This is a genomic window from Flavobacterium sp. PL02 (genome assembly GCF_035013205.1).
Taxonomy (GTDB): domain Bacteria; phylum Bacteroidota; class Bacteroidia; order Flavobacteriales; family Flavobacteriaceae; genus Flavobacterium.
The window spans coordinates 230,687-346,029 of record NZ_JAYGJP010000002.1 but is presented as its reverse complement, the minus strand read 5'-3'; the positions used below and the strand labels follow the sequence as shown (position 1 = coordinate 346,029).

Genomic DNA, 115,343 nt, shown 5'->3' with positions numbered 1-115,343 from the left:
TTTTAAAAAATTAAATTTGCAAAATATCTAATTACAAATGAAATACACAACACGACAAAGCGCCATTCTTTTACTAAGTGACGGAACAATTTTTCACGGAAAATCAATCGGAATTAGTGGTACTACTTTTGGTGAAGTTTGCTTTAATACTGGAATGACAGGATATCAGGAGATTTTTACCGATCCTTCTTATTTTGGTCAGATTATGGTTGCAACCAATGCACATATTGGAAATTATGGTGTAAATGATTCTGAAATAGAATCAGACGGCATTAAAATTTCGGGATTGGTTTGTAAAAATTTTAGCTTCAATTATTCTCGCGAAGATGCTTCAGAGAGTTTGGAGTCTTATTTTATAAAAGAAAACCTTATTTGTATCTCTGATGTTGATACAAGAGCATTGGTGAGTTATATAAGAGATAACGGAGCAATGAATGCTGTTATATGTACAGACGGAACTTCTATAGAAGATTTAAAAATAGCTTTGGCAAATGTTCCTAATATGGAAGGTTTGGAATTAGCCTCTAAAGTTTCGACAAAAGAGCCTTATTTTTATGGAGATGAAAATGCTACTTATAAAATTTCTGCTTTAGATTTAGGAATTAAAAAGAATATCTTGCGTAATCTTGCTAAAAGAGATTGTTATATTAAGGTTTTTCCATACGACTCTACTTTTAAAGATTTAGCAGCATTTAACCCAGATGGATACTTCTTGTCAAATGGTCCTGGAGATCCGGATCCTTTATTTGGTGCAATAGAAGTTGCAAAAGATATATTAGCAAATGATAAGCCATTATTTGGTATTTGTTTAGGGCATCAAGTTATTGCTTTAGCAAACGGAGTTTCTACTTATAAGATGTTTAATGGACATCGTGGAATTAACCACCCGGTTAAAAATATCATTACAGGAAAAGGTGAGATTACGTCTCAAAATCATGGTTTTGCTGTTAATAAAGAACAACTTGATAATCATCCAGATTTAGAGATCACTCATTTGCATCTTAATGACGAGACTGTTGCTGGTATGCGTATGAAAAACAAAAACTGTTTCTCTGTGCAGTATCATCCGGAAGCTAGTCCTGGACCTCATGATTCATCTTATTTATTCGATCAATTTATTGAGAATATAAAAGGGAATTAAACTAAAACGATTGAGTTAATAACTAAAAGTATTTTATTACTAAGGAACTTAATTAGTGTCAAATATTTTTATAATTTCGAAAAATATTTATAATTTAATAATAAAAAATAGAAATAATGAGTATTATAATAAAAATTCACGCAAGACAAATTTTTGATTCTAGAGGTAATCCTACTATTGAAGTTGATGTAGTTACAGAAAACGGAGTTTTAGGAAGAGCGGCAGTTCCATCTGGAGCTTCTACTGGAGAGCATGAAGCGGTTGAGTTACGTGATGGTGGAAAAGCTTTTCTAGGTAAAGGAGTTTTGAATGCAGTGAAAAATGTAAATACTATTATTGCTGAAGAGTTAATTGGTATTTCTGTCTTTGAACAAAATGTAATTGATCAAACAATGATTGATTTAGATGGAACTCCAAATAAATCTAAATTAGGAGCAAATGCTATTTTAGGTGTTTCTCTTGCAGCAGCAAAAGCTGCCGCTAATGAATTAGGATTGCCTTTGTATAGATATGTAGGAGGAGTTTCTGCAAATACGTTACCAGTTCCAATGATGAATATCATCAACGGAGGTTCGCACTCTGATGCTCCGATTGCTTTTCAAGAATTTATGATTTTTCCTGTAAAAGCAACTTCATTTTCACACTCTATGCAAATGGGGACTGAAATTTTCCATAGCTTGAAAAAAGTATTACATGACAGAGGATTAAGTACTGCTGTTGGTGACGAAGGAGGTTTTGCTCCAAATTTACCAGGTGGAACAGAAGATGCTTTGGATACTATTAAAAAAGCGGTTGAAAATGCAGGATATACTTTCGGTGACGAAATTATGATTGCTCTAGACTGTGCTGCTGCGGAATTTTATGTAAACGGTAAATACGATTACTCTAAATTTGAAGGAGAAACAGGTAAAGTAAGAACTTCTGCTGAGCAAGTTGATTATTTAGCTGAATTAGTAGCTAAATACCCAATTATATCTATCGAAGATGGTATGGATGAAAATGACTGGGACGGATGGAAATTGCTTACTGAAAAAATTGGACATAAAGTACAATTAGTAGGTGATGATTTGTTTGTAACTAATGTTGAGCGTTTATCTACAGGAATCGAAAAAGGAATTGCAAATTCTATTCTTATTAAAGTAAACCAAATTGGTACTTTAACAGAAACTATTGCTGCTGTTAATATGGCTAAAAATGCAGGTTATACTTCAGTAATGTCTCACCGTTCTGGAGAAACTGAAGATAACACAATTGCAGATTTAGCAGTTGCATTAAACTGTGGTCAAATTAAAACAGGTTCTGCTTCTCGTTCTGATCGTATGGCTAAATACAATCAGTTGTTAAGAATTGAAGAAGAATTAGGTACTACTGCTTATTTCCCTGGATTAAAAGCTTTCAAAATAAAATAATTGTAAGATTATATATTACTTTGAGCCATTCGTGAAAACGAATGGCTTTTTTTTTGAGTTTTAACAAATTCATAGCAAGATTCCTTTTTTAGTTAGTCTTAAATTCCTTAGATTTGATAAATTATTATTTAAAAGATTTATTTCCGATTATATTATGTCAAAAATAGCTACCCTAGAAGTAGATGGTAAGAAGATAGAACTTCCTGTTATAACTGGAAGCGAAAATGAATCTGCTGTCGATATTAACAAATTACGTGATTTAACTGGTTTCATTACACTTGATCCAGGATATAAAAATTCAGGTTCTTGTACAAGTGAGATTACTTTCTTAGATGGAGAATTAGGAATTTTGCGTTACAGAGGATACTCAATTGAAGATTTAGCTGAGCAAGCAAGTTTTCCTGAAGTATCTTATCTTTTGATTTTTGGTGAGTTACCAACAACTCAACAATTAGCACAATTTGATGCTGATATTAAAAAACATACTTTGGTAAACGAAGAAATGAAAAACATTATTGACGGTTTTCCAAAAACTGCTCATCCTATGGGTGTTTTGTCTGCTTTGACAAGTGCTTTAACAGCTTTTAATCCAAAAGCTGTGAATGTAGAAAATGAAAAAGAAATGTATGAGGCTATTTGTAAAACGATAGCTAAGTTTCTTGTTATTGCTACATGGACTTATAGAAAAACAATGGGTTACCCATTAAACTACTATGATAATACAATAGGGTATGTAGAGAACTTTATGCAATTAATGTTTAAATTGCCTACTGGACCTTATGCAGCAAATCCAATTGTTGTTAACGCATTAGATAAATTATTCATCTTACATGGAGATCATGAGCAAAACTGTTCTACATCTACAGTAAGAATGGTAGGTTCTTCTCACGCTGGTTTATTTGCTTCAATCTCTGCAGGAGTTTCTGCACTTTGGGGACCACTTCACGGAGGTGCAAATCAAGCTGTTCTTGAGATGCTGGAAGAAATTAATAAAGATGGTGGAGATACAGATAAATTCATGGCGAAAGCTAAAGATAAAAATGACCCTTTCCGTTTAATGGGATTTGGTCATAGAGTTTATAAAAACTTTGATCCAAGAGCTAGAATTATTAAGAAAGCAGCAGATGAAGTTTTAAATACATTGGGTGTTGATGATCCAATTTTATCTATAGCTAAAAAACTTGAAGCAGCTGCTCTTGAAGATGAATACTTTAAATCAAGAAGCTTATATCCTAACGTAGATTTTTACTCAGGAATCATTTACAGAGCATTAGGAATTCCTACAGATATGTTTACTGTTATGTTTGCTATCGGAAGATTACCAGGTTGGATCGCGCAATGGAAAGAAATGCGTGAAAATAAAGAACCAATCGGTCGACCTAGACAAATATATACAGGTCATCCTTTAAGAGAATTCAAATCGAATAAATAAAATTCAATTTAAAGCTTCACTTAACTGTGAAGCTTTTTTTTATCTTTGTCGAAATCAAATAATAGAATATGTTACAATTAAATGTAAAGAACGAAACATCAAGATTACGGGCAGTAGTTTTGGGATCTGCAGTTCATAACGGACCTACGCCAACTATTGAGGAAGCGTATGACCCGAAATCATTGGAGCATATTAAGGCAGGAACATATCCAGTAGAGTCTGATATGGTTGCCGAAATGGATGCTTTTAATGCAGTACTTCAAAAATACAATGTGACAGTTTTTCGTCCAGAAATGATTGAAAATTACAACCAGATTTTCACTAGAGATATTGGTTTCGTAATAGATGATATTTTCGTAAAATCGAATATTTTACCTGATAGAGAACGTGAGTTAGATGCGATTCAGTATGTAATAGATCAGATGAACCCTAATAAAGTAGTTCGCCCACCGGAAGAAGTGCATATAGAAGGAGGAGATGTTATGCTCTGGAATGATCATATATTTATAGGGACTTATAAAGGAAGTGACTATAAAGATTATATTACTGCAAGAACAAATATGCAAGGAGTTGAATTCATCAGAAATTTGTTTCCTAATAAAATAGTTAAAGAGTTTGATTTGGTTAAATCTAAAATCGAAGCTCGTGATAATGCTTTGCACCTGGATTGCTGTTTTCAACCAGTAGGGAAAGATAAAGGGATTATTTATAGAAGAGGATTTCGTGAAGAGGCAGATTATAGATATTTAGTGAATCTTTTCGGGAAAGAAAATTTATTTCATATCGAGAGAGAAGAAATGTATTATATGAACTCGAATGTTTTTTCGATAGATACAAATGTTGTTGTGTCAGAGAAGAACTTTACTAGATTAAATAATTGGTTAAGAAGTAATGGGTTTGTTGTAGAAGAAATTCCATATGCCGAAATAGCCAAACAAGAAGGATTATTGAGATGTTCAACATTGCCTTTAATTCGAGATTAATTTAATATCAAAAAAATGAAACAAACTACAAACGCAATAGTAATGATTCGCCCAGTGGCATTCCGTATGAATGAACAAACGGCAGTAAATAATTATTATCAAAAAGTGTTAGACGGACTTTTGCCAGCTACAGTAAATGCCAAAGCGCAACAAGAGTTTGATGCTTTTGTTGAGAAGTTAAGAGCAGTTGGAGTAGATGTAACCGTTGTAGAAGATACTCTAAATCCAGATACGCCAGATAGCATATTCCCAAATAACTGGGTTTCTTTTCATGAAAATGGAGATGTAGCATTGTATCCTATGTTTGCAGAGAATCGTCGTCAGGAACGTCGCGAAGACATCTTAGATACTCTAGAAGAAAAAGGATTCGAAATAAATAATATAGTCGATTATACATCGGCAGAAGAAGATGGTTTCTTCCTAGAAGGAACAGGAAGTTTACTTTTAGATAGAGCAAATGGAAAAGCATATTGCGCCTTGTCACCAAGAGCAGATGAAGAACTGTTTATAGAGTTCTGCGAAGATTTCGATTATGCGCCAGTTATTTTTGAAGCATTTCAAACTGTTAATGGAGAGCGAAAGCTAATTTATCATACCAATGTTATGATGTGCTTAGGAGAAACATTTGCAGTGATCTGTGCTGATTGTATCGATGATAAAAAAGAACGAAAAATGGTTCTTGAAAATCTAAAAGCAGATAAAAAAGAAGTTATCTTAATTACAGAGGCTCAAGTGAATAATTTCGCTGGAAATATGCTTGAAGTTCGTGGAGCAAATGATAAGAAATATATTGTAATGAGTGCTTCAGCACATCAAAGCTTAACGCCAAAACAAATTTCGCAACTAGAAAATCATGCAGAAATTTTAAGTTCAAGTTTAGATACTATCGAAGCTTGTGGTGGAGGAAGTGCAAGATGTATGATGGCAGAAGTGTTTTTGCCAAGAGCATAAGCTAAAATATGATTATACAAAAAAGGGGATAAATTCAGTATTTATCCCCTTTTTTATTTTTAAGAAATTCAGATTTACATCAAATTCCCTTTTATTATATTGATAATAGCACTTACTATATATTGTATTCCGATAGCAATTACAATAAAACCAACAATTCTAGAAATAGCAACAATCCCAGAAGCTCCAAGAATTTTAGCCAGATAATGTGCGCTTCTAAGAATAATAAAAATTACAATAGCAATAGCTAAGATTGCGAGTGATCCTATTATAATTTCCATCGTTTGATGATGTTCCTGATAAAAAGCAATTAATAAAGAAATTGAGCCAGGGCCCGCAAGCATTGGGATTGCTAATGGGGTAAGAGCAATGTCATTTCTTTGTTGAGCATCGGTTTCTATTTTTTTATTTATACCTCTTTTCTTATTGAATTTACCTGAAAGTAGTGAGAAACCAGAACTTACAATTATAATTCCTCCGGCAATACGAAGAGCATCAATGCTAATTCCGAAGAATGTTAGCATATATTGACCTACAAAAAAAGAAACAATTAAAATTAAGAAAACGTTTATCGCAGTCCATAAAGAAATTCTGGAACGCTCTTTTTTGGAGTCATGTTGTGTTAATCCTACAAAGATTGGAACAGTTCCAATTGGGTTTAGTACCGAGAAAAGAGCGGCAAATAAGTAAATAAATAGATCCATAAAGTCTTGTTTAGTATTGTAAAAATAGTCTTTTTAAAAGATATGATTATAGATTAATCAGTAGATTCTTGTTTTTATTGAAAAATAACTAAACTTTTTAAATCATCCAAGAGCTTAACCTTTTTGATTACTTTTGTAGAATACAATAAAGACAATGAAAAATAAAAAAACAGTAGTGCTTGGAGCAACTACAAAACCTGATAGATACGCTTTTTTAGCCATAAATAAATTAGTAGAGAAAGGACACACAGTATTGGCGATAGGTCAAAATACTGGAGAAGTTGCAGGAGTGAAAATTTATACAAAAGCGATTCCGCTTAAAAATATAGATACAATTACTTTATATTTAAATCCTGCGCGCCAGCGTGATTATTACAATTACATTGTAGAAGCTAAGCCTAAACGAGTAATTTTTAATCCAGGAACCGAAAATCCAGAATTATATCAATTGTTGGAACTTAATAATATCAAAGCCGAAGTTGCGTGTACATTGGTTTTACTTACTACAAATCAATATTAGTTCTATAAAGTAAATAATTTATTGTTTTTAGGAGCTATTTCCAGCTATCCGCTATATCTTTTTCTGGCAGAAAAAGCCAGAAAAAGGATGTCGCTTTTATCTGGGCTAGACCCAAAATAAACAATAGTCACGATTAGTTTTAAAAAGGAATATTTAAAGCATTTAAAACTTCTGATTTTTATAAACACAAGTCGGGTAAACCCGCAAATTTACTATTTTTGCCCTCATGGAATTTTCTTCAAAATTAATAGAAAAAGCAGTCAACGAAATGTCGCAATTACCAGGTATTGGTAAGCGTACGGCTTTGCGATTGGTTTTACATTTATTAAAACAACCCAAAGAGCAAACCGGATTTTTGGCCGAAGCACTTACAACAATGCGTGCCGATATTAAATTTTGCGAAAGCTGTCATAATATTTCCGATGTTGCAGTTTGCGAAATTTGTGCCAATACATCCAGGAATCATCAAACTATTTGTATAGTTGAGGATATTCGCGATGTAATGGCAATAGAAAATACGGGGCAATATAAAGGAATTTACCATGTTTTAGGAGGGAAAATTTCACCTATAGAAGGAGTCGGACCAAGTCAGTTGAATATAACGAGTTTAGTCGAAAAAGTAAAACTTGGCGGAGTAGCCGAAATTATATTTGCTTTAAGCTCGACTATGGAAGGAGATACTACCAATTTTTATATCTACAAACAAATAGCCGATGTCGATATTATAATCTCTACAATTGCAAGAGGAATTGCAGTGGGAGATGAACTAGAATATGCAGACGAAGTTACCCTTGGGCGAAGTATATTACAAAGAGTTCCATTCGAAAAAACCTTCAAAAATCATTAATGATTCTTTAATCAAAATCGATATTTTCTAAATAGTAAATGAAAAGCTATATTTGCTGTTAAAATTCTACAAATGAACAAAAACTCTTTTTATCTGTTGCTGCTTATTGGAGCACTTTTTACATCTTGCATACCATTAAATGACTTAGTTTATTTACAAGATAAAGGAGCAACTGGAACAGAAAGTAATATTGCCGCTGTAGAATCAAAACCATATCGGTTACAAACAAATGATGTTTTAAGCATTGATATAAAAGCTATTGATCCCAAATTAGTAGCAATTTTTAATACTACAGAAAAAGCAAGCGGACAAACTTCTGTGCGCTCAGAGGCAGGTCTGTATTTTGATGGTTTTACGGTAGATGACCATGGGAATATTAGAATGCCAATTCTGGGAGAAATAAATGTTATGGGATATACACTTGAAGAAGTGCGTATTAAAATCGAGAAGCAATTATTAGACGAGCATTTTAAATCTGAGGCAAATATTTTTGTTACAGTAAAACTTGCTGGTTTTAGATATACAATAAATGGAGAAGTGGGATCCCCAGGTACCAAAACACTTTTTCAGCAACATGTAAATGTAATGGAAGCTATTGCTAACTCTGGTGATATTACAATTACAGGAAATAGAAAAGCAGTTACCATTATTCGTCAATCTCCTACAGGAGTAGAAATGCATGATATAGATCTTACGGATCTTAACGTAATGAAATCTCCTTATTACTATTTACAGCCAAATGACTATATATATGTAAAACCACTCAAGCAAAAAACTTGGGGAACAGGTAAAACAGGAATTGAGTCTATAGGAACAATAATTACGATAATATCTTTGGCAACAACTACATTTTTACTTTTAAAACTTTAAAAACCTACTATTAAAATGTTAGATATAAAAGATTTTTCGATTTTTGATAATCAATCAAGTTTTGATTTGAAAGGATTTTTATTAAAAATCGGAGGGTACTGGAAATGGTTTTTAGTGAGTTTGATTATTGCTTTTGCAATTGCTTATCAAGTAAATATTCGCAAAGAAAAAATTTATGGAATGGAAACTTTGATTTCCATAAAAGAAGAAAATAATCCTTTTTTTACCTCAAACACAAGTTTAGTTTTTAATTGGGGCGGAACTTCAGATCAAATGAGTAGCACGACTACAGTGTTGCAATCAAGATCCCATAACGAGCTAGTTGTAGATAAACTACAATATTATATAGACTATTTAGAACAAGGAGAATATAATTTGGTAGATGCTTACGGAGCAGTTCCTTTTTATATAGCTATCGATAAATCTAAAGGACAACTTGCTGGTTCATTAATTAGTGTTAAGTTTTTAAGTGACAATGAATACGAAATCAGAATTCCTTTTGAGGGTAATTCAGTTTCATTAATTACTTATACCAATAATTCACGTAGTAATACAGCAGTAGAAATTGGAGAATTTGTAAAGAAGTATAAAGTTGGTGAGCAAGTCTCGTTGCCTTTTTTGAATTGGAAATTGCAAATTAATGATAACCCAGGTTTTTATAAAGGGAAAGAATATTTTATAAGATTTAATGATTTTGATGGAACTGTAGCGAGATATAGAGGAGTTAATGTGCAATCAGACGAAAGAGGTGGTTCTATACTTACCTTAGGAATGCAAGGTACCAATAAAGCAAGAATGGTAGAGTATTTAAATTCTACTGTGAAAATGTTAATGAAAATTCAACTTGATAGTAAGAATCAGTTTGCTACAAATACGATTAGTTTTATTGACAGTACACTTGTGGCAATGGAAACTCAGTTAAAGGAAACAGGAGATGAATTAAAGTCATTTAGAAAGGGTAAAAATGTCTACAATATAGAAGAAGGAGGAGCTAAGTTTTCGGATAAAATTATGGATTTTGATATCGAAAGAGATGAAATTACCCGTAAAGTAGCTTATTATAATTCATTAAAAGCATATTTAAAAAACAGTGTTGATTATTCTAAATTACCGGCGCCATCAGTTGCAGGAATTGAAGATCCAAATATTGTTGTAAACGTTTCTAAATTAATTTCGCTTTCTACGCAAAGATCAGAAATGGCTTATGCGGTAAAAAGTGATAAGATTTTTAAAGATTTTGACAATCAAATGATGGCTGTTAAAAACGTTTTGTTAGAAAATATTGCTTCAGCAAAAGCTTCGTTACAGTATGATTTGGCAATGGTAAATAGTAAAATTGGTCAGACCGAAAGTACAATTAAAAAATTACCAGAAGAGCAGCAAGAGTTATTGAAGATTAAAAGAAAATATGATTTAAGCGATAATATTTATAGCACATTTCTTCAAAAAAGAAGCGAAGCGGATATTGTAAAAGCGGCTAATCTATCAGATATTCATTTTATAGATCCTGCCAAAGATGTTGGTGGAGGATTGATAGGGCCTAAAACATCTGTTAATTATGTTCTGGCATTATTCTTAGGATTGTTAATTCCACTAGTAGTGATTTTGGCACTTTTCTTTATTAATAATTCAATCCAGAATATAGAGGATGTTAGTAAACAAACACAGATTCCGTTAATAGGAGTAATCGGTGTAAGTGGCGAATCTTCAAGTTTAGCGGTATTCGACAGGCCTAAATCTGCATTGTCGGAATCGTTTAGGGCAATACGTTCTTCCTTACAATTTTTATATAAAAAACAACAAGTTGATGGAGCAAAAACATTAATGATTACTTCATCAGTAAGTGGTGAAGGAAAAACATTTTGTTCTATTAATATTGCTACAGTTTTTGCCTTGAGCGAAAAAAGAACAGTTATTGTTGGTTTAGATTTAAGAAAGCCAAGATTGGCAGAAGAATTTAATTTGACTAATGAAGTTGGAGTAGTGAATTATTTGATTAAGAAAAAAAGCTTAGCTGAAATCACGAATGCGACTAAAATTCCATATTTAGATGTTATCCTTTCAGGACCAATTCCTCCAAATCCTTCAGAATTGATTTTGGGAGAAACGATGAAAGAGTTTATTGATGAGTTGAAGAAAAAATATGATTATATAATCTTAGATACACCTCCAGTTGGTCTTGTTTCCGATTCTTTGGAATTGGCACAATATAGTGATGTAACCTTATATATTGTAAGGCAAAATTATACCAAAAAGGATATGATTACGTTGTTGAATAACAGAGTTAAAAGAGGTGAGCTAACAAATGCGAGTATAGTTTTGAATGGTTTTGAGAATAAAGCCAAATACGGAACAACTTATGGGTATGGTAATTATTCTAACGGATATCATGAAGAGTCTGAAAAGCCAAGTTTTTTGCGAGCTATTTTCAATAAATTGAATAAAAAATAATATCGAGTAACTTTAAAGTATTAATTATGGAATCACAAAACACGATATTAATTACAGGAGGAGCTGGGTTTATTGGTTCAAATCTTTGCGAGTATTTTTTAGGGCAAGGTCATAAAGTTGTTTGTTTAGATAATTTTTCGACAGGACATCGACATAATTTAAAAGATTTTATCTCGAATGCTAATTTTAAATTGATAGAAGGAGATATTCGTAATATTGCTGATTGTGTTAATTCAGTACAAGGTGTTGATTATGTTTTGCATGAAGCTGCTTTAGGTTCTGTTCCGAGGTCTATAAATGATCCGATAACAACTAATGATGTTAATGTTTCTGGATTTTTAAATATGTTAGTGGCTTCACGTGATGCTAAAGTGAAAAGGTTTGTATATGCTGCAAGTTCATCTACTTATGGAGATTCTGAAGGATTGCCAAAGGTAGAAGATGTTATAGGGAAACCATTATCGCCTTATGCAATTACAAAATATGTAAATGAGTTGTATGCTGAAATTTTCAGTAGAACGTATGGCTTAGAAACGATCGGATTGCGCTACTTTAATGTTTTTGGAAGAAAGCAAGATCCGAAAGGAGCATATGCTGCTGTGATTCCTAAATTTGTCATGCAATTGATGGCTTTAGAAAGTCCTTTGATTAATGGAGATGGAAATTTCTCAAGAGATTTCACTTATATTGATAATGTGATTCAGATGAATGCTTTGGCAATTGCAACAAAGAATCCAGAGGCTATAAATACAGTTTATAATACGGCATTTGGTGATAGAAATACATTAAATGACCTAGTAGGCTATTTGAAAAAATATTTGTCTGAATATGATCCTAAAATTGCTTCAGTAGAAATAACATATGGACCTAATAGAACAGGGGACATTCCGCATTCTTTGGCAAGTATTGATAAGGCAAAAAGACTACTGGATTACAATCCTGAATACTCATTGCAAGAAGGCTTGAAAGAAGCTGTAAGTTGGTATTGGAATAATTTGAAATAATAACATTCTTTAATATAGAATGAAAAATATAAAATAAAACATTTATAAATTTAATTAGATGAAAATCACAAAGATTTGTTGTATTGGTGCGGGTTATGTTGGAGGGCCAACAATGGCAGTTATAGCGCAAAAATGTCCGCATATACAAGTTACAGTAGTTGATTTAAATGAAGAAAGAATCAATGCATGGAATGATGAGGATACTAATAATATCCCAATTTATGAACCAGGTCTTGATAAAATTGTAGCGGAAGCTAGAGGACGAAACTTATTCTTTTCTACCAATGTTGAAAAGGCTATTGATGAAGCTCAAATTATTTTCATATCTGTAAATACACCGACCAAAACCTATGGAAAAGGAAAAGGGATGGCAGCAGATTTAAAGTATATTGAATTATGTGCAAGACAAATTGCGAAAATTGCAAAAGATAATAAGATTGTAGTCGAAAAATCGACATTACCTGTGCGAACTGCAGAGGCAATCAAGAGTATTTTGGATAATACAGGAAATGGAGTTCAGTTTCAAATACTATCAAATCCAGAATTTTTAGCCGAAGGAACAGCAGTAACAGATTTATTAAATCCAGATAGAATTTTAATTGGTGGTGATACTACAACAGAGGGTAAAATAGCAATAGATGCTTTGGTAGAAGTATATTCTAATTGGGTAGCATCGGATAAAATACTTACTACAAATGTATGGTCATCAGAATTGTCAAAGTTGACGGCTAATGCATTTTTAGCTCAAAGAATATCTTCAATTAATGCAATGTCTGAATTGTGTGAGAAAACTGGAGCAGATGTAAATGAGGTAGCTAGAGCAATTGGTATGGATACCAGAATTGGTTCTAAATTTCTTAAAGCTTCAGTTGGGTTTGGAGGGTCATGTTTTCAAAAAGATATCCTAAATTTAGTTTATATTGCTAAGACATATGGATTACATGAAGTAGCTGATTATTGGGAACAGGTAATTATTATGAATGACCACCAGAAAAGAAGATTTTCTAATAAAATAGTTCAGACACTATATAATACTGTTTCAGGGAAAAAAATAGCATTTTTAGGTTGGGCCTTTAAGAAAGACACAAACGATACTCGTGAGTCAGCTGCAATTTATGTAGCAGATGATTTAATAAATGAACAAGCTAAGATTGCGGTTTATGATCCTAAGGTTTCTAGAGTAAAAATGCTGAATGATTTAAATTATTTAGAGACTAGAAGTTTAGATGAAAATGCTAAAATGGTTGCGACTTTTGATAATGCTTATGATGCTTGCTTAGGAGCTCATGCAATTGCCGTGCTAACAGAATGGGATGAGTTTGTAGGTTATGATTGGAAAAAAATATATGACTCTATGCAAAAACCAGCTTTTGTTTTTGATGGAAGAAATATATTAAATAGAGAAGAATTAGAAAAAATAGGATTCGTATATTTAGGAATTGGTTCTTGAAATCTTGATTGTGGTTAATTGAGAATTACTGCATTAATGTTTATAAGTGAATTTCATAATAAGTAGATAATAATGAATTGGTACGTAGTTTATACGAAGCCCAAATGGGAAAAAAAAGTAGCGGACCAATTAAATAAAATTGGGATAACGTGTTATTGTCCATTAATTACTCAAATTCGACAATGGTCAGATAGGAAAAAAAAGATAGAAGTACCTTTATTTAATTCTTATGTTTTTGTTCAATTAAAAGATTTGGATAGAAATTTAGTGTTTCAAACACCTGGGGTAATTCGTTATTTGTTTTGGTTAGGAAAGCCAGCAATTGTAAGAGATGAAGAAATAAATGTTATTAAAAATAGTTTGAGTTCTCCAATCATTAGTGAAGTTTCATTAGTTCCATTTAAAATAGGAGATAAAATAAAGTTAGATTCTGGAGTTTTTAGTAATCAGGATGCAATTGTTCAAGAAATATCGAATACCCATTATATTTTGGTTTTGGAATCATTAGGTTGTGTGTTAAAGATAAAATATAAATAAATTAACAAGATGAACGAAGGTTACTTGTAAGAGTTTATGATAAAAAAGAATCACTAATTTTAGTGATTTTTTTATGTTTAATACTTTTATTAGCTGTTTTTTTAGTGTTGATTTTTAGTTGGTTGTGTTTTTTTTATGTTGAATGATATATTTTTTGATTTTTCCATGGTTTTTGATATTGAATTAATAGCCTTATTATGGTATATTTGCCGAAATTGTATGTTCGCTTATCGAAGTCAAAATGTGACTTGGATAAGCGAAGCTGTGTAAATAAATGATTAAAATAACTAAAAAAGACTAGTAATAATGGAGAAAAACATAAAAATAGCAGTTATAGGCTTAGGTTATGTTGGTTTGCCATTGGCTAGGTTATTTGCTACAAAATATCCGGTTGTTGGTTTCGATATCAATCAGTCCAGAATTGCTTCTTTACAATCTGGTACTGACACAACATTAGAAGTTGATGATAAGACATTACAGAAAGTATTGCTTGGTAAAGTTGGGGATACTATTGGTTTGTATTGTACTTCTAATATTGAAGATATAAAGGACTGTAATTATTATATAGTAACAGTTCCTACTCCAGTTGATAAAAATAATAGACCAGATTTAACACCTTTATACAAATCAAGTGAAACGGTTGGTTCTGTCTTAAAAAAAGGAGATATTGTTATTTACGAATCGACTGTTTATCCAGGAGTAACAGAAGAGGAATGCGTTCCAGTTTTAGAAAGAATATCAGGATTAATCTATAATGTTGATTTTTATGCAGGATATTCGCCAGAACGAATTAATCCAGGGGATAAAGAACATACTGTCGAAAAAATATTAAAAGTAACATCGGGTTCGACTCCAGAAATAGGAAAAAAAGTTGATGACTTGTATAAAACTGTCATTACTGCTGGAACACATTTAGCACCAACAATAAAAGTTGCTGAAGCGGCAAAGGTTATTGAAAATTCACAAAGAGATATTAATATCGCATTTGTAAATGAATTAGCTAAAATATTCAATTTGATGCAAATTGATACTCAAGCTGTTTTAAAAGCCGCAGGAACAAAATGGAATTTTTTGCCATTTAAACCAGGACTAGTTGGAGGTCATTGTATAGGTGTAGATCCATATTATTTGGCACAAAGAGCTCAGGAATTTGGATATCATCCTGAAATTATTTTAGCTGGACGACGTTTAAATGATAGTATGGGAGAATACATTGCTTCGCAAGTAGTGAAGCTAATGCTTAAAAAAGGAATTTATGTAAATGGAGCTAATCTTTTAATGCTAGGAATTACATTTAAAGAGAATTGTCCTGATGTTCGCAATACTAAAATTGTTGATTTAATTCAGGCTTTGAAAGAATATGGTATTGCAATTACAATATTTGATCCATTAGCAAGTTTAGAAGAAGTACATAAAGAATATAAATTAGATATAACAAATACAATTCCCAAAGAAAAATTTGATGCTGTAATCTTAGGGGTAGCACATACAGAGTTTTTAAATTTAAACTTTACAGAATTACAAAAAGCTAATAGTTTATTGTATGATGTAAAAGGTGTACTAGGAAATGTAGCAGATAATAGACTATAAAATTAAGATACATCTACTTGTTTTATTAGTTAAAAATAGATTATGAATACAAAGAACTCAATTATACATGTTGTTTTAACTGGAGGAATTGGTAGCAGATTATGGCCACTCTCTCGTAAAAGTATGCCTAAACAATATTTAGAAATTTTCGAAGGAAAATCATTGTTTGAAATGACAGTAGAGCGAAATGCAAATTTAGCTGATAAAGTGATGGTAGTTGGAAATGTAGATAACTGTCATTTGAGTGAAAAAGTAATGATTAAATTAGGGAAACCTTACATAAATATAGTTGAATCAACTCCAAGAAATACAGCTGCTGCAATTGCTTTTGCAGCATTTGCTTCGCAATCAGATGATGTTCTAATTATAACGCCATCTGATCACATTATTGATGAAATGGAAGAATATGAACATGCAATAAAAAAAGCTATTAGTAAAGCAAAAGAAGGATACATCGTAACTTTTGGAATTGTTCCGACAAAACCAGAAACTGGTTATGGTTATATAGAATCAAAAGGTGATGATGTTATTTCATTTCGAGAGAAGCCTAATAGTGTGACTGCAAAAAGTTTTATTGCACAAGGAAATTTTTTATGGAATAGTGGGATGTTCTGTTTTAAAGCGGGTGTCCTATTAGAAGAATTAAAAACATATCAACCAGAAGTATATGAAAATTCTAAAAAAGCTTGGGAACTTAATAAAAATGGAAATTTAGATTTAGCTCTATCACTTGATATTCCTTCCATAAGTATTGATTATGCTGTTATGGAACGGAGTAAGAAAATAAAAGTTGTACCTGCTGCTTTTGGATGGTCTGATTTAGGCTCTTTTGAGTCTGTTTATGATTACTTAATTACTAAAGGGCATTTTGTAGATAAGGGTGGAAATATGGTTATAGGTTCAGATAAGCATACTACATTTTTGGGATTAAAAAATACTATTTTTGTATATACTGATACTGCTAATTTAATTTTGCAAAAAGAAAATTCACAAGATGTAAAAGATCTATACAGTGAATTAGAAAAACAAAAATCAGAGTTACTGAATTAATAAAATAAAATGAAAAAAATACTAATAACTGGAGGTGCAGGATTTATTGGGTCACATGTGGTAAGGCGTTTTGTGACTAAATATCCGGAGTATCATATTTTCAATTTAGATGCACTAACCTATGCAGGTAATTTAGAAAATATAAAAGATATTGAAGATCAATCAAATTATACTTTTATTAAAGGAGATATAGTTGATGAATCTTTTATAAACGAACTTTTTTCTGAAAATGATTTTGAAGGGGTTCTGCATTTAGCAGCAGAATCTCATGTTGATCGTTCAATAGAAGAACCATTAGCGTTTGTAAAAACAAATGTTATTGGTACAATGAATTTATTAAATGCAGCTAAAAACCAATGGAAGAATAATCAAGAAGGTAAGAGGTTTTATCATATTAGCACTGATGAGGTATATGGATCACTTGGAGCAGAAGGGTTATTTACAGAGAAAACTTCGTATGATCCTAATTCCCCTTACTCAGCTTCAAAAGCCAGTTCGGACCATTTTGTAAGAGCTTATGGAGAAACTTACGGTTTGCCTTATGTTTTAACAAATTGTTCTAATAATTATGGATCGTATCATTTTCCTGAAAAATTAATTCCTCTTTTTATTAATAATATTATCAATAATAAGCCATTGCCAGTTTATGGAGATGGTAACTATACACGTGATTGGTTATTTGTAGAGGATCATGCTATTGCGATTGATTTAGTATTTCATGAAGGAAAAAATCATGAAACCTACAATATTGGAGGTTTTAATGAATGGAAGAATATTGATTTGGTGAAATTATTGTGCCAAATTATGGACGAGAAATTAGGAAAGGATAAAGGGACTTCTGATAAATTAATCACTTACGTAAAAGATAGACCGGGACATGATTTACGTTATGCAATCGATGCTTCAAAAATTAATAAAGAGTTAGGTTGGAAGCCTTCTGTTACTTTTGAAGAAGGATTAGAAAGAACTATAAATTGGTATCTGAATAATGAAGAGTGGTTGCAAAATGTTACTTCTGGAACTTATAAAGATTATTACAAAAAACAATATTCTTAATGATGGCAAATTTCTAATTCAGAATATAGAATTAGGGACTTGTTAAATAAATTCTATATTAAAATTAACTATGAAAAAGATAACGGCAGTACTAGTATTATTATTTACTTTTTTTGTGTCATTAAATATGTCAGCTCAGGATATCCTACAATCAAAGGATTTAAGTACTGTTAAGGTCGATTATTTGTCTGATAGTGATATTAATAAAATTAAGAATCAATTAGATGCTAAAGATCTTACAATAGATGATGCAGAGGAAGCTATTTTATCCAAAGGGATGAGTAAATCTGAGTTTTCAAAGTTAAAAATAAGATTGGAAGAAGTTTCTAAGAAGAATCCTAAAAAAAAGAATTCAAACGATAAGGATTCGAAGGATAAAGATTCGAACGACGAATTAAATGGGAAGGATTCAAAAGACAAGAATAAAAAATCTGAGTTTGGAAGAAAACAACAAGAGATTAATAATAATAAGATAAAAGATTCTATTAATGCTTTAATTTTTGGTTCTGAGTTATTTGATAATCCAACTCTGAATTTTGAACCTGATTTGAAATTAGCAACACCAATGAATTATATTCTTGGCCCTGGTGATGAATTACAGATTAGTGTTTATGGAGTTCAGGAATTTGATGACAATATTCCAGTGAGTGTTGAAGGGAAAATTACTATACAATATGTTGGACAAATTGCTGTTTCAGGAATGACAATTGAAGCTGCTACTCAAAAAATAAAAGCTTCAATAGCAAAAGTTTATAGTACGGTTCGTTCTGGCCAATCACAAGTAAGTGTGAGTCTAGCACAGATACGTACTATTAAGGTAACAATTGTTGGAGGGAAACAACCAGGTAATTATTCTGTTTCTTCTTTGGCAACTGTTTATAATGCGCTACATCTTGCTGGAGGACCTGGTAAGAATGGAAGTTATAGAAACATTGAATTGATTCGTAATAGCAAAATTTATAAAAATATAGATATTTATAAATTTTTAGTAAAAGGAGATCAATCAGATAATGTTAGTTTGAAAGAAAATGATGTGATTCGAATTCCAGCTTATAGCCAGAGAGTTACAGTAGAAGGTGAAGTGAAGCGCCCAGGGATTTTTGAAATGAAAAAAGGCGAAACATTCACTAATTTATTATCATTCGCTTCAGGATTTAATGAATTTGCGTATACAGCATCAGTAAATATATTACAAAAGACAGGGAAAGAATTTAAGGTTCATGATGTAAATGAAAGTGAATTTAATATATATCAACCACAGTCAGGAGATGTGGTTAAAGTTGCAAAAATTCTAAATCGATTTGCAAATCGTATTCAAATAGAAGGTGCAGTTTTTAGACCAGATTTCTATTCTTTTACAGAAGGAATGCGTGTGTCTGAGTTAATAACAAGAGCAGAAGGTCTAAAGGAAGATGCATATACAAAGAGAGCAAGAATTATTCGTTTAAAATCTGATTTAACAACAGAAATTGTAAATGTCGATTTGACTAATGCCTTGTCAGGAGATTTAAATGCAGATCTACTTTTGAAAAGAGAAGATATTGTAACAGTATATTCCATTTTAGATTTTAGAGAAGAATATAAAATCACGATTGATGGAGAAGTTAAAAATCCAGGTGAATATGAATATTACGAAAACTTAACTCTAAATGATTTGGTTGTTCAGGTTGGTGGATTAACGGGTTCTGCATCTAAACGAGTTGAAATTGCGAGGATGATAAAATCGGATGCAATAAACGACACAGATCCTAAACGGGTTAATGTATTTGAACTTGAAATTACTGCGGATAATAATGAGCAAATTAAAAATTTTGCATTAATGCCTTTTGATGTTATTAATGTAAGGAGAATGGCTGTTTATGAAAAGCCAGAAATGGTTAAAATTAGTGGTGCAGTATCATATCCAGGTAAATATGTTCTGGCTAATAAAAAAGAAACAGTCTATAATGTGGTAATGCGTGCAGGAGGATTGACCTCAATTGCTAATCTTGATGGTATGAAAATCAAAAGACCTATTAAAGAGGAACAAATTGAAAAATTAAAAAGTATAGATTTGAATCTAACTAAAGAAGATACTTTAAGGGAAAAAAAATTAGCAAAGAAATTAAAAGAAGAATTAAAATATGCTACTATTCCTGTGGATTGGGAAAAAATCGTGAAGGATAAAAGTCATTACTCAAATGTTACTTTATTCCCTGGTGACGAAATTGAAGTAGCAACTTACAATGAAGGCGTAAAAGTGACTGGAAATGTATTATTAACTTCTGAAATTCCATATAGAAACGGAAAGAGTTTTAAATATTATTTAAATGCTGTAGGAGGCGTGGATAATATGGGGTGGAAGAAAAAGGCTTATATCATATACCCGAATGGAAAAGCGGCAGTAGCTAGTTCTTTTTTGTTTTTTAGGTCTTATCCAAAAGTCACTCCAGATTCTCAAATTGTTGTTCCTGAAAAACCTATAACTAAAAAAATGACCCCAGGGGAGTGGGTCGGAATTGGTAGTGTAGTTTCGAGTTTGGCATTATTGATATTAACGGCTTTTAAATAAAAATAAGTTTTAAAATGGATAATAAACCAATTGGGAGCGATGAAATTTCGTTGAAGGAGTTATTAGTAAAAGTAAAGGAATGGTATATTTATTTACTATCACAATGGAAAATTATCGTATTAGCTGGAATAATAGGAGCTGCTTTGGGATTGACGTATTCTTTTATGAAAAAACCAGTTTATACGGCAACTTTATCATTTGCTTTAGAAGATGAAAAATCTGGAGGTGGTCTAGGTGGTGCATTAGGATTAGCAGGTTCGTTTGGACTTGACCTTGGAGGAGGAGGAGGAAGTATTTTTACAGGTTCAAATTTAACAGAGTTGTTTAAATCTCGTAGAATGGTAGAACAGACCTTATTGACTCCTGTTAATTATAATGGAAAAATAATTTCTTTAGCTGAAATGTACATTGAGATTAACGAACTAAGAAAAAGTTGGAAAGATAAAACTAAATTAGCTAATATTCAGTTCCTAATAAATACAAACCGTAAGTACTTTACAAGGGTACATGATAGTATTTTAGGCTCTATTTATCAAGATTTGTCTAAAGGAGGATTGTCGGTTGGTCAAAAAGATAAAAAGGTAGCAATTATTAATATAGATATGTGTTCTACCAATGAATTATTTGCAAAATATTTTTGCGAAGCACTTGCCAAAAATGTATCTGATTTTTATGTTGATACCAAAAGTAAAAAAGCAAGAACGAATATGTTAGTTTTACAAAGGCAAACTGATTCCATTAGGACAGAACTTAACGGAGCAATAACAGGAGTAGCAGTTGCGAACGATAATACTTTTAATTTAAACCCAGCGCTTAATGTACGTCGCGCTCCTTCGGTTCGGAGACAGGTAGATGTACAGGCTAATACAGCCATATTAACTGAATTGGTTAAACAATCTGAGTTGGCTAAAGTTACTCTGAGAAAAGAAACACCATTGATTCAAGTGATTGATAGACCAATATTACCACTTTCTAAAGAACGTTTTGGCAAAGCTAAAGGTATATTAATTGGTGGGTTTTTAGTAGTTTTTTTAACTGTGGCGGTTTTAATTTTTAGAAGAATTTTTACCAATTTTACAAAATAGAAAAATAATATATCATATGACTTTAGAGAATAAAACAATTTTAATTACTGGAGGTACTGGTTCTTTAGGTAAAGCACTTACTTCACATATTTTTAAACAATACCCAAGTATAAAAAAACTGATAATTCTTTCTAGGGATGAGCAGAAACAATTTCAGATGGCTCAGGAATATCCTGAAAAAGATTATCCGAAAATTAGGTTTTTTTTAGGTGATGTTCGTGATCAAGAAAGACTAATGAGAGCATTTAAAGGAGTAGATATTGTTATTCATGCTGCTGCGATGAAACATGTACATTTGGCAGAATATAATCCAGATGAATGCATTAAAACTAATATTGGAGGTGCTCAAAATGTAATTCATGCTGCTCTGGAGACAGGTGTTCAAGATGTTATTGCATTGTCTACAGATAAAGCATGTGCACCAATTAATTTATATGGAGCAACAAAATTGACTTCTGATAAATTGTTTGTTGCCGCCAATAATATTAAAGGAAAAAACCCTATTAAATTTTCAGTAGTAAGGTATGGTAACGTTATGGGATCTAATGGCTCTGTAATTCCCTTCTTTATGAAGAAAAAATTAGAAGGAAAGCTGCCTATTACTGATGCCACCATGACTCGTTTTAATATATCCTTACAGGGTGGAGTTGATATGGTAATGCATGCTATTTTATATGCTTGGGGAGGAGAAATATTTATTCCTAAAATTCCTTCGTACAAAATAACGGACGTTGCTGAGGCAGTTGCCCCAGAGTGTACTTTAGAAATTATAGGTATTAGACCTGGTGAAAAAATTCACGAAGAAATGATAACATCTTCTGATTCATATAATACATACGATTTAGGGAAATATTTTACAATCTTGCCATCAATTCCTAATTTTAATTTGGTGGATTTTATAAATGCTTTTAATGCTGTAAAAGTTTCTGAAGGGTTTAATTATAATTCAGGAACAAATACGGAATGGGAAACTGTAGATGGGTTGAGAGAATTAATAAAAGAACATGTAGATTCAAATTTTTAATAAATGAGCAATAAAATTATACCGTACGGTCGTCAGAATATTACTCAAGAGGATATAAATGTTGTTATTGCAGCATTAGAATCTGATTATTTGACTCAAGGGCCTAAAATATTAGAATTCGAACGTGAGTTTGCGAAATATGTTGGTTCTGTTTATGCTGTGGCAGTTTCAAATGGAACTGCAGCTTTGCATTTATGTGCTTTGGCATTAGATGTAAAAGAGGGTGATAAAGTAATTACTACTCCAATTACTTTTGCAGCTTCAGCAAATTGTGTTAAGTATTGTGGCGGTGAGATAGTTTTCTCAGATATTGATTCTGAAACATATCTTTTAGATATTGAAAAAGTTAGAGAACTATTAGAATCTTCGCCAAAAGGGACATATAAAGGAATTATTCCTGTAGATTTTGCGGGAAGAGCTGTAGATTTAGAGGCATATAGAAAATTAGCAAATGAATATGATTTGTGGATTATTGAAGATGCCTGTCATGCTCCGGGTGGATTTTTTAATGACATAAAAGGAGATAGACAAAATTGTGGGAATAGTAATTTTGCTGATTTGGCGATTTTTTCTTTTCATCCTGTTAAGCATATTGCTTGCGGAGAAGGTGGAATGATTACAACAAACGACGAGATATTTTATAAAAAACTTTTAGCCTTACGTACTCATGGTATTACAAAAAACGAATTAGAGTATCAGAATTCAGTAAGTTTTGCAAATGGAACGGATAATGATATAATTAATACTTATCCAGGCTGGTACATGGAAATGCAAGCTTTAGGATTTAATTATAGGTTAACCGATTTTCAGGCTGCATTAGGAACTAGTCAATTAAAAAGGGCAGAGGAAGGGTTGGTAAAAAGAAGAGGGATTGCAACACTATATAATGAAGCGTTCAAAACAAAATCTTTCGTTAAAGGGCAATCCGGGGTCGTTGAAGGACATGCTTATCATCTCTATGTTATTGAAGTAGAAGATCGCCTTGGGTTATATAATTATTTAAGAGAGAATAAAATTTTTGCTCAAATACATTATATACCATGTCATTTAATGCCATATTATAAACAATTTGGCTGGAAAGAAAAAGATATGCCAAATGCCGAAGAATATTATAAGAACTGTATAAGTTTACCAATGTATCCCACGTTGACAAATGATGAACAAAAATTTGTCATCGAAAAAATTATTTCTTACTATTCTTAAAAACAGAATAAATTGAAAAATAAAATAATATTAGGTACTGTTCAAATGGGATTGGACTATGGAATTAACAATAATTCTGGAAAGATATCTTTGGAGAATTGTTGTAAAATTCTCCAAAAAGCGTATGAATTAGGAGTTGATACTTTAGATACAGCTGAAGCATATGGTAATGCACATCAGGTAATTGGTGATTTTCACAAGCTAAATCCAAAAATAAAGTTTAATGTCATTACTAAAATTCCACATCATGGCATACTAAAAAATATAGAACAAACTGTAGCTAAATATATTTATGATTTACATGTAGAATCGATCGAGACATTAATGTTTCATTCTTTTGAGTCGTATATAGATAATAAACAAATCTTGGTAGTTTTAAAAGATTTGAAAAGTAAAGGATTGATTAAACATATTGGTGTTTCTGTTTATACTAATAAGCAAATTGAGGCCTTATTGTTAGATGATATTATAACTGTTGTTCAAATGCCTTTTAATTTATTAGATAATGAATCAGTGCGAGGAGATCTAATGGAGAAGTTGAAAAATAAGTCCAAGGTTATTCATACAAGATCAGCTTTTTTGCAAGGTTTGTTTTTTAAAGAGAATCTCGAAGATAACTACGTTGCTCAAAAATTATCTAACGAATTAACAATGATAAAAAAAATTGCTATTGAAGGGAATGTAAGTATTTCGAATTTAGCATTAAGTTATTGTTTATCTCAAAAAAACATTAATCAAGTGTTGATTGGAGTAGATTCTGTGAATCAGTTGATTGATAATTTAAAATCAATTAATTATAAAATTAGTAAAGAGACGTTATTGGCAATAAATAGATTGAAGGTTGATGATTTTGATTTATTAAACCCATCATTATGGAAATAAAAACGGTGTTAATCACTCAGGCTAGAACAGGTAGTACTAGATTACCGGGCAAGGTATTAAAAGAGATTGGAGGAAAATCATTACTTCAAATTCATCTGGAGCGCTTAAAGGAATGTTCTAAAGTATCAGAAATAATTGTTGCAACCACTAGTAATAATGAAGATTCAATAATTTATGAGAAAGCAATTGCATGGGGTGTTAGTGCTTCAAAAGGTTCTGAGTCAGATGTACTGGATCGTTTTTATCAAGCAGTAAAAGATGAAAAAGCTGATTGGATTGTGAGAGTTACATCAGATTGCCCACTAATCGATCCTAATTTAGTTGATGAAGTTATATCATTTGTTCAGGAAAATGATAAGGATTATGGGTCAAATGTTCTTATTGAAAATTTTCCAGATGGACAGGATATTGAGGTTTTTAAATTTTCAGCACTTAAAAAGGCTTGGAAGGAAGCTAAATTGCTGTCAGATAGAGAACATGTTACAACTTATATAAGAAATAATTCTGATTATAAGGGGGGAAGTTTGTTTTCTGCAATTAATTATCAATGCTATACAGATTTTTCTAATATTAGAATGACCGTTGATGAAAAGAGTGATTTCGATTTAATTGAGATAATTGTAAGTAAATTAGGTACATCCAAATCTTGGATAGAATATGTGAATTTTATTATTGAAAATGATTTAATCAAAATGAATGATCAAATTATTAGAAATGAAGGATTATTAAAGTCATTAAAAAAAGATATATAATGGGAGCAGGACAAGAATTATATAAAAAAGCTAAAACATTAATACCTGGAGGTACAATGTTGTTATCTAAAAGACCGGAAATGTTTTTGCCAGATTTATGGCCTTCTTATTTTTCAAAAGCTAAAGGTTGTAAAATATGGGATCTAGATGGTAGAGAATTATTAGATATGTCTATAATGGGTATCGGAACAAATACACTTGGATATGGTAATGATGAAGTCGACAGTGCCGTTATGGAAACTGTGAAAAATGGAAATATGACTACTCTAAATTGTCCCGAAGAAGTTTATTTAGCAGAAAAGTTGATTGAATTAAATCCTTGGGCAGATATGGTGCGTCTTGCCAGGAGTGGGGGTGAAGCTAATTCAATTGCAATTCGTATTGCTCGTGCAGCATCTGGAAAAGATAAAGTTGCAATATGTGGTTATCACGGATGGCATGACTGGTATTTATCAGCAAATCATAATGGAAGTGATGATTTATCAGGACATTTAATTCCAGGGTTAAGTCCAAAAGGAGTGCCTAAAAATTTAAAAGATACTGTCTTTCCTTTTAATTATAATAATTATGAAGAGCTATTATCAATCGTTGAAAAGAATGATATTGGGGTAATCAAAATGGAAGTAGTGCGTAATTTTGGGCCTGAAGATAATTTTTTGCATAAAGTGAGAGCTTTAGCTACGGAAAAAAATATTGTACTTATTTTTGATGAATGTACCTCAGGTTTTAGAGAGACCTTTGGAGGTATTTATAAAAAATATGGAGTGGAACCAGATATGGCAATGTATGGAAAAACTATTGGTAATGGGTATGCTTTAACAGCAGTTGTGGGAAAAAGATCTGTTATGGAGGCCGCCCAAAATACCTTTATCAGTAGTACTTTTTGGACAGAAAGGATAGGCCCTACAGCAGCAGTTGCTACTCTAAAAGTCATGGAACGTGTTAAATCATGGGAAACTATTACTCAAATAGGAACTAAAATGCGTGACGGTTGGCAAAAACTTGCAGATACTCATGGTTTAAGTATCACAATTTCAGGTATACCAGCTTTAAGTACATATGGTTTTAATAGTTCAAATGCAATGGCTTATAAAACATTAATAGCACAAGAAATGCTTGATAAAGGTTTTCTTGCCAGTACTAATTTTTATGCATCAACTGCGCATAGTGACGAAAATCTAGAATTATATTTTACTGCTTTGGACGAAGTTTATCATCAAATAGCAAATTGTGAAAATGGTAATTTTCAAATTGAATCCCTTTTAAAAGGGCCAATTTGTCATGGTGGTTTTAAGAGATTGAATTAATAAAATGAGAAGCTATAAATGTTTATCAAATTTAATTTTTCAAGAAGATTTATTCTCGTTAGTTCCAATTAGAGATGAAGACAAATATGATATCTTAAAAAATAAGAAATGAGCAAATTTATCATTTAAGACAGTCAAATGTATTAACTAAAGTTCAACAGGATTATTATTTTAGTGAAATTGTTACTAAATTATTTGAAGAAGAAGAAGAAACCTAATCAAATTTTATTTTCTGTATTAAAAGATAATAAATTCATTGGATATGGAGGATTAGTTCATATAAATTGAGTTGATAAAAATGCTGAAATTTCATTCATTATGAAAACTGAATTAGAAGAAGAAAGTTTTTTTCCTATTTGGCTCAGTTATTTGAAACTAATCGAAAAAGTAGCATTTAATGATTTAAAAATACATAAAATTTTTACTTATGCTTTTTATTTTAGACCTCATTTATATACTGTATTTGAAAATGCTAATTTTGTTGAAGATGCTAGATTGAAAGAGCATTGTTTTTTTGATAATAAATATATTGATGTGGTAATTCATTCAAAAATAAATAGAATATGTTAAGTTTTAAAAAAGCAAGTTTGGCTGACATGAGACTTTATTTTGTATGGGCAGACGATTCGATTGTTAGAGAGCAATCCTATAATTCTGGAACAATTGATTTATAAAATCATGAAAGTTGGTTTAGGTCCAAATTAAATTATAATTTATGTTTGATGTTGATTTTTGAGAATGAAGAGAATTTAAAGGTGGGACAATTTAAGAATTCAAAAAGTAAGTGACTCTGATGCTTTAATTAGTATATCTATTGCCTTAGAGCATAGGGGGAAAAGCTATGGAAAAGAAATGCTCGAAATGGCAGCAGATTTTTTTTTACAATTAAACCCAAACTTTACGATAAATGCGTTTATAAAAGAAATAAATTTAAGCTCTAAATATGTTTTCGAAAAAGCAGGATTTAAATTTAATGAGTAAGTATGATAATTTTAATAGTTTTCATTACATAAAAAGAAAACAGAATGAAAATAGATAATTTCAAAATAGATGAAGAAAGCAGGGTTTTCATTATTGCAGAGCTTTCAGCTAACCATAATGGTAGTATAGAAACTGCTATTGAAACTATTCGTGCCGCAAAACGAGCAGGAGCAGATTGCATAAAATTTCAAACTTATACAGCTGATACTATAACAATTGATTCTAATAAAGAAGATTTTTTAATTAAAGGAACAATTTGGGAAGGTAAAAATCTTTATAAATTGTACCAAGAAGCTTATACTCCATGGGAGTGGCATGAGGAGTTGTTTAAAGTGGCAAAAGAAGAAGGTTTAGTTTGCTTTTCTTCCCCATTTGACAAAACAGCTGTTGATTTTTTAGAGACTTTGAATGTACCTGCTTATAAGATTGCTTCTTTTGAAATTACTGATATTCCTTTAATTGAATATGTGGCATCAAAAGGGAAACCAGTCATTATATCTACGGGAATTGCTGAATTAGAAGATATAGAATTGGCGTTAGATGCTTGTTATAGAATGGGAAATAAAGATGTTGCATTGCTGAAATGTACATCTAGTTACCCTGCTCCAATTGAAGAAGCTAATATGTGCATGGTAAAAGATTTATCTGAACGATACAATGTAATTAGTGGTCTTTCGGATCATACAATGGGAGCAACTGTTCCAATTGTTGCAACTGTATTTGGAGCTAAAATTATTGAGAAGCATTTTATATTAGATCGTTCTATAGGTGGTCCAGATGCTTCTTTTTCTATGAATGAAAAGGAATTTACTGGTATGGTAAAAGCAGTTCGGGAAGCAGAGAGTGCAATTGGGATAGTAGATTACATCTTGACTGAAAAACAAGCCAAAGGGAAGGATTTTTCAAGATCGTTGTATGTTGTTGAAGATATCAAAGCAGGAGAAGTTATAACTGAGAAAAATGTACGTTCCATCAGGCCTGGTTTTGGAATGCATCCGAAATATTACAAAGAAATTTTAGGGCAAAAAGCAACGATAGATTTAGAAACAGGAGATACATTAAAATGGGAAAACATCATTAAATAAAATTTATGAAAATAAAAATATCTAGTTTACTATATGTTTTGGTTTTTTTTCTTCTTGCTCCGTACCAAATAGCGATGATAATGACAAATTGAAAAGTCAAAGACTTTCCTAGTGATGTGGACTACTTGTCTCACAAAAATAAAAAAAAATCATCAATTTATTTGGCAAAAATTAAAGTAGAGGACTTAAAAATTGATTAATATATGCCTAATACAAAAAAAGTAAAAATGTTTTTAAAAGAGGAAGAAATTCCTAAACCAGAATTTCATGAATTTTTTTTCGAGTTTGAAAATAGGTATAATGTATTTGATTTAAAGACAGAAAGAGGATTTCCATTTTGGGATATCTTAAGATTTGATGTTTTTTTAGAACTATGTTATGGAAATGGAATTACTATTTGTGAAAAACACACACTATCTAATAAATTTAAAAAACGTTTAAAAATTTCAGGAAGATTATTATTATCTTTCTTTAAGCTTTTTTTCTTACAATATCAAGATTTTTTCTTGTCAGAATCGAGAACAAAAGATGTTAAAGGATTTCAATATGATAGTTATTTTGATCAGGTTTCTTCACTCATCGGTAAAAATATTTATTATGAATTAAATTCTCCGACTTTAAAATATTCAAATTATAAAAGAAGAGTTTTTGATATTAGAATTATATTTCGAAAATTACGAGTTTTTAAGCCATCAATTTCTGAGCAGGAAAAGATAAATTTAAATAAAATAATCGATGATATTGATTGCTTTTTCAATCAAAAAATGGATTATGATAAATATAAGTCTTTATATGAGGATTTTCTTTTTGATTATAATTTCTATCATTTCTTATTGAAATTTAAAAATATTAAAAGGGTTTTTATAGTTCAGAGAGGTGTACAAAAAGCTCTTTTTCTAGCAGCGAAAGATTTAAATATAGCAACTTTCGAATTTCAACATGGTGATATCGTTAAATCTACATTGTTATATAATTATTTCTCGTTAGAAAATATAGATTTAAATAGCATTTCATTTTCAAAATACTTATTAACTTTCTCACAATTTTGGACAGATGATAAAAATATACCCTCAGAATGTATAGAAATAGGAAGTGAAAAGTTATCGAAGACTGTCGAAAAAAGTACTTTTAATAAAAACATAGTCATAATTTCTTCTCCGTCTCATTTCGATGTTTTAAAATCTATTGCTATTGAAATATCAATAAAATACCCAGATTATATAATCTTATTTAAACTGCATCCAATAGAATATCCTCTTTATACCACATATCAAAATATATTTAAAAATTACACTAATATTAGTTTAATAGCAGATCGGTTAGATGTGCTAGAGTTGATGAAAATTTGTAATGATTTCGTTGTGGTTTATTCTACAGTTATTTACGAATTAATTCATAACAAAAAAAATATTTACATATACAAAAAAGTGGACTATAATAAATTTGAGAATTCATTTGATATTCCCAATATTTTTTTATTTGAAAATATAAAAGATTTTTCAGTAAGAAATGAAATAGAATCAGAAATTAAGTATAATAAAGAATTTAGTGTTTTTTTTAAAAAATTTAATAAAGATAATTTTTTAAATATAATCAATAATCAATAATCAATAATCTCAAAATTAGAGATGCAAGAAAGCAGAAAACTAATAAAAAACACTACTGTTTACGCGTTAGGTGATATTATTCCGAGGCTTTTGGGCTTTATTTCGTTTCCGATCTTAACACATTATTTGACACCTTCAGATTACGGTATTGTAAATTACATTAATGCTTTATCAACATTTTTATTAGTATGTTGTTTCCTCTGTACAAATACCTATTATCTAGTCTTTTTTTATAGATGTGAAGATGAATTAGCTCAGAAAAAATTATTAGGAAATCTTTCTACTTTTGTTATTGGATTTAATGTATTGATTTTACTGTTTTTTTTCTTATTTGGGAGTCAGTTTTTTAGTCTTTTAGGAAGTAATATCCCTTTTTTTCCTTATATTATTATAGGTGTATTAACTAATTTTTTTAATATCTTTTCTATTTTGCCTTCGGCATTATATAGGTTACTGGAAAAGCCATTATTTTTAACAATTTTAAATGTAACAAGAGGAATTATTACATTAGTGCTAACCTTAATTTTAGTTATTTATTTTGATTTTTCAGCTTTAGGAGTTTTGTATGCAGGGTTAATAGTAAATTTAATTTTTGCACTTATTTTTTTGTATTCAATACGTAATCATGTTGTATGGAATTTTAACTACAAACAAATAAAGGAGGTACTTGCATTTTCGCTGCCTCTTGTGCCAGGTTCGCTTGCCTATTATATTACGACAATATCAGATAGGATTTTAATTGACAAATATCTTAATCTGAGTGATTTAGGGATCTATGGGACCGCTGCGACCTTGGCGCTCATTCTTAATATATTTTCTTATGGTGCCTATAAAGCATTTGAACCCTTTATCTTTAAAAGCTGGGGACAAGAGGATTTTTTAAGCGTTTTTGAAAAAATTAGAAATTCGTTTGTTTATGTTTTGCTTATTGGTGTATTATGTTTGACATTGTTTTCAAAAGAATTTTTTCAAATAGTGTCAACTGCAAAATTTCATAATGCCTATTTTTATGTGCCCATGATTATAATAGGAGTGTATAGTTCTTCTATACGAATGCTTTACGGAACCGTAATTACTGCACAAAGTAAAACAAAAATGAACTCTGCTGTTAGTATAATAGGTGCAAGTATTAGTATTGTACTTAATATTTTGCTTTTGCCAAAATTTGGGCTTATATGTGCAGCTTTAGTTTCCAGTTTAGCGTTAACGGTCGAGTCATTTATTTTAATTAGATGTTCAAGATTGAATATCAATCATATAAGGCCTTTTTTAGGATTTATAATAGCAGCTGTTTTTATAATTTTGTTCGTTTATATAGTAGAAATAGATCAAATTATTTATTCTATTTTAGTTAAAAGCGGTGTTCTCTTAGTTACCGTTTTATTACTGTCAAAAATTTTCTCAATAAATCCGCTAAAGATAATTTCAGGATTCGTAAAAAAATAATTATTATGAAAGTGAAGGCTAGAGTTATAGCATTTTATTTACCTCAATTTCATCCCATACCAGAGAATGATGAATGGTGGGGAAAAGGATTTACAGAATGGACTAATGTAGGCAAAGCAAAACCACTTTTTAAAGGTCATTATCAGCCAAGAGTACCTGCTGATTTAGGATATTATGATTTACGAGTACCAGAAAGTCGCAAAGCACAGGCTGATATGGCAAGAGAATATGGCGTTGAAGGTTTTTGTTATTGGCATTATTGGTTTGGTAATGGTAAAAGACTTATAGAGCGACCATTTAATGAAGTTCTGGCTTCCGGAGAGCCTGATTTCCCATTTTGTTTAGCATGGGCAAATGAAACATGGAAAGGTTTTGCACATGGTATGACAAACCGTAATGTTTTAATTGAGCAGCTCTATCCCGGAGTTGAAGATTACATAGCTCATTTTTATGAAGTATTACCCGCTTTTAAAGATCATAGATATATAAAAATAAATAACAAACCTATTTTTATGATTTATAAACCTTTAGGAGATCCGGAAGTTTTAGTTTTTATGGAAACCTGGAGAAAATTGGCGATAGAAAATGAATTAGAAGGCATTTATTTTATAGGACATCATAATGATATGAAAAATAGTTTACAGGATATCAAAAATAGTGGTGTAGATGCAGTTAATACAACTAGATTAAATAATTATATTATCAATCATCGTACTTTTTATCAGAGAGTTCAGGGGAGATTAAATAGACTATTGAGAGGTGTTGCTTTGTCATATCCTTATGAAGTAATGTCAAAATACTTTCTTTCGAAAACCGAAGATACGCAGGAAAATGTATTTCCAAGTATTATTCCTGGTTGGGATCATACTCCTAGAAGTGGTATAGAAGGATTAATTATTACAAAAACAAATCCTGGTGTTTTTAGCAAGCATGTAAGAGATGTTGCAAAAATGGTTTCTAATAAGGAAGATGAAAATAAAGTAATATTTCTTAAATCTTGGAATGAATGGGCAGAAGGAAATTATATGGAGCCTGATTTGAAATATGGAAAGCAATTTTTAGAAGCTCTAAAGAAAGAGATTGTATATTAAAGCTATATAATCTTTAACTAAATAAGTTAAAATTTGAAAATATATTACATATACCATTTATCAGAATCTGTAAGAGAAGGCGGAATGTCTCGAAATAATGCTTTTTATAAAAGAGTCTCAGATCTGGATGCTATAAAAATAAATATCTACAGTAAAAATATTTGTAAGAGGTTTTGGTTTGGACTCAAAACAATTAGTATTTTATACTTTCTTAAAAATAGAAGTATACTTATTCATCAGGGAAGTTTATGGATTTTGTTTCCGATTTTTTTTATGAAAATTGTTTTTTTTCGAAAAATTGTTTTTTATCTGCTTAAGAAAATTTCAAGTAGAAATAAATTAATTTTAGAGGTAAATGATTTGATTTATGAACAATCTATTGATTTGGAATTAGTGGTAGATGATTTTTTTTCCTTTTTACAAGATAAACTTTATACAATTGAAAATTGCAATTATATTTTTGCATCTAATGAAATGAAACATTATGTAAGTGAAAAATATTCTATTCTGCCAAAATATTCTACTGTAATAGTTAATGGAGCTCCAGAGCTATGTGATTATTCTTTTATGTTTAATAATGAAGAGTGGATGAATACGGACAAACTAAAGTTTGTTTATGCTGGAAGTCTTAATAAAGGAAGACAAATAGAAGATTTATTAGCTGTTTTTGATAATGATAAAGATAATTTGCTTATTGTTTTAGGAAATGAAGGAGAATGGTTAGAGGAAATTGAATTAGCCAATAATATTTTTTATTTAGGTAATTTTGAAGAAAAAATTGCCCATTATTTAGTTTCAAAATGTGATATAGGTATAATTCCTTATAATGAGGATAGGTTTTATTATAACTTATGTTTTCCAACAAAAGTATCATTTTATTTAACTGCGGGTCTTCCCATTTTTTCTACACCATTAAAAGAATTACAAAATGTATTTTATAATGATGATGTGATTTTATTTAATTCATTCAGTGATTGGAAGAATGTTATTATGAATATTGATAAAAAATATATTGAAAAAATGAAGAAATCGACAGATCTTATAAAAAACAAATATCAATGGGATTTTTTATTAAAAAGATTCGATTTTAAATAGTTTTATGGTTTTGAACTGTGCTTTTTTTCATTAAAACTGTCAAATATTTAGTCAATATAATTTTTTATGCTGCACATAATAATATTTTCTTTTTCCTGATATCGAATGATTTCTATATTGTTTTTTGTTTTTTTTTTATTTTCATTCATTGCTTTTTTTTCACCAAAAGATGTATTGAATAAATATGTTTTGTACACTTTTGTTGGTTTTATCTTAATATTTATAGCTGGTTTTCGAAGTGAACAGGGAAATCCAGATTATGCTAATTATAAAGAGATGTATGAAGACGCAAGAACAGGCGATGTCATCGTAGAGTTCTCCTATGTTTTTATCTCTCATATAGTTCAATTTATATTTGATAACATATTATTTGTATTTCTGGTATATGCTATCATAGGGGTTTCTTTGAAATTAACAGCAATAAAACAATTGACGGATTTATGGTTCCTGTCTCTAATAATATATTTTAGTAATTTTTTTATACTTCACGAAGTCATTCAAATTCGGGTGGGGGTAGCTTCAGGCTTTTTGCTTCTATGTATTAAACCAATTTATGACAGAAATCTAAAACGATTTTTAGTGTTGGTTCTGTTAGCGGTGTTTTTTCATGTTTCTTCTTTAATTATATTACCATTATGGTTTTTAGGTAAATTTAAAAATAAGATCAATCTTTTTGTTGTAGGAATAATAATACCTATTAGTTACTGTGTTTATTTTATGAATGTAACGATATTAAATTTTATACCTATTCCTTATGTACAAGAAAAATTAGATGTATATGCTCAATTGCAAGAATTAGGAACAGCTGATTTTTTGACAGAAATAAATGTTTTTAATTATGTCTTTCTTGCGAGAATCCTTTTTTTTTACTTTTTGCTGTATAAGAGTGAGTTATTAATGAGTCATAATAAATATACTGTTTTATTGTTAAATATATATGCTATTTCATTATTTATGTATCCAGCGTTGGCTATGATGCCTGTTCTAGCTGGAAGAATTAGTGAATTGTTGGGAGTGGTAGAAATAATATTATTACCGCTTATATATTATACGATTAGACCTAGATATATTTCAATATTAATTATTGTAGTCTGGGCTTTTGGAATATTAATGGTTAATATATTTAAGTCACAAATACTAGGTTAAAATTTCTTTATTAAAATTTATTTATGGAGTCATTGGTTTATATTTTATTAGCCTCTTATAATGGAGAAAAATATATTGAAACACAATTGGAGAGTCTGCTTTCTCAAACATATACAAACTGGTGTTTGTTGATACGTGATGACGGTTCTACGGATTGTACTTTAGGAATTATTGAAAAATATATAAAGAGAGACGCTAGAATAAAATTAGTTGATGAAAATGATCTAAATAAAGGAAAAGGTGCTTGTCAAAATTTTCACAATTTGATTAAAGTTGCTGTTGCACAGGAGGCATCTTTTATATTCTTTTGTGATCAAGATGATTATTGGTTTCCTGACAAAGTTGAAAAAATGATGCATGTTGTTGATAAAAGTCACAAACCAACTATGTTGTATTCAAGTTTTTTTTATGCGGATAATAATTTGAAGAAGCTGCCAAAGCATGTTCAAGAAATTAGATCATCTTTTTTGAAGCCATCTTTTAAGAGAGTGATTGTTCAAAATACAGTTTACGGATGCACAATGATGATTAATTACCAGCTAGCTGAAAAATGCCTGCCAATACCGCTAGAGGCTGAAAATCACGATTATTGGATTGCTTTGGTAGCTACTGGTATTGGCGCTAAAATTGATCATTTAGACATACCATTAATGTTATATAGACAACATGATAATAACGTTTCGGGAAATTATAATGATCACAGTAATTTATCTCGAGTTAAAAGACTTTTCATGAATTGGAATAGCATGAAAAAAGTTCAATGGGAAAAAATTAAAATGATTAATACTGTTGCCGAACAATTGAAAAATGAGTTGCTGCCTAAAAACTTAGAATTACTCGAAGGATATTTAAACGTAATTAAATATAATAATATTAGACTTATTAGTTTTTGTATAAAGTATGGAATAAAAAGACATTCTTTTTTGTCAACAATTGTCTTCTATTTTGTTTTATGTAGTTTGCCTAAAGTAAAACAGAATTAATTTAATTTTAAAAGTGATTAAAACTTGCCCTAATAAAAGGTAATTTTAAATAAGATAGATATTACATGAAAATTGCTTTTATTTTACCAGCTTTAATTAATAAAGGACCTATAATTGTTGCTCATAGTATAGTAAAATATCTTAAAGATAAGGTAGATCTAATTGATGTTTATTATTTTGATGATAATGAAAAAACATTAGATTTTGACTGTGATATTTATCATATAAATAAATCTGTAGTTATTGATTTTGATAAGTATGATATAATTCATAGTCATACCTTTAGAGCTGATTTATATGTGTTTAAATGGAGAAAAAAAATTATGCACGCAAAGATTATAAGTACAATCCATCAGGATACTTTTAAAAGCTTTTCCATTCAGTATAATAATGTGGCCTCATATTTTTTAACTCATTATTGGTGTTTCATTCATCGACAATTTGATGGAGTTGTCTCTATTTCTAACCAAATAAAAGACAAATACAATAAATTATTATTAAATAAAATAACAACAATCCACAATGGATGTAATATCGATAATGTAAATATTAATAAGGAAATAGAAGATTCAATTCAATTATATAAAGAAAAAGGGTATAAAATTCTTGGATCTTATGCATATATAACTCAAGGAAAAGGACTTTTACAAGTTGTAAAAGTTCTAGAATTACTACCCGATTATGTTTTTGTTTTAATAGGTCAAGGGCCATATTTGGCCAAAATTAAAAAAAACGTAGAGAAATTAAATCTGTCAGATCGAGTTTTATTTATACCATATATACAAGCCCCTTATTCTTATTTAAAATTCTTTGACATATACATGATGCCATCATATTCGGAAGGATTTGGATTAGCTATGGTTGAAGCTGCATTGGCGCAGAAATCAATAGTGTGTTCTAAACTAGCGTCATTTTATGAAATTTTTAATGATAATGAAGTTTGTTTTTTTGAGTTGGACGATTCAGAATCTTTAGCCCAAGCTATCAAATTGGCAGATATTGAAAGCCAAAAAAGAGGTAAACGTGCTTTTGATAAGGCAAATATGTTTTTCACCTCACAAAAAATGGCAGATAATCATTTACTTTATTATAGACAAATATCCAATAAGTATCTGAAGACTTAGTAATTTTGAGAATTAGAACAATTTATAACTTTGTATATAAAAATGTTTTTTTGATTTTTATACTTAGAAGTTATTGTATACATAATTTATTAATGCAATTATTAGTAATAAAGATTATCTAATATAATCTTAAATGTTTAGATAGAATTAGAACTGACCTTAGATTTGGCGATAGAATGAATTTACTTTTAGGAAAGAAATGAGCGGTCAGCTTTTTTTATGGAATTATATAGGGTTAAACGATCAAAAAAATATTAAACAACAAAAAAATGACTGCTAAATATAAAATTTTAATTACAGGTGGGTCAGGATTTATTGGTACTAATTTTACGGAAAAAATGGTTTTGAATGACCACGAAATTTTAAATATTGATATTAATCCACCGAAAAGGGAAAAATTAAATAAGTATTGGATAAATGTAGATATCAATGATTTAGAAAAATTAAGAGAATCCGTTTTTAATTTTAATCCAGACTATATTTTACATTTAGCTGCTCGAACCGATTTGGATGGAATAGTTTTAAAAGACTACGATGTCAATATTCTAGGAGTAGAAAATTTACTAATAATTGTAAATGAGTTAAAAAAAATTAAAAAAATTATTATAACGTCTTCAATGTTAGTATGTCGAGGAGGATATTATCCTAAAGATCAATTTGATTATACACCAACAACTGTCTACGGAGAGAGTAAAGTAAAAACGGAACAGAAAGTATGGGAAAATAAACCTGCTTGCGATTGGGCAATAATAAGACCAACTTCAATTTGGGGACCTTGGTTTGGGATGCCTTATAGAAATTTTTTTGATATGGTAATTGCAGGAAGATATTTTCATATTGGTAAGAGAGCTTGTACAAAAACTTATGGTTATGTAGGGAATTCAATTTTTCAAATTGAGAGTTTACTTTTTTCGGAAACAAAAGATGAAGAAGAAAAAGTCTTTTTTATTGGAGATGATCCAGCTATTAATATTGAAGATTGGGGAAATGAGATCGCAAGTGAATACGGGAACAAAATTAAAAGAATGCCATATTTTATAATTAAAATGGCAGCTTTTTTTGGAGATGTTTTGAAGTTATTTAAAATTAGTTTCCCTATGAACTCATTTCGTTTGCAAAATATGACAACTAACAATATTATAAATTTAGCAAACACAAATAAAATAGCTCCAGTATTGCCTTACACAAGAAAAGAAGGAATAAGAACAACTTTAAAATGGATCTTAGAGCCAGATAAAGGTCTATGATGCAGAGAATAGAGGAATTGAATTAGCTACAGGAAATTTAATTGCTATTCTTAATTCAGATGATACATTTAATTCAAATACTGTTATTGAGGAAATAGTTAATTTTCATCAGCAAAATGATATTGATACATCAATTGGAAACATCATTCATCATCAAGAAAATGGTAGAGTTATTATGTTGTATTCTTCTAAGTATTGGAATCCCGAAAAACTTAAAAGCGATTTTTTCTATAAATATGGAAACTATGATTTAGGTTTTAAGATTGGAGCAGATTATGAATTAATTAGTCGTTTATTTCTAAAAACAAAATAAGCTGGAAATATTCTAGAATAACGACTACTGCTATGCTTATTGGATGCTTAAGTAGCTCCGAATCCTCTTCGTAAATTAATTACTAAAGAGATTCAAAAAGCTCTGAGAATGAATGCGATTTTTTTTCTCCGTTAAAAATTACAATGAGATTTTTTTGGAAAAATTAATAGGGTTTTAAAAAGAAATATTTAAATATATATATGTAAAATGAGAACAACAAAAAAAGTTATAGTTTTAGGTGGAGGTGGTTTTATTGGTGGGCACTTAGGTAAAAGATTGAAAAATGAAGGATGCTACGTGAGAATAGCTGATATAAAAAATCACGAGTATTTTGATCATCAAGAAATTTGTAATGAGTTTATATTAGCAGATTTACGTGACCCTAAAGCCGTTGAATTAGTAATTGGAGAAGGCTATGATGAAGTTTATCAATTAGCTGCTGATATGGGTGGAGCTGGTTACATTTTTACAGGAGAAAACGATGCGAATGTGATGCATAATTCAGCATTAATCAATCTGAATGTTGTACATGAATGTGTAAAAAAGAATATTAAGAAATTGTTTTATTCTTCTTCTGCATGTATGTATCCTGAACATAATCAATTAGATGCAGATAATCCTAATTGTGAAGAGTCTTCAGCTTATCCTGCAAATCCAGATTCTGAATACGGATGGGAAAAACTTTTTAGTGAGCGTTTATATTTTGCATTTAATAGAAACTATAAATTAAATGTAAGAGTTGCAAGATTTCATAATATTTTCGGCCCACAGGGTACGTGGAACGGTGGTAAGGAGAAGGCTCCGGCGGCTATGTTAAGAAAAGCGGCAGAAAACCCAGAAGGCGGAACATTTGAAGTTTGGGGAGACGGTTTACAAACTCGTAGTTTTTTATATGTAGACGAATGTGTAGAAGCTGTTTTAAGATTAATGGAAAGTGAATTCTTAGGGCCGGTAAATATTGGTTCAGAAGAAATGGTAACGATTAATCAATTGGCACAAATGGCAATTAGAATTTCTGATAAAAATATTCAAATAAAAAATATTGCTGGACAAGAATTTATTGATAAATATGGTTTCAAATGCCCTGTTGGTGTAAGAGGTAGAAACTCTGATAATAAATTATATGAAGAAAAAGTAGGATGGAAAGTTTCTGAACCATTAGAAAAAGGAATGGAAAAAACTTTTTCTTGGATTAATGAGCAAGTAAAATTATCGAAGTAATTTGATAAAGATTAAAAGCTGCTCTTTAAATGGGCAGCTAAACAAAAAAAACTTTTTTTGAGTTTAACTTATAAAAGAATTAACACTTTTGAAAATATTATTAATTACGCAGGTTTTTTATCCTGATACAGTCTCTGTCTCGCAGCATTTATGGGATTTAGCAGAACATCTTCAAAAAAATGGACATGAGTTAACTGTTTTTTCGAGTAGATATCCTTATGAAGAAAAGAATATAAAATATCCTAAATTTGAAGAGGTAAACGGAATAAAAATAGTTAGAATTAATCAATCTAAATTTGGCAAGAGAAATGCTTTTTTTAGAATAGTTGATTTTTTTACATTTAGTTTCAATATTTCAATAAAATTATTGTTCATAAAAAAGAATAAGTATGATCTAATACTTGGGACAACGGTGCCTCCTCTATTATCTTTCTTAGGGGTATTGATATCTAAGTTCAATAGGATTCCTTTCTATTACTGGATTATGGATTTGCAACCCGAATTGTCAATAGCTTCAAATCTAATAAAGAAAGAATCTTTAGCGGCTAAATTCTTTACTTTTATTGGGAATTATAGTATAAAAAACTCAAAGAAAATTATCTCACTTGACAAATTTATGACGCAATATTTGATTGGTAGAGGAGCTTTAGAATCAAATATATATACTATTCCTGTTTGGCCTGTAATTGATAGACTTTATGAAGGAGATAGGGAAAGTAATCCGTTTAGAGTAGAAAATGCGTTTGGAGATAAAATCGTAATAATGTATTCTGGTAATCATGCTTATGTTCATCCATTAGATACATTGTTAAATTCAGCAAACTTATTGAAAAATGATAATCGATTTCTTTTTGTTTTTGTTGGAGGAGGAGTGCGAAAAAAAGATGTGACAAATTTTAAAGAGCTGAATAATTTAAAAAATATAATACAGCTACCATTTCAACCACGTGAAAATATTCATAACTCGCTTGGATCTTCTGACATTCAAGTTGTAATTATGGGTGAAAATCAAGTTGGTTTTACACATCCCAATAAAATTTATGGTGCAATGTACGTGGGGAAACCCGTTCTTTATATTGGACCAAAGCAGTCGCACATTACAGATATATTATTTGATTTGCCAGGTAACATTATTACAGGGCATAATGAATCGGAGTTTATTGTAACAGAATTGTTGAAATTTGCTAGTTTAAATGATGAAGAAAAAAATGAAATTGGTTTAAACAATTTAAAATATGTGAATAAAAGCTTCTCACCAGTTATTTTAAAAGATAAAATGAAAGATATATTTAAAATTTCATCACTTATTTAGATGATAAAAATTTTAATTTCAGGATTGACAGGCTTCGTTGGCCAAAATCTCTCTAAATATTTATTAAATAATTCTTTTGAAATTAATCCTATTTCTCTACGAAATCTAAACTGGAAAAAGAATTTTGAGGCAGATGTCATAATTCATCTTGCAGGAAAAGCGCATGATACCAAGAAATCGAGTGATACCTCAGAATATTTTAAAGTCAACACCGATTTAACTAAGGAATTATTTGATGCTTTTTTAGAAAGTAAAGCTAGAGACTTTATTTACTTCAGTAGTGTAAAAGCTGTAGCTGATGAGGTTATAGAAGTTTTGTATGAAGATGTCTTAGCTAATCCCAAAACTCCATATGGTCAATCCAAGTTGCAAGCTGAGGAATATATATTATCCAAGGAAATTTCGCAAAGCAAAAGAGTTTTTATAATTAGGCCATGTATGATTCATGGTCCAGGTAACAAAGGAAATTTAAATTTATTTTATAATCTAGTAAAAAAAGGAATACCTTATCCTTTAGCTGCTTTTCATAATGAAAGATCATTTTTAGGTATCGATAACCTAAATTTCTTGATCAAGGAGATTATTTTAAATAAAAACATATCTTCCGGAATTTATAATTTTGCAGATGATGAGGTTTTATCAACAAATCAATTGGTTGAAATTATATCATCTGTTGCTAATAAAAAAAACTTATCAATCGCAATTCCAAAATCTATAATTAATAGCCTTGGAAGAATTGGAGATTTAATAAAATTACCTCTAAATTCGGAAACAATTCAAAAGTTAACCGAAAATTATAGGGTCTCAAATCAAAAAATTAAAACTGCGTTAGGTGTTGATAAACTTCCGAATACTGCTCAGCAGGGACTAGAAAAAACAATAAAAAGCTTCATAAATAAATAATGCAATACACAATACTTGGAATTCTTTTAATGATTATGATGTTACTTTATTTTAAAGTAGCAGATCGCTTTAACATTGTAGATAAGCCTAACGAAAGAAGTTCCCACAGTGAAGTTACGTTAAGAGGGGGAGGTATCATCTTTTGGTTTGCAGCTTTATTATATTTCGTGCAACACATCGATAGTAATTATTTTTTCTTTACAGGAATTACATTAGTTAGTTTAGTTAGTTTTTGGGATGATATTCAAAGTTTATCCAATAAAATCCGAATTTCAATTCACTTTTTATCTATTTCTTTGATTTTTTATGATTTAGGAGTTTTTGATTTCATGCCGCTATACGGAGTTATTATCACTTATATCCTGGCTATAGGGGTAATTAATGCTTATAATTTCATGGATGGTATTAACGGAATAACGGGCTTATACACTCTTGTAGTAATGGGTTCACTACTATTTGTTAATAAAAATATTCAATTTTTTATTGATGCTGTTTTTATAAAGTATGCAATGATTGCCAGTTTGGTTTTCTTGTTTTTTAATTATAGAAAAAGAGCGAAATGTTTTGCTGGAGATATAGGTAGCATTGCGATTGCTTTTTGGGTTATTTATTTGGTTTTAAAGCTTATTTTGCTAACAAATTCACTTGTATGGCTTTTGTTTTTAGCTGTATATGGAGTTGATGCAATTTGCACTATTATACATCGTCTGTATCTAAAACAAAATATTTTTCAGGCACATCGTCTGCATTTATATCAGGTTCTGAGTAATGAATATAAAATTCAGCATAGATTAGTGTCCCTATACTATGCTATAGTTCAAATATTAGTTTCAGCTTTAGTTGTCTTTTTATATCAAAAAGTTCAAGATGTATTATTGTTTGTAATTGTAATAACACCTTTACTTTTGATATATTCTTTTAAGTTTTATTTGTTAAACAAAAACAATTTAAAATTAAATTCATGATTCCTAAAATAATCAATGGAGGAAGTTTTTCAGATCATCGCGGAACTATTTCGTTTGTAAATGATTTTAGTTTTAAGGATATAGAAAGATTTTATATTATAAGTAATTCTGATGAAAACCCAATTCGCGCCTGGCAGGGTCACAAATTAGATGCTAAAAATTTTTATTGTTTAAATGGATCATTCAAAATTCATTTTGTTCAAATTGACAATTGGGATAAGCCTTCTAAAGACTTAACTATTGAAACTGTAGTTGTTTCTACAAATGATAGTAAAATACTTCATATTCCGGCAGGATATGCGAATGCAGTTGAATCTTTGGAAAGCAACTCAAAACTAATTTCATTTTCTACTTTACCACTATCAAAAGTTAGTGATGACGACGTTCGCTTTGCATCAGATTATTGGAAAATCAATGCTTAATAAACCCATTTATTTATCACTTTCGCAACAAAGCGGTTTTGAACAAGAATATGTTCAAAAAGCCTTGGAAACAAATTGGATAACTTCTGGAGGACCAAATGTAGATGATTTTGAAAATGTTTTAGAAAATTATCTTAAAGAGCAATCATTTGTTACAGCTTTAAATTCAGGTACATCGGCAATTCATTTAGCTCTAATTTTATTGGGAGTTGAAACTGGGGATGAGGTTATTTGTCAAAGTTTGACTTTCTCAGCATCAGCAAATCCTGTTTTATATCAAGGAGCAATTCCTGTTTTTGTAGATAGTGAACCAGATACTTGGAATATATGTCCGGAGCAATTAGAAATTGCTATTAAAGATAGAATTGAAAAAGGTAAAAAACCTAAAGCAATCATTACGGTTCATTTATATGGAAACCCATATAAAGTTGATGAAATACACGCAATTGCAAATAAATATAATATTCCAATTATAGAAGACAGTGCCGAAGCTCTTGGGAGTTCATATAAAGGGAAAAAATGCGGGACATTTGGAATATTTGGAATTCTTTCATTTAATGGAAATAAAATAATCACCACTTCCAGCGGAGGAGCATTAATTACGAATTCCTATGATTTAAAAGAAAAAGCTATTTTTTATGCTACACAGTCAAAAGATGAAGCCATTCATTACCAACATAGCGAAATTGGCTACAATTATAGAATGAGTAATATTTGCGCAGGAGTAGGTCTGGGACAGATTAAGGTTTTAGAGAAAAATGTATTTGCCCGTAGAGAAAATCATTTTTTTTATAAAGAAGTTTTTAAAGACATACTAAATGTAGAGGTTTTTGAAGTTTTGAATGAAGACTATTATTCGAATTATTGGTTAAATACTATTTTAATTGAACCAAATAAAGAAAAAAAAATAGACAAAGAACGTTTAAGATTAGCATTTAAAAACCAAAATATTGAAACACGTCCACTTTGGAAACCGATGCATCTGCAGCCAATTTTTGAAAAATATCCTTATTATGGAAATCAAATAGCCCAAGATTTATTTGAAAAAGGATTATGTTTGCCGTCAGGTTCCAATTTAACAATTGAGGATAAAAATAGAATTAAAGAAGTAATTAAAATCTTCTTTAACTAAGATAAAATAAATAAGAGTTATATTTAATATGAAAATTGAAGAAACATTTATAAAAGATTTAGTAGTTGTAGAACCTACAGTTTTTGGAGATGAAAGAGGTTATTTTTTTGAATCATATAGCAAAACTAAATTTGAAGATTTAGGAATTAATATTGACTTTGTTCAAGATAACCAATCTTTTTCTAAGAAAGGTACTTTGCGAGGATTACATTATCAAAATCCTCCTTTTGCACAAACTAAATTAGTACGTGTTTTAGAAGGAGAAATTATTGATGTTGCAGTAGACTTAAGAAAAGATTCACCTACTTACGGGAAGTCATTTAGTATTTTATTGTCAGCAGAAAACAAGAAGCAATTATTAGTTCCTCAAGGTTTTGCACATGGTTTTTCTGTTATTAGCGAAACAGCATCAGTTATGTATAAGTGTGATCAATTTTACAATAAAGGCTCAGAAGGAGGTATTAAATTTGATGACCCATCTTTAAATATCGATTGGGGAATGGATTTAAAATATGCAATTGTTTCAGAAAAAGATCAGATTCTTCCTTTGATTGAAAATTGTAATAGTTTATTTTAATGGAGAAGATACTTGTAACAGGAGCAAATGGGCAATTAGGGTCAGAATTATTTGTTTTATCTTCAAATTATCCTCAATACAAATGGATTTTTGCCAACAGAAATCAAATAACTCTTAATGACTTAAATTTACTGCAAATACAGCTAGAAGAATTACGACCGACTATTATTTTAAATTGTGGAGCTTATACAGCCGTTGATAAAGCGGAAACTGAAAAAGAATTAGCAGAGATTGTTAATCATTTGGCAGTAGAAGCAATAGCAAAATATTCAACTAAAAATAAAGGGAAATTAATTCATATATCTACGGACTATGTTTTTGATGGGACATCATCAGTAGCTTTGAATGAAGAAGCTCTAACAAATCCTATCAATGTATATGGAGCTAGTAAAAGAGCTGGAGAAATTGCTTGTTTGAAAGAAAAACCAAATTCAATTATCTTAAGAACTTCTTGGGTATATAGTAAATTTGGTAATAATTTTGTTAAAACAATGCAGCGATTGATGCAGGAAAAAGATTCAATTAGTGTAGTGAATGACCAAATTGGATCACCAACGTATGCTGCTGACTTAGCTCAAGCGATGATTAAGATTATTTCATCAGAAAAATGGGCTCCCGGGATTTATAATTATTCGAATGAAGGAGAAATCAGCTGGTATGAATTTGCATTGGATATAAAAGAGGTTGGTGAATATAATTGTAAAGTTGAAGGTATTCCTTCTTTAGCATATCCTACTCCTGCAAAACGTCCTGCTTTTTCTTTGTTGGATAAAAGTAAAATTAAGAGAGTCTATGGAATTGACGTTCCAAATTATAAAGAGAGTTTGAGGAAAATGTTAGCACAATCATAGTGACTGCATTTTATTAATAAAAAATAGATACAATCCAGACAAATGAAAGGAATTATTTTAGCAGGAGGTTCAGGTACCAGATTACACCCGTTAACACTTGCAATGAGTAAGCAAATGATGCCAGTATATGATAAACCAATGATTTATTACCCATTATCAACTTTGATGATGGCAGGAATAAATGAAATATTAATTATTTCTACTCCACATGATTTGCCAAACTTTAAAAAATTACTTGGAGATGGAGCAAATTTAGGTTGTAAGTTTAGTTATGCAGAACAAGCTATTCCAAATGGATTGGCACAAGCATTTGTAATTGGAGAAGAGTTCATAGGAGATGATGATGTTGCTTTGATTTTAGGAGACAATATATTTTTTGGAGCTAATATGCAAGAACTCTTGCGTTCGAATACAAAACCTAACGGTGGAGTTGTGTTTGCATACCATGTTTCAGATCCGGAACGTTATGGCGTGGTAGAATTTGACCAAGATTTGAAAGCCATTTCAATAGAAGAAAAACCAAAGAATCCAAAATCTCATTATGCTGTTCCTGGATTGTATTTTTATGATAATTCAGTTGTTGAAATAGCCAAAAATATCGAGCCAAGTGCGCGTGGAGAATATGAAATTACAGATGTAAATAAAGTATATCTTTCTAAAGAAGCTTTAAAAGTTGGTATCTTAAGTAGAGGCACTGCTTGGCTTGATACAGGAACTTTTAATAGTTTGATGCAAGCTGGTCAGTTTGTGCAGGTTTTAGAAGAGAGACAAGGGCTAAAAGTAGGGTGTATAGAAGAAATTGCTTGGAGGCAAGGATTTATAAGTGATAATCAACTTGAGGAATTAGCTCTACCATTAGTTAAATCTGGTTATGGGGCATATTTGCTGGATTTTTTGAAACAAAAAAAGGCAGGTGTTAAAATTTAATTTTTTGAATCCATTATTTCGTATTTTTGTAATTATTATCGGACTCTATAATTCTAAGACCAATTAATTTGAATAATAAACCAATCACTTTTGCAATTTTATTTGCTAAGTATTTTTCGATAGCTAACATGAGACTTAATATTCATAACCTAAGTTATTTACCAAGGTGGATTATAGTTTTAATGGATGTTATGGTATTGATTTTCTCTTTTACTTTTACTTATTTATTATTTAAGGGTACTGGTTTAGGATATATTATAACGCACCATGAGTTTTATTTTGTTGGGTCACTTTTGGGAGTTAATGTTTTTTTCTTTTGGTTATTTAGGACATATTCAGGCATAATCAGGCACTCATCGTATATTGACGCAATCAAATTACTGTTTTCGCAAATGTCAGTGTTGGTTGTTTTCTTGTTCTTCAATTTTGTTTTTGAATTATATCATGGTGACAAAGCATTTTTGAATACAGCTCTTTTTATAAATATTGTGCTTTCATTCTGTGGATTGTTTTTATATCGGGTAGTTGTTAAGCAAACATTTGAACTTTATTTTGCTGAAAAAAACAATACTAAATTAATTAGAACTATTATCTATGGAACTGATGCTAATGCAATTTCTGTTGCTAATGCATTAAAGTTTGAAACACCTTCTCGTTTTAAAATTGTAGGCTTTGTAGATAAAAATAATCAAAATGCTTCAAAGAGAATGTTGGATTTACCAATATTGATTCAAAAGAAAAGATTACCTGCATTAATGCGTTCCGTTGCGGCCGAAGGAGTCATAATTGCAGACAAAAGTTTATCAAAAGATGAGCAATTAATAATTGTTGACCAATGTTTAGAGTTTAATTATAGAGTATATACTGTTCCATTAATTTCAGATTGGGAAAATCAAAAAGAGATATCTCAAAAAGTAAAAAATATCCAAATTGAAGATTTATTGGAAAGAAAGCCAATAGTATTGGATAGTAAATCGATATCTAAGCAATTAAAAGATAAAACTATTTTAATTACTGGAGCTGCAGGGTCAATTGGTAGTGAAATAGTAAGACAGGTAATAGGATTTAATCCTAAAAATGTAATTTTACTAGATCAGGCAGAAACACCGCTACATAGTCTTTGTTTAGAAACTCAAAATATCGTTTCTGATTCAAAAATTCATGCTGTAATTGCAGATGTGAAGAGTAAAGAGGCAATGGAAAGAGTTTTTAAAGTTTATGGACCACAAGTGGTTTTCCATGCTGCTGCATACAAGCATGTACCCTTGATGGAAGGAAATCCATCTCAAGCTATTTTAACAAATATTGAGGGAACTAAAAATCTAGCTGATTTAGCCTGTAAATATAAAGTAAAGAAATTTGTAATGGTATCTACAGATAAAGCTGTAAATCCTAGTAATGTTATGGGGGCTAGTAAACGTATTGCTGAAAAATATGTGCAGTCTTTACATTTAAAAAATCAAAAAGAAAAAGGGAATGATACAACAAAGTTCATCACAACTCGTTTTGGAAATGTATTAGGCTCTAATGGATCAGTCGTTCCTTTATTTACTAAACAAATTGCAGAAGGAGGACCACTAACTATAACCCATCCTGATATTATTAGGTACTTTATGACCATTCCAGAGGCATGTCAATTGGTTCTTGAAGCTGGTGCAATGGGTAATGGAGGTGAAATCTATATTTTTGACATGGGAAAACCTGTTCGAATTATTGATTTGGCCAGAAAAATGATAAAATTAGCAGGATTTATTCCAGAAAAGGAAATTAAAATTCAGATTGTTGGACTTAGACCTGGTGAAAAGTTATTTGAAGAATTATTAAATGATACTTCAAAAACATTGCCTACTTATCATAATAAAATTATGATTGCTGAGGAAATTCAAGATGAATATGAAAGCTTACATATAGAAATTGATGAGTTGATAGGAATATCTAAATTTTTTGATAATGACGATATTGTTGCAAAAATGAAAAAAATTGTGCCAGAATTTAAGAGCATGAATTCTAGTTTTGAGATTCTTGATAAATAGATGTAATGAGCGTGAAGATATTCAAGCTTTAATTTCTTACAATAAGGTGTTTTTTAATAAAAGCACCTTTTTTGTTTCTATTATTTAGAATAGAAATGTATTCATAATGTTGATAATTTATTTTAATTGTTACATTTGCCTTAATTAATACCATACTTTTTTAGTCTGTAAAATGAAGTAATAGTAATTTATTTCAGAAGTAGAATTTTTAAAATGTCGATGAATAAACCTGAAAATGCTTCAACTCCTTGGTTGTTTGAAATAACACCTAAGAATAATTTTTTTTCGCTGAATTTAAAAGAAATTTGGCAATATCGAGATTTGTTATTTCTTTTTGTAAAGAGAGATATCGTAACAGTTTATAAACAAACTGTTTTAGGGCCGCTTTGGTACTTAATTCAACCCTTGTTTACTTCGATAACATTTACTATAATATTTAATAATGTAGCTGGAATCGATACTGGTTCTGTGCCTCCCTTTTTATTTAACTTAGCAGGAATTACTGTTTGGAATTACTTTACAGCTTGCCTTACGGGAACTTCAGATACTTTTAGAGCCAATGCAAGTATATTTGGAAAGGTCTATTTTCCTAGAATTATTACTCCTCTCTCCATCGTAATTTCCAACTTGATCAAGTTTGGAATACAACTCTTAATTTTTATCGTTTTTTATATTTATTATTATAGTCAAGGTGCAATTATTAGCCTAAATATTATATCATTATTTTTTCCTTTATTAATTATTCTCATGGGGATTTTGGGATTGGGATTAGGAATGATGATATCTTCTTTGGTAACTAAATATCGCGATTTTAGCCATTTAATTGGTTTTGGGGTTCAGTTGCTTATGTATCTTTCTGCTGTTGTATATCCTATGGCATTGATTAAAGATAAAATCCCTAACTATGGCTGGTTGGTGCAATATAACCCATTGGCTTATATTATTGAAACATCTAGATATATGCTTTTAAATGTTGGAGATGTTTCAGTTGCAGGATTAGTATATACTTTGGTTGTTACTATTTCAATATTTTTGATTGGACTTTTAGTTTTTAATAAAACGGAAAAGAGTTTTATTGATACGGTTTAATTCAAAATGATTTGAATATTTTTTATAATTCATCATTTACAACTTATAATTTTTAATTGGAACAAGACATTATATTAAAAGCTGAAAATATCTCGAAACAATATCGTTTGGGACAAGTAGGAACAGGTACTTTAAGCCATGATTTAAATCGATGGTGGCATCGCATACGTGGAAAAGAAAATCCATATTTAAAAATTGGAGATTCTAATGACCGCAGTACTAAAGGAACTAGTGATTATGTTTGGGCTTTGCAAGATATTAACTTTGAAGTGGAACGTGGTGAGGTTTTAGGAATCATAGGTAAAAACGGAGCAGGAAAATCTACTTTATTAAAAATATTATCAAAGGTTACGGCACCCACTAGAGGAAGCATTAAATCTCGCGGGCGTATTGCATCTTTGTTAGAAGTTGGAACGGGTTTCAATCCAGAACTAACGGGTCGGGAAAATATCTACTTAAATGGTGCTATTTTGGGAATGACAAAAAAAGAGATTACTTCTAAACTTGATGAAATTATTGATTTTTCGGGTTGTGAGCGCTATATAGATACACCAGTAAAAAGATATAGTAGCGGAATGACCGTTCGTTTAGCTTTTGCAGTTGCAGCATTTCTAGAACCTGAAATTTTAGTTATTGATGAGGTTTTAGCCGTAGGGGATGCCGAGTTTCAGAGAAAAGCTATTGGTAAAATGCAGGATATTTCTAAAGGAGAGGGTAGAACTGTTTTGTTTGTGAGCCATAATATGGCAGCAGTAGAGACACTTTGTACACGTGTTATATGTATGGAGTATGGACGAATTTGTAGGGATGGAAATCCAACTAAAGTTATCTCGGATTATTTGCAAAGTAGTACTTTTTCTGAGCGAATGATTAATTTTGATTCTATTGCTAATGCTAAGGGGAACGAAAATATTCTGATTATGTATGCCGCTATTGAAAATACTTCGTCGACAAATAAAAATGATGTAATTGATGTGACCTCATCGGTTGATTTTAAACTTAAAATCATTAACCAAACAGATAGTGAATTAATTTCTGTAGGGTTTGATTTAAGAACCATTAAGGGAGATGTTGTTTTTGGATCTGGTAGTAAATTTGATTGCAAACTGAATGAAGTTAGTGAAATTACTTGTCAAATTCCCGCTAATTTTTTAAATGATGATGTGTATCAAATACATGTTTATTTCCACACAAACGATATGAGAGTTTTGTTTAATGACGAAGAACTATTAACTTTTGAGATAAAAGACGTTAAGAGAGAATCGGGTTATTTAGGTAAAGTAAACGGAATGATTAGACCTTCATTAGTTTGGGCTATTAATGATGTTTCCACGGTATGAAAAAAGTAGCTATTTTACAATCTAATTATATTCCTTGGAAAGGTTATTTTGATTTGATAAATCAAGTAGATGAATTTATTATTTATGATGAGATGCAGTACACCAAAAATGATTGGAGGAATAGAAATAAAATTAAAACTAATAATGGAATTCAATGGCTTACAATTCCAGTAAGAGTTGACAGTTTACATCAAAAAATAAATGAAACTAAAGTTTTTGATAAAAACTGGAGTAAAAAACACAAAGCAACTTTACAAACTAATTATGGTAAAGCAAAGTGTTTTGATGAAACAAAGGATTTTATTTTTAATTTATATGACCAAATTTCTAAATCGGAATTGTTATCTGAAATAAATTATACTTTTATAAAAGCATTATGTAATTATCTACAAATAGACACTAAAATAACCTTGTCTAGTGATTATGAGCTAGTTGTTGGAAAAACAGAAAGATTAGTTGCTTTATGTTTACAAACTAATGCATCCCACTATATTTCTGGACCTTCAGCAAAAAGTTATATTGATGAAAATTTATTTGCAGATAATAATATAAAACTCGAATGGATGGATTATTCCGGTTATACTGAATATGAACAATTACACTTAGGATTTGATCATGGAGTTTCTATTTTAGATTTGATTTTTAATGAAGGAAAAAATGCGAAAACTTTTTTTAAGAGTGATTTTAATTAATTAAATAGATGAAATTAATAATTTTTGGCACAGGAGAGTTAGCGCAATTGGCGTATTTTTATTTTAGTCATGATAGTGAATATGATGTTCTTGGCTTTACACTTGATTCTACATATATTGATTCCCCAAACTATTTAGGTTTACCTCTAATTCCTTTTGAAGAAATTGAAAACATATATCCTCCAGATGAATACAAAATGTTTATTGCTATTGGTTATTCTAAATTGAACCAGAATAGGATTGATAAATATAATCAAGCTAAAACCAAAGGTTACGTTTTGGCTAGTTATGTTTCGTCCAAATCAACCTCTTGGCCAGGATTAGTAGTTGGAGAGAATACTTTTATAATGGAAGATAACACGATAATGCCGTTTTGTGTTATTGGAAATAACATTTTAGTCTTTGTGAATAATATAATAGCACACCATATGGTTATCAAAGATCATGTTACAATCACTTCACATTGTGCAATAGGAGGTAATGTTATTATTGAAGAAAAAGCATTTATAGGACTAAATGCTTCCTTAAGAAACAACATTGTTATAGGTCAAGGAGCAATAATAGGTACAGCTGCTAATGTTGTTAAGGATGTAGATGATTATAAAGTTATGATGGGGAATCCAGCTAAAGCTTTAGAAATTGATTCTAGTGAGATAAAATTGTAAAACTATTTATATTTTGATGATAAATTTCAATAAACCTTACCTTACAGGAAAAGAAACTTTATACATTATCGATGCGGTAGCTTCAGGAAAAATATCAGGTAATGGTAAATATACTCAATTATGTCAAAAGTTTTTTGAACAAAAGTATGGGTTCGAAAAGTGTTTATTGACTACATCTTGTACCGATGCATTAGAAATGGCTGCTATACTTATTGACATTCAGCCGGGAGATGAGGTTATAATACCTTCTTATACTTTTGTATCTACTGCAAATGCGTTTGTATTACGTGGAGCAAAGATTATTTTTGCAGATTCTAATTCATTCAATCCTAATATAGATGTTACTACATTAGAATCTTTAATTACATCTAAAACTAAGGCAATAGTTCCTGTACATTATGCAGGAATTTCCTGTGATATGGATGTAATAATGGAAATTGCTAATCGCTATAATTTGTTTGTAATTGAAGATGCTGCACAAGCAATAGATAGTTTCTATATCGGAAAAGATGGTGTAAAAAGAGCGCTAGGATCGATAGGGCATTTAGCTGCTTTTTCTTTTCATGAAACTAAAAATATCATTTCCGGTGAAGGAGGGATGTTGGCAATTAATGATAAGCAGTTTGCAAATCGTGCAGAAATTATTTGGGAGAAAGGAACTAATCGGTCCGCTTTTTTTAGAGGTGAGGTAGATAAATATGGTTGGGTTGATATTGGATCTTCTTTTTTGCCATCTGAAGTAATTGCTGCTTTTCTTTGGGCGCAAATAGAGCATTTAGATGAAATTCAGAAAAGAAGAAAACAAATTTGGAATCAATATTACGAAGGCTTAAAAAAAAATGAGAAGGAAGGGGATTTTAAATTACCGCAACTGCCTCTTTATGCTACAAATAATGCTCATATGTTTTATTTGATTTTTGAATCACTAGAAAAGAGAAATGAATGTATTACTCGTTTGAAAAACAAAGAAATTTATGCTGTATTTCATTATTTGAGTTTACATAAAAGTCCATTTTATTCAAATCAACATTCGGGAGGAGAATTGATCTTTAGTGATTTGTATTCAGATAGATTATTACGACTACCATTTTATTATGAATTATCAAAAGAGGATATTGATTCAATCATATTTGCAATAAAGAATGAGTAAGAAAAAGATATTATTTGTTGTCTCTGATTTTTATCATAACGGGGCGCAGCGAGAGATGTACGAATTTGATAGTGCATTAGATAAGGATAAATTTGAAGTGACCCTACTTAGTTTAACAGAGTTAAATATAAGATTAGATTTACCGGATTATTTTCATGAAAAACACCTCAGTTTAGGCACTGAGATTCTTTTTTTTAAAGATTTTATCAAGAAACCCAAAAAAGGATTGGGTTTTAAAATATTAAATAAAATATTAAGGAATTCATTGAATAAAAAAGTTAAAGAAAATAATATTGCAAATTTAGTTACCTTACTTAATAAATATGACAAGGTGATATTTATGGGAGAATATGTTTATCAATCTTTGGCAAATAGTATTCCAGCAGATTATTTTAAGGAAATTTTTATTTTCATCATGTGTTCAAGGTTTCAATCAGAAAGTTATAGAAATTTTGATAAAAATAAAAAATTTGTCTTTATTGGGGGATTTGATAGTGCAAAACAAATTGAACATGAATTTGAAGGTTTTAATAATTACAGATTTGAATTTATGCCTTTTTGTTTAGCCGTGACAAATGAGTATAATAAATGGCAATTTAATGAGACATGTAAAACTAAAAAGATAGGAATATTTACAAGATTGCATAAAGACAAACCTTTAGATCCATTTTTATACGCCTATCAGGTTTTGTTAAGTCAAGGTTATAATATTGAGCTGCATGTTTTTGGAGTTGGGGATTATAAGCATGCCGAATATGATCGTTACGTTAATAATTTAGATTTGAACGGGAAGGTTTATTTTAGAGGGCATCAGTCAGACATGAAAAAAACTATTCTGGAAGAAAAATTAGATTTAGTTTGGTTTCAAGGATATAATAATTTACCTGCAGGTTTCGCAGCATTAGAAGTATGTTTAACCGGAACTCCTCAGCTTTTTTGGGATTTTTTTATTGGTGATAATGAACAAATAAATAGGTTAGATGTTGTTTATCCGCACTATAAAGATCTATTGGCATTTGTTGAGGCTTGCAAAATAGTTCTATATGATCGTAAAGTTGCTGAGTTTCTTTCAGATAAACAATTTTATGATGTTTTTAAAAATAGAGATATTTTTAAAAATGTTGGAAATATTGAAAAAATACTGTTAGAATAATGAATATTTCTAATCATCCAAGAATTACAGTATTAATGCCTGTCTACAATTGCGAACTTTATATAAAAGAATCAATTGATAGTATTTTAAATCAAACTTTTTCAGATTTTGAATTTATAATAATTGATGACGCTTCTACAGATGAAACATTATCAATTATAAGAAGCTATGATGATAATAGAATTAAATTAATTAAAAAACCATTAAATACGGGTTATACTAATAGTTTAAATCACGGATTAAGTATTGCAAAAGGAGAATATATTGCAAGAATGGATGGTGATGATATAAGCTTGCCGGAACGTTTTGCAAAACAAGTTGCTTTTTTAGACACAAATCCTGAAACAGTGCTTATTGGTACATTCTTTAAAATTATTGGCAGGGATAAAATTATTACCGTTCCGGAATATCATGACGCTATAAAATTAGCAATGCTTAAGGATTGCTGCATAGCACACCCAACGGTAATAATTAGGAAAAGTTGTTTAGATAAATTCTCTTTAATTTATGACGAAAAAAAAGAACCAGCCGAAGATTATGATCTTTGGACAAGATTATTAGCAGTAGGAAAATTACATAATTTACAAGAAGTTTTGCTTCATTATCGCGTTCATAGTTCGCAGGTATCTCATAAAAGGAATGAACAACAAAGAAATATCGCATTAGAAATAAAAATTAATTTATTGAATAATCTCGGTTTTGAAAAGAACGATCAGACACACGATTTTTTAAAGAAAATGATAGCACGAAGAGAATCCTTTTCTTTTATAGAAATGAATCAGTTTGAAGATTTAAAAAGCAAATTACTTTTAGCCAATCAAAAGTCATTTTTTGAGCAACAAGGTTTTGAAAAATATCTGTTTGAGATTCAGAACAATCTATTTAAAGATTACTTTTTAAAAAGAGAAAGATATTCACCGATAATTTATTTTCAATATTTGAAAATTAAATACAATTGGCAAATTAAATTAAAGGCATTGCATGAAATTAAATTATTTGCGAAATCAATAATTTTCTACAGCAAAAAATGAAAGACGCAAAAGTTTCAATAATAGTTCCATGCTACAATCAGGCTCAATATCTTGATGAAGCTTTGCAATCTGTTTTAGATCAGACCTATAAAAACTGGGAATGTATTATTATTAACGATGGCAGTCCTGATAATACAACGGAAATTGCAGAAAATTGGATTGCAAAAGATAAAAGATTTAAATACTATTATCAAGAAAATGCAGGAGTTAGCAGTGCAAGAAATTTAGGTATTACAAATGCTCTTGGAGAATATATTCTTCCAATAGACGGAGATGATAAAATTGCTAAAGATTATATAAATCATGCAATAGAGGCTTTTGAAAAGGACATTTCGTTGAAAGTAGTTTATTGTAAAGCAGAAAAATTTGGAGACGAAACCGGCAACTGGAATTTAGCACCATTCTCCCTTAAAGCATTAGCATTAGACAATATGATTTTTTGCTCTGCTGTGTATCGAAAAAGAGATTGGGAATTAGTTGGAGGTTACGATGATAATATGCAGGAAGGGCTTGAAGATTGGGAATTTTGGATAGCCTTTCTAAAAAATGGCGGCAACGTATTGTGTTTAGATATAACAGGATTTTACTATAGAATAAAATTAGTGTCAAGGCAAAAAAAACTAGATACTGTTATAAAAGATAAACTCTTTAATTATTTAAGCATGAAACATGCCGATTTTTTTGTACAGTATTTAGGATCTTTTGGAGCATTAAATAATAATTTGCTAAAAGAAAGAGAAGCATTTTCTAGAAAACTAAAAAGCGAAAAATTTGTACTTGATTTGTTTTGCAAAACTTTTTTTGGATTTACAATTTTCGGAAAAATAAATAAGAAATAAGTGCTGGCGATAGTTATACCATATTTTAAATTATTTTTTTTCGAGGAAACTTTAAGGTCTTTGGCTGACCAAACTGATAAACGATTTAAAGTCTATATTGGTGATGATGCCAGTCCTGAAAATCCCGAAAGCTTATTAGAAAAATACCAAGATAAATTTGAATTTTCGTATCATCGATTTGGAAGTAATTTAGGAAGTACTTTACTCACACAACAATGGGAACGCAGTATTAAATTAGCTGATAATGAACCTTGGCTAATGATTCTAGGAGATGATGATGTTTTAGAAAATAATGTTGTGGAGGAGTTTTATAAAAAACTGAATGAAGTTGAAAGAGAAGATATTTCTGTAATAAGATTTGCTACAGTAAAAATAGATGAAAGCAGTAAATTAATAACTAAAGTTCATAGCCATCCTAAAATTGAAGAAGCAATTGATTTTTTATTTAGGAAAACAAGGTCATCATTAAGTGAGTATGTTTTTCTTAAATCTAAAGTTGTAGAGATTGGATTTAAAAGTTTTCCTTTGGCTTGGTTCTCAGATGTTTTAGCTGTTTTAGAATTTTCTGATTTCAAAAGAATTTTTACAATTAATTCTGCCATTTTAAAAATCAGAATTTCAAATATTAATATATCTGGTAAGAAAGATAATTTAAAGCTAAAATCAGTAGCAAAATTTGAATATTATTATTATTTAATTACCAATAAGAGTAATTATTTCGCTTATAGTCAAAGAAAGATTCTGTTATCTAATCTAGAGAAATGTTATATTAATGATAAAAAAAACGGTAATTTTTTTTTAAAAATAACTAAAACTTATTTACTGAATTTTTGGATAAATGACTATTTCAAATTTATACAATCTATACTTAATAATTATTTAAAAAAGAAATGAGAACTGGGATTAATCCAAGTCGAAATCAAGAATTGCCTAAATCTGAATATTTGCATCAGATTATTATTCCTGTATATATACCTAGTCAGGAAGGATTTTTTAAAGACAGTTTAGCAATTTTAAAATTATGTTTGGAATCTTTATTTGCTACAATACACAATAAAACTTTTATAACCGTTGTCAATAACGGAAGTGATATAGTGGTAGCAGGTTATTTAGATTCTCTTTTAAATAAAGATAAAATACAGGAACTTATTCATACTCAAAATATTGGAAAGTTAAATTCTATCCTAAAAGGGTTGGCTGGAAATAGTATTGAGCTGGTTACAATTTCAGATGCAGATGTATTATTTCTGGACAATTGGCAAAGAGAAACCGTAGATATTTTTAAAAATGTTCCTAAAGCTGGAGTTGTTGGGATTGTGCCTCAATTTAAAATGTATGAAAGTAATTGTGGAAATGTATTATTTGATAATATATTTAGCTCGAAACTTCGATTTCTTCCTGTGAAAAATAAAGAAGCCCTAATACGTTTTTATGATAGTTTAGGTTGGGATAGAAATTATAATCAGGATTATCTGGAATACAATTTAGGTCTTAAAATTAATGAGAATCAAAATGTTCTCTTAGGTTCAGGGCATTTTGTAGCAACTTATAAAAAAGATGTTTTTAACGAAATAATAAGTTATATCCAATTTAAAATGGGCGGTACAAGCGAACAATATTTAGATAAAGCTCCGCTTAAAAAAGATTATTGGCGTGTAACAACACAGGATAATTATGCCTGTCATATGGGAAACACTTTAGAAAATTGGATGATTGTTCCTCAAACTTTAAAAGACGATATTGAAGAATTAAAGTACGGTTTTAAGAAAAACCAACCAATAAGCCCGTTTTTATACTGGATAAAAAATAAGCTTTTTGTAAAGTTTATTTCGATAAAAGTATTGATAAAGATATTTCTAAAATGGAAAAAATTACCCAAAGAAATGATTTCAAAATATTAGTAAATGACATTTCTTTCTAAAGAATTTACAATATTAATTACAACCAAAAATCGAAAAGATGATTTGGCATTTACATTGCGTAAAAGTCAGGATTTATTAGATCGGGAAGATGTTGTGTTCATCATTTGTGATGATGGATCAACAGACGGTACAGACTTATTTATTCAGAAAGAATACCCAAATATTCAACTCATCCGGAATACGGAAAGTAAAGGATTAATTTATAGCAGAAACAGATTAATGGATTTGGTTACTACCGAATTTGCAATTTCTATTGATGATGATTTACATTTTATTACTCAAACTCCTTTAGAAATTATTAAGAGCACTTTTAATGAAAATCCAAATATAGGGCTACTCGGTTTTAGAATTTTTTGGAATCTTCAGGAACCCAAAACAATTAATTCTGATGAGGTTTTGCATCGTATGAAAAGTTTTGTTGGCTGTGGACATGTTTGGCGAATGAGTGCCTGGAGAGATATTCCGGATTATCCGGCTTGGTTTATTTTTTATGGAGAAGAAGATTTTGCATCCTACCAGTTATTGAAGAAAAAATGGGAGATTTATTATTTACCCCAAGTTTTAGTAAATCATAGAGTAGATATAAAATCTCGTAAAAAAAATTCCGATTATGCTTTGCGATTACAACGTTCATTACGCGCTGGCTGGTATTTGTATTTTTTATTTTATCCGATTAAAATTATCCCACGAAAATTAGCATATTCAATTTGGATGCAGTTAAAATTAAAAGTCTTTAAAGGCGATTTTAAAGCTTTAAAAGCATTGTTTTTAGCCATATTAGATTTGTTGTTTTCAATACCAAAAATTATTAAAAATGCAAATAGGTTATCCATACAGGAATATCAGAACTATCAAAAATTAGAAGAAACAAAAATCTATTGGAAACCGGAAGATAACTAATTTAGCTAAATGAAAACTATTGCTATAATTCCCGCTCGCGGAGGATCTAAACGATTGCCTCAAAAAAATATAAAGTTACTTGGTGAAATTCCGTTACTTGCCCATAGTATTCTATATGCTAAAGCAAATAAAGAAATCATCGATGAAATATATGTTTCTACAAATGATGAGGATATTAAAAAAATTGCGTTAGAATTTGGAGCAAAAGTAATTAGTAGGCCCGAAAGTATTTCGGGAGATTTAGAACCAACAGTTTCAGCCTTAAAAAACGTGTTGGAACAAATTACAGATACCGTTGAGAATGTTGTTTTATTACAAGCCACAAATCCGCTTCGACCACAAAACTTATTAAAAGAGGCGCTTGAAATTTATCAAAAAGAAAAACACAATAGTTTATTTACCGTTTCCAGAAACCATCAAAAATTAGGAAAAATAGTAAACCAGAAATTTATTCCGTTCAATTACGAAATCGGTCAACGAAGTCAGGATTTAGAGCCGCTTTTTTTCGAAAATGGATTGCTTTACATTACAAAAGCCGCCCTGATTATGGAAAATATTATTATTGCCGAAAATGCATTTCCTTTCAAAATAGATTCTATTTTTGCCGGCGTAGATATAGATATTCAAGAAGATTTTGATTACGCCGAATATCTATACCAAAAACATATAAAACCCTAATTCATAACCTACTTTATGAACCCATTTATAGAAATTGCAGGACGAAAAATCGGACTAGATTTTCCCCCTTTAGTTATTGCCGAAATCGGAATTAATCACGAAGGCTCATTGCAGGTTGCCAAAGAAATGGTAGATGCTGCAAAAAGAGCAGGAGTTGAGGTCGTAAAACACCAAACTCATATTGTTGAAGATGAAATGAGCGGAGCTGCCAAAAAAGTAATTCCGGGAAATGCCGATGTATCTATTTATGAAATAATGGAACGCTGCTCACTTAATGAAGCTGACGAACTTGAACTTAAAAATTATGTAGAAAGTAAGGGTATGATTTTTATATCGACACCATTTTCTCGTGCTGCAGCCGAAAGACTGAAGAAATTTGATATTCCAGCCTATAAAATTGGTTCAGGAGAATGTAATAATTATCCATTACTGGAACATATTGCTTCATTTGGTAAACCTGTTATTTTAAGTACAGGAATGAATACTATAGAAAGTGTTCAAAAAGCTGTTGCTGTTTTTGACAAACATAATATTCCCGTTGCACTCTTGCATACAACAAATTTGTATCCAACACCAATTCATTTAGTTCGTTTTGGAGCAATGACAGAACTGCACAATGCTTTTCCTGATAAAGTTTTTGGTTTAAGTGACCATACCTTAAATAATAATGCATGTTTAGGAGCCGTTGCTCTTGGGGCAAGTATTCTTGAAAGACATTTTACAGATCAGATGCAGCGAACAGGTCCGGATATTGTATGCAGTATGGATGAAAAAGCCTGCGCTGAATTAATTGTTTCGAGTGCAGAAATTGCCTTGATGCGTGGCGGAACAAAAAAACCGGCATTAGAAGAACAAGTGACAATAGATTTTGCATTTGCCACCGTTTGTGCAATAGCATCAATTAAGAAAGGAGAAAAATTATCTAAACAAAATATTTGGGTAAAACGTCCCGGAACCGGAAAAATCTTAGCAGAACATTTTAATGATTTAATTGGAAAAACTGCTTCAAGAGATATTGAAAACGATGAACAATTGGATTTTACTGATTTTGAGTAAAATATTTTAAATGAAAAAAATCCTTTTCTTAACAGGAACACGTGCCGATTTTGGCAAGATAAAGTCACTCATTTCGATTCTAGAAAAACAGTCGGAATTTGAAGTTTTCGTATTTGTAACCGGAATGCATTTACAAGAAATATATGGTTATACTTTGATTGAGATCGAACGCTGTAATTTTAAAAATGTTTTTACATTCGAAAATCATACACATGAAACTACAATGGATCTTACATTGGCAAAAACCATTGAAGGATTATCAAATTATAGCAAAGAGATAGAGCCCGATATGATTGTCGTGCACGGTGATCGTGTCGAAACACTTGCAGGCGCAATCGTAGGATCGCTTAATAATATTTTAGTTTCTCATATAGAAGGCGGAGAAGTTTCAGGAACTGTTGATGAATTAATTCGTCACAGCGTTAGTAAATTAAGTCACATTCATTTTGTATCCAATAAACAAGCCGAAAAAAGATTGTTGCAAATGGGAGAAATTAAAGAATCTATTTTTACAATTGGTTCTCCCGATATTGACATCATGTTTTCGGATCAATTACCGGATTTAGCAATTGCAAAAGCATATTATAAAATAGATTTTGAAAAATATGCCATTGTAATGTTTCATCCTGTAACTACAGAAATTAAAGAAATGCAAAAATATGCTGAAACTTTTGTTACTTCATTATTGCAAGACAATCATAATTATATAGTCATTTTTCCAAATAATGATTTAGGAAGTCAGTTTATTATTGAAGCCTATAAAAAACTGGAAGAGAACCCAAGATTTAGAATATTTCCATCATTGCGTTTCGAATATTTCCTGACCCTATTAAAAAACAGTCAGTTTATTATCGGTAATAGTAGTGCAGGAATTCGAGAAGCTCCGTATTACGGAATTCCAATTATTAATATCGGAACCCGTCAGCAGAACAGAGCAGTTCATGCAGACATTATCAACACCGATTATTCAGAAAAAGGAATAAAAGAAGCACTTTCAATTATTGATTCTCACAAAGTTCAAGTTGTTGAAGATGATTTTGGAGAAGGAAACAGCAATGAATTATTTCTTCAAAGCATTCAAAAAGCGGATATTTGGCAACTCAATCATCAAAAACAATTTAGAGATGTTATAAATATCAGCACATAAAATGGATAATTCGAGAATAGCAATACTTTCTACAGTTATAAATTTTGATTTATATTCTAAAAGCTCGCAGTTTTTTCCAAAAAACATTCAGAAATATGTTATTGATGGTCGAAACGGAATGCACGGTTTACACAGCATTTTTTATATGATGAAAAAGCTACGAAATAAAAACATCGAATGGCTCATTATGGCAGATGAAGATGTATTATTTCAGGATACTAAGATAGTTTTTGATCTTATTGATAAAATGAAGTCCGAAGATTACATGCTTTCTGGTATTAGAGATGGAGGAATAATTTCGCATAGAGTTTATAATCCGCATGTTATCAATACATTTTTTTCGATCTTAAATTTTAAAGAACTTGAAAGAATATGGAACAGAAATGAAATAATTAAAAACAACTATATTCTTGAAAATGAATTTATGGATGATATAAGTAATCTAATAGGTAGTTATGAAACAACAAGTTTGTATGAACCCTATTATTGTTTTTACTTTTGGTTAAGAAGAAAAAATAAGAAATTCCTTTTCCTGGATACTGAAATGTATAAAGACCAAATTAGTAATTCGGTATTTTATAATGAAAAAATATTTCTCTACCATACCTGGTTTGCCAGAGCTTATGGAAATAGTGATAAACATACTGAGAGAATTGATGATCTATTTAATCTATTAGCATTTAAAGCTGATGAAATTTCGAATCCTATAATTTTTAGAGATAAAACATTTTTTATAATTCAGAAAATGAAGAAAAATTATCGAAGAGTAGTAAGGAAAATTTTAAAGATTAAGAATTTAGGAAAAAAATGAAAAAATTAGGAATAGTAATAACCGACGGAGTAGGATTTAGAAATTTTGTCATGAGTGATTTCATTAGCGAAGCAGTGAAACAATTTGATGAAATCATTATCTATTCTGGTTTGCCTGAAAGTTGTTATCAGAATTTTAATAATTCAAAACTCGAAATAAAAGAGCTTGCTGTTTTTAAAGAAGGAAAAGCAACATGGGCTTTTAGAAAATGGAAAGAAATTGCCCATTTACAAAAAAACAAATCCTTTTACGGGATGAATGATAATCTTGTTTCAGGTTATCCTAAAAATAATTCAGTTCGTTCATTATTTGTAAAAAACATTTATTCTTTTACAAATTTTATAAACTCAAATTCAAGTATTTTATTAGCCGAAAAAATTCAATTTTCATCTTTCTCAAAAGATAGGATCACAAGAGAATATATAGAAATACTTAAAAAAGATAAACCCTCGCATTTGTTTTTTACGCATCAGCGTCCGCCTTATTTAGCGCCATTTTTGTACGCGGCAATTCAAACAAAAACTCCAACAAGTACCTTTATTTTTAGTTGGGATAATTTAGCTTCAAAAGGAAGAATGTTAGGAACGTTTGATAAATTTTTGGTTTGGAGTCAGTTAATGAAAGAGGAGCTGCTCTATTTTTATCCAAATGTAAAAAATGATGAAGTTCAGGTTGTTGGAACACCACAGTTTGAACCTTATGTTCTCGACAAGTATAAATCTTCAAAAGAAAATTTTCTTGCCAAATTTGGGTTAGACAGCAATAAAAAAATCATTTGTTACAGTTGTGCCGATGTTTCTATTGGGTCAAATGATCCAATTGTAATTAAAACCATTGCCGAAGCTATTCGAAATAATGAAATTGAAGCACAAGTACAGCTTTTAGTACGAACATCTCCGGCCGAAGATGATAGCCGATTCAAAACTATTCGCGATGAATTTCCTGAAATTATCTGGGATGTACCAAAATGGATTCTAACCAGAGAAAATCATCAGGAAAGCTGGTCGCAGCGAATTCCAAGTGATGAAGATATTACAAATTTACGATCATTATTAGAAAATGCCGATTTAAGCATCAACATGTGTTCTACCATGAGCCTCGATTTTATGCTGTTTGATAAACCGGTAATTAATACCGTTTTTGGAAACCTTGAAAATGGTCTTTATAACGATCAGAGATTTTTAAATTACAATCATTACAAAAAAGTGATTGATGGTAACGCTGTAACCATTGCTAAAAATAAACAGGAATTAATCGATCAAATCAATCAAACATTTAATAATCCTGAAGAAAGAAAATCAGAAAGAAAATCAATGATTGATTTACAAATCGGGAAAAGTTTACAAGGAACCAGTAAACGTATTGCCAAAACTTTAGCCTCATTCCATGACTAAAATAGCAATACTTTGCAATTATCAATTACTTCCTGAAAGAGTGGGAGGTATGGATTATTTTTTCTGGGATTTTGATAAAAAATGCAAAGAAAATAATGTCGAAGTCGATTGGTTTTTCCCAAATACATCAAATCACGGATTATATTCTAATTTGACAATTTACAGTAATGAAAAGGAAAGTGTCGAAAATAATTTCCTCTCCTTTTGCAAGCAAAATAAAACAGAATATTCTCACATCATAACTCATTTTGTAGAACTGTGCACGCCTTTTTTCTATATAATCAGCAAACTATCAAAAGCAAAAATTATTGTCGTTGATCATAATCCACGACCTTTAAGCGGATATTCATTTAAAAAGAGAATAAACAAAAGAATAAAAGGAATTTTAGTCTCAAGATATATTGATGTTTTTGTTGGCGTTTCAGAATATTCTAAAAAAGAACTTATAAAAGATTTTGGCAATCATATAAAAAGTAAGATTCTTGTTATTCCGAATGGATTAGACGTTTCGAAATTTATACAGAAAACGGATTTTTCTTCTAATAACAAATTTATTGTTGCCTGCCATTTACGAAAAGAAAAAGGAATTCAAGACTTAATAACAGCAGTTCAGGGGATTCGGGATTTGCATAATTTTGATTTTTCAATTGATATTTATGGAGAAGGTAATTATCAGGAAGAATTAAATAAAATGATTGAGGAGTTTTCTCTTCAGAGTATATTTAATTTTAAAGGCAGCGTATCAGATTTGAATGAAGTTTATTGCAAGTATGATTATCTTATACATCCTTCGCATGGAGAAACATTTTGTTATACAGTACTGGAAAGTTTACTGTGTAATTTGCCAGTAATTACGACTCGAAATGAAGGTAATGTGCTTGGTTTGGTAATGGAAAATAAAAACGGATTTTTATTTGATACATTAAGGATAGATCAATTAAAAGAAATTTTGCTAAATATTCTAAATCAAAACTATATTTTTAAGAATAACTCAGTTATTAATGATAATTTGCAGACTTTTTCGCTAACCAAAATGGTAGATAATTATTTTGAATTAGTTAATAAAAATCAAAACTTTAAACGTAATTAAAATATTCATTAATAGGATTATATGTTTTTTAACTCCATAGCATTTGCTATTTTTTTACCAATCGTTTTTTTCTTGTATTGGTTTGTTTTTAATAAAACCAAAAGCACTCAAAATGCTTTACTAATTGTTGCCAGTTATTATTTTTATTCTTGTTGGGATTGGAGATTTCTGTTTCTATTAGTTTTTTCTACATTTCTGGATTATTATACCGGAATTCAAATCGAAAAAGGAAAATCAGAAAGAAGCCGAAAGTTTTGGTTTTGGCTCAGTATTCTGGTCAATTTAGGTTTTTTGGGAATTTTTAAATACTATAACTTTTTTGCTGCCTCTTTCTCAGATTTATTAAACTCAGCTGGTTTTAAGGCAAGCCCAATTTTATTGAATGTGATTCTTCCAGTCGGAATTTCATTTTATACTTTCCACGGTTTATCATACGTAATCGATATTTATTTTAAAAGAATAAAAGCCGAATATAACTTTGTAGATTATTCTCTGTTTGTTAGCTACTTTCCACTTTTGGTTGCAGGACCAATCGAAAGAGCTACACATTTATTGCCACAGGTAAAAGTTAAACGTGAGTTTAATTTTCAAATGGCGAAAGAAGGTATTTACCAAATTATTTGGGGATTAGTTAAAAAAGTTGTCATTGCAGATACTTGTGCTACTTATGCCAATGCTATTTTTGATAATTATACTTCAATGAATTCTTTCTCTCTTATTTTGGGCGCAATATATTTTGCATTCCAAATTTATGGGGACTTTTCAGGATATTCAGATATTGCACTAGGAGTTTCTAAGTTATTTGGTTTAGATTTATTACGAAATTTTAATTATCCATATTTCTCACGAGACATAGCTGAGTTCTGGCGCCGTTGGCACATTTCGCTGTCGTCTTGGTTCCGTGATTACCTTTACATTCCTTTAGGTGGGAGCAAAGGTGGTATTTGGATGAAAATCAGAAATACCTTTATCATTTTTGTAGTTAGCGGATTTTGGCATGGTGCGAATTGGACATATATTGTTTGGGGATTTATAAATGCAGTTTACTTTCTGCCTCTACTTTTATCAAATAGCAACAGAAACAATATGGATGTGATTGTACTAAAATGGAATTTTGGCTCTGTAAAAGTAATAATGAGTATTCTCTATACTTTTTTATTGACCTGTGTTGCTTGGGTATTTTTTAGAGCCAGAACAATAACCGATGCAATTGAGTATTTGAAAAGGATGATTTCTAATGGGGAATTTAAAATTCAATTTTTAGCAAATGATCGAAGTAATTATGAATTGATAATTATGATTGGTTTGTTTGTTTTAGTTGAATGGAATAATCGTAATAAAATAGAACCTATTTCGGGAAAAAGAAGCTTATTGAAATTAGCTTTAGCAATAGCAGCTATTATGGCATTAGGTACTTTTTCAGATTATAAAGAATTTATATATTTTCAGTTTTAATGAGGAAATTTTTAATTTATCTAGTTAAGGTATTAATAATAAGTATTTTGGTTGCTATAGTTTTAGATGCACTTTATACTGGCATTTTTATGCAATCTAAAAACAGAGGAAAAGTAGAAACAGTTTTCACTTCAAAAGCTCAAAACTATGACGTTGTTTTTTTGGGTACTTCCCGCGCAAACAATCATTTTGTTGCTCAAATGTTTGAAGATAAAGGATTAAAAACGTTTAATTATGGTATGAGTGGTGGTCATTTATATGAAACATCTCTATTATTAAAGTTAATGATAGAAAGAAAGTTTAAAATAAAAAACATTATTCTTGAAGCAGATTTAAGTCTTGCAAATGACCAGGAAGCAGAAGGGATTTCGGCTAAATTTTTACCTTATATTCATAATTCAAATGTTATAAAAAATCATTTTTTGTCGCAGGAAAATTTTAATGAATTATATTATATTCCTTTTTATAGATATGTAAAATACGAAACCAAAATTGGTTTCAGAGAAGCTTTTTATACCGCAATTCATAAAAACACAAATACGCTGGACAACTTAGGGTATTATCCGTTGGTAAAGCACAAAAACGGTAATATGAAAAATAACATCGCAAATCTTAATCCTTTACCGCATAATAAATATTACGAAGAAATTAAAAAGATATGCAAAGACAATCATATTAATTTTATAGCCGTAATGACTCCAATGTGTGAAAATGTTGTGGGAATGAATTATTTTGAGAAAGTAAAAAAGGTATATCCGGAGATTCATAATTATGAAAATGTGGTAGTCGAGGACAAATATTTTGCCTCATGCGGGCACATGAATGATACAGGAGCAAGAATGCTTACAGCCAGAATTTTAAAAGATTTTTTTAAGAGATAAATTTGAAAATGAAGAAGTTTTTGTTTTTTCTTTTGAAGATTCTTGTAATTATTTTAGCATTCGCCTGCGTTTTAGATGTGGTATATTCAAATTTATTTTTTTACTCAAAAAACAGAAGTAAGATTGGATATATTTACAATTCAAAACCACAAGAATTTGATGTAGTTATTTTAGGTTCATCAAGATCGAATAATCATTTTGTAACTCAAATGTTTACAGATCAGGGTTTAAAAACATTTAATTTTGGAATGCAGGGATCAAAATTATTTGAATCAGATTTGGTTTTAAAATTACTCTTAGAGAAAAAGAATAAAATTAAAAATGTAATTATTGATGTAGATGTAAATCTGCGAAGTGACAAAAAATCAGAAGCCGTGATTTTGAAATTTTTGCCTTATCTGCACGATTCTGAAGCTATAAAAAAGCATTTAATGATTATGCCGGGCTATGATTTTTTGTATTATATACCTTTTTACAGATATGTCAAGTATGAAACAAAAATTGGTGTAAGAGAAATGTTTTTTTGCAGTATAAATAAAAAAAATAAGGAATTAGATTTTGGAGGTTATTCTGCACTGGAAAATTCAAATACAACATTAACAGAAAATCTAAATGTTAATCCGATTAGAAATGAATATTATGAAGAGATAAAAAGTATTTGTAAAAGGAATAATATTAATCTAATCGCAATTATGACACCGATGTGCGAAAATGCAATTGGGATGAATTATTTTGAGAAGGTTAAAAAACTATATCCGGAAATTCATAATTATGAAAATGTAGTAGTCGATAATAAATATTTTTCTTCATGCGGACACATGAATGATACAGGAGCAAGAATATTTACAACCAGAATTTTGAAAGATTTTTTTAAGAAATAAATTCATGAAAATAGCTTTTTTAACACCGGAATATCCACATTCCAGAACAGGAAATTCGGGAGGTATTGGAACAAGCATTAAAAATCTGGCAATAGGGCTTTTGGCGCAAGGTGTTTCAGTTAGAGTCTTGGTTTATGGACAAAAAGAAGATGCTTTTTTTGATGACAATGGGATCTTAATTCAGCAAATAAAAAATGTAAAAATCAAAGGATTGTCATGGTTTTTCACAAGAAAAAAAATTGAAAGGATAATTAACAAACTGTATTCTGATAAAGAAATTGATTTAGTAGAAGCACCCGATTGGACTGGAATTACCTCTTTTATTAAACCCCAAAAATGCCCGATAATAATTAGACTTCACGGATCAGATACTTATTTCTGTCATTTGGATAATCGTCCGGTAAAATGGGTAAATAAATTTCATGAAAAAAGAGCCTTAATTAAGGCAGATGAGTTATTGTCTGTTAGTCAGTTTACGGCAAATACAACAAATGCTGTTTTTAATCTGGCTAAAAAGTTTACAATTATCCCCAATCCGATTGACACACGATTATTTCAATCGAATAAAACCACTCAAAGAGAAAATAGTATATTGTATTTTGGAAGCCTGATTCGTAAAAAAGGACTGCTGGAATTACCTTTGATTTTTAATAAAGTAATCGATAATAATCCGGATGCTAAATTGATTTTGATTGGTAAAGATGTTTCTGATATTATTTCGGGAAATTCATCGATTTGGCAAATGATGCAGGAATTGTTTTCAGATAAAGCAAAGAACAATGTAACCTATTTAGGAAGTGTTCCATACACCGAAATAAAACAAAAAATTCAAGATGCAACTCTTTGTATTTTTCCTTCTTTTGCAGAAGCTTTCCCCGTTTCCTGGCTGGAAGCTATGGCTATGGAAAAACCAATTGTAGCTTCAGATATTGGATGGGCAAATGAAATGGTTGATGATGGATATAATGGATTTTTGGTTCATCCTGTAAATCACGATATTTTTGCAGAAAAAATCAATACCCTTTTAAATGATGAAGAATTGTGTTTGAAAATGGGAAAATCAGCAAGAAAAAAAGTAGAAGCTTTTTTTGATATCAATAGTATAGCGAAACAAAATATAGAGTTTTATAAAAGCATAACTAACCGTAATTAGAAATGAAATTAAATGAATTTGTAACAACTACCGGAGAAGTTATTCTTTACAATGGGAAGCCTAATTTTAATACATTAGAAATATTGTCAAAAGAGGCAGGAGATATTTGGCATAGTTCATTTGAACAAGGATATAAAAATGCTTTTCCTGAATTGGTATATCAAACCGCTGTTTTTTTTATGTTTATCAATGATTTTGATAATCTTGATAAATGTTTGAGCTGGAGAGTTAATCCAAATCAGTTTGCAGTTCGTCAATCAGTTTGGGAAACTTTAAAAGGTTTTGATACTGAATATAAAAATATTCAATTACAAGCATTAGATTTCGGATACAATGCATTACGAAATTCAGCAGCTATTCCGTTATATGTAAAAGGACTTTTTGAAGAAAGCCAAAAAGAAGAAATCAAGATATCAGCAAAAGACAGATACGTTTTTTTTAGAAAAAATTTCAAAATTGATCATTCAGTTTTCATGTTATACCGAGAAGGGTTTTGGAAATGGAAAGAATGGAATGCTTTCTTTTATGCTAAGAAAAATTTCAAACAATCAAGTGCCAAACCAATCATTAAACCTCGGGAATTATTAGCTATCGAGGGAAATCCAACAGTAAGTTATATCATTCCAACAATGATGCGACAAGATTTTACGATGCAATTATTGAAAGATTTGGCTACACAGACATTTCCGGTTTCGCAAGTTGTAATTGTAGATGCAACTCCTAAAGATTTAAGAGATGAAAAAATATATAATTCAATAGATTTCCCTTTTGAGTTAATTGTTAAATGGCAGGAAACAAAAGGCAGTTGTAGGGCTCGAAATGAAGCAATTCAGTTATGTACAGGAGAATATATTGTCTTTGGTGATGATGATGTTCGTTTTCAGTCCAACTTCATAGAAAATCATATCAAAGTATTACAAACCTATAAAGTGGGTGCTTGTAACGGACTTGATATTCGTGCGGATAATCAAGAACAAGATTTAACAGATTTAGAAGATAAGCTTCAAAAATTAGGCGAAAAAAGATGGTTTGTTGGTACAAGTCATGGTTTTAGCAACGCAAATTCTTGTGTAAAAACAGAATATGTTAGAAAATTAATAGGTAATGATATTAATTTTGATGGCGGTTATGGCGAGGATAGCGATTTTGGAATGTCATTAATTAAGTTAGGACAAATTGTAGTTCATAATCCTTTTTCTCCAAATTTACATTTAAAACCACCTGTTGGCGGTTATCGATTTTGGGGAAATCAGTCTAAGATTTTAGGAAAAAAAAGAAAAGCACAGCCTTGGGAATTAGATACTCCAGTAAAGTCTGTTCGACCCGTTCCAAGTCCAACGGTAATGTACGGAATAGTAAAACATTTTACCCCGCAACAAGTATTGGAATATAAGTATAAACACTTTTTTTTATATCTTTTTAAAGGTTCAAAAAAAGGATTTTTATATCGTTTTTTTAGAATTCCGTACAAAAACATTCAGTTTAAAAAATCTCTTTTTTATGCTAAAAAACTAAATAACTTAGGAGTAAGACATAAATAAAATATGAAATTTTCCCTTATCATTTGCACTTACATGCGTCCTGAGCCTTTGTTGAAATTATTACAATCGGTCAAGGCACAAAATTTATACCCTGATGAAATCCTAATTATTGATGGCTCGACTAATAATAAAACTGAGATTATTTTAAAAGAAAACCCTTTTGAAAATCTCCAATATTTTTTGGTTGATAATAAAGATCGCGGACTTACTAAACAAAGAAATTTCGGAATTAATAAAGTAAGTGATTTTATTGAAGTTGTTTGTTTTTTAGACGACGATACCGTTTTAGAATCAAATTATTTTAAGAATTTGTTACAAACATATAATCAATTTCCAGATGCGCTTGGTGTTGGAGGTTATATTTGTAATGAAATAAAATGGGAGGAAGTTGCGGATAATTACATTCCGAAAATCAATGAATTTTATTTTGACGGATGGAAACGCAAAGATGGAAGCCGATTTATATTGCGTAAAAAACTGAATTTGGATAGTGATTGTCCTCCGGGCTTTTCTTCTAATTTTTCTCATGGCAGAAGCGTTGGTTTTTTACCGCCAAGCAATAAAACGTATCCGGTTGAACAATTGATGGGTGGAGTTTCGTCTTTTCGAAAATCAGTTTTTAAAACTTTTTCGTTCTCGACTTATTTTGAAGGCTATGGACTTTATGAAGATGCAGACTTTACTTTAAGAGTTGCAAAAACCGGAAAATTATACCTGAATACATCTGCAAAATTAAATCATTATCATGCTGCTTCAGGAAGACCAAATCAATATCATTATGGCAAAATGGTAGTAAGAAATGGCTGGTATGTTTGGCGAGTTAAAAATTCAAAACCGAATCTAAAAGAAAGGTTTAAGTGGAATGCAATAACGATTTTACTTACTTTTATCAGGTTTACCAATGTAATTACAGATCACAATAAAAAAGCAGCTTTTACCGAGGCTGTGGGAAGAACGCTTGGCTGGTGGAGCTTACTATTTAATAAACCCAAATAAAGTAAAGGTATTTATGAAAACAATTTTAATTGCACATAATTATACCGAAAACTCATTTGCGTCAATGAGTTATTATTTAGCACATCATTTGGCCAATTTAGGAAATAGGGTAGTCTTTATTTCACATAATCCTTTTTTTAAAGAAAAAGAGATTATTAGTAAAGAAAAAGGTGAAATTATCGTGTACTCATGGCCAACTAAAAAGAGACCAACATCTATAAAAGATGTTCTTTGGTTTGCTAAGATTTATTTTAAATATAAGCCAAATGTGGTTGTCGGTCATTTTGTTGGAGCTAATATTACAACTGCGATATCAAAAATACTGTCTTTAGGGAAAACTATAACATTTGCCTATTATCATACGTTAAGTGATCAAATTTCAAAAGATCAAAAACATAACGGAATAAAACAGAAAATGCTTTTTTTACGAAAAAAAATGCTTTATAAACTATTTTGCGATGTTGTTGTTTGCCCATCAAACTTGGCAAAGTTAGATTTAGAAAAATATTATTCACTTAATAAAGGAATGGTTGTTTTAAATCCGATGAAAGATCGATTTGAAGGAAAAACTATTGTTGGTCATGATAATATTATTATATCCTATTTAGGCAGGCTAGATCCTTCAAAAGGAGTTTTAGATCTTATTAAGGCATTTAAAATTTATTCTGATAAAGTTAAAACGGCAAATATAATTTTGAATATTGCCGGAACTGGGAGTCAACAAAAAGAAATTAAAGAGCTGATAGCAAATGAAAAAGACATTGTTTATTTTGGAGGATTACAATATGAGAAAGTAGATGAGTACTTAAATACAAGTCATTTTACAATAATTCCTTCAAAATTTGACGCTTTAAATATGGTTGGAATCGAATCAATGATGAATCAAACACCACTATTAATTTCAAATTCAACAGGTTTAGCAGATTATCTTGTTGATGGTAAAGAATGTTTTAAATTTGATGCGAATATTGATTCTATAGTTTTGTTATTTGAAAAAATTAAAAAAAATATCGATCAACAAGAACAGATGAGTAAAGATGCCAGAAGTACTTTTTTAAATCTTTTTACTATAGATAATTATTGTATTAATTTTTCCAACGAATTACTGAAATGAAACTTGTAATCATTACACATGTCAGCCATATTCAAAATGATAATCAGTATTTTGGTTACGCGCCTTATGTGCGTGAAATGAACATTTGGTTAAAATATGTTAATCAGGTTATAGTAGTTGGTTCTTTGCAGGGAAATAATCCAACAGCGATTGATATTGCTTACAATCATCCTAAAATTGATTTTAGAGAAATACCCAATTTTAATTTAATCAGTTTTAAGAATAGTGTAATTTCTGTCTTTAAATTTCCAATTATACTTTGGAAAATATTTTGGGCAATGAAAGATGCAGATCATATTCATTTACGCTGTCCCGGCAACATAGGTTTGTTAGGTTGTGTAGTTCAGGTTCTATTTCCAAACAAAATCAAAACTGCTAAATATGCAGGAAACTGGGATTCTGCAAGCAAACAGCCCTGGACATATCGTTTGCAAAAATATATTTTGAATAACACTTTTCTAACACGAAAAATGCAGGTTTTGGTTTATGGAGACTGGAAAAATCAATCAAAAAATATAAAGCCTTTTTTTACAGCAACTTATTCAGAGAATGAAAAAGAAACTGTTTTAAAAGCTGGTTTTGATTCCAATTTTGAATTCATTTTTGTTGGAAGTTTAGTGTCTGGTAAAAATCCATTATATGCTATAAAGCTTGTAGAACAACTAATAAAAAAAGGAAATAATGCAACTCTTAGTTTATATGGAGAAGGAGTTGAGCGAATTATTTTAGAAAAATATATTAAAGAAAACCAACTAGAAAAATATGTTATTTTAAAAGGAAATCATGAACAGGAAACTATAAAAAGAGCATATCAAAAAAGTCATTTTGTAGTATTGCCATCTAAAAGTGAAGGCTGGCCAAAAGCTATTGCTGAAGCTATGTTTTGGGGGTGCGTTCCTTTGGCTACAAAAGTTTCATGCGTTCCATTTATGCTTGATTATGGAAATAGAGGAGTTTTGCTAGAAATGAATATAAATCAGGACTTGTCTAAAGTAACAGAAATAATTAAAGATGAGAATTTGTTTTTCGATAAAAGTAAATTCGCTGCAAAGTGGTCGCAAGAATATACAACAGATGTTTTTGAATCTGAAATTAAAAAGCTTTTAGTAAAATGAGAGTTGTACAAATAATAGATTCTTTAGAGGCAGGCGGAGCAGAACGAATGGCGGTTAATTATGCAAATGCATTAGCCAAAAAAATAACATTTTCAGGTTTAGTAGCAACAAGAAAAGAAGGCTCTTTAAAAAAACAAATAGATTTAAAAGTCTCTTATTTATTTTTGGAAAAGCAAAATAGCATAGATTTTCAAGCTATTTTTCGTTTAAGAAAATATATCAAACAAAATCAGATTGATATTATTCATGCTCATAGCTCTTCTTTTTTTATAGCCGTTTTAGTAAAATTGACTTTGCCAAGAATAAAAATCATTTGGCACGATCATTATGGCACGAGAGAAAAAGAAACGAAAGAAACGAATAGGGTTTTGATTTTTTTATCTACTTTTTTCTCTGCTATTTTTGTTGTTAATCTTCAGTTACAAAAATGGAGTAAGAAAAATATGCACTGTTCAAGAGTAATTTTTATACCTAATTTTACAACTTCTGAAGTTGAGACAGAACAGTTAACCAATTTAAAGGGAATCAATGGTAAAAGGATTGTTTTTTTGGCAAATTTAAAAAATCCAAAAAATCATATTTCGATTCTAAAAGCATTCTCCGATTTAAAGTTAAGCGAGAATGGCTGGTCTTTACATTTAATTGGAAAAGATTATTTTGATAACTATTCGGATCAGATAAAAAAACATATAGAGGCTTATTCATTAGAGAATGATATACATTTGTACGGGGCAAAAAACGATGTCAGATATATTTTATCGCAAGCTTCTATTGGAGTTTTAGCCTCTACAGAAGAAGGATTTCCTGTAACTTTACTTGAATATGGTCTGGAGAATTTAGCAGTAATTTCTACAAACGTGGGTTATTGTTCTTCTATTATTCAAAATGAAATAAATGGCTTATTGTTTGATCCACGGTCTGATTTAGAAGTAAAAGCACAATTGGAAAAAATTACAAATAATGATTCGCTTAGGAAAATTTTAGGAGATAATTTTAAACAATCAGTAGAACAGAATTATTCAGAAGAGATTGTAATAAAAAAGTTAATCTCAGCTTATACAAATTAAATAAATATGAAAAACATTTCACGGTCTTATGGTTTTCTGATTTTAATTCATGGCATAATAGCTTTGATGATTTTTATCGTGCCTTTCCTGTCTAAAATATATGCACTTTTAATTCCAATAGTAGGTTTTTATTTTGTTTATAAAACAAAGAATAAAAAAAATGAGGTTCTTTTGGTGGCGGCTTACTTAGTAGGTGTTGAGGTTTTGTTACGTATGACCGGCGGGAATTTTAATAACGAATATGTAAAATTTAGTGTTATTTTCTTTATGTTGTTGGGTATGATCTACAGCAATTTTTCGACAAATGCTTTTATCTATTGGTTTTTTCTTGTTTTACTAATTCCCGGGATCTTAATTACATCAATTTCAACAGACTATTATAATGTAGATGTTAAAAAATCATTGTTCTTTAACTTGTCAGGACCAGTATGTTTGGCAATCTGTGCCATATATATGTTCCAAAGGAAGGTTTTATTTTCAGATTTGCAAAACGTAGTTATAGCGATGGGACTTCCCATTTTTAGTACAACAGTCTATTTGTTTTTATATAACCCCAATGTAAGAGATGTATTAACTGGTACTCAATCTAATTTTGAAACTTCAGGAGGTTTTGGACCTAATCAGGTTTCTACAGTTTTAGGATTAGGAATATTTATATTTTTCACACAATTAATCTTGTTTTCAAAATCAAAATTTAGAATGATTTTAAACGGGGTTTTATTAGTAATGATTTGTTACCGGGCAATTGTAACTTTTTCAAGAGGAGGAGTAATTACTGCTGTAGTGATGATTGCTTGCTTATTATGTTTAATGTTTTATTTTTCAAATGCAAAAGGAAGAGGAAAGTTCGCTTTGGTTTTTATCGTTACAGGGCTTATGGGAATAGGGATTTGGACTTATACCTCTTTAGAAACTGGTGGTTTAATTAATAAGCGTTATGCTAATCAGGATGCAGCAGGAAGATTAAAAAAAGACCGTTTGGGAGGTCGTGAAGAAATCATGGATTCAGAATTGAAATTATTCCTGGATAATCCAATTTTAGGAACTGGGGCAGGGATGGGGAAAGAATTAAGAAAACAAATGTTTAATATAGATGCCGCTTCCCACAATGAGATAACCCGTATGCTAAGTGAACATGGTTTGTTCGGTATTTTTGGTCTTTTAATACTATTTGTTACACCATTTGTTTTGTATGTTAATAATTGGCAACATCTTTATTTTTTTCCCTTTTATTTATTCTGGCTCCTTACCATAAATCATGCGGCTATGCGAACCGCAGCACCTGCTTTTGTATATGCTTTGTCATTACTTACAATTAGTGTTAGAAATAATCAGGAAATTAACAAATAACTTGAAAAAAGATCTTTATAAATAAATAATATTTGTCAGCTCATTTTTATTAATACATTTGCTTCCATAATTTTAAATTTCCCCAAATTTAATTATGCAACTTAACCACTATAACCAAAATGCCACAAAAAAATAAGATTCATTTTGAAATATCAGAACGTAAAGTCATTCTTAGGTTTTTTGATTCTTTTTTTATCTTAGCTACATTATATTTATTAAGCCAGATATTTGATTATCGTTATTTTAATATTACAAGTACTAATTATTATGGAGTATTAGTATTGGTGATATATCTTAACCTTTTTGGATCTATTTTTGAAATGTATAACCTGCAAGTAGCCAGTAATCAATTTCAAATTATTAAAAGTACAGTTATTGCAGTTTCGACAACAGTTTTAGTGTATTTGCTAACTCCAGTTTTATCACCAGAATTACCTAAACAGAGAATTTCAATAGTTATATTTTATTTTGCGGTACTTTTTGCCATTCTATTTTGGCGCTTATTTTATGTTTATTTTCTCGCGTCACATCGTTTTTTTCAAAATGTAGTTTTAATCTGTGATCAAGATCAAGTAGAAGAATTAGTCTTAGGATTGGAGAATGTTGACCCACATTATAAAATCATTGGTTTTGTAAATTCAGATTCTTTAAATAATAGTTCTTCAGAATACCATTATGCAAAAGAGATTAAAAAAGGTGAGTTAGAAGAATTTGTAAAAAATAATAATGTATCCGAGATTGTTATAGCTTCCCAAAAGACAGATGGGATTACTGCCGATTTATACCAGCAATTATTACATTTACTAGAGTCTGGTAAAATAATTAGAGAATATACTCAAGTATACGAGAGCAAAACACAACGTATTCCGGTACAATATATAGCAAGAGATTTTTATCGTTTTTTTCCTTTTAGTCGTAGTAATAGTAACAAGTTATATTTGTTGGTAGTACGTTTTTTTGAATTCGTTTTTTCTTTGTTCGGATTATTAATTGGGATTATTTTAATACCATTTATAGTTATAGGAAATTGTATCGGTAATCGAGGCAGTCTTTTCTATACCCAGGACAGAATAGGAAAAGATGGAGCGGTTTTTAAAATATATAAATTCCGTACAATGGTAAAAAACTCTGAATCTAAAGGAGTTGCTTTTGCGGCTGCAAATGATGTACGGGTTACACCTTTTGGGAAGATGATGCGTAAATCCAGAATAGATGAATTACCGCAATTCATTAATGTTATAAAAGGAGATATGGCAGTTATTGGTCCTAGACCAGAACGTCCTTTTTTTGTAAAAGAAATTGCTCAGGTTATGCCATTTTATGAAACAAGACACATTATTAAGCCAGGACTTACTGGTTGGGCACAAGTAAATTATTCTTACGGAGAATCGATAGAAGAAAGTTTAATAAAACTACAATATGACTTGTATTACATAAAACACAGAAGTATTTTTCTGGATCTAAGTATTACTTTTAAAACCATTACTACAGTTTTATTTTACAGAGGACAATAATTATATAATAATAGGAATTGGTTTTTTATTCTTAATTGCCACACGCACAAGCACAACTCCACTAGTTATAATCAGAGGCAAAACAATCAGGAATGAAGCCTTATTAATCATAAATAATCCATATACAATTAGTAAAATGATATGGATAAGTGATAATCTATAAGTCCATTTTTTGTTTCTCATAAGATTAAAAATCAAAAGAATAAGTAAAAAAGGGCTAAACAACAAAATGTTATAGTTGAATTCTAGTTCCTTGTGTAAGGAATAAAAGCCTATAAAAACAAAAAATACTCCTAACAATCCCATTATTAAAAGATAGGCTTTATCAATACTTCTTTTACTTATAAAGATGATAAATACCAGTATAATAATGTAAGTATACCAGTTGTTCCACCAAGAATGAGTTGGTTCTTTATCAAAAGATAGAATTGTTTTATTCTCTTTTACTAAAAGATGATTTTGAAAACTTGTTTTGTCTAAACTATTTTTTAATTCAAAAGGTAAGAATATTTTTGTTCCAAGTTCATCTACTTTCTTTCCGAAAATAATACTGATACCTAGTTTTTCATAAAAATGTCCGTCAAAATAAGGGTATAGTATAGTTCTGTATGTTTTATCAGTATCTCCTTTTTTTGTAATTACAGTACCGTTTAAAGATTTATTGATGATATCAACAACCATAGAAGTACAATTTTTGTCAATAAATTTATAGGTGTAAAATCTATCTTCAGAAAGTAGCGTTGTGTTTAAATTATCAAATAGTTTTTGTTTAAGATTGTCAGAAATATTTAATTCTTGTTCGTAAACACTACGTTTTGTATAGTTGTATTCATTAATAAAATCGAGATAGGAATTTGCTGTAGCGTAATATTGTAAGTCACCTTTTGTGAATTTAGCAACAAAATTAGGAGTTCTGAAATCGAAAGTGCCATAATTATATACTATATCAAGAGCGTTAATAGAATCCTTTATTCTAATAGCTGTGTGGCCAAAAAGAGAATAAGGTTCGTTTCCGGTTCCGCAAGTTAAAACGCTAACTTTAGAATCTTTGGATAATAAAATGCTTTGTCCAAAACTGTTGTTGATAAACACAAAAAACAATAGTAAAAAGAATATTTTTTTTGATGAATACGTTTTCATAGCTGTTTTTTTAAATGAATTATCAATGTTTCTTTGGGATGTAATTATTTATTTTCTAAAGAGGCCTAAGTCTACTTTAAGCGAGAAAATATTAGAATATAAAGCAACGCTTTGATTTCCTAAATCTGTTAAAGCATAATCAACCTGGATACCTTTATATTTAAAACCGAGACCGATATTAGGTTGAAAACCTACTTTCTCAGAATTATCTAATTGTGTTACGTTCTGAAAATTTCCAACTCCAGCTCTCAAGAAAACTAAATCGGTATATCCAAACTCTAATCCTAATGCAGGATCAATACTTACCACATTACTAGAGATTATATCTTTCGTTCTTTCAAAACGCATATTCATATTTGTAGCTACTAAAACACTATAATCATATCTGATTATAAATTTTTTCGCAATACCTAATTGCGCTTTTGGCAATGTGATTTCTGTGCTTTCGGGTAACTCCTGATTTTCACCCGGAATGGCATCAGAGATTTTTTTGTATTCCTTCTCATCTATATTCCAAACATTATAAGTGGTTGTAATATCACGTACCATCAAACCAAAACGCCAGTCATTTTTCTCAAATTGTAATCCTAAATCAAATCCAAAGCCCCAAGAATTAGCAAATTTACCGATAATACGTCGAATGACCTTGGCATTAACACCATATTGAAATCCAGGAACGGGTAATTTTCTAGCATATGAAAACGTAAAACCATAATCAGCAGTCGAGAAAAGACTGATTCGATTGTAATCAATATTTCCTTGATTGTCTATTAATTCTGTAGTATCTAAAATGTCATCTACTCCAAAACGAATTAATGAAATTCCCCAAGCACTTCGGTCATCTATCGGACTTGCGTAGCCAATATAATCATATTGTGCGATATTGGCAAAATAATTAGCATGCATCAAAGCAACTTGATGGTCTTGAAGATTGGTTAACCCTGCTGGATTCCAGTAAACTGAGTTTACATCTGTCGTAGATGCAACCACTGCACTCGACATGGCAAGAGCTGCAGCATCGACACCAATGTTCATAAACTCGTTAGAGTATTTACGAACCGTTTGACTGTAATTTGCCGTGTGAACACAAAATAGTAAAAACAATAAAATTTTCTTCAAGAGCTAATTTTTATAAACCGAAGTTTGTTTAATTTTTACCAAAAATATAATTTTTTACTGAGCTTATTTATTCCTTTTTGTAAATAATGCTAAAGTCTAACTTTTGTGTAAAAAACTCTAATAAAAACGTACATTCCATTCAGTTATTATAGTAAATTTGTTGCTTATCATACTTAAATTTTATTTGCAATGAATATTAAAAAACATGTACCTAATGCTATTACATTAATCAATCTTTTTTGTGGATGCATAGCTGTTGTTTTTGTTTCTAAATTAGATTATGAAATGGCTTTCTATTTTGTTTGTTTAGGAATCTTTTTTGATTTTTTCGATGGTTTTTTTGCTCGATTATTTAAAGTATCCAGTCCATTAGGTTTACAGTTAGATTCATTGGCAGATATGGTAACTAGTGGTGTAGTACCAGGTTACGTAATGTATAGTTTATTTGTTAGTAGTTCAAGTGCACACAATATAATAGGTTCTGAGTTTACTCCATTTTTAGGATTCATTGTGACTCTTGGGTCTTGTTATCGTTTAGCAAATTTTAATATAGATACGCGCCAGACAGATTCTTTTATTGGTTTACCAACACCTGCAAACGCATTGTTTATTTTGAGTTTGCCTTTGGTTTTAAAATATTCAGAGTCGCTGATGATTCTTGAAATCTTAACAAACCAATGGATTTTGTTAGTGATAGCATTATTTAGTGCTTATATTCTAAATGCCGAAATTCCTTTATTTTCATTAAAATTTAAAAAATTCAATTTAAAAGATAACGCACTACAAGTTGGTTTTTTATCATTGTCGGTTTTGCTATTGGTTTTCTTTCAATATCTAGGGATTCCATTGGTAATCATTACTTACATAATATTGTCTGTTATAAACAATAAGTTTCTGAAAAAGTAGTTTTTTTATTGAATGAAAAGAAAAGTTACCAAAAGAAAGCAGACCTCAAATCGGAAATCTAAATCAACCAGTTCTATAGGGAAGTTTTTTCGTTTCATTGTTTTTTCGGCTTTTATTGCTCTTTTTCTAGGAGTCGTTTATCATTACCGAAATGGTTTAGCATATTACTTTAGTTTTAAAACAGATAAAGTTTCAGAAAAAGAAGCTGAAGATAAACGTCTTTCGGATGTTAGGAATTACCAGGTTTTGGCTAATCACCAAGGAATGGCAATTGGTTTGGATGTATCCGAATTTCAAGGAAAAATTCGTTGGAGTAAAGTAGATAGTCTGGAGCAAAAATTTCCAATCTCATTTGTTTTTATACGTGCTACTGCTGGAAATGATCGTGTTGATAATCAATTTTTGAATAATTGGCTAGGAGCCAAAGAGCAAAAGATTATCCGTGGAGCATACCATTATTATCGTCCGAACGAAAACTCGATAGAACAAGCCAATCTTTTTATTAAAACGGTTAAATTACATAAAGGTGATTTGCCTCCAGTTTTGGATATTGAAAAATTACCTAAAAACCAGTCTTTAGATAGTTTGAAAAAAGGATTAAAAAGATGGTTGAATAAAGTGGAAGAACACTATAAAGTACGACCAATTATATATAGCGGAGAAAGATATTATGATGATTTCCTGAAAGAAGAATTTAGTGATTATCTTTTTTGGATAGCCAATTATAATTTTTATCGAGAAAAGATTGAGGATGATTGGTTGTTTTGGCAATTTACAGAGAAAGCGACAATGCCAGGAATAAAGCATACTGTCGATGTGAATATTTATAACGGCGATTTACAGCAATTACAATTTATAACAGTCGATTAAGTTTTAGTTTATAGTCGCAGTTTACAGTCGCAGTAAAAAAAAATCGCAGTACTTAGTTTTTTTTGGAACTGAATACTGCGATTGTATACTTAAAGCTGTGACTGAATACTCTTTTTAGAATTCCAGTTTCTTTTTACGAAGTTCAAAATTCTGACCTAGATATACACGACGTACCATTTCGTCTTCTACCAATTCTTCAGGTACACCAGCTTTTAGGATTCCTCCTTCAAACATAAGATATGTTTTGTCAGTAATAGCAAGAGTTTCTTGTACGTTGTGGTCGGTGATTAAAATTCCGATATTTTTATTTTTTAATTGCGCTACGATTCGTTGGATATCTTCTACTGCAACAGGGTCAACTCCTGCAAAAGGTTCATCTAGTAAGATGAACTTAGGGTCGGTAGCAAGAGCACGTGCAATTTCGGTACGACGGCGCTCACCTCCCGAAAGTAAATCTCCTCGGTTGGTACGAATATGCTCCAAGCTAAATTCTTCGATTAAACTTTCCATTTTAGCTTCCTGCTCCGCTTTAGATAAAGTGGTTAGTTGTAGTACACTTAAGATATTGTCTTCGATGCTTAGTTTTCTAAAAACAGATGCTTCTTGAGCTAAATATCCAATTCCGTGTTGAGCTCTTTTGTACATAGGGAAATCGGTAATATTTAAATCATCAAGATAAATATTGCCCGAATTTGGTTTTACCAATCCTACAATCATGTAAAATGAAGTGGTTTTACCTGCTCCATTTGGACCTAAAAGACCAACTATTTCTCCTTGGTTTACCTCAACAGAAATACCTTTTACTACACTACGGCCTTTGTAGGTTTTGATTAAATTATCGGCTCTTAATTTCATTTTTTAAGTTTAATCGTTTAAACGTTCGAATCGTTTATTCGGTACAAATTAACGAATAAACGATTCAACAAATAAACCTCTTTAACAATTATTTAGTTTCAGTTTCTTCTAAAGCTTCCCAAAATTCATATGCTCTGCGCAAATGAGGAACTACGATTGTACCGCCAACTAAGGTTGCAATTCCCATTGCTTCCATCATTTCTTCTTTGGTAACCCCTTCTTTAAAACTAGTTTCAAGATGGTATTTTACGCAATCATCACAACGTAAAACAGCTGAGGCAACTAAGCCTAAAAGCTCTTTTGTTTTAACATCAAGAGCGCCCGCAGCATAAGCATTGGTATCCAGATTAAAAATTCGCTTTACAATTTTGTTATTATCAGCTAGTAATTTCTCGTTCATTTTAGAACGATAGTCGTTAAACTCTTGTATGATATCAGACATTTAATTCTTTGTTTTGTTTTTTATATACAAGTACCGAAATAAAGATACTCAACTCATAAATCAGTAACATTGGTATTGCTACAATTGTTTGGCTCACAACATCTGGAGGAGTTACAATTGCCGCTACGATTAGGATTATAATTACAGCATATTTCCAATATTTTCGTAAAAAACGTGGAGTTACTAATCCTAATTTGGTAAGGAAATAAATAACGATTGGTAGTTCAAAGAATAGTCCGCCAGCCAAAATACTAGTTTTTACCATTCCCATATAAGACTCTAGAGTGAATTGATTTTTTACAATATCACTTACTGTAAAAGTAGCTACGAAGTTTACAGACATTGGGATTACTACAAAGTACCCGAATGTTACTCCTAAGAAGAAAAGTAAAGAGGAAACAAAGATGAATACTTTAGCATTTTTACGTTCTTTTACATATAATGCAGGACTAATAAATTTCCATATTTCCCATAAAATATAAGGAAAACTCAAGATGAATCCTGCTAAGATACACATCCATACAAAAACATTTACCTGTCCTTCCATTTGTGTATTCTGGATGATAAATGGCATCTCGGTGATACAGATATTTTCGGCAAAACCTAATTTATGAGATAATTCACAAAAAAACTGATACGTAAAAAAAGTTGGTCTTGTAGGACCAAAAATGATTACATCAAACAGGTAATCACTTATAAAGTAGGTTAAAAAAGCCATTATGATTATGGCAGTTGTACTTCTTACTAATAACCATCTTAGTTCTTCAAGATGATCTAAAAACGACATTTCGCCTAGGTTCTTTTTATTTGCCATTATACGATTCCTTCTTTTAAAATGTCATGTAAATGTAATACTCCTTTATATTCTCCATTGTCGGAAACAATTAATTGGGTAATCGAAAAGTCTTCTAATATATTCAAAGCATCTACAGCCATTGTGTCTGATGATACCATTTTTGGATTTTTAGTCATAATGTCTATTGCGGTTAAATCGGCAAAAGTATCTCTGTCGTTTAGCATTCGTCGGATATCTCCATCAGTGATAATTCCGATAATTTTATCATTTTCTACAACAGCAGTTACACCTAGTCGTTTTTCTGATATTTCAAATATAACTTTTTTGATTGAAGAATCTGGGCTAACAGTTGGTTTTAACGAATGTTCAATCATGTCTTTCACGCGAAGTAAAAGTTTTTTTCCTAATGCACCTCCAGGATGATATACAGCAAAATCTTCAGGTTTAAAATCGCGCATTTTCATTAAACAAACCGCAAGAGCGTCTCCCATTACAAGTTGTGCCGTAGTACTGTTGGTTGGTGCCAGGTTTATTGGGCAAGCTTCCATGTCAACAGTTGTATTTAAAACATGATCACTGCCTTTGGCTAAGAATGAAGTCATGTTTCCTGTAATAGCAATTAATGTATTGCCAAAACGTTTTAATAACGGAACTAAAACTTTGATTTCAGGGCTGTTGCCACTTTTTGAAATGCAAATAATAACATCTTCGTTTTGAATCATTCCTAAATCTCCATGAATTGCTTCAGATGCATGAAGGAATAATGAAGGTGTTCCTGTAGAGTTGAAAGTTGCAACCATTTTTTGCGCAATAATTGCACTTTTTCCTATTCCTGTGACTACTAATCGACCTTTCGATTCGTATATCTGTTGAACAGCTTGAGTGAAATTTTCATCTAAAAAATTAATTAATTTTGCAACTGCTTCGCTTTCAGAGAGTATCGTTTTTTTAGCGATAGCTAATATATTTTCTTTTGTTATCAAAACAGGATAGTTAAAATTTGTATGTGTAAAAGAAAGTTGTATCTTTATTGATGCAAATTTATACAAAATACCATAAAATAAAGAATGAATTCAAACGAAATTGAAATACATAAAGAATTAAAGAAGTATTTCGGCTTTAGCCAATTTAAGGGATTGCAAGAGGAGGTTATAAAAAGTATACTCGATAAAAAAAATACTTTTGTAATAATGCCCACCGGTGGAGGGAAATCACTCTGTTACCAATTACCCGCTTTAATTCAGGAAGGAACAGCGATAGTTGTATCTCCTTTAATTGCTTTGATGAAAAACCAGGTAGACGCCATTCGGAGTCTCTCCTCAGAAAACGGAATTGCTCACGTTCTGAATTCTTCACTTACCAAAACAGAAATTGCTCAAGTAAAAAAAGACATTACTTCTGGTTTGACAAAATTATTATATGTTGCTCCCGAATCGTTAACCAAAGATGAATATGTTCAGTTTCTTCAAAATGTAACCATTTCATTTGTCGCTATCGACGAAGCGCATTGCATTTCAGAGTGGGGACATGATTTTAGACCTGAATATAGAAATCTAAAACATATTATTAAACAGTTGGGCGATGTGCCAATTATTGGTCTTACCGCAACTGCTACTCCAAAGGTTCAAGAAGATATCTTAAAAAATCTTGACATGTCTGACGCTAATACTTTCAAGGCGTCGTTTAACAGACCAAATTTATATTACGAAGTTCGTACAAAAACAAAAAATATAGAATCGGATATTATTCGTTTCATAAAACAACACAAAGGGAAATCTGGAATTATATATTGTTTAAGCCGTAAAAAAGTAGAAGCAATAGCTGAGGTTTTACAAGTAAACGGTATTAGCGCTGTTCCTTATCATGCAGGATTAGATGCGAAAACACGAGCAAAACATCAGGATATGTTCTTGATGGAAGATGTAGATGTTGTTGTAGCTACTATTGCTTTTGGGATGGGAATAGATAAACCCGATGTTCGATTTGTAATACATCATGATATTCCAAAATCACTCGAGAGTTATTACCAAGAAACGGGTCGTGCAGGACGTGATGGTGGCGAAGGACACTGTTTAGCTTATTACTCTTATAAAGATGTAGAGAAATTAGAGAAATTTATGTCTGGTAAACCAGTTGCAGAGCAAGAAATTGGTTTTGCTTTATTGCAGGAAGTTGTGGCTTACGCCGAAACATCAATGTCGCGTAGAAAATTCTTACTTCATTATTTCGGAGAAGAATTCGACAGCGAAACTGGAGAAGGTGCCGATATGGATGATAACGTTCGTAACCCGAAAACCAAAATTGAAGCCAAAGACCAAGTGGTGAAATTATTGGAAATTGTACGCGATACAAAACATATTTACAAATCCAAAGAAATTGTATTTACATTAATAGGTCGTGTAAATGCGGTTATTAAAGCACATAGAACTGATTCGCAATCGTTCTTCGGGTCAGGTTCTAACCATGACGAGAAATACTGGATGGCATTACTTCGCCAAGTATTAGTTGCGGGTTACTTATCAAAAGATATTGAAACTTACGGAGTCATAAAAATTACCAAAGCAGGATTGGACTTTATTAAAAAGCCAGTTTCGTTTATGATGTCCGAAGATCATGAATATAATGAAACTGAAGATGAAGCTATAGTAACAGCATCAAAATCTGGCGGTACTGCCGATGAAGTTTTGATGGGAATGTTACGAGAATTACGAAAAAAGGTTGCCAAGAAATTAGGCGTTCCTCCATTTGTAGTTTTTCAGGATCCTTCATTAGAGGATATGGCTTTAAAATATCCAATTTCTATTGCCGAGTTATATAACATTCATGGAGTAGGAGAAGGAAAAGCAAAAAAATACGGAGGAGATTTTGTAGCCTTAATAAATAGGTATGTTGAGGAAAACGATATTATTCGTCCAGACGATTTAGTTGTAAAATCTACAGGGGTTAACTCTGTAAATAAATTATACATTATCCAGAACATTGATCGTAAGTTATCACTTAATGATATTGCTTCTGCAAAAGGGCTTTCGATGGATGCTTTGATTAAGGAAATGGAGCAAATTGTATATTCAGGAACAAAGCTTAATATTAACTATTGGGTAGATGATATGCTTGATGAAGATCAGCAAGAAGAAATTCATGAATACTTTATGGAGTCAGAATCTGATAAAATAGAAGATGCTCTTAAAGAATTTGATGGTGAGTATGATATCGATGAATTACGCCTTATGCGAATAAAATTTATTAGCGAAGTAGCGAACTAACGTTAAGATTAAATTCCAAAAATTAAATTCCAAATTCCAAAAAAGGAGAATAAATTCCAATTTCAGGAAGTGATAAATATTTAAATTCCAAATTCTAAGTACTAGCGATAGTTTGGAGTTTGGAATTTTTTATTTAAGATTATCCAAATTAATTGGAATTTCCTCCTTAATTGATTTGGAATTTAAAAAAAATGGAATTTTATTCTTCCGGATACACTTCTCCGCGGTGCGGTTTTAAAGCGTCGCGAACCTGAATCATGTTCTCATCGGTTACAACCATATAAGCAATAGCATACATATCGTTTAAGATTGTAAATCCAGTTATATTTAAAGGAAGCTTTTCGATAGCGATAAATTCTTTTAAATGAATTTCATGATGTTCTGCGGTTTTTGCGGATGCTGGACCACGGAAATCCCATATTAATTTTATTTTTCTTGACATTTTTTTAGAGGCAAAGTTTTTACAAAACAAAGGTACAAAGTCTGTTTTAAAAAATGGATACTATATTAAGGAACAAATTCCACTTCAAAATACTATTTTTGCATTCTGTTTTTCGTCTAAATGATTAACATATTCAACAGAAATATATATAATGCCAAGAGAACTTTTACTTCAAGTATCACCCGAAATAGCAGCAAATGAGTTATTGCTAAAAGAACATTTGTCGAAACAAATAAAAGTTTCACCAAATGAAATTCAGCATATAACGATTTTAAAACGCTCCATTGATGCACGCCAAAAAGCGATAAAAATCAACTTGAAGGTGAATATTTATTTGCAAAATGAAGTTTTTCAGCCAACTAAAATTGAGCTTCCAGAATATAAAAACGTATCTGGAGCGCAAGAGGTAATTGTTGTTGGAGCTGGTCCAGCAGGACTTTTTGCAGCTTTACAGTTAATCGAGTTAGGTTTAAAACCAATAGTCCTCGAGAGGGGAAAAGATGTAAGAGGTCGCCGACGAGATTTAAAAGCGATAAATACAGAACATTTCGTAAACGAAGATTCTAATTATTGTTTTGGAGAAGGCGGAGCAGGAACTTACTCTGACGGAAAATTATATACACGATCTAAAAAACGTGGAGATGTGACCAGAATTCTCGAATTATTGGTTGCTTTTGGAGCTTCAGATGATATTTTGATAGAAGCGCATCCACATATCGGGACTAATAAATTACCAAAGATTATTCAGGATATTCGAGAAAAAATTATCGAATGCGGGGGACAAGTTTTGTTTGAAACCCGAGTAACTGATATTCTCGTAAAAAACAATGAAGTTGAAGGAATTGTAACTCAAAAAGGAGATACAATTTGTGCTAATAAATTAATATTGGCAACGGGACATTCTGCTCGTGATATCTTTGAGTTATTAGATAGAAAGAAAATTTTTATCGAAGCCAAGCCTTTTGCATTGGGCGTAAGAGCCGAACATCCACAATCTTTAATAGATAGTATTCAGTATAGTTGTGATTATCGTGGGGAGCATTTGCCTCCAGCGCCATATTCTATAGTGAAACAAGTAGGAGGAAGAGGAATGTATTCTTTTTGTATGTGTCCTGGTGGTGTAATTGCGCCATGTGCAACAAGTCCTGGCGAAGTAGTTACTAATGGTTGGTCTCCGTCTAAAAGAGATCAGGCTACAGCCAATTCTGGAATAGTAATCGAATTAAAATTAGAAGATTTTAAACCGTTTGCTAAATTCGGAGCTTTGGCTGGAATGGAATTTCAGAAAAGTATCGAACAAAAGGCGTGGCATTTGGCTGGGGAAACTCAAAAAGTTCCAGCACAACGAATGGTAGATTTTACTCAAAATAAAGTTTCATCAGATATTCCTAAAACATCTTATGTTCCCGGAACGACTTCGGTAGAAATGGGACAGGTATTCCCTGGTTTCTTATCTCAAATATTACGTGAAGGTTTTTCGGAATTTGGAAAATCAATGCGTGGGTATTTAACCAATGAAGCTATTCTTCATGCACCAGAAAGTAGAACATCATCGCCAGTTCGTATCCCTAGAAATGCAGATACGTATGAGCATTTGCAAATAAAAGGATTGTATCCTTGCGGAGAAGGAGCAGGTTATGCTGGTGGAATTATATCTGCGGCTATAGATGGAGAAAAATGCGCCTTGATGATTGCAGAAGCTTTAAAATAATCTGCTAAATTATTTAGTTTGGAGTAAAAATAATATTATTTTAGTTGCTTTAAGAGATTGGTTACAATTCTAAAATTTAGAATGTGATTAAATCTTAATGAACTTTTTTAAATATATTTTATGCCATTATTAGATATTGAAACTAAAAACGGATTTACATATCCAATTATTTATAAGGAATTCTTTCTAGACGGAATGCTTAATGTTGGAGAATATGGACCTGATTGGTACACTACAGTTTATCCTAAATTAAAACAAAACCCCACATTGCTTTTACATTCTTATGATTTTGAATTGCTTAATCTTAAGGGTGTAAATGAAGCAATAGACGAACTTTCGGATCCTGAAGGTTATCGTGAAATAAAAGAAGAATTCAAATTTATACCATTCGGGCAAAGCGGAGCTGGAGATCATTATTGTTTCTTTGTAAATGAAGAAAATAATGGAGAGAATCCTATAGTTTTTGTTTGGCATGATATGAATGAAGTAAATTATCTAGCGAAGAATATGCAGGATTTTGTTTTTAGAATGCTGTTAACAGATATGTCTGATCAAGATGTTTACAATGATGTAAGTGACGAAGAATTTAAGGATAATCTAGAGAGGGTTCTTAAAACTCATAAAAAATATCTAACAGATAAACAAAATGATGTTTTGCAAACGGTGTTTAATAGGGAAATCATAGATTATGAAATCCTATTGCCTAAAATGAAAGAAGCAAAGCGAGGGTTGCTAACTGATGTTGAGTTAAAAAAGACATTAGCAGAAGTTATCCTATTTGATAAAATGGATTCTAGTTTTGCATATTCAAGTGAATCATAATTATAAGAGTCTAATAAAATAAATCACTAAATAAATTCTATGAAAGATTTCTTTTCTAATTTCTTTGGACGAAATAATGATCCAAAATCAATTGTTTCTTTTGATGTTATATATTCAATTTACTCTTATTTGTATAATGAGGTAAGTAGTGTTGATTTTAAAATGAAAGGAGTTCATGATACTGTTTCTGTAAATTTTTATTCATTTCCAAGTTCATTAAATCATGAGGAGGGAAGAAAAGAGATTGAAGGAAACGGATTCAAGAATGCGTATGAGGTTTTAAACGAATTGTATAAAAAGATTGATATCGGAGTGCTTTCTGAAGAGGTTATACAAACAGAATTAGAATACGATTATGTTCATATTCAGTTTTATTCTGAGCCAACTCCAGAATCAAAAAAACATCTAAAACATGTCTTGCATAATTTTGTCATTTTCTTTTGTTGTACGAATAGTTTAGAAACAAATGATTTTAGAATTCTGTACAATAACAGTTATTTTTTTGATTATGTAAAAGGGATTTTAGATACCGAATATATCGACATCAATAATCCTAAAAATGAAATTCAGAAAATAGGATTCAAAGAATTTGAAAGGGTTTTACAGGGGATTTGCGAATATATGGAAATTGAAATACCATCAACAGTCATTCTTCCTTCTGCTGAAAGTTTACTGGCAGATGAAGTTTCGATAGCGCATTTTAAAGAATTTTTGCAATTAATTTCGAGAGGAGATATTGAAGAAGAATTGCTGGAAGAGCAATCACAGATTCTTTATGATAATTTTGGAAAAAATGAGGGAGATGAAGATTATGATTATGAATTTGATTTTTTCGACGGAATAAATACATGGCATAGCGACTGGAAATTTGATCCTGAGGACGCAGAGTATTTTATATCTGAAATGATTGATCAGGAACTTAATTTTGAATATCCAGAAGAAACATATAGTCATGACTTGTTTCCGTATATTCAGACTGCATTAGGGAAACTAGATATGGAATTAATGAGTTATGATACAATGGGAGATAGTTATTTGTTTTTTGTAGCAAATAAAAATGATGTAAATAGAATATTAGAATTAGCTGAAATAACCGAAATAGGAATTGATAAGTTGACATAAAAGAGAAAAAATTATCATAACTTCTATTTGATTACAAGTATTGCAGAATAAATTAAAACACGAATTCCTCAAATTATCACTAATTCATAGTTAGATTAGTTTCGCTATAAAAATTCGTGATAATTTGAGGAATTCGTGTTTGTTTTTGTACTTATAGGTGATTTTAAGGAATCAAAATTATTTTCCCAGTACTTTTTCGACTTTCTAAGTAATCGTGAGCTTGTTTTCCTTCAGATAGTTTAAAAGAAGTAGGTGTTGCAAGTGAAACTTTTCCTTCGATAATCCAAGTGAATAACTGATTAGCTCTTTTTATTCTTTCTTCTCTGGTTGTCAAATAACTCCATAAATCTCCACCAGTTAATGTTTTGGAAGTATCCATGAGCATTCTTGGGTCAACTAAAGCAGGATCTCCACCCGCCATTCCGAAAAACACAACCTGTCCACAATCTTTGGTTACTTCGAAGCTATCATTTAAGGTGCTACCAATACTATCATAAACGACATCAGCACCGTTTGAAACTACTTTAAAAACTTCAGCCTTCCAATTGTCATTGTATAAGAATACATGGTCGGTTCCTTGCTTGATAGCAATTTTTGCTTTGTCGGCAGATGAGGTTAAACCAATTACGGTTGCGCCTAGAAGTTTGCTTATTTGTGTAAGGAATTGTCCAACACCTCCAGCAACAGCATGAATAATAACTGTTTCTCCTTTTAGTGTTTTGTGACTATCGGTGGCGAGGTAATGGGCTGTTAATCCTTGTAATAAAATAGAAGCTCCAGTTTCAAAATCGATTGCTTCTGGTAACGGAATTACATGATTTATATTAACAGCAACCAGTTCGGCATTTGCAAAAGGAACATCGGCAAACGCAACTCTGTCTCCAATTTTAAACTCTGAGTGGTTATTTGTGTTTACTACGATTCCTGAACCTTCATAACCAGCGATAAAAGGCGGATTTCCTTTAAGATGATAGTTTCCTTTTCGGCGATATACATCGGCGAAATTTAACCCGATGGCTTTCATTTCGACCAAGATTTCGTCGGATTTTAATTGCGGATTTGGAATGTCGATGTATTCAAGTACATCTGAGTTTCCAAAAGTAGAAAAAGTTAATGCTTTCATTTTGTCTAATTATAACAGTGAAATATTTATAAAGGAAATAATTATAGGTTAAATTTTGGGTAAGTTAAATTCATTGAACTTACTTTTTTGGGAAGCTAGTTTTTCAATATCTTGCCATTTTCTAGGAGAATCAACAGATAGGTTTTCGTATGAATCTTTTTTTATGAGAATATCATCTTCGATACGAACGCCTATATTCCACCATTTTTTATCACATTTGCTATTTGCAGGAATATAAATTCCTGGTTCGACAGTAATAATCATGTTCTCTTTTAGTAAGCTTTTTGGACCGCTGTAATTTCCTTTGTCGTGAACATCAAGACCTAGAAAGTGTGAACATCCGTGTGGGTAATAGATGCTTACTTCTTTTAATTCTTTAATGATTCCTAATTTCAGTAATCCTTTGGCTAGAACTTCTCTGGCTTTGATGTTTAGATCTGCGAGAGGAATTCCTTCTTTACAAATTTTAAAAATTTCTTCTTGAGCATCGTAAACTAGTTGATAGATAGCTTTTTGTTCTTCGGTAAATTTTCCGTTTGCAGGAATAGTTCGGGTAACATCGGCAGAATAGCCATGATATTCAGATCCTACATCCATTAATAATAATTGATTGTCTATTTTAGTGCTATTGTTTTCGCCATAATGCAAAATACAACCATTAGCTCCTGCGCCAACAATTGGAGGATAACCTTCTCCTTCAGCTCCATATTTTCGGTGAATATAAGCATGAATTCCATCGGCTTCATTTTCGCTCATATCAATATTAATTGCTTTCATGACTTCGTTATGGGCAATGCAAGAAAGTTTAACTGATTTGCGCATTAAATCAATTTCTTCTGGGGTTTTTATTTCTCGAAGCGTTGCTGTAATATTTTCGAATAATAGTAAAGAAGCTGTATCGTCATTTGTAATTGCTGCTTTTGTTTTAAATGTTTGTAGTAATCCAAAAAGATCAAAACCGCTTGTGTCTTTACCAATGTCAGTTGGGATTTTATCGTAAATTATTTTGTCGAATTTTTTAAAGTCTATAGGAAAGTCCTTGAAATCTTTTCCGTTATAAACTGTTGCAAAACCTAATTTCGATTTTGCTCCATCGGTACCTAAGCGTCTACCTGTCCACATTTCATGAGTTGCATTTCTTTCTCTAACAAAAAGGATTTCGTTATAAGCTGTTTCACCAGTTCCCTGAGGTTCTTTAAATAGTAATAAAACAGCATCGGGTTCTTTATAACCGCTTAAATAATACAAATCAGGATTTTGATGGAAATTATAGTTTATATCTCTAGAGAATTTTCTCTCGGGATAAGAAAAGATTACTGCTACAGAATTTACAGGCATTAAGCTCCTAAAAGCTTCTCTTCGTCCTTTATGAAATTCTTTAGAAAGATAATCTGTAGGTAAGTTTTCCTGAGCATGATTGTAATTAAAAAGCAGTAGGAATAAAAGGGATAAGATTATACGCTTCATTTTTTTTGTGGTTTGGTTAAAGAGTTCTGGTTCTTAATAGATTGATGCAAATTACGAAATTTTGACATTGATTATTAAAATAAAAAAACCGCTCATTTTCATAAGCGGCTTAGTGAATTAATAACTATTTCTTTTTTAATTTGTCTTTAAATACCTTTTCAAACTTTTCTATTTTTGGTTGTATTACCATTTTACAATAGGGTTGGTTTTTGTTATTGTCATAATAATTTTGATGATAATCTTCGGCTTTGTGAAATTTTGTAAATGGTTCTACGGCGGTTACTATCGGGTCGTTATATACTTTTGCTTTTCTTAATGCATTTATAATGTTATTAGCTGCATTTTTTTGTTCTTCATTTTTATAAAAAATAACCGAACGATATTGTGTTCCTACATCGGCACCTTGTCTGTTTAAGGTTGTTGGGTCGTGTACGGTAAAGAATACTTTAAATATCTCGTCTAGGTTTGTTACGTTTTTGTCGTATGTAATCTGAACTACTTCGGCAAAACCAGTTTTTCCGGTTGATACTTCTTCGTAACTCGGATTAATGGTTTTTCCTCCAGAGAAACCAGATACTACAGATTTTACTCCGTTTAAATTTTCGTAAACTGCTTCTACACACCAATAACATCCTCCACCAAGAGTAATGGTATCGTAATTGGGTTGTTTCTTTGCTTGTCCAAATCCATTAATTGATAGGATTAAAAGACAGATTAAAATGGTATTTTTCATACTATTATTTATTGTCGGGTATAAAATCAAGAGCGATAGAGTTCATGCAATATCTTTTTCCGGTTGGTGCAGGGCCATCATCAAATAAGTGACCTAAATGTCCGCCGCATCTACCACAAAGAACTTCGGTTCTTTCCATGCCTAGAGAGTTATCTTGTTTGTACGTTACGCTGTTTTTGTTTTCTTGCTCAAAAAAGCTTGGCCAGCCACAACTACTTGCAAATTTTGCTCCGGATCTAAAGAGTTTGTTTCCGCATGCTGCACAATAATAAGTTCCTTTTTCGTCGGTGTTCCAGTATTTTCCAGTAAAAGGTCTTTCGGTATCAGCATGTCTCATTACCTCATATACATCTTCGGGCAATACTTTTTTCCATTGCACATCGGTAAGATTTAGTTTTTTTGTATCGGTATTAGAGTAATATGGATTATCGGGTTTGCTAATTTTATTTTCCATAGGATTGTTTTTTGTAGAGGTGTATTGTTCTTTAGTGTTTTGTCCACAGGCTTGAAATATAAATAGTGGGAGCAAAAATAATAAGCTTAAAAAACGGGCTTTTGTTTTCATAATTAATTGATTTTGTGTTGTAAAGTTAAGATGGTTCTTGTTAGTAAACTGTCGTGCACTTTACAAATGGATGCTTATTTAAGTGAGTTTTAACTATTATTATTTACGAAAAAAATGCTGTTTCAGATTTAAAATAAGAGATTATTGCTCTCATGTCTTTAATACACTCATAATCACGATATAAAATTAAAATTTTAGTGAATGCAGGGCTCGTTAAACTTTTCACAAACTTTTTCTAGGCTTTAAAGCAATTTCTTTTTTCGTATTTTTGTGTGTTTAATACCAATTATGATAGAAGAAAACGTAATATTAGTTAATCTAAATGATGAACAAATAGGGCTAATGCCTAAAATGGAAGCGCATGAAAAAGCCGTTTTACATCGTGCATTTTCAGTTTTTGTTTTAAATGATAATAATGAAATCATGTTACAGCAACGTGCGCATCATAAATATCATTCTCCGTTACTTTGGACCAATACTTGTTGTAGTCATCAACGAGAAGGAGAAACTAATATCGAGGCGGGAAGTCGAAGATTGTTTGAAGAAATGGGTTTTAAAACGCCACTTAAAGAACTTTTTCATTTTATATACAAAGCTCCTTTTGATAACGGATTAACAGAACATGAACTGGATCACGTTATGATTGGACGTTATAATGACGAACCTATTATAAATACAGAAGAGGCTGAAGCCTGGAAATGGATGAAAATAGAAGATGTAAAAACTGATATGCAATTACATCCTGAGATTTACACCGTTTGGTTCAAAATAATTTTTGACGAGTTTTATCATTTTCTAGAAGACCATAAAATTTAAACCAAAACCTACATGAGAGTAACGATATCAAGAAAAGCACATTTTAATGCTGCCCATCGGCTGTACAGAAAAGATTGGACGTTGGAGAAAAATGATGCCGTTTTTGGGAAATGTAATAATCCCAATTTTCATGGACATAATTATGACTTAACAGTAAGTGTTACTGGAGAAGTTGACCCTGAAACAGGTTTTGTGATAGATGTAAAAATATTGGCGGATATTATATATCAAGAAGTAGAATTACCATTTGATCATAAAAATCTTAATCTTGACGTACCAGAATTTCAAGATTTAAATCCAACTGCAGAACATATTGCAGTAGTGATTTGGAATAAAATTAGAAAAAAGATAAATCCCGATTTTGATTTAGAAATCGTGTTATATGAAACTGCACGTAATTTTGTAACCTATAAAGGAGAGTAAAATGTCATTAAAAGTAGGGGATGTTATCCCGAATTTTACAGCTAAAGATGCTAATGGAGAGGTGTTTGAGAGTAAGGATGTACTAGGTCGTAAACCTTTGGTTATTTATTTTTATCCTAAAGATAATACACCGGGTTGTACTACAGAGGCTTGTAGTTTTAGGGATCAATATGAAGATTTTGTAGCTTTAGGAGCAGAGGTAATTGGTATTAGTAGTGATAGTGTCGATTCTCATCAAAAATTTTCTCATAAACATCATTTGCCTTTTGTTCTTCTTTCAGATGAAGATAAAAGAATAAGAACACTTTTTGGTGTTCCATCTGGATTACTTGGATTATTACCAGGAAGAGTAACTTACGTTGTCGATAAAAATGGAGTTATAATTCTGATATTTGATAGTATGGTAGCGGCCAAGCATATTCCTAAGGCATTAGAAGCGATTAAAGAATTAGTATCATAAATTAAAAGAACAATAGTATACAGTATTCATGAAAATGAAATTTGTGTAGAAATATATAATACAGATGACCCCAAAATTATATCCATTACAGTTTGAACCAATCTTGAAAGACAGAATATGGGGAGGCGAGAAATTAAAAACTGTATTAAATAAACCAATCACGTCTAAGATTACTGGCGAAAGCTGGGAGTTATCTACTGTTGAAGGCGATGTGAGTATTGTTGCAAACGGAAGTTTGAAAGGAAAATCACTTACAGATATTATAGAAGAATTTCCAAACGAAATTTTGGGAGCAAAAGTACATGAGCAATTTGGGAAACAATTTCCGTTGCTTTTTAAATATCTTGATGCTCGGGAAGATCTTTCGATACAAGTACATCCTAATGATAAATTGGCTAAGGAACGTCATAACTCTTTTGGTAAGACCGAAATGTGGTATGTTATGCAAGCAGATGAAAATGCCAGGATTATTGTAGGCTTTAAAGAAGATTCTAGTAAAGAAGAGTATGTTGAGAATTTAAATAACAATACGCTAGTTTCTATTCTTGACGATGTAAAAGCTAAACCAGGTGATGTTTTCTTTCTGGAAACTGGGACGGTTCATGCAATAGGAGCAGGATTAGTTGTTGCCGAAATTCAGCAAACATCAGATATTACGTATCGTTTGTATGATTTTGATAGGGTAGATGCGCAAGGAAATAAAAGACAATTGCATGTAGATTTAGCACTAGATGCTATTAATTATAATAAGGTAGATACTTATAAAGAGTATCAGAAAAAAACAAATGAATCTAATGTAGTGGTTGATTGTCCTTATTTCACCACAAATTTTATTCCGTTAGATGGTCAGGTTGAGGTAAGTAAAAGCGGAGAAACTTTTACAGTCTATATGTGTATTGAAGGTTCTTTTGAAATAGAATATGACGGAAATAAATTGACATACAAAAAAGGAGATACAGTATTAGTTCCAGCTGCTTTGAATGAGTTCATCCTTAACGGAAAAGCTTCTATTTTAGAAATTTACATTTCATAGCAGGTAATAGAAAGATTATGTGTACTTTTGCAAACGCAAATTAAAATTAAAATAAAATGGCAAACGTTAAGAATTTAAAGAAAGACATCAACTACGTTTTAGGAGATATTATTGAAGCAGTTTACTTATTTGAAATTTCTACTACAGGAAAACCAACTACAGAAACTAACAATTTAATCGATGAAGCTATTGCTGCTTTTGATACTTTGATCACAAAAGTGAACGCAAAGAACGTAGAAAATAAAAAAGCACACTTCAAACAAATCAATGTTGAATTGGAAGAAACTGCTAATCAATTGATTGCTAAAATCAACGAATTGTAGTAAAAAAAAACGATAAAAAAGTGCAAATTTATTTTGGTAAAACGAAAAACCGCTTTATATTTGCACCCGTAATGAGTCGCCAGCGTAGCTCAGTTGGCTAGAGCAGCTGATTTGTAATCAGCAGGTCGTGGGTTCGAGTCCCTCCGCCGGCTCAACATAAAACCATCCTAAAAGGATGGTTTTTTTTATTTAAAAAATATTTTAATAATTGTGTAAAATTATTTTGTGAAATCAAAAAACAGTTATATATTTGCACCCGTAATGAGTCGCCAGCGTAGCTCAGTTGGCTAGAGCAGCTGATTTGTAATCAGCAGGTCGTGGGTTCGAGTCCCTCCGCCGGCTCAGAGTTAAAACCATCATAGAAATATGATGGTTTTTTTTGTGCCATACTCAATTGTGGAGTATAATTATCTTCCAAATTTTTGATGAGCTGCCGTAAATTGGCCAGAACCCATGGCTGCCAGAATAGAAATTTCTCCTGTTAAGCATAATGCGACAGCTATTTCGGCTAGTTTTCCACTTTTTCCAGCGCCATAACAGCCTATTAATTCCAGACATTCCTTTTGAGTAGGGAATGAGGTTCCGCCACCAACAGTTCCTACGATTATGTTTGGCATTGTGATAGCGCAATATAAATCTCCATTCTCATCGATTTCCATTCTTGTAATAGCGGTAGAAGCTTCGCCTGTACAAGCTACATCTTGTCCGCAGGCTATAAATAAAGCTGCGAGAGCATTTGCGGGATGCATGCCAGTGCCAATGCTGCCACCTTTTACGGAGCCAGAAGCACTTATTTTCCATTGTTGTTGCATTAGTTCTGGAGTTGTCTTTAGTACTGATTCAATAACGCCTCTTTTTAATGTGATTTCGGTCGTTATTTTCTTTCCTCGGACTCTTGTGGTTAATGATGTTGCTTTTTTGTCTCCTGACGTATTTCCTTCGATTGTCCAAAATACTGGTTTGATGGGGCAGTTGCTCAGGATGTACTTGCAAATTTTATCTGTACAGATTGTAACCATGTTTTGACCTGATGCGTCACCAGAACTATATTCGAATCTTATAATGAGGATGTTTCCTTCTATATTTATTCCTACATCGTTTAAAATTGCATAATTGCTGGTTTCCCGGGTTAATACAGAAAATGTTTCTTTGTGCTCTAATACCCATTCTACAAATTTTCCTAAATCAATTAAATTTTTAAATTTAAAAGTCGGTGTTCTTTGTACGCCTTCTTGTAATGTAATGGCTGTAATTGCTCCAGATTCTCTACAGGCCTTTGCGCCTCTGTTATAGGATGCAAGTAGCGTTCCTTCGGTGGTAGCAAGAGGAACATAGAAGCTTCCTTGAGCTGAACTTCCATTTATTACTAATGGACCAATAAGTCCAGTGGGAATTTGGCTCATTCCTATGTAATTTTCGATGTTACCTTTTAGGCTTTCATTGTCATTGAATACTTTTTCTCCAGATAGATAGTCAACGTTTGTGTTTAGTTGCTTACGGATAAAATTTAAGCGTAATTTTTGACCATTTAAGGTGTAGGGATCTTGAGTAGGTACTTTTTCTAATTCCTGGCTTAGATGAGGATTATAAGATTCTAGTTTTTCAATAACCGATGAATCAATAAAATCATACTTTGCGCGACTGATGTTACTTGGGGGATTTTTCATAAGATTATTTTTTAAAATTATGAAGCTAAGTTATTATAAATCAGTAATATGAAGTCGCAAAACGCGATTTATTTTCGTGGAATTATCTAATTATCAGGTGTTTAAGATTTAAAGAATAATAATTTAAAAAAAGGCACAAAAAAATCCTGTTCTTGTAAAAAACAGGATTAGTATGGATGTAATAAAAAATATTTTAAATCTTAAAATATTGATTTTTAGTATTTTGAACTTGTTTTTATTGTTGCTTTTTGATTTTAGCAATGTACTCCGTTAATTTTTTTCCATAAAGGGATTGTGCTACTTTTGGAGTCATCGATTTTTGTATTGTATCTAAATATTTAATATTGATATCGTATATCTCTGATAAGGCGATGTAAGGTGCTATTTCGTAATCTTTGTTGTTGATGGCGAAGTTTGTAGCGTATAAATATTTTCTCTTAATATTAGACCCTTGTTTTTCGTCTATGCTGTCTAATGTTTTCTGGTTATTGTTTTTTATTGCTTTAAATCGTAATTCGATTAGGCTAAGATTTTCATCATTAAAACGAGAATTTATTTTACGGTAATCTTCGTATAATTCTTGGTTTTTCGATCCTGTAATTTTAGCGCTAGAAAGGTAATTATCTAGATTTGTATCAATATTAATGCTGCCTGGTTCGGCAAAAAATAATATATTATTATCTAAAGAGTTGGTTACGCCACGATCTACAGATAGATATAACATCTCTGGCGATTTTAATTCGATGTTAGCTTCAAAAGCAGAATTACCATCGATTTTAATACTATCTATAGCTACTAGAGAAGTATCGACTACTCTTTGTATGTATAAGGTTCCGTTTTTTAATCCTTTTATATTTCCGGTAATATGCAAGTTGGTTTTTGATTCGTTTTTGTTACATGAAGCTAAAAGAACAAGTGTAACGAATGCAATAATAGTTTTTTTCATTGTTTATAGATTTTGCTGCAAAATAAAGAAAATAGTTTTAAAAAAACGATGCTCAACTTTTAATTTATAAAAAAATCCCAATCTATTTCTAAATTGGGATTTTCTTGTTTTAATTTCTTATTATCCTTTTAACCAAGCATTTCTAAGTGCTTGTTTAGAATTGTCTGTCGCTTTAAAAGTATTCTTTTCTTCGTATGGAAGTTTAACAGCGCCTTTTAAAGTTAATTCTTTACCATCACGTTTTATCTTAACAGTTATTGGTGCATCTTCTTTCCATGTCTGACTTTCTGTGATCAATTCGTATATGTTTACCAATGAATACGGTTTTTCATTTATAGAAAGGATGTAATCTCCTCCTCTTAAGTCTAGATTTTTGAAAAAAGTATTCAATTCCATTTCAGGTATAACCATGATTTGCTTAGTCTCAGGATTTATAGTGATATATGGAGTTTGGCCTTTTAGGAAAATTGTTCCGGGAACTTTTTCGGCAGCGTTTGTTACGCCAACTTTTGCTAAATAAGTATCATAAGGAATTGGTGTTGTTCCTGCAACATAAGTGTTTAGGAAAGCTCCAACTTCTGGATAAGTTAATTGAGTGATTTTTGCGAAAAGCTCATTATCATTAAATGGTTTTGTAACACCATATTCATCTGATAATTTATGCATTAAATCCAGAATTCCTCTTTCGCCATTGCTTTTTTCTCTAATGATGATATCGATACACATACCGATAAGCGCTCCTTTTTCGTATACGTTTAAGTACTGGTCTTTGTATGGTTGTTCTAATACATTGGCGCTCATTTTTGTAAATGACATTGTATCATTCAATGCTTTTGCGTGTTCTATTTTCTCAGCAATACGAGAATAGAATTCAGATTCATCGATTAAACCTTGATTAATTTGGAAAAGGTTTGCAAAATATTCGGTAACACCTTCGTACATCCATAAATGTTCAGACATTTTTGGTGCATTGTAGTCAAAGTATTGAATTTCTTTTGAGTGAATTGTCAATGGAGTTACGATATGAAAGAATTCGTGAGATACTACATCTTTCATTGATTTTACCAATTCTTCTTTTGGCATCATTTCAGGTAAAACAACCGTTGTTGCTGTAGGATGTTCTAATGCTCCAAATCCATGAGCATCGGTTGGCTTCATAGATGATAAATATAATAGAACAGTATATTTTTTAGTCGAATTTATTTTACCCAAAAAGTTTTTCTGAGCAGTCATTATCGTTTTCATTTCTGGCGTGATACTTTCAGCTGTGAATTTTCCAGTTGGAGAATATACTGCTATTTGTATTTCCATTCCGTTTACATCAAATGATGTGTAATCTGGTTTAGAGTACATAATTGGGTTTTCTACCAAAACTGCATAGTGAGATGTTGTGAATACATCGCTTGTATTGCTTGCATCTTCATCAGTCATAGATGTTGCTCCCCAAAGTGTTGCAGGATGTGCAATTGTAACTTTATAAGGAATGTCTAGTTTGTCTTGAAAATAACCAACAAAACCATGTGTGTTTATCATGAAGTTAACTCCGGCATCTATATTTGTTCCTGCAGGTGAGAAAACATCGTCATTGCCAAAACCTGTTCCTTTTTCGGTATCAAAAGTATCGTTTACTAAATAAGTAATCGTTTTTAGTGTTTTTGCATTTGCTATTGACCAAGTATTGTCGTCTAGCTTTTTTACGGTAAGGAGTACTCCTTTAGAATCATAAGCTTTTAAATCATCGATATACTTACCGTAGTTATCCTCAGAGTATGTTCCAGGAACAGTTTTAGGAATACTATAGGTTACTTCATCTGTATTTATTTTTGGAGCAGTAACTGTAACGAGAACTTTGTCGTCTTTTACATCGTTAAGATTGATGTTAACTGCAACTTCTGGTTTTGCAGATGCAGTAGTAGAACTACCTGTTTTACATCCCAAAAAAACAGCTGCTAATGCTAGTGTAACTATTATTTTTTTCATTATTCTATTGAGTTAGTTTTATTATTGGTCTTTATAAGCTGAAAAAAGTTACAAAAACATTCCAGTTTTATTTATTGGAGTAAAAAAAAACTCCTGTTTCAGGAGTTTTATGATTAGTCTAATTTATTCTTTATGTAATATTTTCCATCTAGGTCTTCATCAAAATCATCTATCTTAACAGGTTTTGGCTTAGGCTTATTAGCAATAGCTTTCTTTTTCCACATTTCAAATTTCTCAGCGGGCATTTTCTTTTTCATAATCTCTAAAACCTCTTTTTCAGCCAATCCAAATTCTTTTTTGATAATTTCAAAAGGATTCTTTTCTTCTAGGGCTAATGTAACAAGTTTTTCTGTTTGTTCCCAGTTCAATTCTTTACGGTTACTCTTTTTCATCACGTGAAAATTAATTCAAATAGGGGTTAATGATTAATAATATATTGATATTCAATTTACATATCAATATTAGTAAAAAAAATAATTACTTCGTCGCTTATGGTCGCTTTTTTTTGTGGATTTTAACGGTTTTTTGGTGAACGATGTTTTTGAAACGGAATTTGCAGTAAATTTTTCAAATTGTTATGTTCATTTGGGTTCATGTGCGTATCTACGCCGTAGATGATTTTTTCTTTTGGTAGTGTCATAAAAGTTCCAAAAAGACGATCCCAGATTGAAAAAATATTTCCATAATTACTATCTGTATAAGGTAATATATAATGATGATGTACTTTGTGCATATTTGGAGAAACAATAAAGTAGCTTAAAAAAGAATCAACTTTGTCTGGTAACGAAATATTTGCATGAGTAAATTGAGTAGATATTACGGAGAGCGTTTGGTATAAGAAAACCATCCACATCGGACTTCCTACAATTAAAACGCCGAAAGTTGTAAAAATAAACCGGATTATACTTTCTCCAGGATGATGACGGTTGCCACTTGTTGTGTCGATCCAAGTGTCGGTATGGTGAATAAGATGAAAACGCCATAAAAATTTTACTTTATGTTCGGTAAAATGGGCAAGATAGGCTCCAATTAAATCTAATAACAATAATCCAATAACTGTGTATAACCATAAAGGGATTTCTGGAATCCACTGTAGGATACCGAAATTGTTTTTAATAGTCCAATCTGCAGTTTGTAATAGAATAAATGCTAATACAAAATTGATTAAAATTGTGGTGAATGTCAGAAAGAAGTTAATTCCAGCGTGATTCCATTTTTTATAATTGAATTTAAAAAGTGGAAAAGTATTTTCTATCATCCAGAAGATGGTTATTCCGCCTACAAGAATCAGACTTCTGTGTAAAGATGGAATGGTACCGAAGTAAGAAATAATTTCATTCATGGCAGAAGTATTTACTCAAATTTAATAATTTTAGTAATACGATTTTCTTAAAGGTTTGATTTTTAGATTGAATGTTGTTTTGATGTAACTATTTAATAAAAAAAAGAGAAGAAATAAAGTTATTAAACTTCTTTCTTCTCTTAGTATAAAATGATTATTGCTTGTCTAATTTATAGCAAGTGTATAAGAGTGGTTATGCTTTTTTTATCAAGCTAATGATAAATAAAAGTACCCAGGCGCCACCAACAGCAATTATAATTTGCCAAAGCAAATCACCGCCACCAATACCTAGTTTCCCGGCAATCCATCCACCTACAAGACCACCTATTATTCCAACAACGATGTTACCAAGGATTCCAAAACCTGCACCTTTCCATATTTGACCTGCTAGCCAACCTGAAACGGCTCCAATAAGTAAGAAATATAAAAATTCCATATTTTAAAGTTTTAAGGATTAATAATCGATTTTAGAAAATGATAATTTATGCAGCATCATGATTTTGCAACAATGATTTATATATAAAACCTGCTACAATTGCTCCTAGAATTGGTGCAACCCAAAACAACCAAACTTGAGATAATGGTTCTCCACCAACAAATACTGCTTGAGATAATGATCTCGCAGGGTTTACGGATGTGTTTGTGATAGGAATACTTATTAAGTGAATTAATGTTAATCCTAAACCAATTGCTATTCCAGCAAATCTTCCATTAGCAAATTTATCTGTTGCTCCAAGGATGATTAATAAGAAGAATAAAGTCAGAACAAATTCAGCTATAAAAGCTGATTGTAAGGAATATCCTTCTGGAGAAAAAGCTCCAAACCCATTTGATGCAAAAGCTCCAGCTTTAGTATTATCAATCACAAATCCAGCTTTACCAGATGCAATTGTATATAAAGTTCCGGCAGCAGCAATTGCTCCAACACATTGTGCAATAATGTATGGTACTAAGTCTTTTGCAGGGAATCTTCCACCAGCCCAAAGACCAAAAGAAACTGCGGGATTAAAGTGACCTCCTGATATATGTCCTACGGCATAAGCCATCGTTAAAACGGTTAAACCAAAAGCTAGTGCTACACCAGCAAATCCAATTCCTAATTCTGGGATTCCTGCTGCGAAAATAGCACTTCCACAACCTCCAAATACAAGCCAGTACGTTCCAAAAAATTCAGCAAAAAGTTTTTTCATAATAAAAAGTGTTTAATTAATGTATAAATGTTAAAAAGTATATTGATATGCCCACAAAATCAAAACGAGTTGAAGAGGCATGCGTAATATTAAAACCCATCGAGGTAACCCAAAACTTGCTTTTTTGTTTTGATACATGTATACGTTAGCTGGGAAAACTGCGACCAATAACGCAATAATTCCCCATGCAGCAAAATGAGATGTCGCTGAGATTAATAGGAGTGACCCTAATATAATCTCAGCGACACCGCTTAAAATATTTAATAATTTTGGATTTGAAAAGTAAGAAGGAATGATTTTTAGGTACATTCCTGGGGTTCTAAAATGATTTATCCCAGCCAGAATGTAGAGCAAAGCCATTACGTAAAGATGCCAAGGTAAATTCATAATAGTAATTTTATTACGAATTTATAAAAATAATTGGGATTTTAGGACAATATCTTAATTATTTTTTAACAAGTATTTTTTAACGCTTATTTTTCCTTTTGGAAGTTTAAGTTCATGATAATGATAGCTAATATGATTAAAATTATTCCAACCCATTGTAAGAATATAACTTGCTCATTTAACAATACGTAAGCCATCATTACAGATACAGGAAGTTCTAGTGCCGAAACGATACTTCCTAGTCCAATTCCTGTAAGTGGGAAACCTGCGTTCATAAGCATAGGAGGTATAATTGTACCAAAAAGTGCAAGTATGATACCCCATTTTGTGAAAATTTCGAAGTTAAACGGAGTTACTTGTGTCGCTATTGCAAAAGAAAAGACAATAACAGCTCCTCCTAAAAGCATATATAAACTACGTTGTGCTGACGAAATTTCGGTAGCAACTCGGTTTGCAGTAAACATTGTTGTAGTAAATGATGCAGCAGCTAGGCAACCCCACGCTAGACCACGCCAATCTAATTGGATCTCGTTTTGAGTAATATTAGTAGCCAATACAGTACCTCCTAAAACAATAATTACAGCAACTATTTTTTGTTTAGAAGGAAGTTTTTTTTCTAAAATCATTTCTAATAAAACTCCCATCCATACGGTTTGCATCAATAAAACGATTCCGATAGAAACTGGAATGTATTTTACAGCCAGGTAATAAAATAAACTTGTCATTCCTAATGAAGTTCCAGCCGTCATTAATTGAGCAATGTTTTTTGGCGTTGCATTAACAACTGTATTTTTATGTTTTGCTTTTTGAAAAGCATTGATGATTAGGATTCCAATGATTCCTAATATAAATTGAGAAGTAGTTACTTCTGCTGTTGTGAATCCTTCGTCGTATGCCATTTTTACAAAAGTGGCCAACATACCATAACTTGTTGCGCCAAATGCTACTAGAAATACTCCTTTTAAAACGTTATTTTTTGTCATTTTATATAATTTACTGCTTTTTGTTTTTAAAAATAAAGCCTGCAAAGATAGGCTTTAGTAAGTAATTAAAAAAATGCATTTAATTTGGATATTGTATTTAGAGGATTGTTTCTATAGATGATTTTACGGAAAACCTCTCGAAATCGTTTTATTTATAGATTATTCATAATAGTTTAATCAATCCACTTTTCTAACACTTCCGTTAGGAGTGTCCCACCAATTTTTAAGCCCATTGAGTTTTGGGTTGGCGCTTTCGGTTAAAAAATAGCGCTGTATAATATTCTGTACTCGACTATCATTTAAGAATAAACCATGAAAATCAAGATTGTTACTTATTTCATCAAAGAAGTTTTCTTTCTTTACAGCAAATGTTTTAATGTCTTTTGCATAAATAGAAGAACTTTTAAAAGGAACAGTTCCATCGCCAGATTCTCTTCCGTCATTAAGAGAGCCTAAGTCGACTAAATTTTGAATATTGTTATTTCCTTTTTTTAGGACTTTTACCTTCGTAAATGTTTTATCATCTTCACCTACAATAATTATCATTCTGTCTTTTAGAGCCTGAGGTAAATCTGATAAGTTTTTTAAACCCGTAGGAGAACGAAATTCTTTTAAAAGTGCTAATCTAGAATCAAAAAGTGGTTCGATATCTCTATATAAGTTGTCTTGCCAATATTCTTTTTTCAAAAGATCCAGTGGTTCATTATTATCTGCATAGGTTAAAGCGTCTTTGTAAATGGGTAATAACTCATAGACTCCAGGATAAGTTCGAATAACTTTACGCATATCTTCATTTCTTCCTATAACCCAGTTTAGGATACTTCTTAAACCACCATCTCCTTTTACCATATGTACCAATGCATAAGGAGATCCTAAAAATGGAGGAGCATTCATGACTATTTTATCGATTCCGGTAAAATCATCTTTTAATAAACTTAGGTAGCAGTTTAAAACCAATCCTCCCATGCTATGAGTAATAAACCGGAATCCTTCGATGTTTTGATCCTGAAGTTTGTGCTTGAGGTATTCGATATAAATTTTTAAACGTTTGGCGCTTTCCATATTCGACATTCGCCAATCGTAACCAAATAAAAATACAGGAGTATTTTTGTATGCTCTGGTCTCGTTTAGTTTGTTTTTTAATTTAGAAATAGAATTCTCATATGGAAATTTAGCAATATGATTGCGTTCTATTATCGTTTCAATTCCTTGGTCGTATAAAGGGTTAAATTGTAGGTTTTCGTTAATATAAGCTCCAAAAATTGATGAGCCGATAGATGAACCCAATGTGTCGTAGGCATTCCAGATATAATTAAAATCGAAGGTATTACTATTAACAAGACTCGTAGCTTGAATTCCGGGAATAAAGATGATAGGTTTCATGGGGCTGTTTTTGTTATCTAAATTAATACTTATTTTGGTAATTAATTGAGATACATGTTTTTATATGAAACCTTTGCTCGTTAATTTTGGTAGCAATACTTTCATACAACTCTGACCTATAGTAGATGGATCCCAGTAACATTTATGCATTTTAATACTATTTAACGAGAAAAAGGCAATTATACCAGATTTGTCGGATGTGATTTCATAGTTAATGTTTTCTGGTAGAATTGCTATATTTTTTATTCCAAACTCGGCTTCACCACGGGAATCATCTTTTCTGTAATTTGTTGCAAAAACATCAGAAACTGAATAAACATTCATCCATTTTATAGTGTTTTCCATTATCGGACTTCTTCTTTTGTAAAAAGAAGGATAATAAGCATTTATAAATTCATAAGGATTTCCAGTTGTAATAAGAAGTTTGGTTAATTTCTGAACGTTATCTGATGGTGGAATCTCTGCTACTGGAAAAAGAAGGTCAACTGCTAAGATGCTTCCAAAACTGTAACAATGAAAATGAATTTCAGGGTCTGATTCATTCTCGGCGATATACTCTACAAGCGAATCAAGATTTCCTAATACAATTTGGCTTTGTTCCCCATTGGCTATATAACTGTCAACACAAGAGAATTCGGTTGCAAGCGATGTGATAATGGTTTTAGATTGAGGTGCAAAAATTAAAATTAATGTCGTTATCGAAAGAACGTATTTCCCGTAATTATGTATTCTTTCTACGTCAATGTCATAACCGATGTGATAAAGTAATTTTGAGATATTTTTTATAATACTTTCATTAGTCATTAAATCGATACAAGCCGGAATTAAAAAAAGAACGCATAATGATATTATCAGAAGAATAGAAAAAGCATAAGTTGTCTGATAAGGGCTGCTAAATTCTTTTTTCCTGAAAAATCTTAAAGTAATTTGGGGTGTCTTTTTTATTATTAAACTAAATAGGATTAGATTTTTTATGAAGATGTTGTAATGCTCAAATTTTTCGGTTAAGATTTTGTGGTACTGAAAATCATATATTTTATAAATTAATTCTTCGTTGTCATTTTTGTCTTTTTTAAAGAGACTTACAACAGTGCTATTTTTCTCGGGTTGATAAGAAATTTTTTCCGTTTTGATAAAATAATTAAAACCTGTTGTGGTAAAGTTCAATTCGTTTCTAAGTCTTTCAGTGTATTTCTCTACAGTTTCGTTGTGTATAGATTGTCCGAGTCCAGTAATATAAATTCCTATTTTAGTTGCCATATTTTTTATGATGATTTAAAATCATCGAATGTAGGTTTGAGTATGATTTTTGAGGTTTATTTTGAAGTTAAATCTGTTATATTGGGGCCGCCAAAACCAAAGTTTAAGGACAGCATCGAAATCAATGTTCCGTTGTGGTTAAAAACGGGTTTAAAAGCACTTCCGATTTGATAGGATAGGGCAATTTGTTCTGTAAGTCTATAACTAAATGTTCCTATGTATTGAAAATCGGATGCATTTTCTTTCGTGTATAATGTGTTTCCCGAAGCATCTGTGCCAGCAACTAAAAGAGAACTGTTCTGTCGGCCGGTAGCTTCAAATTCTAACGAAAATTTCTTGAACTGGCTTTGTAATGCTAATCCGTAATCGAAATTGTTTTTATATACTTTGGTGTCAGGAAAATAATTCTCAAAATACTCCTTATTGTACCATTCATATCGTAATACACCAGTAGCTTTTAGAAAACTTATTTTATCTGAGAATTTATAAGAAGGAGTAATCCAAAATGATTGTCTGGGTACATTGGAGTATTTAAAATCATTAGTCGGAAAATTTAATGCTAATGCGTAAGCCAAGTCTATACTCAATCCTTGACGCGACAGAATATAAGATTTGAATTCGTCATAACTTCCCATTGTTTTGTCTTCTATTAATTCAGAAAATGAAATGAAAAACGAATCGATATCATTTTCATCAAAAGGGAGTGCATCAGTAGCGTCGTAAATATTGTTGGTTATTTCTTCGGCTTCTTTCATCGATTTTTCATCGAGTACTTCGTAAATCCGATTGGTAAGTTTATCTCGTACGGCTGTTAGGTATTCTCTTTTTGTTTTAAATTTAAATTTCTCTGCAAGCTCACTAAGTTCCGCTAAGATTTTAGAACCAATACGTTGGTTATTGCTTAAAGTTTCTATGTGTTTCTGGATGATTTCTTTATCTCTTTTATTTCCAAAATAGATAGAGGTGCGATAGCCAAAAGAAAGACTTCTTGTATTTGTGCTGTCTTGTAGCATGAAATTTTGAGTAGAAGCCAAAGAAAATGATGAGTTTCGCAAAAGTTGATCAAGGTTGGCTTTTGGATAAAGATATTCCTCCAGACTCATACCATGATCGTTTGCCCAATACGGCATAAATTCGAGACCAAAATCATTTGGGATTATACTATTTCCATTTTCATCACTAAAGTTTGAATAAAGAGCAGTTTCTAGAGCACGATAAGATTTGGGTTGTAATATAGCACTTGGTTGCATACCTAAAACAGCTGCCGCAGGAGAAGTAGGTGTTGTAAGGATATCTAATTTTTTTTGGGCTTGAATTGTTCCGAAATAAAAAACCGTGCTAATTATAATCCAGTTTTTCATTTTACTGAAAATTTGATGGTTAAAATTACATAAGGACGATCAGTATCGCTTTTTAGATTAGAATGTTTTGCAAGTAGCTTTTTATTGATATAGTATTCAATAGCAATTGTGTCTTCGTGAGGTATAGGATTGGCAATATCCGAAACGCAAATTGTTTTTTCGGCTGTGAGCGTTTGTATTTTTCCTAAGGAAGATTTACCAGAATTAGCAATTTCAGAATCATTATCTCCGGGTATATTGATTACGGTATGCCCTATGTTACCGTCGGATATAAATTTGATTTCAAAATTAATATCTTCATCGACTGGAGCCGAGAATGATAATTTTTCATAACGGTAAATTTTTCTCATAGAGTTCTGTTTTTTATAAATAACTTTTTTAAAAGTGGGTTAAAGTTATGTAAATAGCTTATGTTAAAAAACAGGAATAAGTACTTTTTTTTAAGATTATTAGATTGGATAGTTAAGAATATTGTGTTTTTTAAACAAAAAGCCTCTCAAGTATAACTTGAGAGGCTTAGTAATAGTATGGCTTTTATAGCCAAATATTATTTAATCATTTCAAAACTTCTTTTTACAAAAGCAGTTAATGCTTCTCCTTTTAATAAGTTTTGAGATAATTTGGCTAAATCTAATGCTTGTTTAACCAAATGTTCTTGATGTGTTTTATCTTCGGTATTCAAGATGTTAGTAGCTAAATCAGAATTTGTGTTTACTACCAAGTTGTACATCTCTGGCATATTACCCATACCAAACATTCCAGAACCACCTGATTGACTCATTTCTTTCATTCTACGCATAAATTCTGGTTGCGTAATGATAAATGGAGCAGCTTGGCTATCCATAGCTTCTAGTTGTACACTATATGCTTTTGGAATATAAGATTCTAAAGATGTTTTTAAAGCTTCTTTTTCTTCTTCAGATAATTTAGAAATCGTGTTTTCGTCTTTCTTGATTAAGTTATCAATATGATCAGAATCGACACGTACGAAAGTTACATCTTTATTGTCACCTTCTATTTTCTGAATTAAATGTGAGATAATAGGAGAATCTAAAAGTAATACTTCGTATCCTTTTTCTTTTGCTGTTTCAATATAAGAGTGTTGTGCATCTTTATTTCCAGCATAAAGAACTACCAATTTTCCGTCTTTATCGGTTTGGTTGTCTTTTAATTTCTCTTTTAATTCTTCAAGAGTAAAGTAAGTGCCATCTACTGTTGGATACAATACAAATGCACCCGCTTTTTCATAGAATTTATCTTCAGAAAGCATTCCGTACTCTAAAACGATTTTAATGTCGTTCCATTTTGCTTCAAAATCAGCACGGTTTTCAGTGAATAATGCTTTTAATTTATCAGCTACTTTACGAGTAATGTAGTTTGATATTTTCTTAACAGCACCATCTGCTTGTAAACCTGAACGAGAAACGTTTAACGGAATGTCTGGAGAATCGATAACTCCTTTTAACATTGTTAAAAATTCAGGAACAATTCCTTCTACATTATCAGTTACATAAACCTGATTTTGGTATAATTGAATTTTATCTTTCTGAATTTGCATATCCGAACCTAATTTAGGGAAATATAAAATTCCTGTTAGGTTAAACGGATAATCCACATTTAAGTGAATGTTGAATAACGGATCTTCGAATTGCATAGGATACAACTCTCTGTAGAAACTCTTATAATCTTCATCAGATAATTCAGTTGGTTGTTTAGTCCAAGCTGGATTTGGGTTATTGATGATGTTATCAACTTCTATAGTTTCGTTTACATAATCTTCAGGAGCATCTTCTGGCTTAGGAAGAGTTTCTGTTCTAGTTCCGAATTTAATAGGAATAGGCATAAACTTGTTATACTTATTCAATAACTCGTAAATTTTAGAATCTTCTAAAAACTCAAGAGAATCTTCGGCAATATGTAATACGATTTCAGTTCCACGTGTAGTTTTGTCAGTTGGCTCCAAAGTAAATTCTGGGCTACCATCACATGTCCAATGTGCAGCTGGTTCGTCTTTATATGATTTAGTAAAGATCTCTACTTTCTCAGCAACCATAAAGGCTGAGTAAAAACCTAGACCAAAATGACCTATAATTCCTGAATCTTTTGCAGAGTCTTTATATTTATCCAAAAATTCCTCAGCTCCAGAAAAAGCGACTTGGTTGATGTATTTTTCAACTTCGTCGGCAGTCATTCCAAGACCTTGGTCAATAATGTGGATTTTTTTACCTTCTTTGTCAATTTTAATTTCAATAATTGGATTGCCATATTCTACTTTGGCTTCACCAATACTTGTTAGGTGTTTTAATTTTAGAGTAGCATCGGTTCCGTTAGAAATCAACTCACGCAAGAAAATTTCGTGATCGCTGTATAAGAATTTCTTGATTAAGGGAAATATGTTTTCTACCGAAACATTAATTTTACCTGTTGTCATATTTTTTAAAATTTAAGTTTAACGTTATGCTTTTCAGATTCTTCAAATAAGATACCAATTGCTAATAGGGTGACAAATTGGCGTAGGTGTTAATTGTGAAAGAAAAAAAAATAATTTTTAAACAAATTTAATTTTTTTGCATTGTATCTTTGTAGGAGTATTAATTTTAAATTTGCTAAAACGATGAGAAAAATTATTTTAATATGCATATTAGCCGTAACGGTTTTTGCATGCAAATCAGCTTCTACAGCAACGACATCTTCTAATGGAGCTGAACCGCTTTCTACAAAACTTGATAAGTCGACTCAAGTAGCAATTAAAGGAAATTGGGTTTTAACCAATGTTTCTTATCCGGGTTCAGAGTATATTAAAGTAAATTCATTTGATCTTGCTGATTCTAAGTGTTTTATTGGTAGTACTTGGAACTTTATTTCAAACAACAACAAAGGGTCGATGGCTTTAGCATCATCTGGTTGTACTGATTTTTCTTCTCCAATTGTATGGAGTATTAATAGTCAGGGTATGTTTGTTCTTAAGATTCTTGATGCTGGTATAAAAGCAAAAAAAGTGAGAGACGGATATTTATTGAAAATTGGAGGTTTAACTGAAAATTCATTTCAATTAATTGATAATATCAATGTTGGAGGACAAGTTAAAGATGTAGTATACCAATTTCAGAGAGCTAATTAATATTAAAG

General features: G+C 31.0%; 110 protein-coding genes and 2 tRNA genes. 86 read left to right on the top strand and 26 right to left on the bottom strand.

Features of this window, described 5'->3' with window-relative positions:
• The first annotated feature begins 37 nt into the window (after positions 1-37).
• The 5 genes from carA (at position 38) to ctlX (ending at position 5,916) form a co-directional block, all read left to right on the top strand.
• Entirely contained in the window at positions 38-1,141 is a 1,104-nt protein-coding gene (carA, locus tag SHI72_RS09460; RefSeq protein ID WP_323489822.1) for a glutamine-hydrolyzing carbamoyl-phosphate synthase small subunit, read from the top strand.
• A 116-nt stretch (positions 1,142-1,257) separates the two neighbouring features.
• On the top strand, positions 1,258-2,550 hold the full coding sequence (gene eno, locus SHI72_RS09455) for a phosphopyruvate hydratase (protein ID WP_039111732.1): 1,293 nt from the start codon (positions 1,258-1,260) through the stop codon (positions 2,548-2,550).
• A 154-nt stretch (positions 2,551-2,704) separates the two neighbouring features.
• On the top strand, positions 2,705-3,982 hold the full coding sequence (locus SHI72_RS09450; protein ID WP_039111731.1) for a citrate synthase: 1,278 nt from the start codon (positions 2,705-2,707) through the stop codon (positions 3,980-3,982).
• A 68-nt stretch (positions 3,983-4,050) separates the two neighbouring features.
• The gene (locus SHI72_RS09445; RefSeq protein WP_086894388.1) at positions 4,051-4,965 is read left to right on the top strand and encodes a dimethylarginine dimethylaminohydrolase family protein; all 915 of its coding nucleotides are present in this window, start codon (positions 4,051-4,053) and stop codon (positions 4,963-4,965) included.
• Between the two features lie 15 nt (positions 4,966-4,980).
• Positions 4,981-5,916: a citrulline utilization hydrolase CtlX gene (ctlX, locus tag SHI72_RS09440; protein WP_039117291.1), complete on the top strand. Its 936-nt coding sequence runs from the start codon at positions 4,981-4,983 to the stop codon at positions 5,914-5,916.
• 74 nt (positions 5,917-5,990) lie between these two features.
• On the opposite strand, the gene SHI72_RS09435 is transcribed toward ctlX, so the two are convergent.
• On the bottom strand, positions 5,991-6,620 hold the full coding sequence (locus SHI72_RS09435; protein WP_039111728.1) for a MarC family NAAT transporter: 630 nt from the start codon (positions 6,618-6,620) through the stop codon (positions 5,991-5,993).
• 154 nt (positions 6,621-6,774) lie between these two features.
• Between SHI72_RS09435 and SHI72_RS09430 the strand changes: the two genes are divergently transcribed.
• The 67 genes from SHI72_RS09430 to SHI72_RS09110 all read left to right on the top strand — a co-directional run bounded on the left by SHI72_RS09430 (position 6,775) and on the right by SHI72_RS09110 (position 79,284).
• Positions 6,775-7,140: a CoA-binding protein gene (locus SHI72_RS09430; RefSeq protein ID WP_039111727.1), complete on the top strand. Its 366-nt coding sequence runs from the start codon at positions 6,775-6,777 to the stop codon at positions 7,138-7,140.
• A 226-nt stretch (positions 7,141-7,366) separates the two neighbouring features.
• Positions 7,367-7,987 carry a recombination mediator RecR gene (gene recR / locus SHI72_RS09425; RefSeq protein WP_039111726.1) on the top strand — a complete coding sequence of 207 codons (621 nt, stop codon included), beginning with the start codon at positions 7,367-7,369 and terminating at the stop codon, positions 7,985-7,987.
• A 72-nt stretch (positions 7,988-8,059) separates the two neighbouring features.
• Positions 8,060-8,857 (top strand): polysaccharide biosynthesis/export family protein, encoded by a 798-nt coding sequence (locus SHI72_RS09420; protein WP_039111725.1) that lies wholly within the window; start codon positions 8,060-8,062, stop codon positions 8,855-8,857.
• Positions 8,858-8,872: 15 nt separating this feature from the next.
• Positions 8,873-11,308: an exopolysaccharide transport family protein gene (locus SHI72_RS09415; RefSeq protein ID WP_039117289.1), complete on the top strand. Its 2,436-nt coding sequence runs from the start codon at positions 8,873-8,875 to the stop codon at positions 11,306-11,308.
• Positions 11,309-11,334: 26 nt separating this feature from the next.
• Positions 11,335-12,312 carry an SDR family oxidoreductase gene (locus SHI72_RS09410; protein ID WP_323489821.1) on the top strand — a complete coding sequence of 326 codons (978 nt, stop codon included), beginning with the start codon at positions 11,335-11,337 and terminating at the stop codon, positions 12,310-12,312.
• A 58-nt stretch (positions 12,313-12,370) separates the two neighbouring features.
• Positions 12,371-13,762, top strand: a complete 1,392-nt coding sequence (locus SHI72_RS09405; RefSeq protein ID WP_323489820.1) for a UDP-glucose 6-dehydrogenase — start codon at positions 12,371-12,373, stop codon at positions 13,760-13,762.
• A 72-nt stretch (positions 13,763-13,834) separates the two neighbouring features.
• Complete coding sequence (locus SHI72_RS09400) at positions 13,835-14,299, top strand: UpxY family transcription antiterminator (protein ID WP_039111721.1); 465 nt, start codon at positions 13,835-13,837, stop codon at positions 14,297-14,299.
• Between the two features lie 306 nt (positions 14,300-14,605).
• Complete coding sequence (locus SHI72_RS09395) at positions 14,606-15,889, top strand: nucleotide sugar dehydrogenase (RefSeq protein ID WP_323489819.1); 1,284 nt, start codon at positions 14,606-14,608, stop codon at positions 15,887-15,889.
• Between the two features lie 42 nt (positions 15,890-15,931).
• Complete coding sequence (locus SHI72_RS09390; RefSeq protein WP_323489818.1) at positions 15,932-16,939, top strand: mannose-1-phosphate guanylyltransferase; 1,008 nt, start codon at positions 15,932-15,934, stop codon at positions 16,937-16,939.
• A gap of 9 nt (positions 16,940-16,948) precedes the next feature.
• On the top strand, positions 16,949-17,995 hold the full coding sequence (gene rfbB, locus SHI72_RS09385) for a dTDP-glucose 4,6-dehydratase (RefSeq protein ID WP_039117282.1): 1,047 nt from the start codon (positions 16,949-16,951) through the stop codon (positions 17,993-17,995).
• Between the two features lie 70 nt (positions 17,996-18,065).
• Positions 18,066-20,546 carry an SLBB domain-containing protein gene (locus tag SHI72_RS09380; RefSeq protein WP_323489817.1) on the top strand — a complete coding sequence of 827 codons (2,481 nt, stop codon included), beginning with the start codon at positions 18,066-18,068 and terminating at the stop codon, positions 20,544-20,546.
• Positions 20,547-20,560: 14 nt separating this feature from the next.
• Positions 20,561-21,631: a Wzz/FepE/Etk N-terminal domain-containing protein gene (locus SHI72_RS09375; RefSeq protein WP_323489816.1), complete on the top strand. Its 1,071-nt coding sequence runs from the start codon at positions 20,561-20,563 to the stop codon at positions 21,629-21,631.
• Positions 21,632-21,647: 16 nt separating this feature from the next.
• A complete protein-coding gene (pseB, locus tag SHI72_RS09370; RefSeq protein ID WP_323489815.1) occupies positions 21,648-22,655 on the top strand; it encodes a UDP-N-acetylglucosamine 4,6-dehydratase (inverting) in 1,008 nt (335 codons plus the stop codon).
• Positions 22,656-22,658: 3 nt separating this feature from the next.
• Positions 22,659-23,858, top strand: a complete 1,200-nt coding sequence (gene pseC / locus SHI72_RS09365) for a UDP-4-amino-4,6-dideoxy-N-acetyl-beta-L-altrosamine transaminase (protein ID WP_323489814.1) — start codon at positions 22,659-22,661, stop codon at positions 23,856-23,858.
• Positions 23,859-23,870: 12 nt separating this feature from the next.
• A complete protein-coding gene (locus SHI72_RS09360) occupies positions 23,871-24,740 on the top strand; it encodes an aldo/keto reductase (protein WP_323489813.1) in 870 nt (289 codons plus the stop codon).
• Positions 24,731-25,492, top strand: a complete 762-nt coding sequence (locus SHI72_RS09355; RefSeq protein WP_323489812.1) for a glycosyltransferase family protein — start codon at positions 24,731-24,733, stop codon at positions 25,490-25,492. Before SHI72_RS09360 ends, SHI72_RS09355 begins: the two co-directional genes overlap by 10 nt.
• Positions 25,492-26,799, top strand: coding sequence for an aminotransferase class III-fold pyridoxal phosphate-dependent enzyme (locus SHI72_RS09350; protein WP_323489811.1), 1,308 nt, complete (start codon positions 25,492-25,494; stop codon positions 26,797-26,799). Before SHI72_RS09355 ends, SHI72_RS09350 begins: the two co-directional genes overlap by 1 nt.
• A gap of 318 nt (positions 26,800-27,117) precedes the next feature.
• Entirely contained in the window at positions 27,118-27,369 is a 252-nt protein-coding gene (locus SHI72_RS09345; RefSeq protein WP_323489810.1) for a hypothetical protein, read from the top strand.
• 201 nt (positions 27,370-27,570) lie between these two features.
• Positions 27,571-27,780, top strand: coding sequence for a GNAT family N-acetyltransferase (locus SHI72_RS23605; RefSeq protein WP_416348472.1), 210 nt, complete (start codon positions 27,571-27,573; stop codon positions 27,778-27,780).
• Between the two features lie 44 nt (positions 27,781-27,824).
• Positions 27,825-28,865 (top strand): pseudaminic acid synthase, encoded by a 1,041-nt coding sequence (gene pseI / locus SHI72_RS09340; RefSeq protein ID WP_323489809.1) that lies wholly within the window; start codon positions 27,825-27,827, stop codon positions 28,863-28,865.
• Between the two features lie 203 nt (positions 28,866-29,068).
• Positions 29,069-30,472 (top strand): hypothetical protein, encoded by a 1,404-nt coding sequence (locus tag SHI72_RS09335; RefSeq protein WP_323489808.1) that lies wholly within the window; start codon positions 29,069-29,071, stop codon positions 30,470-30,472.
• Between the two features lie 21 nt (positions 30,473-30,493).
• Positions 30,494-31,918 (top strand): lipopolysaccharide biosynthesis protein, encoded by a 1,425-nt coding sequence (locus tag SHI72_RS09330; RefSeq protein ID WP_323489807.1) that lies wholly within the window; start codon positions 30,494-30,496, stop codon positions 31,916-31,918.
• A gap of 5 nt (positions 31,919-31,923) precedes the next feature.
• On the top strand, positions 31,924-33,009 hold the full coding sequence (locus tag SHI72_RS09325; protein ID WP_323489806.1) for a glycoside hydrolase family 99-like domain-containing protein: 1,086 nt from the start codon (positions 31,924-31,926) through the stop codon (positions 33,007-33,009).
• A gap of 273 nt (positions 33,010-33,282) precedes the next feature.
• Positions 33,283-34,104 (top strand): hypothetical protein, encoded by an 822-nt coding sequence (locus SHI72_RS09320; RefSeq protein ID WP_323489805.1) that lies wholly within the window; start codon positions 33,283-33,285, stop codon positions 34,102-34,104.
• 105 nt (positions 34,105-34,209) lie between these two features.
• Complete coding sequence (locus SHI72_RS09315; protein ID WP_323489804.1) at positions 34,210-35,250, top strand: EpsG family protein; 1,041 nt, start codon at positions 34,210-34,212, stop codon at positions 35,248-35,250.
• A gap of 23 nt (positions 35,251-35,273) precedes the next feature.
• On the top strand, positions 35,274-36,233 hold the full coding sequence (locus tag SHI72_RS09310; protein ID WP_323489803.1) for a glycosyltransferase family 2 protein: 960 nt from the start codon (positions 35,274-35,276) through the stop codon (positions 36,231-36,233).
• Positions 36,234-36,298: 65 nt separating this feature from the next.
• Entirely contained in the window at positions 36,299-37,357 is a 1,059-nt protein-coding gene (locus tag SHI72_RS09305) for a glycosyltransferase family 4 protein (protein WP_323489802.1), read from the top strand.
• A 269-nt stretch (positions 37,358-37,626) separates the two neighbouring features.
• A complete protein-coding gene (locus tag SHI72_RS09300) occupies positions 37,627-38,604 on the top strand; it encodes an NAD(P)-dependent oxidoreductase (protein ID WP_323489801.1) in 978 nt (325 codons plus the stop codon).
• Positions 38,591-38,917 (top strand): glycosyltransferase, encoded by a 327-nt coding sequence (locus SHI72_RS23600; RefSeq protein ID WP_416348471.1) that lies wholly within the window; start codon positions 38,591-38,593, stop codon positions 38,915-38,917. Before SHI72_RS09300 ends, SHI72_RS23600 begins: the two co-directional genes overlap by 14 nt.
• A gap of 207 nt (positions 38,918-39,124) precedes the next feature.
• Positions 39,125-40,138: an NAD-dependent epimerase/dehydratase family protein gene (locus tag SHI72_RS09295; protein WP_323489800.1), complete on the top strand. Its 1,014-nt coding sequence runs from the start codon at positions 39,125-39,127 to the stop codon at positions 40,136-40,138.
• Positions 40,139-40,226: 88 nt separating this feature from the next.
• Positions 40,227-41,450 (top strand): glycosyltransferase family 4 protein, encoded by a 1,224-nt coding sequence (locus SHI72_RS09290; protein WP_323489799.1) that lies wholly within the window; start codon positions 40,227-40,229, stop codon positions 41,448-41,450.
• Positions 41,451-42,353, top strand: a complete 903-nt coding sequence (locus SHI72_RS09285; RefSeq protein WP_323489798.1) for an NAD-dependent epimerase/dehydratase family protein — start codon at positions 41,451-41,453, stop codon at positions 42,351-42,353.
• The gene (locus SHI72_RS09280) at positions 42,353-43,318 is read left to right on the top strand and encodes a glycosyltransferase family 4 protein (protein ID WP_323489797.1); all 966 of its coding nucleotides are present in this window, start codon (positions 42,353-42,355) and stop codon (positions 43,316-43,318) included. The genes SHI72_RS09285 and SHI72_RS09280 overlap by 1 nt, the downstream gene beginning before the upstream one ends.
• On the top strand, positions 43,315-43,740 hold the full coding sequence (locus SHI72_RS09275) for a hypothetical protein (protein ID WP_323489796.1): 426 nt from the start codon (positions 43,315-43,317) through the stop codon (positions 43,738-43,740). Before SHI72_RS09280 ends, SHI72_RS09275 begins: the two co-directional genes overlap by 4 nt.
• Positions 43,733-44,872, top strand: coding sequence for a DegT/DnrJ/EryC1/StrS family aminotransferase (locus SHI72_RS09270; RefSeq protein WP_323489980.1), 1,140 nt, complete (start codon positions 43,733-43,735; stop codon positions 44,870-44,872). Before SHI72_RS09275 ends, SHI72_RS09270 begins: the two co-directional genes overlap by 8 nt.
• Before the next feature lie 28 nt (positions 44,873-44,900).
• Positions 44,901-45,449, top strand: a complete 549-nt coding sequence (rfbC, locus tag SHI72_RS09265; RefSeq protein WP_323489795.1) for a dTDP-4-dehydrorhamnose 3,5-epimerase — start codon at positions 44,901-44,903, stop codon at positions 45,447-45,449.
• A complete protein-coding gene (rfbD, locus tag SHI72_RS09260) occupies positions 45,449-46,300 on the top strand; it encodes a dTDP-4-dehydrorhamnose reductase (RefSeq protein WP_323489794.1) in 852 nt (283 codons plus the stop codon). Before rfbC ends, rfbD begins: the two co-directional genes overlap by 1 nt.
• 42 nt (positions 46,301-46,342) lie before the next feature.
• On the top strand, positions 46,343-47,227 hold the full coding sequence (rfbA, locus tag SHI72_RS09255; RefSeq protein WP_323489793.1) for a glucose-1-phosphate thymidylyltransferase RfbA: 885 nt from the start codon (positions 46,343-46,345) through the stop codon (positions 47,225-47,227).
• A 128-nt stretch (positions 47,228-47,355) separates the two neighbouring features.
• Positions 47,356-49,260 carry a nucleoside-diphosphate sugar epimerase/dehydratase gene (locus SHI72_RS09250; protein WP_323489979.1) on the top strand — a complete coding sequence of 635 codons (1,905 nt, stop codon included), beginning with the start codon at positions 47,356-47,358 and terminating at the stop codon, positions 49,258-49,260.
• A gap of 219 nt (positions 49,261-49,479) precedes the next feature.
• Entirely contained in the window at positions 49,480-50,349 is an 870-nt protein-coding gene (locus SHI72_RS09245; protein ID WP_369827384.1) for an ABC transporter permease, read from the top strand.
• A gap of 56 nt (positions 50,350-50,405) precedes the next feature.
• Positions 50,406-51,689: a polysaccharide ABC transporter ATP-binding protein gene (locus SHI72_RS09240; RefSeq protein WP_086894419.1), complete on the top strand. Its 1,284-nt coding sequence runs from the start codon at positions 50,406-50,408 to the stop codon at positions 51,687-51,689.
• The gene (locus SHI72_RS09235) at positions 51,686-52,381 is read left to right on the top strand and encodes a WbqC family protein (protein ID WP_323489792.1); all 696 of its coding nucleotides are present in this window, start codon (positions 51,686-51,688) and stop codon (positions 52,379-52,381) included. The genes SHI72_RS09240 and SHI72_RS09235 overlap by 4 nt, the downstream gene beginning before the upstream one ends.
• A gap of 8 nt (positions 52,382-52,389) precedes the next feature.
• The gene (locus tag SHI72_RS09230) at positions 52,390-53,046 is read left to right on the top strand and encodes an acetyltransferase (protein ID WP_086894421.1); all 657 of its coding nucleotides are present in this window, start codon (positions 52,390-52,392) and stop codon (positions 53,044-53,046) included.
• A 16-nt stretch (positions 53,047-53,062) separates the two neighbouring features.
• Positions 53,063-54,196 carry a dTDP-4-amino-4,6-dideoxygalactose transaminase gene (gene rffA, locus SHI72_RS09225; protein ID WP_323489791.1) on the top strand — a complete coding sequence of 378 codons (1,134 nt, stop codon included), beginning with the start codon at positions 53,063-53,065 and terminating at the stop codon, positions 54,194-54,196.
• On the top strand, positions 54,189-55,349 hold the full coding sequence (locus tag SHI72_RS09220; RefSeq protein WP_323489790.1) for a hypothetical protein: 1,161 nt from the start codon (positions 54,189-54,191) through the stop codon (positions 55,347-55,349). Before rffA ends, SHI72_RS09220 begins: the two co-directional genes overlap by 8 nt.
• Positions 55,349-56,380, top strand: coding sequence for a glycosyltransferase family 2 protein (locus SHI72_RS09215; RefSeq protein WP_323489789.1), 1,032 nt, complete (start codon positions 55,349-55,351; stop codon positions 56,378-56,380). Before SHI72_RS09220 ends, SHI72_RS09215 begins: the two co-directional genes overlap by 1 nt.
• Positions 56,377-57,219, top strand: coding sequence for a glycosyltransferase family A protein (locus tag SHI72_RS09210; RefSeq protein WP_323489788.1), 843 nt, complete (start codon positions 56,377-56,379; stop codon positions 57,217-57,219). The genes SHI72_RS09215 and SHI72_RS09210 overlap by 4 nt, the downstream gene beginning before the upstream one ends.
• Positions 57,220-58,113 carry a glycosyltransferase family 2 protein gene (locus SHI72_RS09205; RefSeq protein ID WP_323489787.1) on the top strand — a complete coding sequence of 298 codons (894 nt, stop codon included), beginning with the start codon at positions 57,220-57,222 and terminating at the stop codon, positions 58,111-58,113.
• Positions 58,110-59,120 (top strand): glycosyltransferase family A protein, encoded by a 1,011-nt coding sequence (locus tag SHI72_RS09200; protein ID WP_323489786.1) that lies wholly within the window; start codon positions 58,110-58,112, stop codon positions 59,118-59,120. The genes SHI72_RS09205 and SHI72_RS09200 overlap by 4 nt, the downstream gene beginning before the upstream one ends.
• Before the next feature lie 3 nt (positions 59,121-59,123).
• Positions 59,124-60,041, top strand: a complete 918-nt coding sequence (locus SHI72_RS09195) for a glycosyltransferase family 2 protein (RefSeq protein ID WP_323489785.1) — start codon at positions 59,124-59,126, stop codon at positions 60,039-60,041.
• A gap of 9 nt (positions 60,042-60,050) precedes the next feature.
• Complete coding sequence (locus SHI72_RS09190) at positions 60,051-60,719, top strand: acylneuraminate cytidylyltransferase family protein (protein ID WP_323489784.1); 669 nt, start codon at positions 60,051-60,053, stop codon at positions 60,717-60,719.
• Between the two features lie 15 nt (positions 60,720-60,734).
• On the top strand, positions 60,735-61,775 hold the full coding sequence (gene neuB, locus SHI72_RS09185) for an N-acetylneuraminate synthase (protein ID WP_323489783.1): 1,041 nt from the start codon (positions 60,735-60,737) through the stop codon (positions 61,773-61,775).
• A gap of 10 nt (positions 61,776-61,785) precedes the next feature.
• On the top strand, positions 61,786-62,922 hold the full coding sequence (gene neuC / locus SHI72_RS09180) for a UDP-N-acetylglucosamine 2-epimerase (protein WP_323489782.1): 1,137 nt from the start codon (positions 61,786-61,788) through the stop codon (positions 62,920-62,922).
• A gap of 1 nt (position 62,923) precedes the next feature.
• Positions 62,924-63,733: a hypothetical protein gene (locus SHI72_RS09175; protein ID WP_323489781.1), complete on the top strand. Its 810-nt coding sequence runs from the start codon at positions 62,924-62,926 to the stop codon at positions 63,731-63,733.
• Positions 63,730-65,127: a CDP-glycerol glycerophosphotransferase family protein gene (locus tag SHI72_RS09170; protein ID WP_323489780.1), complete on the top strand. Its 1,398-nt coding sequence runs from the start codon at positions 63,730-63,732 to the stop codon at positions 65,125-65,127. The genes SHI72_RS09175 and SHI72_RS09170 overlap by 4 nt, the downstream gene beginning before the upstream one ends.
• Complete coding sequence (locus SHI72_RS09165; protein WP_323489779.1) at positions 65,120-66,217, top strand: glycosyltransferase family 4 protein; 1,098 nt, start codon at positions 65,120-65,122, stop codon at positions 66,215-66,217. Before SHI72_RS09170 ends, SHI72_RS09165 begins: the two co-directional genes overlap by 8 nt.
• Positions 66,218-66,238: 21 nt before the next feature.
• Positions 66,239-67,672 carry an MBOAT family O-acyltransferase gene (locus tag SHI72_RS09160; RefSeq protein ID WP_323489778.1) on the top strand — a complete coding sequence of 478 codons (1,434 nt, stop codon included), beginning with the start codon at positions 66,239-66,241 and terminating at the stop codon, positions 67,670-67,672.
• The gene (locus tag SHI72_RS09155; protein ID WP_086894437.1) at positions 67,672-68,553 is read left to right on the top strand and encodes a hypothetical protein; all 882 of its coding nucleotides are present in this window, start codon (positions 67,672-67,674) and stop codon (positions 68,551-68,553) included. Before SHI72_RS09160 ends, SHI72_RS09155 begins: the two co-directional genes overlap by 1 nt.
• Positions 68,554-68,561: 8 nt before the next feature.
• A complete protein-coding gene (locus SHI72_RS09150; RefSeq protein ID WP_086894438.1) occupies positions 68,562-69,434 on the top strand; it encodes a hypothetical protein in 873 nt (290 codons plus the stop codon).
• Positions 69,435-69,438: 4 nt separating this feature from the next.
• Complete coding sequence (locus SHI72_RS09145) at positions 69,439-70,587, top strand: glycosyltransferase family 4 protein (RefSeq protein WP_323489777.1); 1,149 nt, start codon at positions 69,439-69,441, stop codon at positions 70,585-70,587.
• A gap of 2 nt (positions 70,588-70,589) precedes the next feature.
• A complete protein-coding gene (locus SHI72_RS09140; RefSeq protein WP_323489776.1) occupies positions 70,590-72,128 on the top strand; it encodes a glycosyltransferase family A protein in 1,539 nt (512 codons plus the stop codon).
• Positions 72,129-72,131: 3 nt separating this feature from the next.
• Complete coding sequence (locus SHI72_RS09135) at positions 72,132-73,124, top strand: glycosyltransferase family 2 protein (protein ID WP_086894441.1); 993 nt, start codon at positions 72,132-72,134, stop codon at positions 73,122-73,124.
• Between the two features lie 13 nt (positions 73,125-73,137).
• On the top strand, positions 73,138-74,238 hold the full coding sequence (locus SHI72_RS09130) for a glycosyltransferase family 4 protein (protein ID WP_323489775.1): 1,101 nt from the start codon (positions 73,138-73,140) through the stop codon (positions 74,236-74,238).
• On the top strand, positions 74,235-75,353 hold the full coding sequence (locus SHI72_RS09125) for a glycosyltransferase (protein WP_323489774.1): 1,119 nt from the start codon (positions 74,235-74,237) through the stop codon (positions 75,351-75,353). The genes SHI72_RS09130 and SHI72_RS09125 overlap by 4 nt, the downstream gene beginning before the upstream one ends.
• Positions 75,350-76,420, top strand: coding sequence for a glycosyltransferase (locus SHI72_RS09120; protein WP_086894444.1), 1,071 nt, complete (start codon positions 75,350-75,352; stop codon positions 76,418-76,420). Before SHI72_RS09125 ends, SHI72_RS09120 begins: the two co-directional genes overlap by 4 nt.
• Positions 76,421-76,426: 6 nt before the next feature.
• Positions 76,427-77,770 carry an O-antigen ligase family protein gene (locus SHI72_RS09115; protein ID WP_323489773.1) on the top strand — a complete coding sequence of 448 codons (1,344 nt, stop codon included), beginning with the start codon at positions 76,427-76,429 and terminating at the stop codon, positions 77,768-77,770.
• Positions 77,771-77,889: 119 nt separating this feature from the next.
• Complete coding sequence (locus SHI72_RS09110; protein WP_323489772.1) at positions 77,890-79,284, top strand: exopolysaccharide biosynthesis polyprenyl glycosylphosphotransferase; 1,395 nt, start codon at positions 77,890-77,892, stop codon at positions 79,282-79,284.
• Here SHI72_RS09110 and SHI72_RS09105 read toward each other — a convergent pair whose 3' ends face one another.
• Both SHI72_RS09105 and SHI72_RS09100 read right to left on the bottom strand, forming a co-directional pair.
• Positions 79,285-80,424 (bottom strand): DUF4105 domain-containing protein, encoded by a 1,140-nt coding sequence (locus tag SHI72_RS09105; protein ID WP_323489771.1) that lies wholly within the window; start codon positions 80,422-80,424, stop codon positions 79,285-79,287.
• 48 nt (positions 80,425-80,472) lie between these two features.
• Positions 80,473-81,459: a PorV/PorQ family protein gene (locus SHI72_RS09100; protein WP_039111670.1), complete on the bottom strand. Its 987-nt coding sequence runs from the start codon at positions 81,457-81,459 to the stop codon at positions 80,473-80,475.
• A 273-nt stretch (positions 81,460-81,732) separates the two neighbouring features.
• Here SHI72_RS09100 and SHI72_RS09095 point away from each other — a divergent pair, with 273 nt between their 5' ends.
• Positions 81,733-82,449, top strand: coding sequence for a CDP-alcohol phosphatidyltransferase family protein (locus SHI72_RS09095; protein WP_323489770.1), 717 nt, complete (start codon positions 81,733-81,735; stop codon positions 82,447-82,449).
• Between the two features lie 12 nt (positions 82,450-82,461).
• Entirely contained in the window at positions 82,462-83,319 is an 858-nt protein-coding gene (locus tag SHI72_RS09090) for a glycoside hydrolase family 25 protein (RefSeq protein ID WP_323489769.1), read from the top strand.
• Positions 83,320-83,433: 114 nt separating this feature from the next.
• Here the strand turns inward: SHI72_RS09090 and lptB are convergent, their stop codons facing one another.
• From lptB to SHI72_RS09070, 4 genes are all read right to left on the bottom strand, one after another.
• Complete coding sequence (gene lptB / locus SHI72_RS09085) at positions 83,434-84,174, bottom strand: LPS export ABC transporter ATP-binding protein (protein WP_039111666.1); 741 nt, start codon at positions 84,172-84,174, stop codon at positions 83,434-83,436.
• Positions 84,175-84,262: 88 nt separating this feature from the next.
• A complete protein-coding gene (locus SHI72_RS09080) occupies positions 84,263-84,616 on the bottom strand; it encodes a carboxymuconolactone decarboxylase family protein (RefSeq protein ID WP_039111665.1) in 354 nt (117 codons plus the stop codon).
• Complete coding sequence (gene tatC, locus SHI72_RS09075; protein WP_323489768.1) at positions 84,609-85,430, bottom strand: twin-arginine translocase subunit TatC; 822 nt, start codon at positions 85,428-85,430, stop codon at positions 84,609-84,611. Before tatC ends, SHI72_RS09080 begins: the two co-directional genes overlap by 8 nt.
• Positions 85,430-86,395 carry a KpsF/GutQ family sugar-phosphate isomerase gene (locus SHI72_RS09070; protein ID WP_323489767.1) on the bottom strand — a complete coding sequence of 322 codons (966 nt, stop codon included), beginning with the start codon at positions 86,393-86,395 and terminating at the stop codon, positions 85,430-85,432. Before SHI72_RS09070 ends, tatC begins: the two co-directional genes overlap by 1 nt.
• Before the next feature lie 84 nt (positions 86,396-86,479).
• Between SHI72_RS09070 and recQ the strand changes: the two genes are divergently transcribed.
• Positions 86,480-88,675, top strand: a complete 2,196-nt coding sequence (gene recQ, locus SHI72_RS09065) for a DNA helicase RecQ (RefSeq protein ID WP_039117234.1) — start codon at positions 86,480-86,482, stop codon at positions 88,673-88,675.
• 199 nt (positions 88,676-88,874) lie between these two features.
• Here recQ and SHI72_RS09060 read toward each other — a convergent pair whose 3' ends face one another.
• Positions 88,875-89,117, bottom strand: coding sequence for a hypothetical protein (locus SHI72_RS09060; RefSeq protein WP_039111662.1), 243 nt, complete (start codon positions 89,115-89,117; stop codon positions 88,875-88,877).
• Between the two features lie 151 nt (positions 89,118-89,268).
• Here SHI72_RS09060 and SHI72_RS09055 point away from each other — a divergent pair, with 151 nt between their 5' ends.
• The 3 genes from SHI72_RS09055 to SHI72_RS09045 all read left to right on the top strand — a co-directional run bounded on the left by SHI72_RS09055 (position 89,269) and on the right by SHI72_RS09045 (position 92,772).
• Positions 89,269-90,828 (top strand): NAD(P)/FAD-dependent oxidoreductase, encoded by a 1,560-nt coding sequence (locus SHI72_RS09055; protein ID WP_323489766.1) that lies wholly within the window; start codon positions 89,269-89,271, stop codon positions 90,826-90,828.
• A gap of 120 nt (positions 90,829-90,948) precedes the next feature.
• A complete protein-coding gene (locus SHI72_RS09050; protein WP_323489765.1) occupies positions 90,949-91,650 on the top strand; it encodes an SMI1/KNR4 family protein in 702 nt (233 codons plus the stop codon).
• Positions 91,651-91,689: 39 nt separating this feature from the next.
• Positions 91,690-92,772, top strand: coding sequence for a hypothetical protein (locus tag SHI72_RS09045; RefSeq protein WP_323489764.1), 1,083 nt, complete (start codon positions 91,690-91,692; stop codon positions 92,770-92,772).
• A 163-nt stretch (positions 92,773-92,935) separates the two neighbouring features.
• On the opposite strand, the gene SHI72_RS09040 is transcribed toward SHI72_RS09045, so the two are convergent.
• From SHI72_RS09040 to msrB, 4 genes are all read right to left on the bottom strand, one after another.
• Positions 92,936-93,895 carry a quinone oxidoreductase gene (locus SHI72_RS09040; protein WP_323489763.1) on the bottom strand — a complete coding sequence of 320 codons (960 nt, stop codon included), beginning with the start codon at positions 93,893-93,895 and terminating at the stop codon, positions 92,936-92,938.
• A 48-nt stretch (positions 93,896-93,943) separates the two neighbouring features.
• Positions 93,944-95,362, bottom strand: coding sequence for an aminopeptidase P family protein (locus tag SHI72_RS09035; RefSeq protein WP_323489762.1), 1,419 nt, complete (start codon positions 95,360-95,362; stop codon positions 93,944-93,946).
• Between the two features lie 124 nt (positions 95,363-95,486).
• Entirely contained in the window at positions 95,487-96,095 is a 609-nt protein-coding gene (gene msrA, locus SHI72_RS09030) for a peptide-methionine (S)-S-oxide reductase MsrA (RefSeq protein WP_323489761.1), read from the bottom strand.
• A 4-nt stretch (positions 96,096-96,099) separates the two neighbouring features.
• Positions 96,100-96,660: a peptide-methionine (R)-S-oxide reductase MsrB gene (gene msrB, locus SHI72_RS09025; protein ID WP_323489760.1), complete on the bottom strand. Its 561-nt coding sequence runs from the start codon at positions 96,658-96,660 to the stop codon at positions 96,100-96,102.
• A gap of 288 nt (positions 96,661-96,948) precedes the next feature.
• Here msrB and idi point away from each other — a divergent pair, with 288 nt between their 5' ends.
• From idi to SHI72_RS08990, 7 genes are all read left to right on the top strand, one after another.
• On the top strand, positions 96,949-97,476 hold the full coding sequence (gene idi, locus SHI72_RS09020) for an isopentenyl-diphosphate Delta-isomerase (RefSeq protein ID WP_323489759.1): 528 nt from the start codon (positions 96,949-96,951) through the stop codon (positions 97,474-97,476).
• A 12-nt stretch (positions 97,477-97,488) separates the two neighbouring features.
• Entirely contained in the window at positions 97,489-97,899 is a 411-nt protein-coding gene (locus SHI72_RS09015) for a 6-pyruvoyl trahydropterin synthase family protein (protein WP_039111653.1), read from the top strand.
• Between the two features lies 1 nt (position 97,900).
• Positions 97,901-98,359, top strand: coding sequence for a peroxiredoxin (locus SHI72_RS09010; protein WP_039111652.1), 459 nt, complete (start codon positions 97,901-97,903; stop codon positions 98,357-98,359).
• Positions 98,360-98,423: 64 nt separating this feature from the next.
• On the top strand, positions 98,424-99,392 hold the full coding sequence (locus SHI72_RS09005; protein WP_323489758.1) for a type I phosphomannose isomerase catalytic subunit: 969 nt from the start codon (positions 98,424-98,426) through the stop codon (positions 99,390-99,392).
• Positions 99,393-99,448: 56 nt separating this feature from the next.
• Positions 99,449-99,715 (top strand): hypothetical protein, encoded by a 267-nt coding sequence (locus tag SHI72_RS09000; protein ID WP_035619450.1) that lies wholly within the window; start codon positions 99,449-99,451, stop codon positions 99,713-99,715.
• Between the two features lie 78 nt (positions 99,716-99,793).
• Positions 99,794-99,867 (top strand) — tRNA-Thr (locus tag SHI72_RS08995).
• 116 nt (positions 99,868-99,983) lie between these two features.
• Positions 99,984-100,057 (top strand) — tRNA-Thr (locus SHI72_RS08990).
• 65 nt (positions 100,058-100,122) lie between these two features.
• Here the strand turns inward: SHI72_RS08990 and SHI72_RS08985 are convergent.
• From SHI72_RS08985 to htpG, 14 genes are all read right to left on the bottom strand, one after another.
• Positions 100,123-101,382, bottom strand: a complete 1,260-nt coding sequence (locus SHI72_RS08985; RefSeq protein WP_323489757.1) for a hydroxymethylglutaryl-CoA reductase — start codon at positions 101,380-101,382, stop codon at positions 100,123-100,125.
• Between the two features lie 235 nt (positions 101,383-101,617).
• Positions 101,618-102,328 (bottom strand): DUF4369 domain-containing protein, encoded by a 711-nt coding sequence (locus SHI72_RS08980; protein ID WP_323489756.1) that lies wholly within the window; start codon positions 102,326-102,328, stop codon positions 101,618-101,620.
• Positions 102,329-102,448: 120 nt separating this feature from the next.
• Positions 102,449-104,308: a peptidase M61 gene (locus tag SHI72_RS08975; RefSeq protein WP_323489755.1), complete on the bottom strand. Its 1,860-nt coding sequence runs from the start codon at positions 104,306-104,308 to the stop codon at positions 102,449-102,451.
• 113 nt (positions 104,309-104,421) lie between these two features.
• On the bottom strand, positions 104,422-104,700 hold the full coding sequence (locus SHI72_RS08970) for a DUF2805 domain-containing protein (RefSeq protein ID WP_039111648.1): 279 nt from the start codon (positions 104,698-104,700) through the stop codon (positions 104,422-104,424).
• A gap of 122 nt (positions 104,701-104,822) precedes the next feature.
• Positions 104,823-105,650, bottom strand: a complete 828-nt coding sequence (locus SHI72_RS08965; protein ID WP_323489754.1) for a sterol desaturase family protein — start codon at positions 105,648-105,650, stop codon at positions 104,823-104,825.
• A gap of 193 nt (positions 105,651-105,843) precedes the next feature.
• Positions 105,844-106,086, bottom strand: a complete 243-nt coding sequence (locus tag SHI72_RS08960; RefSeq protein WP_323489753.1) for a GlsB/YeaQ/YmgE family stress response membrane protein — start codon at positions 106,084-106,086, stop codon at positions 105,844-105,846.
• 46 nt (positions 106,087-106,132) lie between these two features.
• Positions 106,133-106,840, bottom strand: a complete 708-nt coding sequence (gene aqpZ / locus SHI72_RS08955) for an aquaporin Z (RefSeq protein ID WP_035619439.1) — start codon at positions 106,838-106,840, stop codon at positions 106,133-106,135.
• Between the two features lie 30 nt (positions 106,841-106,870).
• Positions 106,871-107,227, bottom strand: coding sequence for a hypothetical protein (locus SHI72_RS08950; protein WP_039111645.1), 357 nt, complete (start codon positions 107,225-107,227; stop codon positions 106,871-106,873).
• 86 nt (positions 107,228-107,313) lie between these two features.
• Positions 107,314-108,210 (bottom strand): EamA family transporter, encoded by an 897-nt coding sequence (locus SHI72_RS08945; protein ID WP_039111902.1) that lies wholly within the window; start codon positions 108,208-108,210, stop codon positions 107,314-107,316.
• Positions 108,211-108,387: 177 nt separating this feature from the next.
• Positions 108,388-109,593, bottom strand: coding sequence for a lipase/acyltransferase domain-containing protein (locus SHI72_RS08940; protein ID WP_323489752.1), 1,206 nt, complete (start codon positions 109,591-109,593; stop codon positions 108,388-108,390).
• Positions 109,594-109,653: 60 nt separating this feature from the next.
• Positions 109,654-110,853 (bottom strand): hypothetical protein, encoded by a 1,200-nt coding sequence (locus SHI72_RS08935; RefSeq protein WP_039111643.1) that lies wholly within the window; start codon positions 110,851-110,853, stop codon positions 109,654-109,656.
• A 56-nt stretch (positions 110,854-110,909) separates the two neighbouring features.
• Positions 110,910-112,214 (bottom strand): hypothetical protein, encoded by a 1,305-nt coding sequence (locus SHI72_RS08930; protein WP_323489750.1) that lies wholly within the window; start codon positions 112,212-112,214, stop codon positions 110,910-110,912.
• Positions 112,211-112,564, bottom strand: a complete 354-nt coding sequence (locus tag SHI72_RS08925; RefSeq protein WP_039111641.1) for a hypothetical protein — start codon at positions 112,562-112,564, stop codon at positions 112,211-112,213. The genes SHI72_RS08930 and SHI72_RS08925 overlap by 4 nt, the downstream gene beginning before the upstream one ends.
• 197 nt (positions 112,565-112,761) lie before the next feature.
• Positions 112,762-114,645, bottom strand: a complete 1,884-nt coding sequence (htpG, locus tag SHI72_RS08920) for a molecular chaperone HtpG (RefSeq protein WP_039111640.1) — start codon at positions 114,643-114,645, stop codon at positions 112,762-112,764.
• A gap of 183 nt (positions 114,646-114,828) precedes the next feature.
• On the opposite strand from htpG, the gene SHI72_RS08915 reads away from it, so the two are divergent.
• On the top strand, positions 114,829-115,335 hold the full coding sequence (locus tag SHI72_RS08915; RefSeq protein ID WP_039111639.1) for a lipocalin family protein: 507 nt from the start codon (positions 114,829-114,831) through the stop codon (positions 115,333-115,335).
• Positions 115,336-115,343 lie beyond the last annotated feature (8 nt).

Bases quoted from the DNA above. Each gene is read 5' to 3' on its own strand.
- carA (WP_323489822.1), top strand. From the start codon at position 38: ATGAAATACACAACACGACAAAGCGCCATTCTTTTACTAAGTGACGGA.
- eno (WP_039111732.1), top strand. From the start codon at position 1,258: ATGAGTATTATAATAAAAATTCACGCAAGACAAATTTTTGATTCTAGA.
- SHI72_RS09450 (WP_039111731.1), top strand. From the start codon at position 2,705: ATGTCAAAAATAGCTACCCTAGAAGTAGATGGTAAGAAGATAGAACTT.
- SHI72_RS09445 (WP_086894388.1), top strand. From the start codon at position 4,051: ATGTTACAATTAAATGTAAAGAACGAAACATCAAGATTACGGGCAGTA.
- ctlX (WP_039117291.1), top strand. From the start codon at position 4,981: ATGAAACAAACTACAAACGCAATAGTAATGATTCGCCCAGTGGCATTC.
- SHI72_RS09435 (WP_039111728.1), bottom strand. From the start codon at position 6,620: ATGGATCTATTTATTTACTTATTTGCCGCTCTTTTCTCGGTACTAAAC.
- SHI72_RS09430 (WP_039111727.1), top strand. From the start codon at position 6,775: ATGAAAAATAAAAAAACAGTAGTGCTTGGAGCAACTACAAAACCTGAT.
- recR (WP_039111726.1), top strand. From the start codon at position 7,367: ATGGAATTTTCTTCAAAATTAATAGAAAAAGCAGTCAACGAAATGTCG.
- SHI72_RS09420 (WP_039111725.1), top strand. From the start codon at position 8,060: ATGAACAAAAACTCTTTTTATCTGTTGCTGCTTATTGGAGCACTTTTT.
- SHI72_RS09415 (WP_039117289.1), top strand. From the start codon at position 8,873: ATGTTAGATATAAAAGATTTTTCGATTTTTGATAATCAATCAAGTTTT.
- SHI72_RS09410 (WP_323489821.1), top strand. From the start codon at position 11,335: ATGGAATCACAAAACACGATATTAATTACAGGAGGAGCTGGGTTTATT.
- SHI72_RS09405 (WP_323489820.1), top strand. From the start codon at position 12,371: ATGAAAATCACAAAGATTTGTTGTATTGGTGCGGGTTATGTTGGAGGG.
- SHI72_RS09400 (WP_039111721.1), top strand. From the start codon at position 13,835: ATGAATTGGTACGTAGTTTATACGAAGCCCAAATGGGAAAAAAAAGTA.
- SHI72_RS09395 (WP_323489819.1), top strand. From the start codon at position 14,606: ATGGAGAAAAACATAAAAATAGCAGTTATAGGCTTAGGTTATGTTGGT.
- SHI72_RS09390 (WP_323489818.1), top strand. From the start codon at position 15,932: ATGAATACAAAGAACTCAATTATACATGTTGTTTTAACTGGAGGAATT.
- rfbB (WP_039117282.1), top strand. From the start codon at position 16,949: ATGAAAAAAATACTAATAACTGGAGGTGCAGGATTTATTGGGTCACAT.
- SHI72_RS09380 (WP_323489817.1), top strand. From the start codon at position 18,066: ATGAAAAAGATAACGGCAGTACTAGTATTATTATTTACTTTTTTTGTG.
- SHI72_RS09375 (WP_323489816.1), top strand. From the start codon at position 20,561: ATGGATAATAAACCAATTGGGAGCGATGAAATTTCGTTGAAGGAGTTA.
- pseB (WP_323489815.1), top strand. From the start codon at position 21,648: ATGACTTTAGAGAATAAAACAATTTTAATTACTGGAGGTACTGGTTCT.
- pseC (WP_323489814.1), top strand. From the start codon at position 22,659: ATGAGCAATAAAATTATACCGTACGGTCGTCAGAATATTACTCAAGAG.
- SHI72_RS09355 (WP_323489812.1), top strand. From the start codon at position 24,731: ATGGAAATAAAAACGGTGTTAATCACTCAGGCTAGAACAGGTAGTACT.
- SHI72_RS09350 (WP_323489811.1), top strand. From the start codon at position 25,492: ATGGGAGCAGGACAAGAATTATATAAAAAAGCTAAAACATTAATACCT.
- SHI72_RS09345 (WP_323489810.1), top strand. From the start codon at position 27,118: ATGAAAACTGAATTAGAAGAAGAAAGTTTTTTTCCTATTTGGCTCAGT.
- pseI (WP_323489809.1), top strand. From the start codon at position 27,825: ATGAAAATAGATAATTTCAAAATAGATGAAGAAAGCAGGGTTTTCATT.
- SHI72_RS09335 (WP_323489808.1), top strand. From the start codon at position 29,069: ATGCCTAATACAAAAAAAGTAAAAATGTTTTTAAAAGAGGAAGAAATT.
- SHI72_RS09330 (WP_323489807.1), top strand. From the start codon at position 30,494: ATGCAAGAAAGCAGAAAACTAATAAAAAACACTACTGTTTACGCGTTA.
- SHI72_RS09325 (WP_323489806.1), top strand. From the start codon at position 31,924: ATGAAAGTGAAGGCTAGAGTTATAGCATTTTATTTACCTCAATTTCAT.
- SHI72_RS09320 (WP_323489805.1), top strand. From the start codon at position 33,283: ATGAAAATTGTTTTTTTTCGAAAAATTGTTTTTTATCTGCTTAAGAAA.
- SHI72_RS09315 (WP_323489804.1), top strand. From the start codon at position 34,210: ATGATTTCTATATTGTTTTTTGTTTTTTTTTTATTTTCATTCATTGCT.
- SHI72_RS09310 (WP_323489803.1), top strand. From the start codon at position 35,274: ATGGAGTCATTGGTTTATATTTTATTAGCCTCTTATAATGGAGAAAAA.
- SHI72_RS09305 (WP_323489802.1), top strand. From the start codon at position 36,299: ATGAAAATTGCTTTTATTTTACCAGCTTTAATTAATAAAGGACCTATA.
- SHI72_RS09300 (WP_323489801.1), top strand. From the start codon at position 37,627: ATGACTGCTAAATATAAAATTTTAATTACAGGTGGGTCAGGATTTATT.
- SHI72_RS09295 (WP_323489800.1), top strand. From the start codon at position 39,125: ATGAGAACAACAAAAAAAGTTATAGTTTTAGGTGGAGGTGGTTTTATT.
- SHI72_RS09285 (WP_323489798.1), top strand. From the start codon at position 41,451: ATGATAAAAATTTTAATTTCAGGATTGACAGGCTTCGTTGGCCAAAAT.
- SHI72_RS09280 (WP_323489797.1), top strand. From the start codon at position 42,353: ATGCAATACACAATACTTGGAATTCTTTTAATGATTATGATGTTACTT.
- SHI72_RS09275 (WP_323489796.1), top strand. From the start codon at position 43,315: ATGATTCCTAAAATAATCAATGGAGGAAGTTTTTCAGATCATCGCGGA.
- SHI72_RS09270 (WP_323489980.1), top strand. From the start codon at position 43,733: ATGCTTAATAAACCCATTTATTTATCACTTTCGCAACAAAGCGGTTTT.
- rfbC (WP_323489795.1), top strand. From the start codon at position 44,901: ATGAAAATTGAAGAAACATTTATAAAAGATTTAGTAGTTGTAGAACCT.
- rfbD (WP_323489794.1), top strand. From the start codon at position 45,449: ATGGAGAAGATACTTGTAACAGGAGCAAATGGGCAATTAGGGTCAGAA.
- rfbA (WP_323489793.1), top strand. From the start codon at position 46,343: ATGAAAGGAATTATTTTAGCAGGAGGTTCAGGTACCAGATTACACCCG.
- SHI72_RS09250 (WP_323489979.1), top strand. From the start codon at position 47,356: ATGAGACTTAATATTCATAACCTAAGTTATTTACCAAGGTGGATTATA.
- SHI72_RS09245 (WP_369827384.1), top strand. From the start codon at position 49,480: ATGAATAAACCTGAAAATGCTTCAACTCCTTGGTTGTTTGAAATAACA.
- SHI72_RS09235 (WP_323489792.1), top strand. From the start codon at position 51,686: ATGAAAAAAGTAGCTATTTTACAATCTAATTATATTCCTTGGAAAGGT.
- SHI72_RS09230 (WP_086894421.1), top strand. From the start codon at position 52,390: ATGAAATTAATAATTTTTGGCACAGGAGAGTTAGCGCAATTGGCGTAT.
- rffA (WP_323489791.1), top strand. From the start codon at position 53,063: ATGATAAATTTCAATAAACCTTACCTTACAGGAAAAGAAACTTTATAC.
- SHI72_RS09220 (WP_323489790.1), top strand. From the start codon at position 54,189: ATGAGTAAGAAAAAGATATTATTTGTTGTCTCTGATTTTTATCATAAC.
- SHI72_RS09215 (WP_323489789.1), top strand. From the start codon at position 55,349: ATGAATATTTCTAATCATCCAAGAATTACAGTATTAATGCCTGTCTAC.
- SHI72_RS09210 (WP_323489788.1), top strand. From the start codon at position 56,377: ATGAAAGACGCAAAAGTTTCAATAATAGTTCCATGCTACAATCAGGCT.
- SHI72_RS09200 (WP_323489786.1), top strand. From the start codon at position 58,110: ATGAGAACTGGGATTAATCCAAGTCGAAATCAAGAATTGCCTAAATCT.
- SHI72_RS09195 (WP_323489785.1), top strand. From the start codon at position 59,124: ATGACATTTCTTTCTAAAGAATTTACAATATTAATTACAACCAAAAAT.
- SHI72_RS09190 (WP_323489784.1), top strand. From the start codon at position 60,051: ATGAAAACTATTGCTATAATTCCCGCTCGCGGAGGATCTAAACGATTG.
- neuB (WP_323489783.1), top strand. From the start codon at position 60,735: ATGAACCCATTTATAGAAATTGCAGGACGAAAAATCGGACTAGATTTT.
- neuC (WP_323489782.1), top strand. From the start codon at position 61,786: ATGAAAAAAATCCTTTTCTTAACAGGAACACGTGCCGATTTTGGCAAG.
- SHI72_RS09175 (WP_323489781.1), top strand. From the start codon at position 62,924: ATGGATAATTCGAGAATAGCAATACTTTCTACAGTTATAAATTTTGAT.
- SHI72_RS09170 (WP_323489780.1), top strand. From the start codon at position 63,730: ATGAAAAAATTAGGAATAGTAATAACCGACGGAGTAGGATTTAGAAAT.
- SHI72_RS09165 (WP_323489779.1), top strand. From the start codon at position 65,120: ATGACTAAAATAGCAATACTTTGCAATTATCAATTACTTCCTGAAAGA.
- SHI72_RS09160 (WP_323489778.1), top strand. From the start codon at position 66,239: ATGTTTTTTAACTCCATAGCATTTGCTATTTTTTTACCAATCGTTTTT.
- SHI72_RS09155 (WP_086894437.1), top strand. From the start codon at position 67,672: ATGAGGAAATTTTTAATTTATCTAGTTAAGGTATTAATAATAAGTATT.
- SHI72_RS09150 (WP_086894438.1), top strand. From the start codon at position 68,562: ATGAAGAAGTTTTTGTTTTTTCTTTTGAAGATTCTTGTAATTATTTTA.
- SHI72_RS09145 (WP_323489777.1), top strand. From the start codon at position 69,439: ATGAAAATAGCTTTTTTAACACCGGAATATCCACATTCCAGAACAGGA.
- SHI72_RS09140 (WP_323489776.1), top strand. From the start codon at position 70,590: ATGAAATTAAATGAATTTGTAACAACTACCGGAGAAGTTATTCTTTAC.
- SHI72_RS09135 (WP_086894441.1), top strand. From the start codon at position 72,132: ATGAAATTTTCCCTTATCATTTGCACTTACATGCGTCCTGAGCCTTTG.
- SHI72_RS09130 (WP_323489775.1), top strand. From the start codon at position 73,138: ATGAAAACAATTTTAATTGCACATAATTATACCGAAAACTCATTTGCG.
- SHI72_RS09125 (WP_323489774.1), top strand. From the start codon at position 74,235: ATGAAACTTGTAATCATTACACATGTCAGCCATATTCAAAATGATAAT.
- SHI72_RS09120 (WP_086894444.1), top strand. From the start codon at position 75,350: ATGAGAGTTGTACAAATAATAGATTCTTTAGAGGCAGGCGGAGCAGAA.
- SHI72_RS09115 (WP_323489773.1), top strand. From the start codon at position 76,427: ATGAAAAACATTTCACGGTCTTATGGTTTTCTGATTTTAATTCATGGC.
- SHI72_RS09110 (WP_323489772.1), top strand. From the start codon at position 77,890: ATGCCACAAAAAAATAAGATTCATTTTGAAATATCAGAACGTAAAGTC.
- SHI72_RS09105 (WP_323489771.1), bottom strand. From the start codon at position 80,424: ATGAAAACGTATTCATCAAAAAAAATATTCTTTTTACTATTGTTTTTT.
- SHI72_RS09100 (WP_039111670.1), bottom strand. From the start codon at position 81,459: ATGAACATTGGTGTCGATGCTGCAGCTCTTGCCATGTCGAGTGCAGTG.
- SHI72_RS09095 (WP_323489770.1), top strand. From the start codon at position 81,733: ATGAATATTAAAAAACATGTACCTAATGCTATTACATTAATCAATCTT.
- SHI72_RS09090 (WP_323489769.1), top strand. From the start codon at position 82,462: ATGAAAAGAAAAGTTACCAAAAGAAAGCAGACCTCAAATCGGAAATCT.
- lptB (WP_039111666.1), bottom strand. From the start codon at position 84,174: ATGAAATTAAGAGCCGATAATTTAATCAAAACCTACAAAGGCCGTAGT.
- SHI72_RS09080 (WP_039111665.1), bottom strand. From the start codon at position 84,616: ATGTCTGATATCATACAAGAGTTTAACGACTATCGTTCTAAAATGAAC.
- tatC (WP_323489768.1), bottom strand. From the start codon at position 85,430: ATGGCAAATAAAAAGAACCTAGGCGAAATGTCGTTTTTAGATCATCTT.
- recQ (WP_039117234.1), top strand. From the start codon at position 86,480: ATGAATTCAAACGAAATTGAAATACATAAAGAATTAAAGAAGTATTTC.
- SHI72_RS09060 (WP_039111662.1), bottom strand. From the start codon at position 89,117: ATGTCAAGAAAAATAAAATTAATATGGGATTTCCGTGGTCCAGCATCC.
- SHI72_RS09055 (WP_323489766.1), top strand. From the start codon at position 89,269: ATGCCAAGAGAACTTTTACTTCAAGTATCACCCGAAATAGCAGCAAAT.
- SHI72_RS09050 (WP_323489765.1), top strand. From the start codon at position 90,949: ATGCCATTATTAGATATTGAAACTAAAAACGGATTTACATATCCAATT.
- SHI72_RS09045 (WP_323489764.1), top strand. From the start codon at position 91,690: ATGAAAGATTTCTTTTCTAATTTCTTTGGACGAAATAATGATCCAAAA.
- SHI72_RS09040 (WP_323489763.1), bottom strand. From the start codon at position 93,895: ATGAAAGCATTAACTTTTTCTACTTTTGGAAACTCAGATGTACTTGAA.
- SHI72_RS09035 (WP_323489762.1), bottom strand. From the start codon at position 95,362: ATGAAGCGTATAATCTTATCCCTTTTATTCCTACTGCTTTTTAATTAC.
- msrA (WP_323489761.1), bottom strand. From the start codon at position 96,095: ATGAAAAATACCATTTTAATCTGTCTTTTAATCCTATCAATTAATGGA.
- msrB (WP_323489760.1), bottom strand. From the start codon at position 96,660: ATGAAAACAAAAGCCCGTTTTTTAAGCTTATTATTTTTGCTCCCACTA.
- idi (WP_323489759.1), top strand. From the start codon at position 96,949: ATGATAGAAGAAAACGTAATATTAGTTAATCTAAATGATGAACAAATA.
- SHI72_RS09015 (WP_039111653.1), top strand. From the start codon at position 97,489: ATGAGAGTAACGATATCAAGAAAAGCACATTTTAATGCTGCCCATCGG.
- SHI72_RS09010 (WP_039111652.1), top strand. From the start codon at position 97,901: ATGTCATTAAAAGTAGGGGATGTTATCCCGAATTTTACAGCTAAAGAT.
- SHI72_RS09005 (WP_323489758.1), top strand. From the start codon at position 98,424: ATGACCCCAAAATTATATCCATTACAGTTTGAACCAATCTTGAAAGAC.
- SHI72_RS09000 (WP_035619450.1), top strand. From the start codon at position 99,449: ATGGCAAACGTTAAGAATTTAAAGAAAGACATCAACTACGTTTTAGGA.
- SHI72_RS08985 (WP_323489757.1), bottom strand. From the start codon at position 101,382: ATGAAAAATCCCCCAAGTAACATCAGTCGCGCAAAGTATGATTTTATT.
- SHI72_RS08980 (WP_323489756.1), bottom strand. From the start codon at position 102,328: ATGAAAAAAACTATTATTGCATTCGTTACACTTGTTCTTTTAGCTTCA.
- SHI72_RS08975 (WP_323489755.1), bottom strand. From the start codon at position 104,308: ATGAAAAAAATAATAGTTACACTAGCATTAGCAGCTGTTTTTTTGGGA.
- SHI72_RS08970 (WP_039111648.1), bottom strand. From the start codon at position 104,700: ATGAAAAAGAGTAACCGTAAAGAATTGAACTGGGAACAAACAGAAAAA.
- SHI72_RS08965 (WP_323489754.1), bottom strand. From the start codon at position 105,650: ATGAATGAAATTATTTCTTACTTCGGTACCATTCCATCTTTACACAGA.
- SHI72_RS08960 (WP_323489753.1), bottom strand. From the start codon at position 106,086: ATGGAATTTTTATATTTCTTACTTATTGGAGCCGTTTCAGGTTGGCTA.
- aqpZ (WP_035619439.1), bottom strand. From the start codon at position 106,840: ATGAAAAAACTTTTTGCTGAATTTTTTGGAACGTACTGGCTTGTATTT.
- SHI72_RS08950 (WP_039111645.1), bottom strand. From the start codon at position 107,227: ATGAATTTACCTTGGCATCTTTACGTAATGGCTTTGCTCTACATTCTG.
- SHI72_RS08945 (WP_039111902.1), bottom strand. From the start codon at position 108,210: ATGACAAAAAATAACGTTTTAAAAGGAGTATTTCTAGTAGCATTTGGC.
- SHI72_RS08940 (WP_323489752.1), bottom strand. From the start codon at position 109,593: ATGAAACCTATCATCTTTATTCCCGGAATTCAAGCTACGAGTCTTGTT.
- SHI72_RS08935 (WP_039111643.1), bottom strand. From the start codon at position 110,853: ATGGCAACTAAAATAGGAATTTATATTACTGGACTCGGACAATCTATA.
- SHI72_RS08930 (WP_323489750.1), bottom strand. From the start codon at position 112,214: ATGAAAAACTGGATTATAATTAGCACGGTTTTTTATTTCGGAACAATT.
- SHI72_RS08925 (WP_039111641.1), bottom strand. From the start codon at position 112,564: ATGAGAAAAATTTACCGTTATGAAAAATTATCATTCTCGGCTCCAGTC.
- htpG (WP_039111640.1), bottom strand. From the start codon at position 114,645: ATGACAACAGGTAAAATTAATGTTTCGGTAGAAAACATATTTCCCTTA.
- SHI72_RS08915 (WP_039111639.1), top strand. From the start codon at position 114,829: ATGAGAAAAATTATTTTAATATGCATATTAGCCGTAACGGTTTTTGCA.